Source organism: Acinetobacter sp. UBA3461 (assembly GCF_002381195.1).
Lineage (GTDB): Bacteria > Pseudomonadota > Gammaproteobacteria > Pseudomonadales > Moraxellaceae > Acinetobacter > Acinetobacter schindleri.
Genome location: NZ_DFRO01000026.1, coordinates 1 through 115,343, shown reverse-complemented (window position 1 = coordinate 115,343; position 115,343 = coordinate 1). Strand labels below are relative to the sequence as shown.

At 42.2% G+C, this 115,343-nt stretch carries 97 protein-coding genes, 8 tRNA genes, 1 other RNA gene and 1 pseudogene (1 of these 107 running past the window's edge); 49 read left to right on the top strand and 58 right to left on the bottom strand.

All coding sequences use genetic code 11. The features are described from left to right. The 11 genes from B3D47_RS06615 to B3D47_RS06565 all read left to right on the top strand — a co-directional run. A tRNA-Glu gene (locus tag B3D47_RS06615) sits at nucleotides 1-17 on the top strand (it extends 59 nt beyond the left edge of the window). 165 nt (nucleotides 18-182) lie between these two features. Next, nucleotides 183-2,729 (top strand): TonB-dependent receptor plug domain-containing protein, encoded by a 2,547-nt coding sequence (locus tag B3D47_RS06610; protein WP_286860758.1) that lies wholly within the window; start codon nucleotides 183-185, stop codon nucleotides 2,727-2,729. An 81-nt stretch (nucleotides 2,730-2,810) separates the two neighbouring features. Further along, nucleotides 2,811-2,960, top strand: coding sequence for a hypothetical protein (locus B3D47_RS06605; RefSeq protein WP_004893681.1), 150 nt, complete (start codon nucleotides 2,811-2,813; stop codon nucleotides 2,958-2,960). Between the two features lie 211 nt (nucleotides 2,961-3,171). Continuing rightward, nucleotides 3,172-3,247 (top strand) — tRNA-Glu (locus tag B3D47_RS06600). 114 nt (nucleotides 3,248-3,361) lie between these two features. Beyond that, the gene (locus B3D47_RS06595) at nucleotides 3,362-4,774 is read left to right on the top strand and encodes an amino acid permease (protein WP_004810673.1); all 1,413 of its coding nucleotides are present in this window, start codon (nucleotides 3,362-3,364) and stop codon (nucleotides 4,772-4,774) included. An 85-nt stretch (nucleotides 4,775-4,859) separates the two neighbouring features. Next, nucleotides 4,860-5,753: an alpha/beta fold hydrolase gene (locus tag B3D47_RS06590; RefSeq protein WP_286860753.1), complete on the top strand. Its 894-nt coding sequence runs from the start codon at nucleotides 4,860-4,862 to the stop codon at nucleotides 5,751-5,753. A gap of 243 nt (nucleotides 5,754-5,996) precedes the next feature. After that, complete coding sequence (locus tag B3D47_RS06585; protein ID WP_286860751.1) at nucleotides 5,997-6,908, top strand: alpha/beta hydrolase; 912 nt, start codon at nucleotides 5,997-5,999, stop codon at nucleotides 6,906-6,908. A 131-nt stretch (nucleotides 6,909-7,039) separates the two neighbouring features. Continuing rightward, a tRNA-Glu gene (locus B3D47_RS06580) sits at nucleotides 7,040-7,115 on the top strand. Between the two features lie 24 nt (nucleotides 7,116-7,139). After that, nucleotides 7,140-7,215: transfer RNA gene (locus B3D47_RS06575), tRNA-Glu, on the top strand. Nucleotides 7,216-7,261: 46 nt separating this feature from the next. Beyond that, nucleotides 7,262-7,337 (top strand) — tRNA-Glu (locus tag B3D47_RS06570). Nucleotides 7,338-7,580: 243 nt separating this feature from the next. After that, on the top strand, nucleotides 7,581-8,993 hold the full coding sequence (locus B3D47_RS06565) for an iron-containing redox enzyme family protein (protein ID WP_286860749.1): 1,413 nt from the start codon (nucleotides 7,581-7,583) through the stop codon (nucleotides 8,991-8,993). 53 nt (nucleotides 8,994-9,046) lie between these two features. On the opposite strand, the gene B3D47_RS06560 is transcribed toward B3D47_RS06565, so the two are convergent. The 6 genes from B3D47_RS06560 to B3D47_RS06535 form a co-directional block, all read right to left on the bottom strand. Beyond that, the gene (locus B3D47_RS06560; protein WP_286860747.1) at nucleotides 9,047-10,291 is read right to left on the bottom strand and encodes an NADH:flavin oxidoreductase/NADH oxidase family protein; all 1,245 of its coding nucleotides are present in this window, start codon (nucleotides 10,289-10,291) and stop codon (nucleotides 9,047-9,049) included. Between the two features lie 102 nt (nucleotides 10,292-10,393). Further along, complete coding sequence (locus tag B3D47_RS06555) at nucleotides 10,394-11,980, bottom strand: ABC transporter ATP-binding protein (protein ID WP_286861031.1); 1,587 nt, start codon at nucleotides 11,978-11,980, stop codon at nucleotides 10,394-10,396. Continuing rightward, on the bottom strand, nucleotides 11,955-12,968 hold the full coding sequence (locus B3D47_RS06550) for an ABC transporter permease (RefSeq protein WP_286860744.1): 1,014 nt from the start codon (nucleotides 12,966-12,968) through the stop codon (nucleotides 11,955-11,957). The genes B3D47_RS06555 and B3D47_RS06550 overlap by 26 nt, the downstream gene beginning before the upstream one ends. Further along, nucleotides 12,968-14,035 (bottom strand): microcin C ABC transporter permease YejB, encoded by a 1,068-nt coding sequence (locus B3D47_RS06545; protein WP_286860742.1) that lies wholly within the window; start codon nucleotides 14,033-14,035, stop codon nucleotides 12,968-12,970. Before B3D47_RS06545 ends, B3D47_RS06550 begins: the two co-directional genes overlap by 1 nt. Before the next feature lie 18 nt (nucleotides 14,036-14,053). Next, on the bottom strand, nucleotides 14,054-15,895 hold the full coding sequence (locus B3D47_RS06540) for an extracellular solute-binding protein (protein ID WP_286860739.1): 1,842 nt from the start codon (nucleotides 15,893-15,895) through the stop codon (nucleotides 14,054-14,056). A gap of 27 nt (nucleotides 15,896-15,922) precedes the next feature. Continuing rightward, nucleotides 15,923-19,243: a lytic transglycosylase gene (locus B3D47_RS06535; protein WP_286860737.1), complete on the bottom strand. Its 3,321-nt coding sequence runs from the start codon at nucleotides 19,241-19,243 to the stop codon at nucleotides 15,923-15,925. 206 nt (nucleotides 19,244-19,449) lie between these two features. Here B3D47_RS06535 and dnaQ point away from each other — a divergent pair, with 206 nt between their 5' ends. From dnaQ to nudC, 3 genes are all read left to right on the top strand, one after another. Beyond that, nucleotides 19,450-20,853, top strand: a complete 1,404-nt coding sequence (gene dnaQ, locus B3D47_RS06530) for a DNA polymerase III subunit epsilon (RefSeq protein ID WP_163171708.1) — start codon at nucleotides 19,450-19,452, stop codon at nucleotides 20,851-20,853. 127 nt (nucleotides 20,854-20,980) lie between these two features. After that, entirely contained in the window at nucleotides 20,981-22,624 is a 1,644-nt protein-coding gene (locus B3D47_RS06525) for a chemotaxis protein (RefSeq protein ID WP_286860734.1), read from the top strand. Then, nucleotides 22,624-23,400, top strand: a complete 777-nt coding sequence (nudC, locus tag B3D47_RS06520) for an NAD(+) diphosphatase (protein WP_076753260.1) — start codon at nucleotides 22,624-22,626, stop codon at nucleotides 23,398-23,400. The genes B3D47_RS06525 and nudC overlap by 1 nt, the downstream gene beginning before the upstream one ends. 61 nt (nucleotides 23,401-23,461) lie before the next feature. Here nudC and B3D47_RS06515 read toward each other — a convergent pair whose 3' ends face one another. The 4 genes from B3D47_RS06515 to B3D47_RS06500 form a co-directional block, all read right to left on the bottom strand. Continuing rightward, nucleotides 23,462-24,343 (bottom strand): alpha/beta hydrolase, encoded by an 882-nt coding sequence (locus B3D47_RS06515; RefSeq protein WP_286860731.1) that lies wholly within the window; start codon nucleotides 24,341-24,343, stop codon nucleotides 23,462-23,464. Then, nucleotides 24,333-25,016: a BON domain-containing protein gene (locus B3D47_RS06510; RefSeq protein WP_004810697.1), complete on the bottom strand. Its 684-nt coding sequence runs from the start codon at nucleotides 25,014-25,016 to the stop codon at nucleotides 24,333-24,335. Before B3D47_RS06510 ends, B3D47_RS06515 begins: the two co-directional genes overlap by 11 nt. Nucleotides 25,017-25,155: 139 nt before the next feature. Further along, nucleotides 25,156-25,575 (bottom strand): YraN family protein, encoded by a 420-nt coding sequence (locus B3D47_RS06505; RefSeq protein WP_004893644.1) that lies wholly within the window; start codon nucleotides 25,573-25,575, stop codon nucleotides 25,156-25,158. Between the two features lie 5 nt (nucleotides 25,576-25,580). Continuing rightward, nucleotides 25,581-26,540: a penicillin-binding protein activator gene (locus tag B3D47_RS06500; RefSeq protein WP_286860726.1), complete on the bottom strand. Its 960-nt coding sequence runs from the start codon at nucleotides 26,538-26,540 to the stop codon at nucleotides 25,581-25,583. 10 nt (nucleotides 26,541-26,550) lie between these two features. On the opposite strand from B3D47_RS06500, the gene rsmI reads away from it, so the two are divergent. Then, complete coding sequence (gene rsmI, locus B3D47_RS06495) at nucleotides 26,551-27,393, top strand: 16S rRNA (cytidine(1402)-2'-O)-methyltransferase (RefSeq protein ID WP_163171716.1); 843 nt, start codon at nucleotides 26,551-26,553, stop codon at nucleotides 27,391-27,393. A gap of 82 nt (nucleotides 27,394-27,475) precedes the next feature. On the opposite strand, the gene B3D47_RS06490 is transcribed toward rsmI, so the two are convergent. The 8 genes from B3D47_RS06490 to B3D47_RS06455 all read right to left on the bottom strand — a co-directional run bounded on the left by B3D47_RS06490 (nucleotide 27,476) and on the right by B3D47_RS06455 (nucleotide 36,477). After that, a complete protein-coding gene (locus B3D47_RS06490; RefSeq protein ID WP_004893637.1) occupies nucleotides 27,476-27,724 on the bottom strand; it encodes a hypothetical protein in 249 nt (82 codons plus the stop codon). Between the two features lie 174 nt (nucleotides 27,725-27,898). Beyond that, nucleotides 27,899-29,140: an FAD-dependent monooxygenase gene (locus tag B3D47_RS06485; RefSeq protein WP_286860721.1), complete on the bottom strand. Its 1,242-nt coding sequence runs from the start codon at nucleotides 29,138-29,140 to the stop codon at nucleotides 27,899-27,901. Then, entirely contained in the window at nucleotides 29,137-30,345 is a 1,209-nt protein-coding gene (ubiH, locus tag B3D47_RS06480; protein ID WP_004893633.1) for a 2-octaprenyl-6-methoxyphenyl hydroxylase, read from the bottom strand. Before ubiH ends, B3D47_RS06485 begins: the two co-directional genes overlap by 4 nt. 1,096 nt (nucleotides 30,346-31,441) lie before the next feature. Next, nucleotides 31,442-32,032 (bottom strand): DUF4142 domain-containing protein, encoded by a 591-nt coding sequence (locus B3D47_RS06475; RefSeq protein ID WP_008305987.1) that lies wholly within the window; start codon nucleotides 32,030-32,032, stop codon nucleotides 31,442-31,444. A gap of 376 nt (nucleotides 32,033-32,408) precedes the next feature. Further along, nucleotides 32,409-32,651 carry a DUF378 domain-containing protein gene (locus B3D47_RS06470; RefSeq protein ID WP_004810720.1) on the bottom strand — a complete coding sequence of 81 codons (243 nt, stop codon included), beginning with the start codon at nucleotides 32,649-32,651 and terminating at the stop codon, nucleotides 32,409-32,411. A 578-nt stretch (nucleotides 32,652-33,229) separates the two neighbouring features. Continuing rightward, on the bottom strand, nucleotides 33,230-34,186 hold the full coding sequence (locus tag B3D47_RS06465) for a sensor domain-containing diguanylate cyclase (RefSeq protein WP_286860716.1): 957 nt from the start codon (nucleotides 34,184-34,186) through the stop codon (nucleotides 33,230-33,232). A gap of 211 nt (nucleotides 34,187-34,397) precedes the next feature. Then, the gene (gene pepP / locus B3D47_RS06460; RefSeq protein ID WP_163168454.1) at nucleotides 34,398-35,732 is read right to left on the bottom strand and encodes a Xaa-Pro aminopeptidase; all 1,335 of its coding nucleotides are present in this window, start codon (nucleotides 35,730-35,732) and stop codon (nucleotides 34,398-34,400) included. A 109-nt stretch (nucleotides 35,733-35,841) separates the two neighbouring features. Continuing rightward, a complete protein-coding gene (locus B3D47_RS06455) occupies nucleotides 35,842-36,477 on the bottom strand; it encodes a UPF0149 family protein (protein WP_262467353.1) in 636 nt (211 codons plus the stop codon). Between the two features lie 64 nt (nucleotides 36,478-36,541). On the opposite strand from B3D47_RS06455, the gene B3D47_RS06450 reads away from it, so the two are divergent. The 3 genes from B3D47_RS06450 (at nucleotide 36,542) to ssrS (ending at nucleotide 37,665) form a co-directional block, all read left to right on the top strand. Then, nucleotides 36,542-37,099 (top strand): hypothetical protein, encoded by a 558-nt coding sequence (locus B3D47_RS06450; RefSeq protein WP_004810729.1) that lies wholly within the window; start codon nucleotides 36,542-36,544, stop codon nucleotides 37,097-37,099. Next, nucleotides 37,096-37,383, top strand: a complete 288-nt coding sequence (locus B3D47_RS06445; RefSeq protein ID WP_004810731.1) for a cell division protein ZapA — start codon at nucleotides 37,096-37,098, stop codon at nucleotides 37,381-37,383. The genes B3D47_RS06450 and B3D47_RS06445 overlap by 4 nt, the downstream gene beginning before the upstream one ends. 97 nt (nucleotides 37,384-37,480) lie before the next feature. Next, nucleotides 37,481-37,665, top strand: a non-coding RNA gene (gene ssrS / locus B3D47_RS06440) — 6S RNA. A 95-nt stretch (nucleotides 37,666-37,760) separates the two neighbouring features. On the opposite strand, the gene B3D47_RS06435 is transcribed toward ssrS, so the two are convergent. Together B3D47_RS06435 and B3D47_RS06430 are read right to left on the bottom strand one after the other, a co-directional pair. Next, nucleotides 37,761-38,213 (bottom strand): hypothetical protein, encoded by a 453-nt coding sequence (locus B3D47_RS06435; RefSeq protein ID WP_286860708.1) that lies wholly within the window; start codon nucleotides 38,211-38,213, stop codon nucleotides 37,761-37,763. Nucleotides 38,214-38,282: 69 nt separating this feature from the next. Further along, a complete protein-coding gene (locus B3D47_RS06430) occupies nucleotides 38,283-39,473 on the bottom strand; it encodes a YncE family protein (protein WP_286861025.1) in 1,191 nt (396 codons plus the stop codon). 358 nt (nucleotides 39,474-39,831) lie between these two features. Between B3D47_RS06430 and B3D47_RS06425 the strand changes: the two genes are divergently transcribed. Both B3D47_RS06425 and lon read left to right on the top strand, forming a co-directional pair. Continuing rightward, nucleotides 39,832-40,422, top strand: coding sequence for a 5-formyltetrahydrofolate cyclo-ligase (locus B3D47_RS06425; protein WP_286860705.1), 591 nt, complete (start codon nucleotides 39,832-39,834; stop codon nucleotides 40,420-40,422). Between the two features lie 142 nt (nucleotides 40,423-40,564). Continuing rightward, nucleotides 40,565-42,991: an endopeptidase La gene (gene lon / locus B3D47_RS06420; RefSeq protein ID WP_005221312.1), complete on the top strand. Its 2,427-nt coding sequence runs from the start codon at nucleotides 40,565-40,567 to the stop codon at nucleotides 42,989-42,991. A gap of 60 nt (nucleotides 42,992-43,051) precedes the next feature. Here lon and B3D47_RS06415 read toward each other — a convergent pair whose 3' ends face one another. Continuing rightward, nucleotides 43,052-43,999 (bottom strand): M28 family peptidase, encoded by a 948-nt coding sequence (locus tag B3D47_RS06415; protein ID WP_286860703.1) that lies wholly within the window; start codon nucleotides 43,997-43,999, stop codon nucleotides 43,052-43,054. A 154-nt stretch (nucleotides 44,000-44,153) separates the two neighbouring features. On the opposite strand from B3D47_RS06415, the gene rlmH reads away from it, so the two are divergent. The 3 genes from rlmH (at nucleotide 44,154) to B3D47_RS06400 (ending at nucleotide 46,481) form a co-directional block, all read left to right on the top strand. Then, nucleotides 44,154-44,636: a 23S rRNA (pseudouridine(1915)-N(3))-methyltransferase RlmH gene (gene rlmH, locus B3D47_RS06410; RefSeq protein WP_253169698.1), complete on the top strand. Its 483-nt coding sequence runs from the start codon at nucleotides 44,154-44,156 to the stop codon at nucleotides 44,634-44,636. Nucleotides 44,637-44,749: 113 nt separating this feature from the next. Beyond that, entirely contained in the window at nucleotides 44,750-45,526 is a 777-nt protein-coding gene (locus B3D47_RS06405; RefSeq protein ID WP_286860700.1) for a dioxygenase, read from the top strand. 184 nt (nucleotides 45,527-45,710) lie between these two features. Beyond that, complete coding sequence (locus tag B3D47_RS06400) at nucleotides 45,711-46,481, top strand: META and DUF4377 domain-containing protein (protein ID WP_286860698.1); 771 nt, start codon at nucleotides 45,711-45,713, stop codon at nucleotides 46,479-46,481. A 72-nt stretch (nucleotides 46,482-46,553) separates the two neighbouring features. On the opposite strand, the gene gdhA is transcribed toward B3D47_RS06400, so the two are convergent. Next, complete coding sequence (gene gdhA / locus B3D47_RS06395; RefSeq protein ID WP_004810752.1) at nucleotides 46,554-47,897, bottom strand: NADP-specific glutamate dehydrogenase; 1,344 nt, start codon at nucleotides 47,895-47,897, stop codon at nucleotides 46,554-46,556. A gap of 347 nt (nucleotides 47,898-48,244) precedes the next feature. Here gdhA and B3D47_RS06390 point away from each other — a divergent pair, with 347 nt between their 5' ends. Together B3D47_RS06390 and nth are read left to right on the top strand one after the other, a co-directional pair. Next, on the top strand, nucleotides 48,245-49,036 hold the full coding sequence (locus B3D47_RS06390) for an RnfABCDGE type electron transport complex subunit B (RefSeq protein ID WP_286860696.1): 792 nt from the start codon (nucleotides 48,245-48,247) through the stop codon (nucleotides 49,034-49,036). Between the two features lie 4 nt (nucleotides 49,037-49,040). Next, a complete protein-coding gene (gene nth, locus B3D47_RS06385; protein WP_286860693.1) occupies nucleotides 49,041-49,745 on the top strand; it encodes an endonuclease III in 705 nt (234 codons plus the stop codon). Nucleotides 49,746-49,810: 65 nt separating this feature from the next. Here nth and B3D47_RS06380 read toward each other — a convergent pair whose 3' ends face one another. The 4 genes from B3D47_RS06380 to B3D47_RS06365 all read right to left on the bottom strand — a co-directional run bounded on the left by B3D47_RS06380 (nucleotide 49,811) and on the right by B3D47_RS06365 (nucleotide 52,755). After that, the gene (locus tag B3D47_RS06380) at nucleotides 49,811-50,023 is read right to left on the bottom strand and encodes a hypothetical protein (RefSeq protein WP_005221304.1); all 213 of its coding nucleotides are present in this window, start codon (nucleotides 50,021-50,023) and stop codon (nucleotides 49,811-49,813) included. 86 nt (nucleotides 50,024-50,109) lie between these two features. Further along, nucleotides 50,110-50,769: an adenylate kinase gene (gene adk / locus B3D47_RS06375; protein WP_004810758.1), complete on the bottom strand. Its 660-nt coding sequence runs from the start codon at nucleotides 50,767-50,769 to the stop codon at nucleotides 50,110-50,112. Between the two features lie 84 nt (nucleotides 50,770-50,853). Then, a complete protein-coding gene (locus B3D47_RS06370; RefSeq protein WP_004810761.1) occupies nucleotides 50,854-52,170 on the bottom strand; it encodes a membrane protein in 1,317 nt (438 codons plus the stop codon). A 66-nt stretch (nucleotides 52,171-52,236) separates the two neighbouring features. Continuing rightward, nucleotides 52,237-52,755, bottom strand: a complete 519-nt coding sequence (locus B3D47_RS06365; protein WP_286860690.1) for a hypothetical protein — start codon at nucleotides 52,753-52,755, stop codon at nucleotides 52,237-52,239. Nucleotides 52,756-52,995: 240 nt separating this feature from the next. Here B3D47_RS06365 and mrdA point away from each other — a divergent pair, with 240 nt between their 5' ends. Beyond that, nucleotides 52,996-55,044, top strand: coding sequence for a penicillin-binding protein 2 (gene mrdA / locus B3D47_RS06360; protein WP_034433937.1), 2,049 nt, complete (start codon nucleotides 52,996-52,998; stop codon nucleotides 55,042-55,044). Between the two features lie 3 nt (nucleotides 55,045-55,047). After that, complete coding sequence (gene rsmD, locus B3D47_RS06355) at nucleotides 55,048-55,599, top strand: 16S rRNA (guanine(966)-N(2))-methyltransferase RsmD (protein WP_163171761.1); 552 nt, start codon at nucleotides 55,048-55,050, stop codon at nucleotides 55,597-55,599. Between the two features lie 85 nt (nucleotides 55,600-55,684). Here the strand turns inward: rsmD and B3D47_RS06350 are convergent, their stop codons facing one another. Then, nucleotides 55,685-55,888 carry a hypothetical protein gene (locus tag B3D47_RS06350; RefSeq protein ID WP_004810769.1) on the bottom strand — a complete coding sequence of 68 codons (204 nt, stop codon included), beginning with the start codon at nucleotides 55,886-55,888 and terminating at the stop codon, nucleotides 55,685-55,687. Nucleotides 55,889-56,133: 245 nt separating this feature from the next. Here B3D47_RS06350 and B3D47_RS06345 point away from each other — a divergent pair, with 245 nt between their 5' ends. From B3D47_RS06345 to B3D47_RS06335, 3 genes are all read left to right on the top strand, one after another. Then, a complete protein-coding gene (locus tag B3D47_RS06345) occupies nucleotides 56,134-56,871 on the top strand; it encodes a sulfite exporter TauE/SafE family protein (protein ID WP_248603137.1) in 738 nt (245 codons plus the stop codon). Between the two features lie 92 nt (nucleotides 56,872-56,963). Beyond that, entirely contained in the window at nucleotides 56,964-57,725 is a 762-nt protein-coding gene (locus B3D47_RS06340; RefSeq protein ID WP_278362077.1) for a 3-oxoacyl-ACP reductase, read from the top strand. 151 nt (nucleotides 57,726-57,876) lie between these two features. After that, the gene (locus B3D47_RS06335) at nucleotides 57,877-58,197 is read left to right on the top strand and encodes a hypothetical protein (protein ID WP_005221294.1); all 321 of its coding nucleotides are present in this window, start codon (nucleotides 57,877-57,879) and stop codon (nucleotides 58,195-58,197) included. 67 nt (nucleotides 58,198-58,264) lie between these two features. Here the strand turns inward: B3D47_RS06335 and B3D47_RS06330 are convergent, their stop codons facing one another. Then, entirely contained in the window at nucleotides 58,265-58,852 is a 588-nt protein-coding gene (locus tag B3D47_RS06330) for a 1-acyl-sn-glycerol-3-phosphate acyltransferase (RefSeq protein WP_286860681.1), read from the bottom strand. A gap of 191 nt (nucleotides 58,853-59,043) precedes the next feature. Here B3D47_RS06330 and B3D47_RS06325 point away from each other — a divergent pair, with 191 nt between their 5' ends. Continuing rightward, nucleotides 59,044-60,375, top strand: coding sequence for a hypothetical protein (locus B3D47_RS06325; RefSeq protein WP_286860678.1), 1,332 nt, complete (start codon nucleotides 59,044-59,046; stop codon nucleotides 60,373-60,375). 46 nt (nucleotides 60,376-60,421) lie between these two features. Here the strand turns inward: B3D47_RS06325 and B3D47_RS06320 are convergent, their stop codons facing one another. After that, a complete protein-coding gene (locus B3D47_RS06320; RefSeq protein WP_312440957.1) occupies nucleotides 60,422-61,576 on the bottom strand; it encodes a helix-turn-helix transcriptional regulator in 1,155 nt (384 codons plus the stop codon). Between the two features lie 213 nt (nucleotides 61,577-61,789). Between B3D47_RS06320 and B3D47_RS06315 the strand changes: the two genes are divergently transcribed. After that, entirely contained in the window at nucleotides 61,790-62,272 is a 483-nt protein-coding gene (locus B3D47_RS06315; RefSeq protein ID WP_163168468.1) for a copper resistance protein NlpE, read from the top strand. Nucleotides 62,273-62,347: 75 nt separating this feature from the next. Here the strand turns inward: B3D47_RS06315 and groL are convergent, their stop codons facing one another. Beyond that, complete coding sequence (groL, locus tag B3D47_RS06310) at nucleotides 62,348-63,982, bottom strand: chaperonin GroEL (RefSeq protein WP_004810785.1); 1,635 nt, start codon at nucleotides 63,980-63,982, stop codon at nucleotides 62,348-62,350. Nucleotides 63,983-64,053: 71 nt separating this feature from the next. After that, the gene (locus tag B3D47_RS06305; protein ID WP_004810787.1) at nucleotides 64,054-64,344 is read right to left on the bottom strand and encodes a co-chaperone GroES; all 291 of its coding nucleotides are present in this window, start codon (nucleotides 64,342-64,344) and stop codon (nucleotides 64,054-64,056) included. Between the two features lie 1,222 nt (nucleotides 64,345-65,566). Here B3D47_RS06305 and B3D47_RS06300 point away from each other — a divergent pair. The 3 genes and pseudogenes from B3D47_RS06300 (at nucleotide 65,567) to B3D47_RS06290 (ending at nucleotide 68,518) form a co-directional block, all read left to right on the top strand. Beyond that, nucleotides 65,567-67,396: a phosphoenolpyruvate carboxykinase (GTP) gene (locus tag B3D47_RS06300; RefSeq protein ID WP_004810788.1), complete on the top strand. Its 1,830-nt coding sequence runs from the start codon at nucleotides 65,567-65,569 to the stop codon at nucleotides 67,394-67,396. 323 nt (nucleotides 67,397-67,719) lie between these two features. Beyond that, nucleotides 67,720-67,899, top strand: a pseudogene (locus B3D47_RS06295) (alpha-ketoglutarate permease); the annotation flags it as partial. 196 nt (nucleotides 67,900-68,095) lie between these two features. Further along, nucleotides 68,096-68,518: a hypothetical protein gene (locus tag B3D47_RS06290; protein WP_034424215.1), complete on the top strand. Its 423-nt coding sequence runs from the start codon at nucleotides 68,096-68,098 to the stop codon at nucleotides 68,516-68,518. 49 nt (nucleotides 68,519-68,567) lie between these two features. On the opposite strand, the gene B3D47_RS06285 is transcribed toward B3D47_RS06290, so the two are convergent. After that, the gene (locus tag B3D47_RS06285) at nucleotides 68,568-69,236 is read right to left on the bottom strand and encodes a class I SAM-dependent methyltransferase (protein ID WP_004810792.1); all 669 of its coding nucleotides are present in this window, start codon (nucleotides 69,234-69,236) and stop codon (nucleotides 68,568-68,570) included. Between the two features lie 111 nt (nucleotides 69,237-69,347). After that, on the bottom strand, nucleotides 69,348-70,196 hold the full coding sequence (gene folD, locus B3D47_RS06280) for a bifunctional methylenetetrahydrofolate dehydrogenase/methenyltetrahydrofolate cyclohydrolase FolD (RefSeq protein ID WP_286860669.1): 849 nt from the start codon (nucleotides 70,194-70,196) through the stop codon (nucleotides 69,348-69,350). Nucleotides 70,197-70,349: 153 nt separating this feature from the next. Here folD and B3D47_RS06275 point away from each other — a divergent pair. Together B3D47_RS06275 and B3D47_RS06270 are read left to right on the top strand one after the other, a co-directional pair. Beyond that, nucleotides 70,350-70,423, top strand: a tRNA-Cys gene (locus B3D47_RS06275). Nucleotides 70,424-70,433: 10 nt separating this feature from the next. After that, nucleotides 70,434-70,519 (top strand) — tRNA-Leu (locus tag B3D47_RS06270). Nucleotides 70,520-70,661: 142 nt separating this feature from the next. Here the strand turns inward: B3D47_RS06270 and B3D47_RS06265 are convergent. Both B3D47_RS06265 and B3D47_RS06260 read right to left on the bottom strand, forming a co-directional pair. After that, complete coding sequence (locus tag B3D47_RS06265; protein WP_004810797.1) at nucleotides 70,662-70,841, bottom strand: hypothetical protein; 180 nt, start codon at nucleotides 70,839-70,841, stop codon at nucleotides 70,662-70,664. A gap of 355 nt (nucleotides 70,842-71,196) precedes the next feature. After that, nucleotides 71,197-72,189 (bottom strand): NAD(P)H-quinone oxidoreductase, encoded by a 993-nt coding sequence (locus B3D47_RS06260; RefSeq protein ID WP_286860666.1) that lies wholly within the window; start codon nucleotides 72,187-72,189, stop codon nucleotides 71,197-71,199. Nucleotides 72,190-72,448: 259 nt separating this feature from the next. Here B3D47_RS06260 and B3D47_RS06255 point away from each other — a divergent pair, with 259 nt between their 5' ends. Next, on the top strand, nucleotides 72,449-74,845 hold the full coding sequence (locus B3D47_RS06255) for a glycerophosphodiester phosphodiesterase (protein ID WP_286860664.1): 2,397 nt from the start codon (nucleotides 72,449-72,451) through the stop codon (nucleotides 74,843-74,845). Between the two features lie 46 nt (nucleotides 74,846-74,891). Here the strand turns inward: B3D47_RS06255 and B3D47_RS06250 are convergent, their stop codons facing one another. The 5 genes from B3D47_RS06250 to cysD form a co-directional block, all read right to left on the bottom strand. After that, a complete protein-coding gene (locus B3D47_RS06250; protein WP_004893532.1) occupies nucleotides 74,892-75,149 on the bottom strand; it encodes a DUF2798 domain-containing protein in 258 nt (85 codons plus the stop codon). A 32-nt stretch (nucleotides 75,150-75,181) separates the two neighbouring features. Further along, the gene (locus B3D47_RS06245) at nucleotides 75,182-75,700 is read right to left on the bottom strand and encodes a PadR family transcriptional regulator (protein ID WP_071319974.1); all 519 of its coding nucleotides are present in this window, start codon (nucleotides 75,698-75,700) and stop codon (nucleotides 75,182-75,184) included. A 241-nt stretch (nucleotides 75,701-75,941) separates the two neighbouring features. After that, on the bottom strand, nucleotides 75,942-76,208 hold the full coding sequence (locus tag B3D47_RS06240; RefSeq protein ID WP_004893528.1) for a hypothetical protein: 267 nt from the start codon (nucleotides 76,206-76,208) through the stop codon (nucleotides 75,942-75,944). Nucleotides 76,209-76,351: 143 nt separating this feature from the next. Continuing rightward, complete coding sequence (gene cysN, locus B3D47_RS06235; RefSeq protein ID WP_048882306.1) at nucleotides 76,352-77,965, bottom strand: sulfate adenylyltransferase subunit CysN; 1,614 nt, start codon at nucleotides 77,963-77,965, stop codon at nucleotides 76,352-76,354. 144 nt (nucleotides 77,966-78,109) lie between these two features. Next, the gene (gene cysD / locus B3D47_RS06230) at nucleotides 78,110-79,024 is read right to left on the bottom strand and encodes a sulfate adenylyltransferase subunit CysD (RefSeq protein ID WP_004810809.1); all 915 of its coding nucleotides are present in this window, start codon (nucleotides 79,022-79,024) and stop codon (nucleotides 78,110-78,112) included. A 321-nt stretch (nucleotides 79,025-79,345) separates the two neighbouring features. Between cysD and B3D47_RS06225 the strand changes: the two genes are divergently transcribed. The 4 genes from B3D47_RS06225 to pgaB (B3D47_RS06210) all read left to right on the top strand — a co-directional run bounded on the left by B3D47_RS06225 (nucleotide 79,346) and on the right by pgaB (B3D47_RS06210) (nucleotide 84,274). After that, nucleotides 79,346-79,888 (top strand): hypothetical protein, encoded by a 543-nt coding sequence (locus tag B3D47_RS06225; protein WP_286860658.1) that lies wholly within the window; start codon nucleotides 79,346-79,348, stop codon nucleotides 79,886-79,888. 580 nt (nucleotides 79,889-80,468) lie between these two features. Next, entirely contained in the window at nucleotides 80,469-81,104 is a 636-nt protein-coding gene (locus B3D47_RS06220; RefSeq protein ID WP_008301914.1) for a YqiJ family protein, read from the top strand. An 82-nt stretch (nucleotides 81,105-81,186) separates the two neighbouring features. Next, the gene (locus tag B3D47_RS06215) at nucleotides 81,187-82,893 is read left to right on the top strand and encodes a flotillin family protein (RefSeq protein WP_286860655.1); all 1,707 of its coding nucleotides are present in this window, start codon (nucleotides 81,187-81,189) and stop codon (nucleotides 82,891-82,893) included. A 178-nt stretch (nucleotides 82,894-83,071) separates the two neighbouring features. Then, the gene (gene pgaB, locus B3D47_RS06210) at nucleotides 83,072-84,274 is read left to right on the top strand and encodes a poly-beta-1,6-N-acetyl-D-glucosamine N-deacetylase PgaB (RefSeq protein ID WP_286860654.1); all 1,203 of its coding nucleotides are present in this window, start codon (nucleotides 83,072-83,074) and stop codon (nucleotides 84,272-84,274) included. Here pgaB (B3D47_RS06210) and pgaD read toward each other — a convergent pair. From pgaD to sdhC, 13 genes are all read right to left on the bottom strand, one after another. Next, nucleotides 84,252-84,833, bottom strand: coding sequence for a poly-beta-1,6-N-acetyl-D-glucosamine biosynthesis protein PgaD (gene pgaD, locus B3D47_RS06205; protein ID WP_004810820.1), 582 nt, complete (start codon nucleotides 84,831-84,833; stop codon nucleotides 84,252-84,254). The two genes, pgaB (B3D47_RS06210) and pgaD, sit on opposite strands and share 23 nt — an antisense overlap. 1 nt (nucleotide 84,834) lies before the next feature. Beyond that, complete coding sequence (gene pgaC / locus B3D47_RS06200) at nucleotides 84,835-86,097, bottom strand: poly-beta-1,6-N-acetyl-D-glucosamine synthase (RefSeq protein WP_286860651.1); 1,263 nt, start codon at nucleotides 86,095-86,097, stop codon at nucleotides 84,835-84,837. After that, entirely contained in the window at nucleotides 86,094-87,899 is a 1,806-nt protein-coding gene (gene pgaB / locus B3D47_RS06195) for a poly-beta-1,6-N-acetyl-D-glucosamine N-deacetylase PgaB (protein ID WP_312440871.1), read from the bottom strand. The genes pgaC and pgaB (B3D47_RS06195) overlap by 4 nt, the downstream gene beginning before the upstream one ends. Beyond that, nucleotides 87,899-90,352, bottom strand: coding sequence for a poly-beta-1,6 N-acetyl-D-glucosamine export porin PgaA (locus B3D47_RS06190; protein WP_286860645.1), 2,454 nt, complete (start codon nucleotides 90,350-90,352; stop codon nucleotides 87,899-87,901). Before B3D47_RS06190 ends, pgaB (B3D47_RS06195) begins: the two co-directional genes overlap by 1 nt. Nucleotides 90,353-90,501: 149 nt before the next feature. Beyond that, nucleotides 90,502-91,392, bottom strand: coding sequence for a succinate--CoA ligase subunit alpha (gene sucD / locus B3D47_RS06185; protein WP_163166781.1), 891 nt, complete (start codon nucleotides 91,390-91,392; stop codon nucleotides 90,502-90,504). A gap of 11 nt (nucleotides 91,393-91,403) precedes the next feature. Then, nucleotides 91,404-92,570, bottom strand: coding sequence for an ADP-forming succinate--CoA ligase subunit beta (sucC, locus tag B3D47_RS06180; protein ID WP_004893508.1), 1,167 nt, complete (start codon nucleotides 92,568-92,570; stop codon nucleotides 91,404-91,406). 182 nt (nucleotides 92,571-92,752) lie between these two features. Further along, nucleotides 92,753-94,183: a dihydrolipoyl dehydrogenase gene (lpdA, locus tag B3D47_RS06175; protein ID WP_004893506.1), complete on the bottom strand. Its 1,431-nt coding sequence runs from the start codon at nucleotides 94,181-94,183 to the stop codon at nucleotides 92,753-92,755. A gap of 67 nt (nucleotides 94,184-94,250) precedes the next feature. After that, the gene (gene odhB / locus B3D47_RS06170) at nucleotides 94,251-95,465 is read right to left on the bottom strand and encodes a 2-oxoglutarate dehydrogenase complex dihydrolipoyllysine-residue succinyltransferase (RefSeq protein ID WP_286860641.1); all 1,215 of its coding nucleotides are present in this window, start codon (nucleotides 95,463-95,465) and stop codon (nucleotides 94,251-94,253) included. A gap of 18 nt (nucleotides 95,466-95,483) precedes the next feature. Further along, nucleotides 95,484-98,306 (bottom strand): 2-oxoglutarate dehydrogenase E1 component, encoded by a 2,823-nt coding sequence (locus B3D47_RS06165; protein WP_008301892.1) that lies wholly within the window; start codon nucleotides 98,304-98,306, stop codon nucleotides 95,484-95,486. Between the two features lie 838 nt (nucleotides 98,307-99,144). Continuing rightward, complete coding sequence (locus B3D47_RS06160; protein ID WP_004810837.1) at nucleotides 99,145-99,855, bottom strand: succinate dehydrogenase iron-sulfur subunit; 711 nt, start codon at nucleotides 99,853-99,855, stop codon at nucleotides 99,145-99,147. A 14-nt stretch (nucleotides 99,856-99,869) separates the two neighbouring features. After that, a complete protein-coding gene (locus tag B3D47_RS06155) occupies nucleotides 99,870-101,768 on the bottom strand; it encodes an FAD-binding protein (protein ID WP_004810838.1) in 1,899 nt (632 codons plus the stop codon). A 12-nt stretch (nucleotides 101,769-101,780) separates the two neighbouring features. Continuing rightward, nucleotides 101,781-102,143, bottom strand: a complete 363-nt coding sequence (gene sdhD / locus B3D47_RS06150; RefSeq protein ID WP_286860638.1) for a succinate dehydrogenase, hydrophobic membrane anchor protein — start codon at nucleotides 102,141-102,143, stop codon at nucleotides 101,781-101,783. After that, a complete protein-coding gene (sdhC, locus tag B3D47_RS06145; RefSeq protein ID WP_008301879.1) occupies nucleotides 102,143-102,541 on the bottom strand; it encodes a succinate dehydrogenase, cytochrome b556 subunit in 399 nt (132 codons plus the stop codon). Before sdhC ends, sdhD begins: the two co-directional genes overlap by 1 nt. A gap of 1,002 nt (nucleotides 102,542-103,543) precedes the next feature. Here sdhC and gltA point away from each other — a divergent pair. The 3 genes from gltA (at nucleotide 103,544) to B3D47_RS06130 (ending at nucleotide 107,468) form a co-directional block, all read left to right on the top strand. Continuing rightward, nucleotides 103,544-104,818 carry a citrate synthase gene (gene gltA / locus B3D47_RS06140; RefSeq protein WP_004810845.1) on the top strand — a complete coding sequence of 425 codons (1,275 nt, stop codon included), beginning with the start codon at nucleotides 103,544-103,546 and terminating at the stop codon, nucleotides 104,816-104,818. A 188-nt stretch (nucleotides 104,819-105,006) separates the two neighbouring features. Then, entirely contained in the window at nucleotides 105,007-105,501 is a 495-nt protein-coding gene (locus tag B3D47_RS06135; RefSeq protein WP_180184812.1) for a hypothetical protein, read from the top strand. A gap of 341 nt (nucleotides 105,502-105,842) precedes the next feature. Further along, nucleotides 105,843-107,468: an NAD+ synthase gene (locus B3D47_RS06130; RefSeq protein ID WP_005221245.1), complete on the top strand. Its 1,626-nt coding sequence runs from the start codon at nucleotides 105,843-105,845 to the stop codon at nucleotides 107,466-107,468. 208 nt (nucleotides 107,469-107,676) lie between these two features. Here B3D47_RS06130 and B3D47_RS06125 read toward each other — a convergent pair. Beyond that, nucleotides 107,677-107,753 (bottom strand) — tRNA-Met (locus B3D47_RS06125). Between the two features lie 79 nt (nucleotides 107,754-107,832). Between B3D47_RS06125 and B3D47_RS06120 the strand changes: the two genes are divergently transcribed. Then, a complete protein-coding gene (locus B3D47_RS06120) occupies nucleotides 107,833-108,333 on the top strand; it encodes a hypothetical protein (RefSeq protein ID WP_180184813.1) in 501 nt (166 codons plus the stop codon). 259 nt (nucleotides 108,334-108,592) lie between these two features. After that, on the top strand, nucleotides 108,593-109,039 hold the full coding sequence (locus tag B3D47_RS06115) for a universal stress protein (protein WP_004810852.1): 447 nt from the start codon (nucleotides 108,593-108,595) through the stop codon (nucleotides 109,037-109,039). A 49-nt stretch (nucleotides 109,040-109,088) separates the two neighbouring features. Here B3D47_RS06115 and B3D47_RS06110 read toward each other — a convergent pair whose 3' ends face one another. Together B3D47_RS06110 and B3D47_RS06105 are read right to left on the bottom strand one after the other, a co-directional pair. Then, on the bottom strand, nucleotides 109,089-109,421 hold the full coding sequence (locus tag B3D47_RS06110) for an MGMT family protein (RefSeq protein WP_286861018.1): 333 nt from the start codon (nucleotides 109,419-109,421) through the stop codon (nucleotides 109,089-109,091). A gap of 118 nt (nucleotides 109,422-109,539) precedes the next feature. Then, on the bottom strand, nucleotides 109,540-111,039 hold the full coding sequence (locus B3D47_RS06105; RefSeq protein ID WP_004810855.1) for a cation:proton antiporter: 1,500 nt from the start codon (nucleotides 111,037-111,039) through the stop codon (nucleotides 109,540-109,542). A 222-nt stretch (nucleotides 111,040-111,261) separates the two neighbouring features. On the opposite strand from B3D47_RS06105, the gene B3D47_RS06100 reads away from it, so the two are divergent. Next, entirely contained in the window at nucleotides 111,262-111,816 is a 555-nt protein-coding gene (locus tag B3D47_RS06100; protein ID WP_163166791.1) for a hypothetical protein, read from the top strand. Nucleotides 111,817-111,901: 85 nt separating this feature from the next. On the opposite strand, the gene B3D47_RS06095 is transcribed toward B3D47_RS06100, so the two are convergent. Beyond that, a complete protein-coding gene (locus B3D47_RS06095; RefSeq protein WP_005221236.1) occupies nucleotides 111,902-112,804 on the bottom strand; it encodes a KPN_02809 family neutral zinc metallopeptidase in 903 nt (300 codons plus the stop codon). A 49-nt stretch (nucleotides 112,805-112,853) separates the two neighbouring features. Then, nucleotides 112,854-113,780, bottom strand: a complete 927-nt coding sequence (locus B3D47_RS06090) for a DUF808 domain-containing protein (RefSeq protein ID WP_108675885.1) — start codon at nucleotides 113,778-113,780, stop codon at nucleotides 112,854-112,856. Between the two features lie 189 nt (nucleotides 113,781-113,969). On the opposite strand from B3D47_RS06090, the gene trpS reads away from it, so the two are divergent. Beyond that, nucleotides 113,970-114,983, top strand: a complete 1,014-nt coding sequence (trpS, locus tag B3D47_RS06085) for a tryptophan--tRNA ligase (RefSeq protein WP_076753224.1) — start codon at nucleotides 113,970-113,972, stop codon at nucleotides 114,981-114,983. The last annotated feature ends 360 nt before the right edge of the window (nucleotides 114,984-115,343 follow it).

Sequence of the window (115,343 nt, the reverse complement as noted above, 5' to 3'; positions counted from 1 at the left end):
TCCCCGTAGGGACGCCATCTATTTTCCTCTGTCTTTTTATTTCTATTATTCAGCTATTTAAGTCGATTAAATTCCGTACATATAAAAAACCTATTAATGCAAATAATTCTCATTATTATTGATTATTACACCAAAGTTAATGATAATCACTTTCATTATCTTTTACAGATTCAACCCTTCTTATGCGTTTTGCTTATTCAACACTTTCTATTGCAGTTCTAACCACATTATCAACCTCTAGCTTTGCAGAAGAATCAAATTATCAAGAATCCATCTTTAATGAAGCTACGGTTAAGTTCAACACGATTATTATTGAAGCTCAGCAAGAAAATGAACTTGGAAAAGCCATTTATTCAAAAGAAGACTTAGAAAAGACGCCGAATAGCTCTAAAAATATCACTGACTTTTTAAAAGTAAATCCGAATGTGCAGTTTAGCAATGAACATATGGCAGCCAGCTCACAAGCTGATTTAAAACCGGCTGAAATTTCGATTCATGGTGCACAATCATTTAATAATAAATTTGTGGTCAATGGCGTCAGCAACAGCAATAACCTCGACCCTGCTGGTTCAGGAACAACCAACTACGGTGCAGTGTCTGGCGGTTCACAAGGTGTGGCAATCAACACCGATTTATTGTGTAATTTAGAAGTATTAGACAGCAACATTAGTGTAAAACACGGTGGCTTCACCGGTGGTGTGGTTCAGGCAGAAACCTGTGCGCCTAAATCTGAAATTGGCAAAGTCCATGGTAGCATCACTTATGACTATACAGAAAGTGACTGGAACCACTACCACTTAAAAACTGATGCAGACAAAGGACTCTTTGAAGGTGCATCAACCCAGTCAAACCAAAAAGAGTATGTTCGCCAAGGTGTTAGTGCCAATATTTTTGCTAAGCTTTCAGAGGTTTATGGCTTCGATCTCTATGCTTCACAACGTAAATCAGCAATTCCTGTTGAAAGTGGCTTACCTGCACCAAAACAAATTGATCAAGAAAAACGTAACACCAATGTCGGCGGAACCTTGTATGTCGATCCAAATGCAGACACCAGTATGAAATTCGGTTTCGCTTTAGGTGATTTGGAAGACAATACTTACGCAGACAAACGTCGTAACTCTCACAGCAGCACTAATAATCAATCAGCTTTAATTTTCGCAGAGATGCAACAAAAACAAGATTGGGGACAATTAATACACCAGCTCAATTACCAGCAAATTGACAATGCACGTGAATCATCATCTGATCGCGGTGTGAACTGGATATATGCAACAGGGAGCAAAGACTGGGCGAATACTGAAAAAGTATGGGAAGGTGCAACCTCTGCAGATATTGATTTAAAACAATCTTCTGTGAGTTATGGGTTAAATGCGCTATTTAATAACTTTAAATTTGCAGACACCGACCATCAAATCAGCGCCGGTTTTGCCTATCATTATGATGATGTGCAATGGGAACGTACCAAAGATTTTTCAACTTTCTATGGCGTAACATCAGGGAAAACCCAAAACTTGTTTGATCTTAAAGGTCAACAATGTCAAATCAATGATCCCCTCTGCGATGAAAATACCACAGCTGTATTCCTGAACAATAAAGTTCCTACGGTCTTTGATGGCCAATACTTTAAAAAGGGTAATGTATACAAAGCAGGCAGCTTTGCTGGTCAATATCATCAAGCAGCCTTGTATCTAGAAGATAATATTCGCTGGAACAACCTCAATGCCCGTTTAGGTGTGCGTGCTGATTATGATGAATCAAATAATAATCTTAACTTTGCACCACGTAGCAGCATTAGTTATCAGCCTTTTTCCAATAAATTATTAACCCTGACTTCAGGTTGGAACCGCTACTATAATGCCCCAACGTATATGACGGACTTGCGTCAACATCTGACCTCATTAGATTTTGACCTCAGCCGTGCTGATCAAAATTCTGAATGGGTTGAAGAAGTAAAAGTTTCAGCCAATGATACACGCCGCAAGGATCTTAAAACCCCATTTGCAGATGAATTTGTCCTTGGGTTTAATAGCCAATTTAAAAACACTAATCTCAGCTTAAAATGGGTGAATCGTCAGTATGATGATGAAATCACCCGTAATAGAACTGATATTCCAAACGACTATTTTACTTATTCTTATGAGTTTGATAACAGCGGTTATGGTGAAAATGATACCGTAACGCTAGAACTTAATACGATTGAGCCACTTAAATTTAAAGGCACTCAACATGATTTAGGCTTAGCAGTCAATTACTCGGAGGTGTACCGTAGCGCACCAGATTATACAGAAAACTTTACCGAAGAAGATCTTCAGGAGCTGATTTCCTTTGATGGCAAAATTATGCCTTATGGTGACCGCCCTGCATACAACTATAACCAACCGATTACTGCACGTGTCATGTGGAATATTGGCTTTGATTCTCTTCCTTTAAAAATTTCCAACTTCTTTAGCTATAAAGACACCTATGAGCAAGTGTTAGAAGCGAGCTCTGCTGACAAAGCGGTGTATGATGGCGTTAAAATCGATACTTATACGCTACAAGATGTAAAACCTCGTTTTACATGGGATGTGCGCACCACCTATGATTGGAAAGTTTCAAAAGATTATTCAGCGATTTTTGGCTTAACGGTAAATAATATTACTAACCGCAATAATTTATATGTGAGTGGAAGCAAACTGTACTCTGAAATTGGCCGCCAATTTATCGCAGATATCACTTTTAAATTCTAACTCATGGACAAGAGCACTCAGGTGCTCTTTTTAATTTGCTTAGGCTATAATTACTGCAATTTCATCTCTTGCATTTGTGCCATGTTAAAAAAGATCTTACTGGTTTTAGTGATTTTAGCGCCTTCCATGCTGTATCTATATATCGTCAACCGTGAAGATAAAACCGAAGCACCTGCGGAACAAACGGTTCCAGCCAGTCAACCGGCCGAATCCCAAACACCTGACCATTAAATCCACACGACTTAAACTCCTGTAAAGTGACGGGAATTTGAGGTCTCAATGTCGATTTCTGATGCTACAAACTGATGGATACGCTAGTTTGAACTCAGAAATCACATTAATCCTTTGTTCTTGTTTAATGTTTAATCTGTTAATTCATTTTTAGCAAAAAGCCTTTTGACAAAGCTTAGCTTAGTCCTTAACATAGCCATCACCTCGCAACGTCCCTATCGTCTAGAGGCCTAGGACATCGCCCTTTCACGGCGGTAACCGGGGTTCGAATCCCCGTAGGGACGCCATCTATTGATCTCATACGATCAGCACTTATTCAAAATTACTATTATTTGATTGCAGATTTGTAGTTTTTCACTACAATAGCTCGCTTCATTCCTTTGAAGTATTTCTTATTTCCTATGCACTCATCTCCGAATGATGCTACGCATCAGGGCAATTCTGCGCCTTTAAAACGCGCTATGAGTACTCGACATCTGGTCATGATTTCGCTTGGTGGCGCAATCGGGACCGGCCTATTTTTAGGGTCGGGTGAAGTCATTGCACAAACGGGGCCTGTAGGTGCCATTCTTGCTTATCTCCTCGGCGGTATCATCGCTTACATGGTTATGCTATGTCTGGGTGAACTTGCCGTACATATGCCTGAATCTGGTTCATTTGGTGCTTATGCCAAACGTTATATTGGACCGGGCACAGGTTATACCATTACCTGGTTATACTGGCTGACTTGGTCAGTGACACTGGGAACCGAATTTACCGCTGCAGCTTTATTGATGCAGGAATGGTTCCCGGACAGCTCCATGTGGATGTGGACACTGGTCTTTGGTGCGCTTGTGTTTACCCTGAATATGATTTCGACCCGCTGGTTTGCAGAATCCGAATTCTGGCTGGCCCTCATTAAAGTTGTCACTGTTATTGCCTTTATCCTGCTGGGATTATTGGCCATATTTGGTGTATTGGGTTATGCAGGTCAGGAAACTGCCCCGCTGTTTAGCAATCTGACAGCTCAGGGTTGGTTCCCTGAAGGCCTGTTCCCCATCTTCACAACAATGCTGATTGTCAACTTTGCCTTCTCAGGTACAGAACTGATTGGTGTAGCCGCTGGTGAAACCAAAGATCCTGCCAAAAACGTACCGAAAGCCATCAATACCGCAATTTTCCGTCTATTGATTTTCTTTGTAGGTACGATTGTCGTGGTGACATGTCTATTACCACATCAAGAAGCAGGTCTTGCGGCGGAAGGTGTAAGTAGTAGCCCATTCGTGACCGTATTCCAGCACATTGGTATTCCATATGCTGAAGACGTTATTCGCTTTGTAATTATCACTGCGCTGTTGTCTGCAGCAAACTCAGGTTTATTTGCTGCCTCCCGTATGATGTGGTCATTGTCTTATAGCAAACAATTACCAGCCATGTTCTCAAGAGTGAATGCTCGCGGTATTCCTTACATTGCGGTAATCGTGACTATGATTGGTGGTATGCCAGGTCTGTTGTCTGAACAGTTTGCGCCAGAAACCATTTTCACCAACCTGTTAGGTATTGCAGCCTTTACCATGGTGGTGGTCTGGATGAGTATCTGTCTGAGTATGTTCAACTTCCGCCGTGAATGGTACAAACAAGGGAAAACAGCTAAAGATCTTGCTTTCGCTGCACCGTTGTTCCCGATTGTGCCGATTCTGGGCTTCCTGTTCTGTCTGATCACCTGTATCAGTATGGTATTTGATCCAACAATGCGGATCAGCTTCTTTGGCTGTCTGGTATTTATTGGACTTTGCTATGCCAGCTATTATAAGTTTTATCACAATAAAGCTTAAATCTTAGCGCTAACAAAAGAGCAGCTCCGGCTGCTCTTTTTTTATCTATACTGAATATGTTTCAGGCAACCACAGCGGTGTGTCGATGAAAATTATTTATATCCATGGAATGAACAAGCAGAATTTTAGTTCTGCTTCATTAAAGCAACGGTGGCTAAGTCTGCTTAAACATGGTCTGGAACAGTCGCATCGACAGGCCTGTTTTGCCTATATCAAACGTCATGTTCGTATCCCTTTTTATGGAGATTTACCGTTACGGCATCATTTACATAATGTATTGAACGCCAGTACCTTAATGCCACAAGACTGGCCACATTTTCCCTTGCGCCAGCCACTTAAATCCCAACCGCCGCCGCCACATCTTCATCAGTATTTAGCTGAAACTTGCAAGATTCCCGAATTAAATATTGAGGATGCTCTGACTTTTAACCAGAAGCTGAAATTTATTACTACCTTAAGCCGAAATACAGCCTTACGGGATTTTATGGTCTTGCTCAATTATTTTCCCCATCTGCATGATACGCTCATCAAAAAATTTCTGATTGAAACATATTCCTATCTGGCCAATGCCAGATTCATGCAGCAAGTTCATCAGCGTATTGGTCAGCGACTACATGACAATAAACCTTGTATCTTGATCGCACACTCCTTAGGCAGCGTAATTGCATATCATTATCTGCTTTTACATCCGGAATTAAATGTGCAGCGCTTTATTACGCTCGGATCACCCATGGCCTTTCGTGTAATACAGGAACATTTGCCGCAACCGATGACCCGACCCGAGGCCATTCGTGGTGACTGGATCAATTTTTATTGTAGCGATGACTTTCTGACTGCCTTTCCCTTATCAGAACCACCCTTCCAGTTTCAGCCGGCGATTATTAATCAGAAAATTCGTACCTCCATCTATCATCCGCATGATATTAATGGTTATATCCAACATCCCAACGTCATCAAAGCGCTGCTGGAATTACTTTAGGATTTACTTAAACAGCGGGATTTAACTTTTACCGTTTTATTCCTATCTTTTTTCTATGTAGTAAAATCCTTGATCCGTATCTATCAATTTACTGCTTTTTCTACTTTTTTATAAATATACAACTGTCTGTTAATGGTTGTTTTATCAAAGTAATTTACACATGAACACCACAAAAAGTACAGCTTGGCTTGCCGCAATTTTCTCTATACTGTGAATATATAGATCGACCTCCGTGAGGTATCGATGAAAGTTATTTTTATTCATGGAATGAATCAGCAACATCATAGCGCTGCATCGATCCGTCAGCGCTGGCTACATATACTTCAAAAAGGCATTCGCAAACATCATCACGATGCCAGATTCAGTTATTTACGACGTCACATTCATATTCCATTTTATGGGGACTTGCTTTCCCGCTATAACGTCCGCAACATCCTCAATGCTGGCACCCTGATGCCACAACAATGGCCCAGCTTTCGGTTCCGTCAGCCTGCTCAGCCCCAGCTTCCTGCACCAGTTCCACGTCCTGGCTGGCGCAAACCCGTGATTTCCGATCTTCCCCTGCTCAACCTGAATGACTCCATGAATTTCAAACAGAAATTCAAATTTATTACTACACTGAGCAAAAATGTTGCGCTGCGGGACTTTGTGTTATTGCTCAATTATTTTCCCAGTCTGCATCGTAGCCTGCTTCAAAAATTTCTTATTGAAACCTATTTGTATCTCGACAATCCGGGTTTCATGAAAGAAGTTCATGAGCGGATCGCCCGACAATTGAACGGTCGTAAACCTTGTATTGTAATTGCTCATTCTCTGGGTAGTGTGATTGCCTATAATCATCTTATCCAGCACCCTGAACTGAATGTACAGCGTTTTATTACTTTAGGATCGCCATTAGCATTCCAGGTGATCCAGTCACATTTACCACAACCGATTGTACGACCTGCTGCAATTACAGGCGACTGGATAAATTTCTATTCAACTGATGATTTCCTCACCGCTTTTCCTCTCACACAACCGCCATTTCAGTTTCAACCTGCAATTATTAACCACGGCATTCGTACACATATTCACCGCCCGCATGATATTACTGGTTATTTACTCCATCCGCAGGTGGTAGAAACAATTCTAGAATTGCTTAAAAATCCAGCTTAAACCATGTATTTTTCAAGTATTTTCATAAGATTGTTTTAATTTTATGCACTCGGTTCAAAAAACTAGAAAAAGTGCAGAAATGCGTTTGACACCCCCCTTTTTTCACCCTATTATACGCCCACCTCTGAAACGTCCCTATCGTCTAGAGGCCTAGGACATCGCCCTTTCACGGCGGTAACCGGGGTTCGAATCCCCGTAGGGACGCCAATTTTCAGAAAGTAGTTTTATTAAGTCCCTATCGTCTAGAGGCCTAGGACATCGCCCTTTCACGGCGGTAACCGGGGTTCGAATCCCCGTAGGGACGCCATTACTTTAAACTGAAAGTAAAGGTTTTAAAATCTATCTTCTGTACTGTCCCTATCGTCTAGAGGCCTAGGACATCGCCCTTTCACGGCGGTAACCGGGGTTCGAATCCCCGTAGGGACGCCATATTCGAGATGATTATCTTAAAATGATCTTCTCATAAAAAAGCTCAGGCATTGTGACCTGGGCTTTTTTATTGCCTTCAATTTGATTTATTTTTACCATATATTCAAAATAATAAACCTCTAAAAATTTACGCACTTTTGCAAAGTCCTTGTATTTTCCGCCATAAAATCGAACAAAAACCAAACATCTGATCTTTCACATAAGGCTAAGGTAAGTTAGGAGCCAATATGCAAGGATAAGATTATGTTCACGAGTACGGAGTTTTGTTTAACTGCACCCCCATTTGAAAATCTTGTTCAAGAACCAACTAAAAGCTTCAAAGATTGGGTGGATTTTTTTCTGGATGAGCAGATCTCTAAAAAAACAAAAACAGATTCGGCAGAACAATACCTCAGTCAGTTAATCCAGCACATCGATCTGGATTCTATGAGCTGGCTCGACCAACCCGAACATGCTGCTACGCATTTTTTAGAAGAACATCATAAAATTTGTGGCATATTTCAGGATTATCTCAGCCGTCGCAAACAAGGCGGACAACGTGAATACTTTGCTACGGTATCGCATGCATTTGAATTTCTCTACCGGGTTGCACCTACAAAAATGGTCGATGGCTCATGGTTATACTCTACTCTGGAACATGCGGATCAACCTGCGCTTAAAGACCTGATTCATATTTATCTGGAAGAGCTGGGGCTAGGTCATCCACAAGCCAACCATGTCACCATGTATCAGGATCTGCTAAATAATTATGAACTCACTGCCTATAGCGAACAACTCGATGACCGCTATTATGAACAGGCAGCTGTCCAGTTGGCTTTAGCTTATGCGCCAGCTGAATATTTACCGCTGGTGATTGGCTTTAATCTGGGCTATGAACAACTACCGCTACATTTATTGATTACCAATTATGAACTGGCTGAACTCGGTATCAATCCGCATTACTTTAATGTGCACATCACGATTGATAATGCGCATAATGGCCATGCACAAAAATCCCTGCAAGCTTTCCTGGATCTATATCGTTCTGCAGAACACCCGGAGCGCTATCTGGAAATGGTCAAACAAGGTTACCTGCTAAATGATGTAGGCAAAAGTTCTACCCAGATTGTGCGTGAGTTGGATCTCGATGCCCAGGTGTTGAAACTGTTTCAGCAGAAAGCTTTAATTGGTCAATACATTCATAACCAGAAATGCCAGTTTAGCGGCAAGACCATCAATGAGTGGTTGTCACAACCTGAGCAGATTCAGGATTTTCTACAGGTCATGATGGATAAAGGCTGGATCCAACGTGGACTGTCTGTAGAGCAAAGCCGTTTCTGGAAACTGATTGATGATCCAGATGGCAAGATGTTTGGCGTATTTAATGCCACAGAGAAACAGATAATTCGTGACTGGATTCAAGGTCCAGAATTGGCTCGACGGCTTTCTTCACATCAACTACGGACGCAAACACCGATAATCAGCCGGCAAGAGCAGCATAAGCTGGAAGAACTTCGCTTGCATCTAAAGCGTTGTGACAGTAATGAAGAAAAACTGGAGATTCTCACGCCTTATGTAGCACCACATTGTCATTACCAGCAGCTTGGACTTTGGGCGACACAACAGGTTTCTAAAATCCTGTTTCCTTTCCAGACCCAAGCGGTGCAATTCAGCTAAATCTGTTGCATTTAAAAAGGCACCTTACGGTGCCTTTTTAAATGTAGATCAGGTTATGCAGATTTACGTGAATTGATCTGTCCTTTAATCACAGCAGTGACATTGCCTTTTAGATAATGCAGGAAAACTTTTAATGGTGACAGTTTTGGATTTGGCTGTTTGCCTTGAGCAATCTGTTTAAACTGCGCGGCATACCAGATGATTTCCATGATTGCCATTTTATCAATCATTGGAATACCGGTTTTAATCTTCTCTACAGCATAGCGTACATCCTGCCCTGCCACGAGCTTCTGCCCCAGATCAGTTTCTACTGCAAACGGACGGGCAATACCAACAAAATCACAGGCACCACTCTCAAGTGCGGCATTCATACCAGCAGCAGTTCTAAAACCGCCAGTTACCATAATATGGCAGCTCACTTCCTGACGGATTTTTTCGGCAAAATCCAGGAAATAGGCTTCACGGGCAATCGTGGAAGCCTTACGTTTATCCGCTTTAACGCCTGCCATTGCTGGTGCTTCATAGCTACCGCCGGACACCTCAATCAGGTCAATGCCTACTGCATCAATAGCTTTAAAGACATAGATCACATCTTCTTCGGTGATACCACCACGCTGGAAGTCAGCCGAATTCAGTTTAACAGAAATAATGAAATTTTCTGAAGTCGCAGCACGGACTGCCTTATAGATTTCTAATAAGAAACGGGTACGGTTTTCAATACTGCCACCCCACTGATCCTGACGTTTATTGGTCAATGGCGATAAGAACTGACTGATCAGATAACCATGCGCACCATGCAACTGTACGCCTTCAAATCCTGCTTTTTCACAAATTGCAGCAGAAGTTGCAAAACGCTGGATAATATCCAGAATTTCATCTTCGCGCAGTTCACGTGGGATACCAAAACTGACAGCCAGTGCCGGACTAAATGGCACTGCCGATGGTGCTACAGTTTCCCGGTTCAACCCTTTCGGACATTGACGCCCCGGATGTGACAACTGCACCAGTTGCACCATACCATGACGTTTGCCAACTTCTGCCCAAGCCTTAAGTTTGTTCAGATCACGTTCTGTTTCAGCGACTATAACACCCGGTTCATTCTTGGCACGAAAATCCACCATGACATTACCAGTAATCGCACAGCCTAGCCCGCCTTTAGCCCAGGCTTCGTAGAGTTTCAAATGTGAGTCATTCGGCTGACCAGCATCATTAGCGAGTGCCTCGCTCATAGCTCCCTTGATGATACGGTTTTTAAAGATGGTATTACGAATCTGAATTGAATCTGCCAGTTGTGTCATGTTTTTTCCTAAACATTATGCTTTTATTCTGTCGGTGTTATACCCTGTCAGCAAGGAATTGACAATGACCCATGTCAATTTCGTTTAAAAAGATTTGTAGTTTTAATATTGGCTGGCTGCAATTAACTGGCGGGTATAGTCAGTTTTTGGGTGCAGGAATAATTGTTCAGTTTCCTGAACCTCCATAACTTGTGCGTGATGCAGTACCAAAACCTGCTGGCAAAGTGCTCGTACTACCTGTAAATCATGACTGATAAACAGGTAGCTAATCCTTTCTTCTTGCTGAATACGACGTAACAGTTTCACAATTGCGCGTTGTGTAGTACGGTCCAGTGCTGAAGTCGGCTCATCCAGAATTAAAAGTTTTGGCTCTAAAATCAATGCTCTTGCCAATGATACACGCTGACGCTGCCCCCCAGAAAGCTCATGCGGATAGCGGTCTTTAAAAGATGCGGGCAGCTCTACCTGCACTAAAGCTTCCTCGACACGACTACGGATTTGCTCCTCGGTCATCGCCTTCAAGCCCAACCCTTCACCAATGATCTGTTCAATGGTCATACGCGGATTCAGACTGCTAAATGGATCCTGGAAGACGATCTGAAAATTACTACGTAATGGCCGCAAAGCTTTTTCAGACAATTGATTCAAATCCTGATTTTCCAAAAGGATTTGACCGTGGCTTTCAATCAATCGTGCTATGGCTAAAGCAAGTGAACTTTTACCTGAACCACTTTCACCCACCACTCCAATCGATTGTCCCTGCAGCATGCTTAAATCGAGCGGTTCGACAGCAGTGACATAGTCCTTAATGCGATTCAGTAGACCCTGTTTGATGGGAAATTTGACTTCTACCTGCTTAAGTTCAAGCAAGGTTTCAGTCTGAACTAAAGGCAGTGCCTGACCAAAATCATGATTGAGCAAGTCTTGGGTATAAGTTGATTGGGGTGAATTAAAGATTTGTGGTACTCCACCTTGCTCTTCAACGCGCCCCTTGTTCATGACAATCACCTGATCAGCATAGCGTCTCACCAGATTCAGGTCATGACTGATCAGAATCATCGCCATCTGCCGACTTTCCTGTAAAGATTTCAGCAAATGTAAAATCTGGGCTTGCAAGGTGACATCGAGTGCGGTAGTTGGCTCATCTGCAATCAGGATATCAGGATCCAGTGCCAATGCCATGGCAATCATCACGCGCTGACGCTGGCCACCAGATAATTCATGCGGATAACGCCTCAGTTTGTCCTCAGGTTCAGGAATACCAACATCCTTCAGTAACTCCAGCACCCGTTCTCGTGCCTTGGCTTTAGACCAGCCCTGCAACAACAAGGTTTCGCCAATGATCTTTTCTACCCGATGTAAGGGATTTAGTGCCGTCATCGGCTCCTGAAAGATCATGGCAATCTTCTTGCCGCGAATCTGACGTAATTGGGGCTGAGAAAGCGTCAGTAAATTCTGACCATCTAATACCGCCCGGCCTTGTACCTTTAAATTTCTTGGCAACAAACCCAAGATTGCCAGACTACTAATCGATTTACCTGAACCGCTTTCACCGACAATCGCCAAGGTCTGCCCGGCAGACAGTTCAAAACTTAGCTGTTGTACCAGTACCTGATCTAGACTGCTGATCTGCAGATTTTCGACCTGTAGAAGCGGTGTTGCGTTATTGACGTCTTGGATCGAATGCATCACGCGTCGCCTCCCCAATATAGATCAGTAAAGATAGAACTATGGCCAGCGTAAAGAAGCCGGATAAAGCCAACCACGGCGCATTCAGATTGTTTTTGCCTTGTAGCAGCAATTCACCCAGTGAAGCTGCATCAGGTGGCAATCCATAGCCAAGAAAATCCAGTGCTGTCAGTGCGGTAATATTAGCCGTCAGCATAAAGGGTAGCTGTGACAGACTCGAACTCATGGCATTGGGTAAAATATGCCGGAAGATAATCGCACGATCAGAAACACCAAGGCTACGTGCGGCACGCACATAGTCAAAATTACGTGCCCGTAAAAATTCAGCCCGCACCAGACCAACCAGGGTAGTCCAGCCGAACAGCAGCATGATCAGGAATAGCCAGTACACATTTGGGGTAAACATGCTGACCAGAATCATCACCATAAACAGCATCGGCAAGCCACCCCAGACTTCCAGAACGCGTTGCCCTACCAAATCAATCCAGCCACCATAATAGCCCTGAATCGCACCGATTATAATGCCGATGACTGCAGATGCGATGGTCAGGGCGAAGCCGAAAAGCAATGATATTCGTAGACCGTAAAGGATTCGCGCCAACACATCACGACCTTGGTCATCAGTCCCTAACCAGTTTCGTGACGTGGGTTCAGACGGCACGGGCACTGCCAGTTCCAGGTTTGGCGTCTGGTAGGAATATTCAATCAGTGGCCACAATGCCCAGCCCTTGGCATTGATTAACTGCTGAACGACAGGATCTTTATAATCTGCTTCAGTTTCAAACACACCACCAAATGTGGTTTCCGGATACGTCTTAAATGCCGGCACATATAGTGAACTGTCATATCTCACCAGCAACGGTTTATCGTTAGCAATCAGTTCTGAACCTAAGGAAAAAATGAAAATAATAATAAAGATAATAAAGCAGCTGAAGCCGAGTTTATTTTCCTTAAAACGCTGCAAGCGCGCTCGCATGATCGGTGACATTATTTGGCACCTCGCGAGTCAAAGTTAATTCGCGGGTCGATCACCTGATACATCACATCACTGATCAAACGCAGAATCAGCCCCAGCAAAGTAAAGATAAACAAGGTCCCAAAAATCACTGGATAATCACGCTGTACAATCGCTTCAAAGCCAAGCAGACCTAATCCATCTAAGTTAAAGATAATTTCAATAAATAGGTTACCGACAAAGAAGATCCCAACCAGTGCTTCCGGCAGACCCGCGATGACAATCAGCATGGCATTTCGAAAAACATGTCCATATAGCACACGCGATTCATTTAAGCCCTTGGCACGTGCTGCCAGTACATACTGTTTGCTCAGCTCTTCCATAAAAGAATATTTGGTTAAGTAAGTCAGCCCGGCAAAACCACCAATTACCATCGCCAGCAATGGCAAGGTCATATGCCAGAAGTAATCCTTAATTTTTCCGAACCAGGACAATTCAGCAAAGTTTTCCGACACCAACCCTTGCAGTGGGAACCATTGGAAATAGGAACCACCCGCAAAAAATACGATGAGTAAAATGGCAAAGACAAAAGCTGGAATGGCATAACCCACGGCGAGCAGCATCGAAGTGGATTTATCAAACAGGCTGCCATGCTGACGCGCCTTTCGAATCCCAAGTGGAATCGAGACCAGATAAATCAGCAAAGTGCTCCACAGTCCCAATGACAGAGAAACTGGTAATTTTTCCAATAATAATGTAGTTACAGGTTTATCTTTAAAGAAACTAATGCCGAAATCTAGCTGTGCATAGCTTTTCAGCATTTCCCAAAAACGGATATGAGCGGGCTGATCAAAACCATATTGGGCCTTGATTTTTTCCACCATCTCGTCACTCAGGCCTTTGGCACCCTGATAGCTGCTTTTGGACTGTGCAGTTTCTGCACCTGTGGTTCCGCCCATGCCCTGAAAAGTTTCTGCCTGTTGAATGGCCTGTTCGACCGGTCCACCCGGCGCAATCTGAATGACAATGAAATTAATCAGCAGAATCAAAAATAAAGTTGGGATAATCAGCAAGAGCCGCTTAAGTATGTAGGTTCCCATTGTCAGTGATATTCCTTATTATTTTTGACGACGTAAATATTGGCTCACTTGTGCAGCTTTTTGTGGATTACTCCACCAGAAGTCGAATCCAACAGCAAGCTTTGGCTTGATCTTTGGCTGCTCATACATATTCCAGTAAGCATACCAGTTGCCACCTTTCCCATAGGTCGGAATCTGATAATAGCCAGCACGTAGCAGACGATCCAGTACTTTGGTACGAATCACCAATTGCTGGCGATCCGGTGCCTGAATCACCTTGGTAATAGCATCATCAATCACAGCATTTTTGATACCCGCATAATTGTAATTACCTGGCTGATCTGCTGACGCACTACTCCAGAACTGTGCCTGCTCATTGCCCGGGTTGAGAGATTGTGGCAAGACATTGGTCGTCATATCAAAATCTTTACTGCGCATACGTTCAATATACTGAGGCACATCAACATGACGGATATTCACCGTGATCCCCAGCCGTTTTAGGTTACGTATAAAAGGCATTAAGGTACGTTGCAAACCATCCTGATGAATCAGAAACTCAAGTCGAATCGGCTTACCTTTTGGATCAGTCAGTTGCGCATTGTGATAACGGTAACCCGCCTTGAGTAACAATTCCCGCGCGACCAGTAAATTCTTGCGATTAAAGCCTGAAGCATCCGAAACTGGATATTTCCAGTCTTTCAGCACACCAGCACGCTGAATCGGATCTAACTTAGCCAGATAAGGCTTTAAAATCGCCAGTTCTTCAACTGAAGGCATGCCCTTCGCTTCCAGCTCACTATTAGCAAAATAACTTTGTAAACGGTGGTATTGACCATAAAACAGCGCCTTGTTTTGCCACTCAAAATCATAGGCATAAGTTAAGGCTTGACGAAAGCGGATATCCTGCATTGGTGCACGACGGGTATTGAATACAAAGCTTTGTGTCGGAATCGGGTTTTCATGGTTGAAGTTGTATTTCACGACCATCTTGTCCTTGATGGCTGAAAAATTGTATTCCGTTACCCATTTACGTGCGGTGTATTCCTGATGCACGGTATATTGACCAGACTTAAAGCCCTCAAAACCAACATCCATATTGCGGTAATAAACAAACTTCAGGCGATCAAAGTTATATTTACCCCGGTTAACAGGTAGATCTTTCGCCCAGTAATTCGGATTGCGTTTATAGCTAATGCTGCGCCCTGCATCAATGCTTTCAATCAGATAGGGACCTGAACCCAAAATTGGCTGCATGGTGATGCGGCTAAAGTCTTTGCCTTGCCAGTTTTTCTTAGAATAAATAGGCATCTGTGCCAGGATCAGCGGCATTTCCGAATTATTATTCGACTTGAAGCTCATCTTGACCTGGTACCTGGATAGTACCTCGGTTTTATCCAGATCTGACAGATACATCTGCAAGCCTGGATTACCTTTGCTTGTGTACGTATCAAAACTGAATTTTATATCTTCTGCAGTGACTGGCGTACCATCACTAAAACGTGCTTTGGGATTCAGATGATAAATCACATAGGCAGTTTTTTTTGGATCATAGGTGACTTTTTCAGCCAGCAAGGGATACATCACGCCCGGCTCATCCAGGGAACTGACCATGAGCGTATCAAACAGGTATTCCACGCCATCTGCTGCTGTACCTTTGCCGTTCATGGCATTCAGATTATCAAAGGTACCATTGGCAGACTGGCTGAGATAGCCACCTTTGGGCGCTACAGGATTGGCATAGGGTAAATGTGTCAGCCCGGCATATTTGGGCTGACTATGAATGGCGATATAAGGAGTGGTCTGCAGTGCAGCCCAAGCCCCCTGAGTAATGACCGAAATTCCACAGATATAAATCAGGCGCTTTGCAGCAGCAAACGGCATTCAGATACTCCCTGTATCATTTCGGCTTTAGAGATTTGGAACCTTGATCACATCCCCAATACGCAGTTGAGTATTCGGTTTCAGGTCATTCATTTCTGCCAGTGTACTACTGTCCATGCCATAACGTGAGGCTAAACCGATCAGTGTATCGCCACGCTTGATTTTATATTCTGTAATACGTTTAGGGACTTGTAGACTTTGGCCCACACGCAAGCCCGCATTAGCACGCAGATTATTTAAACTGGCAAGTTCTGTGGTGGTAATTCCCAGACGACTGGCAATCGCGTTAAGTGATTCGCCTGACTTCACTGTATAGCTTTCTGTGGCCTTAGATGAAACAGTCGTGGTTACTGCTTTGATCTCATCTACCTTTTTACTTTCTGGCAGATCACCCTCAACCTTCAGACGCTGTCCGACACGTAATGGACTCGATACAGACACATCATTTAGCTCAGCCAGATATTTCAGTTGTAACTTGTACTCGCGTGCAATTGAACTGAGGGTTTCACCTGATTTCACTATATGGGTGTCTGACTTCACACCTTTCACCGCCTGCTCAGTCACAGTTTCATGAGCTGCTTCTGCATCTCCGGTCAATTTCAGACGTTGTCCTACTCGCAGGCCAGCATTACGGGATAAACCGTTCAGATTCGCCAGATGATCCATGCTCAGGTTATATTTGGTCGCAATCCCTGTCAGGGTATCACCCGACTGCACAGTATAATTCTCTGGCACAGTGCTGCCCGCAGGAATCTTGATGGTTTGACCAATACGTAAACCGCTATTGGCAGCAAATCCATTTAAGGCTGCCAGTTCAGCCACACTGAGTTTGGACTGATTGGCAATGCTATACAGTGTCTCACCACGTTTTACCTGATAGTTTTCAGTTGCAGTCTGGTCCACTTTAACATTTTCAAACTTCTGCTCAATTTTCTTGCCTGAGCTTGCAGATTCAGCTTCATTCACAGGTACATTGATTTTTTGACCTGCCATCAGGCTGCTGCCTGAAGTCAAACCTGGCGTCAACACAGCCAGTTCTGCATTCGAAAGTGCATAACGGTCTGCAATCAGTTTCAGATATTCGCCGCGCTGAACGGTATAGGTCTTAGTCTGAACTTTGCTGCTTTCCGTTTTTTTCGTTTCTTCAACTTTCGCTTTAGAAGCAGCAGTTTCTTTTAAAGATAATTTTTGACCGACAAATAGACCGCTGGTCGTGCTCAAACCATTATAGTCAGCCAGCTGTTTTACCGTTAAACCAAACTGGCTGGCTACACCGGTGAGTGAATCATTGGCTTGTACCACATAGCTTTCTGGTTTTGCAGCAGGTTTTGATGCTTCTTGAACAGGTTTGGCATCATAAAGATAGATCGTGGTACCGACATATAAAGTGGCATTTGGATCAATCTGGTTCCATTTCGCCACATCCCGCCAGTTCACTCCATTTTTAGCAGCAATCAAAGCCAGGTTGTCACCCGGTAAAACCGTATAGGTACTGCGCTTGCCTTTTGGTGCAACAACCACAACTTCCGAATCTGTTTTAACGTAATTCTTGCCTTGGTTCAATTTCGCTTCGACTGAATCTGCCTTGGTACTTTCCGCTACGCCTTTTGGATACGAGAAACCTTTGGTCAGTTCTTTACCCTGCTGTTCTGCTACAGAAAGGCTGGTCTGAATCGCGGTCAGCTTAATCTTGCCATCATAAGGATCGACAATTTCAGTACCCGCAGGTGCCAGTGCTTTCAGCTCCTCCACCACTTCTGCCTGTTCTGCGGCTGTCGCTACCGGTTTCAGGATTTCATCTACAGACTTTGGAATTTCCTCTGCCACAACCGCTGCCTGAATCTGTTCACGTTCCTTTGCAGAAATTGGCGGTTCAACCTGAATCGGTTGCACAGGTGTTACTGGCGTCACCGCAACTGGAATACGCGGTGCACTTGGAATAGGTAATTCACTCTTCGCAGCAAAATCAGCCAAAGCTGAAGAACCTCTTGGTGTGCTGACCCTAGTCTTGCTTTGGGCAGTCAGGTTGGGTTTGGCTGTACTTGTAGCTGCTGGTGTTGCAGCGGCAGTAACAATCGCTGTGGTCGCGGCTGTGGACGTCGCTTTGCTTGCAGTAGTGGCTACAGGTGTTGCAGGTTTAACGGTTGTCGTGGTTGAGGCCGTGATTGCAGGCGGTGTCTGTTTAGCTGGCGTAATTGTTTTGCTATTCAGCTCAGGTGGCGTGGTTTTTACTGGCGTAATCGTCTGATTATTCTTCGGTAAACTGCTGGTAGAGCTTGCCCATAAACCTGAAGAAGAGGATTGAAGCTTTTTCAGTTTTTCATCAATGGATGGACTCAGGTCAGCTGGAATCAGAATACGGCGCGGACTGTCCGGATCAATCCTGTCTCCACGATGCCCTGGGTTCAACTGATACAATTCAGCCCGACTTAAACCGGTAATCGCAGCAATTTCATTCAGGCTGGCTGCCCCAACACTGACTTCACGAAAGTGCGGACGGTTGGCAATAGGCGGCAGACTCACGCCATATTTGGCTGGACTTTTTACAATCTGTGCCACTGCCATGAAACGAGGAACATAATTCATGGTTTCCTGCGGCAACTTCAGTGACCAGTAATCAGTTGGCAAACCAGCAGCCTTATTACGGTTAATCGCCTGCTGAATACGGCCTGGACCGGCATTATAGGATGCTAAAGCCAGTTCCCATGAACCGAACTGATTATATAATGCACCTAAAAACTCATAAGCAGCGCGAGTCGACTCTACCACATCACGGCGGCCGTCATACATCGAGGTCTGTTTTAAACCATAAATACGGCCGGTACTTGGAATAAACTGCCACAGACCCGCTGCAGCTGCACTACTGGTTGCTGCCGGATCGTATGAACTTTCAATCACTGGAAGCAATGCTAGCTCAGTCGGCATACCACGGCGTTCAGCTTCTTTTACTGTGTAATATAAATAACGTGAAGCACGCGCACTTAAACGCTCTAAATATGGCTGACGTGATGCGAACCAGCCACGCTGGGCATCAATACGCGGATTCCAGACATCCAGATTCATCTTGAAACCGACAGTCATGCGCTTCCACACATCACCGTGTTTCAGTACCAACAGTCGGTCGCCTTCTACCGCACGCATATCAGTCGCGGATAAAAGATCTTCCAGACTATCTAGACTATCGGCGCCTAAATAATTCGAACTTGTTTGTTTATGCTTGGACCCTGCCGCGCTTTGTGTCGTCGAACAACCCGTTAAACCTAAGGATGCAAGCGCAGTGCCGAGAACTGAGACTTTTAAAAATGAAGGTAACGATGGCTGCCACATGAATGCGGTTGGTTTATACATAAAGAAATCCAAACAACTTGTATAAAATTTATTTTTTAGATATGCCATTTTAATTAAGCATGTCGACGACACAAGCTAATAATTTACCGCGATTTGACGTTAAATGTTACAAGAAATTAAAAAATCGCGGAGATATGGATTATTCAAACGTATTTGCGTTATACAATATCCCGCTCAGCTTGTTCTTTTTTGATCGGATTTGGTTTATGTCTCAAACAATCACACTGTATGTGGATGGCGCATGCCGCGGCAATGGTAAGGAAATCGCTGTAGGTGGTTGGGGTGCCTATATTCAGAACGGTTCAGATGAGCATAAAATTTATGGCGGCGAGCTTCAGACCACCAATAACCGTATGGAACTGATGGCTGCCATAGAAGGGATTTCTGTCTGTCCCAAAGATGCCAAGCTGGTGATCTGGACCGATTCCAATTATGTCAAAAAAGGTATCACTGAATGGATCGAAGGCTGGAAACGTAAAAACTGGAAAGATGTCAAAAACCCTGACTTATGGAAACAGCTGGATGCAGTATGCCAAGGCCGTCAGATTGACTGGCACTGGATCAAAGGACATGCTGGCCATGAGGGTAATGAAATGGCCGATCAGCTGGCTAATCTGGGTGCGGATCTCGCCTTAAAAAATGGCGAAAAATCCCGTCATGTTCCAGCAATTCATTTTGCAGCAAGCGCTGAGAAAAAAACACAAGATATAAAAAAGCCTGAAAAAGACTGGTTACTGGATGACCCTTTTGGCCTGGAACTGGCTGAAGCTGAAGAAATGGATGAACTCATGGAAGATGTAACTGAAGTGACCATGGAAACTCACTTAAACAATCAGCCTGTCGTTGCTGAACAAACTCCAGCGGAGAATCAACTACACCCGCAGATTGTGATTACTCCAGCCACATTAGATATATCTGGTCCTCGTCAGCTGATTCTCGATACAGAGACCACCGGTTTCTATTATCAAGATGGTGACCGGATTATCGAGGTCGGCGCGATTGAAATGGTGAATCGTAAACTCACCGGCAGCTCGATTCATATTTATATCAATCCGAAAAAACCGGTAGGCGATTCAGTTAATGTCCACGGCATTACTGATGAGTTCCTGCAAGACAAGCCTTTATTTGAGGATATTTCTCAAGTTCTGTTCGATTACTTGAAAGGTGCAGAAATCATCGCGCATAACGCGACCTTCGATATGAACTTCCTGGATATGGAATTCAAGCGTGCTGGTTTTCAAACCCTGTCAGAAGTCTGTGAAGTCACGGATACCCTGGCGATGGCAAAGTCACGCCATCCGGGCCAGAAAAACTCTCTTGATGCCCTGGTACGTCGTTATGAGATTCCGCAGCGTGACCGTACTTTCCACGGCGCATTACTCGATGCAGAAATTCTGTCCGATGTTTACCTGGCGATGACCGGTGGTCAGGTTTCTTTTGATATGGATGCCCTGTCACATAGTGAAGAACAAAATGCCAGCTCAGGCAGTGTGAAAATTGAAATTGATCTACCGGTAATTTTGCCATCTGATGAAGAATTGAGCGAACATGAGAACTGGGTCAAACAATATGAAGAAAAACATGGAGCGCCTTGCCTTTTCGCAAAATAAAATCCATTATTCAGTTAACAATTTATGTTAAAAAAAATAACAGTTCAGTTATAGTAAATACAAAGATGTCCTGCCAGTTGCAGCAGGCCTCAACTATTAGATAAAACTTCAGGAAAGGTGCAGATCAATGTCTTACCAAACCTCTATACATTTTGACCCTACGGCTTTACTGATAATAAAAAATGAGGTTGATAATTCGATCAAATTGGTTGAATCAGCAGTCAGCACACTGGTAGAAGATCAGACCTTGCCTTTTGGGATTGATGATGCGCTCAACCAGTTCGAACAGTGCGCACAAGTTCTTGCACTGATCGATATGCCAAGCCTGGCCAAAGTCGCTCAATATTCTGCTGAGCTTATGCGCAAGATCATGGGGAATCCTGCCAACGTAAACACGGCAGAAGTGATCGCCCTCAGTGAAGGGACGACCATGCTGAAGCGCTATATCGAGTTCATTTGCTTGCGTGAAGTCAAAATTCCACAATTTTTGCTGGATACTTTAAACCGGCTGGAACTTGCTCTGGGCAAGCCACTGACTACTGAAGGCCATCAGATTGAGTCCCTGCTCGACCTGATCACGCCTGATTTTGATCTGCCGCAAGCACCTGGACTGGAGAAGTCTGTTTATGTGCATCGCCTGTACAAGCTATCGCTGAATAAACTGCTTAAGCAGGAAGAAAGCGATCTGGACTTACAAGCGATCAAACTGGTGGGGACTTATCTGGCAGGTCTTTCTGAGCAGCACCCAAGCAAACAGTACTGGAATCTGGTCTATGTGGCGTTCAACCATATCGATGAGATCCTGATCAACGAGCCACGTTTACGTACCCTGATCAGTGTTGAGCGTAATATGGCACAGTATTTCAATGCCTCAGACCGTTTCAAGGCGAACATTGCTGACCTGGCGAATATACTGAGCTTATGTATCAGCCAGGAAGATGACATTGCTCATCATATCCGTAGCAAACTGAATATCGGTGAAGATTCATTGACCGATACCCAATTACAGGTATTTAGCCGTCATTTATATGGTCCTGATTTTGAAACCATGCATACCATCAGTGATCTGGTCACTGCTGAAATGGCACAGATCCGTAATGACATCGAATACAACTATCACAACATGACCCCTGAAAAGACTCAGGAGTTACAGGTTCAGCTGAATAGCATGGCAAACATCTTCAAGGTTTTGAACCTGAATGAAGCTTCTAATGATCTTACTCGTCAGGCTGCTTCACTCAGTCAACCTGAAGTGTTGAAAGATGAAGGTTTTGCCCAGCAGCTCATGAATGTGATTTTGTCTGCTATGAACTCGATTGGGGTACTAGAACGTCATCATACCTCTAGTCGTTTACAGCTCCGTGTAAATAACATGAATATTTCACTGGATCGTCTGGATGAAGCACATGCTGCTTTACTGACCGAGACCAAAGCGCTGATCGAACTTGCAAGCCACACCCTAATGAATTACTTGCAGGACCAGAACCTGCAAACATTAGAAAGCTTGCCAAATCAGATCCGTGAAATTGCGGGTGCAATGCTGTTCCTGAACGCTGAAAATGGTCAGGCCGCACTAAGCACAACAGCTGACTTTATCCAAAGCCGGATTGAATCTGCTGCCGCACTCAGTGCCGATGACGTCAATCGCGTGCTTGATCCACTCGCCAGCGCGGATATGCTCATTGACAATTTAAAGAGCAAACAGCCTGTATTACAGTCAATGTTTAAGGTAGCATTGGACAGTAGTCAAAAACTGAAAACTGTAGCCTAATGTCTAAATTGTCACTTGCGTATATCTTTCAACAACAGCAACTTTTAGTCGATGAAAATCTCCAGCTTCCCCAAGTGGAAGCGCTAGCAAGTGACATACAGCTCGGTACGGGTGATCAGGTGATTGCCCGTGACCTCCTCCCTGAGGAACCGATTCCTCTAGGTCTGCAACTCGTTCCAATCCGTCAGTTACTGCAATATTGGAATGTTCGCCAGTTTGAACAGGCCAGTCGCGCTGTACAGCTACTGGAATGGCGTCGCAATCATCGTTTCTGTAGTCATTGTGGTACACCGACCGAAGCCCATGCCGTAGAATATGCTATGGTCTGCCCCGCTTGCCATTACCGTCAATATCCACGCGTACAACCTTGTGTGATTACCGTGATTACCCGTGGTGAAGATGAAATCTTGCTGGCTAAAAATGCCCGAAATAAAACCAGCCAGATGTATGGACTAATTGCCGGTTTTGTCGAAGTCGGTGAAACTTTGGAAGAAGCAGTCCGTCGTGAAACGGAAGAAGAAGTCGGAATTAAAGTCAAAAATATTCAATATCTGGCCAGCCAGCCTTGGCCCTTCCCAAGTAATCTGATGATTGCCTTTAAAGCAGAATATGCTTCTGGTGAGATCAAACTGCAGGAAGAAGAAATCAGTGATGCGCAATTCTTTAAGCTGGATGCCCTGCCAGAAATTCCATTCAAAGGCAGTATTGCACATTCTATGATTATGCATATCACGCAAGGCACGCCCGTGGCTGATGATACTCAAGCCTGGTTGTAAGCCAATTTATAAACAAAAAGCCCGGTATTAAATCCGGGCTTTTTGCATTCAATAGAATGAATTATTTAAATGCATCTTCTAGTGCCCACAGTACTCTAGACTTGGTTACAAAGAAGCGGCTAAACAGGCTGGAAAGTGATCCAACAATAGTAATGTGTCCGAGCTTTGGAATACTGATCACATGACTATGGTTACCATGTTGCTTTAATACCCGATCCAGATCATGACTATTGAAATGTCCCACGATATCGTCTTTTTCAGCAATAAACAGATAATGCTTCAAAGGCTGAGGTTGTACAAAGTACAGTGGCATCACCTGCTGATAAGGCACCGCCTGATCAAAGGCATTAGCACAGATCGGATCATCCTTATAGTCAAAATGATAAGGTCCTGCTAAACCAATGATAGCGCGGATATTCGCCAGCCGCTCTGCTTTATGCTGCTGCGGATAGTACACCGCTGACATCACATTAAACGCACCGGCAGAATGTCCCATCAATACAATATTCTCTGATGAAATCTGCAGCTTTGCTGCCGCAGTGTGCAGATGATCCAAAAGCAGATGCAAGTCATCCACAGATTGCGGGAAGATATGTTCTGGCGCCAGATGGTAATTTGGAACCACCACGTCATAGCCTTCACGGGCAAAAGCCTCACCAATAAACTGATATTCTTTCTTATCCCCATGCAGCCAGGCACCGCCATGGACAAAAACAATCAAGGGGCGATGTGCCAAAGGCTGTGCACTACGATACAGATCAAAACGCTGCCGCGCTTTAAGGCCATAGGCCAAATGTCGTTCAGCGCTATAACCTGCTTTGGGAGTAAAACGGTTCAGCGCATAGCTGCCGAGATCATATAAACGAAAATCCCGGTAGATTTGTCTTGCAACGTTCAGATGACTCGACAGCTTGGCTTTAAAAGAGTGCACCTTATTGTGCATAAGTTGGTTCAACTGTATCAGGATCAATCGCAACTGGAGTTTGCACCAAGGCACTTGATGAAGCTGTAGTCGCAAAGTTTTGGCTGGTTGAATTGCTGAGCGTTTCCACATTATCAATCAGGGTCACAATTTTAGTGACATTACCGACTTGCGCCAGCACCTGATTAAGATCAGCAATTTCAGCATTGTTTAGACGGCCCATCACATATAACACGCCATCTTCGGTATGCACATGCACTTTACTGTCTGCAACTACAGGCGCCTTCATGATCAGACCACGGGTATTTGCCGTCGCTGCAGTATCCTGCATGATGGTACCATAACTGATCTGGTTACCGATAGTAATAAAGTTATGTACGGCTTTCACATCACTCATGGCTTTGACATTGTCTTCAGCCAGTTGTTTCAGATGTGCGTCTGGCACCTGACCAGTCAGTAGTACATGACCATGAAAACTCTCAATATTGACTCGCGACTGTTTGAATCGTGAATCAAGTTTATAAAGATTAATTTTTGCAGTACGAACAATCGAAGAATCGATAAAAACCTGTCCAAGGGTACGCGCCCCTTGGTCCGTACCGACAGGAGCCGTGCCTGTACCACCTGAAATAAAGCTGGCACAGCCCGATAAACTTGCGACACATAACATTGTTATTACAATACGTTTAACCACTCAGCAAGACTCCTTATTGTTTAATACGTCTTTGTTCAATTTAATAAATTCTGTCGCGCAATCTTGATCAACTTTTATTTTCCTTGAACATTACCATAATCTTTGTACAGAAAACCGCACAAAGAAAAGCCTGTGTTGTTCAAAGATTAATAAACTCTTGATCAAAAGTAAAAGCATTTTCAATCCATTGCGAATCATAAAGGTAATTGCAAAAATCATGCTGTATGGTTTTTGCAAAATGTTGATTAAAATCAAAACAAATCACATCAAAACGACAGAAAAAATGCTGAAATTCTTCATGATTTTGCAGGAAATAAAGAGCAGTTTTCATCATTTTCCGCTGCTTGCTAAGGGAAATTGACTCGAGTGCATTGGCATAATCTGTACTTGCCCGTGCTTTTACTTCCACAAAAACCAGCTCTTGATCACGTTGCACGATTAAATCAATTTCACCATAACGGCTGTGATAATTGGCTTGGACCAACTGAAAGCCATGATGCTGCAACAAGGCAAGCGCTTGCTGTTCTGCCCATTTTCCCAATTGCTGACTGATACGCATAATAGTTAAATCAGCTTGACGCCCTTGCTGGTATATTCAAAGCAGGCGGGCATACGTCGCAGTCCCTCCGCATTGACCTGAATATGTCCGGTACGACCCTGGAATTGTAGCTGTTCGGCTTTATGGTCATTTAAATACAGCTGACTGATCTGCCAGGCATCTCCACCAAAGGCGATTAACCGCTGATAGGACATCTGCACCGGCGCCTGCTGATAGGCATTCAATACATCTGGCCAGGCATGGGTATATAGTGCAGGTACGTCACAAAATTTAATACCTTTAGGCAAAGTTATATGCTGGTCAATCGCATTGGATACGGTATAAAGCCGTTTCTTCGGCAGGTTTCGCATTGCGGCTAACCACTCCGGATTGCCCATGAGTAATAACCCCTGTTTAGAGGACAAAGATTTTGGTGCAATATCGATAATATCGACTTGCAGATCCCCTACACTGAGCAAAGACATCAACATCAGTTCATGCTCGGTCTCACTTCCAGGCTGACGTAGTACCTGTAAATACCGAATTTGATCCTTCGTCAGCACCTTATGTAAAGCAATTGCATCTTCACGTTTAGACAGATTGAACTGCCAAAGCTGAGGTGAACTGCTCATGCTGTCATTCAAACTCAGGGTTTTGACTTTGGGCTGGGCCTGAACCAGTGCTTCAATATCCTGACGTGCCAGTGGCCCCACGATGAGCTGCGTCTTTTTATTGACATGCTGTTTCAGTAATTGTGACATTTTTTTCTGATCAGAATTCACCCATTTAATCGGCACTTTTTGCCCTGATGCCATATAGGCACTCATGAATCCCTGTTTGATATTCGATGCAGCTCGCGCCAAAGGCCCAGATTCGGGTAGAATGACCAGAATTTCCGCTTGCACGCTGCCGATGCAGCCCAATAAGCTCAAACCCAATATTTTTTTAATATTCTTCCGTTTTTTATAATTCTGTTTATTCCACATGGAGAAACCTATGAGTGCTCAGTTATTTGTTGTTGCGACTCCAATCGGGCACTTAGATGATATTAGTTATCGTGCAATTGAGGTGTTGAAGTCGGTGAGTCTTATTGCTGCTGAGGATACACGAACTTCTATGCAATTGCTCAAGCATTTTAATATTTCCACTCCACTTACAGCCTGCCACGACCATAATGAAAGCAACAAGATAGATCAACTTATTCAACGTTTGCTCAATGGCGAAAACATGGCACTGATCAGTGATGCGGGTACACCATTGATTAGTGATCCAGGCTTTAAATTCGTGCGTGCTGCACAGGAACACAATATTCGTGTGATTCCTGTGCCGGGTGCCTGTGCTGCAATTGCTGCATTAAGCGCAGTAGGTTTACCGAGTGACCGTTTCAGCTTTGAAGGCTTCCTGCCATCAAAACAAAGCCAGCGTCTGCTCAATCTGGAAAAACTCAAAGATGAAACCCAGACCATGATTTTCTATGAGGCACCGCACCGGATTCTGGAATGTGTGAAAGATATGGCGAATGTGTTTGGTGCTGATCGGCCGGTTGGCTTTGCCCGTGAAATTACCAAAACGTTTGAAACTATCCGAAAGATGGCCCTAGGCGAATTGATTGAGTTTATTGCCAAGGACGCTAACCAGCAAAAAGGTGAAATCGTACTGGTAGTGGGTGGAGCGACTGTCGAAAAAGATATGGATCAGGAAAAACTCGACAAACTGTTACTCCGTTTATTACAGGATCTTTCCGTGAAAGCAGCTTCTCAGCTGGCAGCCGACCTAACCGGTATCAAAAAGAAAGTGGCTTACCAACGTGCACTTGAGTTAACGGGTGCCAATGACTAAATCGCTTTTTCCAAAGAAAGATAGGCATAAAAAAACACCACTGTAATCTGTGGTGTTTTTTTATATTCAGCAGGTAGATGACTTACTCGCGTATTGAATCGTCTGCCGGCACTTCAGTAATTCGACCACCGCGAGCCAGGAACGCAGCCACTTCATCTTCAAGTGCCTGACGCTTTTTTAGCTTCGCTGTCACAGTTAATGTTTCAGCTTCTAGAACATCTGTATCACTAACAACTTCATCACCTTCAGCAGCGCCTTTCTCTGCTGCTTTCGCTTCATCATCATCAACGACAGCATCTTCTGCTTCATCATATTCATTCATATCTGTCATATTCATGTCCCCCACAAATGACCATCACATGTGCATTTAAACTAGGTTGTAAATTACCTGAAATTTAGCAATCTCTTTGTGTTTCGCCTAGTACCAAATATTAAAAAATCGTATCTTTTTTAAACAAATTCGTTTCTTTTTACATATGATTGTTTAAAAAATAACAATTCTAGATCAGACGGCGTAGCGGGTATCTTTGAGCAGTCCCAAGCCATTGGCCTGCGCCATAAAAGCATCTTTTAATACAGGCAGCTGTTCAACCTGTTTCAGGCCCAAATTACGTGCCCAAACCACAGGGAAAAGTTGAGTGGTTTCCATCCAGCCAATCGCAGACATGCTGTGCATCATGGCATCATTTTGCCCCTTACGCAGATGTTCATAGCGCTGTAAGGTTTGCTCATGTGCCCAGACGCCACGCGTTTTATCATGCAGTAACACATCACATAACACTGCCGCATCCAGACAGCCAATATTTACACCTTGTCCCGCGAGTGGATGAATCACATGGGCAGCATCACCGATCAGGGCCAGTCCATCTTGCACATATTGCTGAGCCGCACGTGCTTTAAGCGGGAAAGTTGCGCGTGGGCTTGCTTCGAGCACCTCACCAAGCATGTGATGACTTTCGCGAGTGAGTAATTGGATAAATTCCTGATCTGACAAAGCTGCATATTCTTCAGCATAATCATCCGGTAAAGTCCAGACGATCGATTGCCAATGCCCGTGTTCTTCAGCTTTTAAGCTTGCCATCGGTAAGTAAGCCAATGGACCAGTTTCCAGGAAAATCTGGCGTGCAACATGCTGATGGGGTTGTGCGGTCTTAATGGCACAGCTGATACCGGCCTGTTTATAGTCCAGGACATCAATGTCAATAAAGGCCTGTTCACGGACAAAGGAATTGGCACCATCTGCACCGATCAGCAATCTGGTTTTGAGCTGGGTACCATCGGCAAGGTGTACAATCCAGACTCCCACCCCGCGTTCTACCCGGCTAACTTTGACCTGTGTGCGGTAATCTTTCAGTTCTTGCAGCATTTTTTGCTGAATGGCCAGGTTCAGAATACTTGGCTCAACCATAGAACCAAGCGCCTGCTCGACTTTTGGTGTTTTCTTGGAAGGCTGACCAAAATTGATTTCACCATAACCATTTTTATTCCAGACCTGCATACCTGTATATGGCTGCTGACGTGCAAGTTTTTCCCAAACCCCTACTGTTTTTAGCAAATGAATAGTGGCCTGGCTGAGTGCCAATACGCGTGGATTGGCAACACTTAGTGTCTTTTCAGCATCTAGAATCGGTGCAGCATCCAGCACGGTGGCCTGTACGCCACCTTGAGCAAGTAATAATGCCGTTAAGCCACCAACCAGCCCGCCACCTACAATGACAGCATCTAATACCTGAGTTTGTTCTGTCATGCTTTGAGTCCCATTGCATAGTTGGCTACAAGTGGCTTGATGCCTGGAATATTTTCAAAAGCCACCAGTCCGGTATTACGGATCAGTTTCAGGAATGGATTCTGGTTGCTAAAACCACGTACGACTGAATCACAGAACTTGATCACACGTTGCTGATCTTTCAAGCGTGATTTTTCATAATCTTGCAGCATTTGAGCATCGCCCAAATCAGCCCCCTGTTCCAGCTGTTCTGCCAGATAACGGTTCAGCACATAAGCGTCACGCATACACAAGTTAAAGCCTTGGCCTGCAACTGGATGGATCGTATGCGCTGCATTCCCCATTAACACCACACGACCAACTGCCTGCTTTTCCGCCAGGACTTGCGATAATGGGAAACTGAAACGCTTACCAGTTTTCTGGAATTTTCCGGCACGATCACCATAAGTCTGTTGTAAAGCGTGCAGGAAGTGCTGATCATTTTCATCACCCAGCCATTCATGCTCGGTACCTTTAGGAACTGGCCATACCACGGAACGACGGTATTCGCCTGGAAGAGGTAGCAAAGCCAAAGGTCCTAAAGGACTAAAACGTTCAAAACCGACATGTTGATGCGGTTTTGATGTTTGTACGGTTGTGACAATCGCAACTTGATCATAGTCGTGTACCGATGCGCCAATACCCAGTGCCTTACGACAGAAAGAATCGCGACCATCCGCAGCAATTACCAGTTTGGATTGCAGTTTTAAAGCAGTCTCGCCACGCTGTGCTTCAATATAAGCAAAGTCTTTATCCTGGATGAGAGAAGTCACCTGCACGCCATCGATCAGTTCAATGAGTAGCTCTTTTTTGACTTGTGTCAGCAATACGCGACCGAGCCAGGCATTTTCAATCACCTGACCAAAGCTTTCGACTTTTTCCTGTTCAGCGATCAGACGTGCCTTACCAAAGCTGCCCTGTTCGGTAATATTCACTTCCAGAATCGGCGTGGCATGTTCCTGTAAAGCATCCCACAGACCCAGCTCCTGATAAATCTGTACACTACGACGTGATAAAGCGCTGTTACGGGCATCGAAACTGGAGTGATAGGGAGCAAGATTGATATCATCATAATCTGGGTATTGGATTGCTTCTAACAGTTTGACCGCAATCCCGGTTTTCGCCAGCATCAGTGCGAGGCTTAAACCCACCATCCCACCACCGACAATGATGACTTCTTGTTGCATGCTTTGATCCTTCTCTGGGGTATCTATAAAGTCTAGATACGTCTAATCATGTTGGATTTAATCTTACCTCAAAGATTTTTATTTTTATAATGAATTAGTTGTTTAGCTGTAATTGATATTGCTTTGTTAATCGCTTAAATCTCTAGAGAAATAAAACTTGGCACAGATCTGTGTCTTTTTTATAAACGAACCTTAAATAGTCCTTCCAAGAATAAAGCTTAAAGAGAAAAACAATGCAAATAAAGAAATGCTTTATCTTAGCCGGCTATATTGTCCCACTTATAGCCTGTTCATCAAAAGAACAAGCATATATTCCTCAGAAAGAAGAAGTCGTCACCTGGAAACAGAATCCTGAATTGATTGTAAAAACACAGCTTAGTCCACATCGAGAGCATTATTTAGGATCCTTTCCAATTGATGACATCCCTAAAAATATCAACCGATTACGTAGGAAGAAGCAAATCGACTGCCGATGCCTGACTCTAATCGTCAATTAGAATTTTACTTGATATTGCATAGAACAAATGTTCAAGCGACAGATAGTTATCTGCTAGAGCATAAAGATCAAATTAGAGTAAGAATAGAAAGATTATCTTAGGATTTCAGAAAAAGTTATTTTAATACTGAAAAAGTATTTATCAGCAATTTAGGTTTAAAGTATGTCAAGCTTCATTCAAAATTTAAAAATATAGTCTAGATTTTTATATTAGAATTTTCCCTGATGATTTCTTATGTTGTTTTGGGTCCACAAAAAATAGTGAAGTTTTTTTACATTTAAATAAATAGAGTGAAAAATTAATTCATGCAATGCAAGGAAATCTTTTTAAATTGGATAAACATGGTGGAATATGGCTTAAGCAGGAAACTAATTTAAATAATTTAGATAAATAGCAAGAAATTCATGAATAATTATAGCAATTATTATAAATATGGAACATCACACCTCTAATCTACAATAATTAAGATTAAATATGAAAATTAATTTAACTCTATTCACTTAAAAGCACTTAATATAAATTAGTTGATTATCATTTATAATATAAAAAAGCCTGACGCAGAAATGTCAGGCTTTTTTATAAAACTTTGTTAAGTCAGATTACTTCATTTTGGCAACAATATCTTCAGCCATTTTTAAGTGCTTGGCAACTGCGGTACGTGTTTGTGTCAACATATTTTTGAGTTCAGCATTTTTAGCATTCGGGATTAATTGTTTTTCAATCGTATTCAGTACTTTACGATGTACGTCAACTTGGCTGCTCATATAGTCTTTATCTGGTGTGGATGAGTTGCTCAGTTTTCTGACTACATTATCACTGTCTTTTTGCAAAGAGGTGCTAATACCACTCACTTGTGGGGTTAACTTCAAACTGCTTGCCAGTGTCTGGCCTTTCTTCTCATTTGCTGAATGTTCATTAATCATCATCTGAGCATACTTACGGGCTTCTTCTGTTTTCAGCTTCGGTAAAACAGTTCTTGCCTGTTTAATCTCACCATTATTGGCTGTGCTTACCACTTTAATCACTTGACTCTCTGTCAAATTCTGATGAGCATTCTGCATTGCTTTAGACTGATTCTTACTCTCGCTGGCAGACTGCTGATCCATAGCCATAGTTTGAGATGCAGCAAAACCTAATACTCCACTTACTGCAGCACATTTGATCATGTTCTTCATAGTCATCTTTTTCATCTAGGCATCCCTCAGGTTTGTTATTTAGATAAGCCTTAATAAAATAAATGAATTAAATTAATAACAGTGTAATATTTCATTAGCTTTATGAGCTAAATATATAAAATGGATATTAAATTAGGTAAAAAATTATTGACTAAAATCTTTTTAATTTAATTTCTTAAAACAAATCTCTGAAATCTCTATATAAAGACAAAATCCACAATATAAATATTATAAAATTAAACAATTTATTATAAGCAATAAATATAAATCTATATCTAGTTATTTTTTACAATAAAAACGGAGCATAAGCTCCGTTTTTATTTAGCAGTCAACTCACTCTAACTTACTTAATTTCTTAACCTAATAATAAGTGAGTTTAAATACTGACTTATCAATGCATTGTTCGTGTATGAGCTTCATGATGGACATCATGACGGCCTAACTTAGTTGCGGTATAGATCAGGTAAATCGCTGATAGACCAACCAAGACATAAATAATTCGAGAAAGAGCACTCTGCTCACCAAAGATTGCTGCGACCAAGTTAAAGTCGAATGCACCAACTAAGCCCCAATTCAGGCCACCAATAATGGCTAATGCATAGGCAATCCAGTCTAAAGTTCCAAGTCTTCTCATGATTTTTCTCCAAGCTAATGTTTGACTAATTCTCATCCAAAATTATGCAAGCCATAGTAAAATGAATATGTAGTCTTGATGCTAAAAGTCCCTATTCTGTGTTGATCTATGTTGAATAAATGTCATGTTATAAGCATTAAATTTTAATTGGGTTGGTTTTCTTTGAATTGTTCATATTTTACGTAAACCAAATCAGAATTAAGCTTTGAATATTTTATTAATAATATTTAATTTATTGATTTTAATAATTTTATTTGATTTAAAAACAACTAAAGACTATAAATTATTTCTTCTACATTCTGATTTAACATCCTACCACGACTGGAAAAATTGCTTGTTTAAAAGTATGAGTAATAAATTTCATTAGTTTAGGTTTTGATTTTCCGCTCAAAATATTTCCCTATGCAGTAACCAGTCATTGAATATCTAAATCTAGTAATTGATGAAAATAGATGAAAGGCGATTGTTGTACTTTTTATTTGCGCAAAGGGGGACCTTGATACTGCCTCTCAATAAATACACCTTAAGGAACGTTTCATGCAGACCACCAAGCCTATATGATTTGATCTTAACGAGTTTTAGCTTATAAAATCATCTGCTTCCAGTTTCGCTTTTTTCTTATGTTCATACATATTCTTATCTGCCTCTATTAAGACCTCATGTAGATCTTTAGTCAGCTGACGGACTGCATAGCCAATTTCCACATGAATATTGGCAGCTGCAAATATTTCACTTAAACGGCGATATAAAATCGCTGCGTCTTCAGCTTTGGTCTCAGGACATAAAATCGTAAATTCATCCCCACCCATACGTGCAATCACATCATTAACACGCATATGTTCTACCAGTACATCTGAAGTACGCTGAATTAACTGGTCTCCTGCTTCGTGTCCAAACTGGTCATTCACCTGCTTTAAATCATTCAGGTCGATGCTAAATATTGCAGCTGGTAAGCCATAACGTTGACAGCGTCCCTCCTCAGCTTCTAACAGCTGATCCCAGGCGCGGCGATTATACAGTCCGGTTAAACTATCGGTGAGCGCTTCTACCTCATAACGTTCACGTAAACGTCTCTGTTTATTTTCCCGCAATTCACTTTGTAAAATTGAGCTCAATAAACTGCCTAAAAGCGAAATGAGTGCCGCATCTTTTAAAATATCCTCAGAATGGGGCTTATCATCAATAGCGCAAATTGTTCCAAAAATTGATCCATCTTCATTAAATAGTGGCTCACCAATATAAGATTTGATCGACAGTTTGTTATTTATTGGTGCTTTTGAATATAGTTCGATTTCGTTAGAACATGGCGCTATTTTAGGAGTTTTTCCCTGTACCATGTGATAGCAAAATGAATCCGCCCAACCAAATACTTCGCCTGGCTTAACATTATATTTTTGATTTTCTGCCTGGAGAATAATCCAATCATCATTTTCTACACGAGTGATCATCCATAAGCCAAAACCCAAATGCTGATGAAGATATTGAAGTACCTGCTTGCCCGCTTCTTCAAAATTATGAAATTTTATACTGTGCATGGAGAACACTCAGAATGATGAGTATTTGTAAATACTGGTTAGGGAGATTAAAAAGAGAATTATATAAGAATTGAATCAAAAAATATCCAGATTATTTCTAATAAAATCATTCAGTGAAAGATTAATTCATTATTTATTTGATTAGATTCATATTATTTTAAAAAATAAAAAAGCTGGTCAAATGACCAGCTTTTTTCAAGCTATCGTATTTTTAAGCAGCATAAGCTTTTGCCATTAAGGCTTCAATATCTTCCACAGTTTTGACCACTTTGGCAGTTAATACTAATGGGCCATTTTGAGTCGCAACCACATCGTCCTCAATACGAATTCCGATGCCACGCCATTTTGGATCAACTGTTTCATCATCAGGTGCAATATACAGGCCCGGTTCTACAGTCACGACCATACCTTCTTCATAAGAACGCCATTCACCATTTGTCTTATAAGCACCGACATCATGTACGTCCATGCCCAACCAGTGTCCAGTACCATGCATATAGAACTGGCGGAAACTTTCGGTTTCGATAATTTCCTCAATCTTGCCCTGCATAATACCTAAGTCCAGCAAACCTTGAACCAGAATTCGCACTGCCACATTGTGTGGTTCTTTATAGGAGTTGCCGATCTGAACTGCATTGATCGCAGCAATCTGTGCATCAAGCACGATGTTATAAAGTGCTTTTTGTTCAGGACTGAATTTACCATTTACCGGGAAAGTACGGGTAATGTCGGATGCATAGAACTGATATTCGCAGGCTGCATCAATCAGCACCAGATCACCGTCTTTCAGTTCTTTGTCATTTTCAACATAGTGCAGGATGCAGGCATTTTCACCACCACCGACAATACTGTTATAAGAAGGTACACAGCCATTTTTGCCAAATACATAGTTCAGCTCTGCTTCCAGTGCATATTCCATCATGCCCGGACGTACAGTCTGCATCGCTCTGGTATGTGCTTCCGCAGAAATATCTGATGCGATCTGCATCAGTTCAATTTCATTGGCATCTTTATGCAGACGCATTTCATCAACAATACGGTCTAACTGAACGATTTGAGCAGGTGCAGATTTTCCTCGACGGCTTTCACCACTGGCTTGTGCAATCCATTTCGCGACACGCGCATCAAACTCTGCACTATGGCCGACCCGGTAGAATAATTTGTCCTTGTTTTGCAATTTTTCCAGAATTTCTTCATCAAGCAGATCAATAGCATAAGCTTCATCTGCCTCATAGTCATCGACAGCACCATCCACCCCGGCACGATAACCATTCCAGATTTCCATCTCGCGGTCACGTTCACGACAGAATAGACTGTAGGTATAACCTTCTTCTTCGCTGTCAAAGGTTTCGATCACAGCCACAGCTTCTGGTTCAGCAAAGCCCGTCAAATAAAAGAAACTGCTATCGGCACGATATTTATAGTCAGCATCACGGTTACGCAGTGCCACTGGGCTGGTGGCGATAATGGCAATACTGCGTAGTCCCATTTCCCCGGCGAGGATATCACGACGTTCCTGAAATTCTGCTTGTGTCAGTTTCTTCATTGGTCCTTACTTCTTATATCAATGCTGTTTTTGAATATGATTTGATACCAGAATAAGCCAGAGGATGACTGGACTTATTCTGGTTTTTCTAAAGCTAAATAGCTATAGTTCAGCTTGGGCGATGCGGTGAGAAAATTTCAACTACAGATTGTGCCTGAGCTGGATCCGTAGACTCAGTTTTTACTTTAGCTGTAAAACGTTTCAAAAGTGGCGTTTCCTCCACTTCAACTTTTTTACGACCTACAGACAAACTCACTGGAATCAGACGTACAAATTCGTACAACTCCAGATAGCTTTCCTCACCTTCAGCATCGTCGTCAGAATCTTCAAATTCAACTGCTGCAACATCTTGTAAATGTTCAATCAGTTCCATTTCATCATCACGAATATGACCTGTTGCCAGACCAAAACCAAGGACTACACCGGCACACCAGTCTGCCAATGCCTGCACACGTTCTGCCAGGCTATGCTCGTCATCTGGAAGTAATGGAAGATAATCCAGCTCATCTTCAGAAAGTGAGTGGAATACGTCTTCTGCTTCACCTGTTAGTAATTCCAATGCTTCAGTATCAAGCTCAGGGACATCTAAAGTTTCCAGAATCTGTAACCATTCTTCGCTACTCGGCGCCTGGGTCACACAAACAATACCGGTAAGCAAACCATGAAGTTCGCTTGGGCTGGAAATTTCCTCAATTGAAGAAAAATTGCGGTGCCAATCTGACCAACCTGAAATATCGTCTTGCATTCGTTTATCCAATCTCTATACTGCTTATATATTACCTTTGTTTGCAATACTGTGCGACCTCGATATGTTAGAAGAATTACAGCGTCTACAAGTGCATATTGGCGTTTTAAAAACGCGCCTTGCACATCTGGAGAACGAAAACTCCAGCCTGCGTGAAGAACAGGACTCCTCTCTGAGTCAGCATCAAGCCGAAATCATTCAAAAAAACAGCATTATTAGCCAAAAACAACAAGAAAATGACAGTTTAACTGAGCAGTTAGCTGAGTCTCGCTCGCAATATCAACAGCTTAATAATGATGCGACTGCACTCGCAGACCGGTATGGCCGTCTGGAAAAAAGCTGCACCGATCTGAAAAACCGTTTTCAGGAAATTCTGGCTGAGCGTAATGAACTGCGTGCTTTGAAAGAAAAGCTGCTGAATGAACAGCAACAGGCGCGTCAGGAAATTCAGCGCTTGCATCAGGAAACTGAGCGTCTGACCCAGAAGAATGAGCATGCTAAAGCCAAGGTTGAAGCGATTATCCAGCGCCTGGCGATTCTGGGCACAGCTCAAGATCATCATGCACAGGAAATTCAGCAATTGGCCCATCCGACTGAAACGACTGAGGAAGCGTCAACATGAGCGAACAGATTGCTATTGATTTAAGAGTAATTGGCCATAGTTTCCGTCTGGCCTCCACCGCAGATCAACGCGAAGAACTTGAACGTGCAGCGCAACTATTGAATGACAAATACGATGAATTTCGCCGTAAAGCACCTCGTATGGAACCAAGCAAACTGGTGATTATGGTAGCGCTAGAACTGATGCAGGAAGTATTGAGCATGAATAAATCACTGCAACAATATGCCCACTGCGAACGTTTGTTACAAACTATTTTAGAAGAAGTTGAAGAACTGACTGAATAAGCAGACTTTTTGTTTAAACTTCATTCGATCAATGGTCAAGTTTACAGTTCCAACACAGCATAGAGTTGCCACATAAACTTTATCGTTTATACTAAGTCTAACTCTGGGATGTTCGCCAGCGGGTCTATTCCCCTGCCGATACTTAAACTTATGGATTGCGTTCTGTATATTTAGAGTGTATGCCCACCTTCGAGTGGGAAACCCAGCAAGTATACGTCGCGTCCACCTTGAACTCATCGGGTTCAGGGTAACGACACATGCAGCGGCATCTTCGGAGTGTTTTATTTTCTAAGAATAAGAATATGAGCAGCTCAATTCTTGGCAGCATTCTAAAAACATTTTAATTTTCAAAATTTAATCTTATTTAATACCATCTTTTATTCAATCAGCTTAATTTCACGAGCCAATTCACTTTCCATTTCAGGTAACACTTTTTGTAAAAATTGAATGGTCGCGGTTGCCTCTTGTACAGAAATCACTTTTACCTTTACCAACTGTCGCTGCATTTCCAGAATTCTACTTACTTCTCTTAGGTCTGGTTTTCTGCCTTGGCTGAGATGATTTGAAATGTCTGCCAATTGCATATAGAGATCATCACGCTTCTGTATGATTTGCTGATTCTGTTGTGCAATTTTCTGCTCATTTTCAAGCATAGGAGTTGGATCAGGTAGCTGTGATTCTTGCTGGATCAAGACAGGCTGTTCATCCAGACTCGAGTGTTCTGCTTTTGCAATACTGTCTTCATCTTTCATTAAAAGAAGCATCAGTACTAAACCACTGAGGAAGATCAGTGCAATACCGATGATCATATTTTTATTGTTATTCAGCATTTCGCGTTTATCCTAAAAATTCATATTAAAACAGCAGAGAGATCCTCTACTGTTTTAACATTTTTATTTTTATGGGGTAGACCAGTCTTTAGGTGCATAACCAATACGAACCCGTTGCGGATGATTGCCTACAGGCACGCTCATCACTTTATTGCCTGTAGCAAAATTAATGACTGTAACCACATCAGTTTCACTTTCAGAGATCACACAGTTTTTGCCATCTGGGCTTAGGGTAGCCCAATATGGTTTGCCGGCTGGAATTAAAGGACCTGCTGTTAAGGTTTTACGATTCACAATAGTGGCGTAATTATCCATCGTCCCTGCAACACAGAGTTTTTCACCATCACCACTAATCGAAAGTCCGTGGTGGCGGGAATCATTGACCCATTTGGTACGATCACTTGGAATAGTACTGCTGCCTGGCAGCTGACCGATACGGGTAATTTTGTCCTGATTTAGGTCATATTCAATCAGACCATTAAAGAAAGAGACCTGCGCATAGATTTTGCTTTCATCCTTACTCAGGACCATTGGACGAACTGAATTGGACAAATCTTTACGCCCAAATTTATCTAAAGCTGGCCGGAAATCAATTTTCTTTAAAACCTTAAAAGTATTTGCATCAGCAATAGTGATAAAACGTTTACCCTTAGTAAAGTCCTGCCATTGGGCATCCATGGATGTTTCGACATTACCGATTGCAGAATTCAAGATTTTATTTCCACCATTAAAGTAGATATTTTCATGGGGTTTATCCCCTGTCGCGAAGCGTCCTAATTCCTTACCCGTATTGATATCCAGGACATGTACCACATTGCCCGACGATGCAGAAACAGCCACGTGCTGTCCATCTGGTGAAACTGCCATATGGTCTGCCCGGAAGCCTTCGACTGGTGTACGCCAGTTAATTTTGCCAGTTTTAATATTAATTGATACCACATCGGCGAAACTTGGACGTGAAGCCACAACAGACTGACCGTCTGGTGTGGAATACATATCATCTACCAGCTGATCATTACCTTCCCCTGCCGTCGCCTGGATATAGGTATAAGCAATCAATTTGATTGGATTAAGATGGATCTCAAGTAAGCGCTCTTTGCGATCCGGAATCATATTAATCACCCCGACTTTACCAAAATCACCTGATGGACGGATCACCGTGACTGTACCATCCCAGTTATTACCGACAAAAAAAACCTGTTGTGTATTCGGTGGTGCGGGCAAGTTAGGCACTGCAGCATAGCTTAATCCTGCCAGCATGCTACCGAGACCAAAAAATAGTTGTGTAAACCGTGTTAATGGCTTGATTTTCTTATTCATATCATTCAATCCTGAATTGTTTTTTATATTATTCTTAAGTTGAGTTTTAGCTCTTCAACCAGGGCAAAACTTCAAGCTGTTCCAATATACAAAGGTATTTGGATTGTTGGGGAAGTTTCCGATAAATAAATAATTCTATGTATATTAATAAAATATTTTTCAATACCCGAATAGCTGTGAAAATTTTTAGTCATCACCTGCTTTTACTCAAAATTTATTTTCTTTAGATCTTCTTTTTTACTTTTTTCTTTTCCTGCCTTAGACTTATGCTCAGCACCATCTAAAGTTCAGATAATTTATGTATACGACCGTTCAGGAACTTCGAAAAAAAATCCGCCAAGCCCGTCGTCGCATTTCCCGATTTGAACAAAAAAAATCTGCCCAGCAGGTGCTAAATCTGCTTAGATCAAATTCTCAATTTATTCACTCACAGCATGTCGGTCTTTACTTAGAGGCTTTTGGTGAAATTCGCACTCAGCAAATTATTGAATATTGTTTCTCTGTCGATAAAAAAGTCTATTTGCCAGTGATCTGTAACATGGATCAGCGATTAGAATGGGTACGGATTAACAAACACCTATACCGAAACAAGCGTTTTTTCCATCACAGTTTAGGCATGCGTGAACCTATGCAAAGTCGTGGTTTGCATGTATCAAAACTTGATTTATTAATTATGCCGTTATTGATCTGTGACTATCGAGGCACCCGGATCGGAATGGGTGGTGGGTATTATGACCGTACCTTGGCAACAGCGTATAAAAAACCCTATCGTCTTGGTTTGGCACATGATTTACAGCTTGTAGAAACATCATTACCCCGGGAAAAATGGGATCAGCCTTTAGATGCACTTTTAACTCCTACACGCTTGATACATTTTAAGCGTTTGTAAATCAATTCATTGACTAAGTTACTTTTAAATCAAATAATTAGTCAATAATTATACAATTTCATCTGAACGGCCCTTGTAATTTTAAAAATACCCTTCACTATAAAATACATGGCAACATCGTTGTCACTCATTAGGAGTGCCCATGTCTGAAATTATTATGAATGAAGAAAGCTTTGAGCCTCAGGTTCCAAGTGTATTACCACTTTTAGCGTTGCGTGATGTAGTGGTATATCCACACATGCAAATTGCGCTATTTGTCGGTCGTGAAAAATCGATCAATGCAGTTGATGTGGCTCGTAACAGTGACAATCTGGTATTTGTGGTTGCGCAAAAAGATTCGCTTACAGAAGAAATTGATCACGACAACTTATATCAATACGGTACTGTCGCGAAGATTGTGCAGGTTGTGAATCATGAAAATGATGAAAACTGTATCAAGGTACTCATCGAAGGCCTTTATCGTGCCAAATTAACTAAAATCATTGATGACACTGATTATCTGACTGCTGAACATGAGCTTAGTCCGATCACTGTCAAGATGGACAATGACACTCAGGATACCCGTGTAGAGGAACTGCGTGCGTTATTTGCCCAGTATGCAGAAGCGAAGTTACGTAATGCACGTGAACTGATTGCAGCTGCAAATAAAATTGAAGACTTGCTTCAGTTATTATTCTTTGTGGCAACTCGTGTGCCGCTGAACATCGAAATCAAGCAAAAATTCCTTGAGCACGATGAGTTTGAAGCACATCTAACTGAACTCATGACTTATTTATTGCAACAGTCTGAAGAACAGCAGATTGAGCAAACCCTGCATGATTCAGTTAAACGCCAAATGGAAAAGAATCAGCGTGAATATTTCCTGAATGAAAAAATGAAGGTGATTCAACGCGAACTTTCTGACCTGAATGGCGGTGCAGAAGATGATGTCGCTGAGATTGAAAAACGTCTGGCTGAAGCAGACCTGCCTGAGCACGTACGTAAAAAAGCCGAAGCTGAGTTCCGCAAGCTGAAAGCAATGCAACCTGCATCAAGTGAAGCTGCGGTTGTTCGCAACTATCTTGAAGTGATCCTAGATACACCTTGGAACAAAGCGAGCAAAGTCAGCATTAACCTGAACAAGGCTCAGGAAATTCTGGATGCTGATCATTATGGTCTGGATGATGTCAAAGATCGTATTGTGGAATATCTGGCAGTTCAGTCACGTGTGAAAAAACTGCGTGGCCCGATTCTATGTCTGGTAGGTCCTCCGGGTGTAGGTAAAACCTCTCTGGGTGAATCTGTTGCCAAAGCAACTGGTCGCGAATTCGTGCGTATGGCGCTAGGTGGTGTACGTGATGAAGCTGAGATCCGTGGTCACCGTCGTACTTATATCGGTGCGATGCCAGGTAAAATTGTGCAGTCTTTAACTAAAGTTGGCGTAAAAAACCCACTGTTCTTGCTTGATGAAATCGACAAGATGGCTCAGGACTACCGTGGTGACCCTGCTTCTGCACTGCTTGAAGTACTAGATCCATCACAAAACAGCAAGTTCAACGATCATTATCTGGATCTGGATCTGGATCTGTCTGAAGTGATGTTCATCTGTACTGCGAACAGCATGAATATTCCGGAAGCTTTGCTTGACCGTATGGAAGTGATTCGTCTACCGGGTTATACCGAAGATGAAAAAGTCAATATTGCTGAACGCTATCTTGTTCCGAAAGCAATCAAGAACAATGGTTTACGCAGCAAAGAATTGACCATTCATGAAGAGGCGATTCGCGATATCGTACAGCGTTATACCCGCGAAGCTGGTGTGCGTAGCCTGGAACGTGAAGTTTCTAAAATTGCCCGTAAGGTAGTTAAAGAAGCGGTGAGCAAGAAAGCGAAAAATCTTCAGCTTGAAGTGAATTCGAACAACTTGCCAGAGTACCTGGGTCCTCACAAATTCGATTTCGGCATGGCTGAAGAAGAACCAGAAGTGGGTCGCGTAAATGGTCTGGCTTGGACTTCGGTTGGTGGTGAGTTACTGACAATTGAAGTAGCAGCGGTTCCGGGTAAAGGTAAATTCATTACTACCGGTTCTCTCGGTGATGTGATGAAAGAATCGATTACCGCCGCGATGACCGTAGTACGTACGCGTGCAGCTGAATTGGGTATCGAAGCTTCTCGTTTTGAAGAAACTGATGTACACGTACATTTACCTGAAGGTGCGACACCGAAAGATGGTCCATCTGCTGGTCTGGCACTAACCACTGCTCTCGTGTCTGCATTCACAGGTATTACGATTCGTCCTGATATCGCGATGACCGGTGAAACCAGCTTACGTGGTCGTGCGATGCGTATCGGTGGTCTGAAGGAAAAACTGCTTGCTGCTCACCGTGGTGGGATCAAGCTGGTATTCATTCCGCAAGACAACGTACGTGACTTGGCTGAAATTCCTGAGAATGTGAAAGAAGGTCTGGAAATCAAAGCCGTGAAATCAATCGATGAGATTTTACCATTGGCACTTACCTCTATGCCGAAAGCATTGGTAAAAACCCCAATTGTAAAAGCGACTGATGAAGCTAAAGCCGCACGTCACTAAGTGATCTGCTCATAAAAAACCCTGCTCCGGCAGGGTTTTTTTATTATCTCCACCTAAATTTTATGGACTTAGAACGGTTTGCATCAATCCGTCTACCACGTAAGTCATTTTTTTCAGATCCAGTTTATCTAGAGTGTCCTGCTCAGTGTTGTAATAAGGATAACGGTAATGAGCCGTGTCACTGATCAGTACAGTTGGAAAATTCTGCTTGGCATAACTGAGATAGCCCGAATAATCCAATCCCTGCATAAAAGTAGGAATAATAAAACGTTCACACTCTAAACGCTGACGCGTCTGCATAGCTTCGCAAAATCTTCCTGTAAGTCCTACTGAACTTAGATGTCCAATACTGGCAATATAATTGGCATGCCGAGGATAGAACCATTTTAGAGTTGCCGGATAGCTCTGTACCAGATTTTCATCATAGTAACCAATAGAGTCCAGTACAAAGACGCCACGTATTTTCTGCTTTTGTTTTCTCAATGACTTGGCATGGATCGCACTGCCCATATGCTCTGTGTTGAGATACGGCGGTTCTTCCAGACCATAGAAAACAAACTCGATATTATTTTTCAGTTTATTTTTTTGCAGGGCCAACAATCGTGCAGCTTCCACCACTCCTACGACGCCAGAAGCATTATTATTCGCACCGAGATGATTGGCAAAAACATCATAGTGAGCACCAATGACGATTTTATCTTTGGCTTTTACATTGAGCTGACAAACCAGATTGCGATAGCCCTGACTATTCACAATATAGCTTTGAAACTGGCACGGAATACCAAAGCGTCGCATTTGCTCTTTCAACCAACCGGATACCCGGTTCAGTTCAGCCGTATTCTTGTGATTTCTAGATTCATCCACATTCAGGATCTGGCTAAAGTAAAGCTCGAGATTTTTGACTTGAGCATTTCTGGCTGGATTGGCCCAGGCCCAACTCGGGAAGATTAAAGACAGACTGATCAGCAAACCCAGATAACTTTTTCTTAAAATGGCTACAATCCGCATTTGTTATTATTTCCATGACATGATCAAGCAGAAACTTGAACTCTGGATATTTATGCAGCAGTGCTTTTTCTAATTCAATTTCAATTTGTTTCTATACTCAACTTCATGTTGTTTCATCGTTATAATGAGCACTTCTGAACTACACGATGTCTGTATGAAAATCCGTATTCTGACCATTGGTCAAAAAATGCCAGCTTGGGTACTCACTGGTTTTGAAGATTATTTCAAGCGCATACAGCCATTTGTTCAAACACAAATCATTGAATTGCCGATGGCGAAACGTGGCAAGAATGATTCAGAAGCCGACATCCTGAAATATCGTAATATCGAAGGCGATAGTATCCTGAATGCATTAAAGCCAAATGAAACCCTGATCGCACTTGAAGTCGGCGGTCGTGAATTCAGTACCGAAAAACTGGCTGAAACCATGAAAGGCTGGATGCTGGACGGTAATGATGTGGCTTTAGCCATTGGTGGGCCGGATGGTCATTCTGAAGCAGTACGTAAGGCAGCTGCATGGCACTGGTCACTATCCAAATTGACCTTGCCGCATCCTCTAGTTCGTGTCATGCTGATTGAACAGTTGTACCGTGCCATGAGCATTAATCATAATCACCCTTATCACCGTGCGGGTTAAGATGAAAATTGGCTATTGTTCTATTTCCGCAATGAATTGTTGAACAATCCCCCCTCCTTACTTCGCTTGCTTTCATGCATTATTGAAGACATCTTCCAGATGTGGCTTGAACTATGAACTTACAAACGCTTCCCGGCCTGTTTATCTCCCATGGCTCTCCAATGCTTGCCCTGAATCCTGAACAGGTGGGTCCAGCACTGGAGCGTTTAAGTGTCAATTTGCCACGTCCAGAGGCAATCATTGTAATGTCTGCCCACTGGGAAAGTAATGCACTGGAAGTAAATACCGGTATTCGTCCAGAAACCTGGCATGATTTCCGTGGCTTCCCGCCTCAACTATATCAACTACGTTATCCTGCGCCGGGTCAACCAGAACTGGCTGAACAGATTCTCGGCTTGCTATCTGAAGCTGGCTTTAGCGCCTATGCCAATAATTCACGCCCGCGTGATCATGGCGTGTGGATGCCGCTACTACACATGTATCCGGCTGCAGATATTCCGGTGGTAGAAATTTCCCTGCCCATCAACATGACTGCACATGACATTTATAAAATTGGTCAAACGCTGGCACCCCTGCGTGAGCAGCAGGTCCTACTGATTGGTTCAGGCAGTATCACGCATAACCTGCGAGAGCTGGATCGTAGTGGACAATCCAATGTTGTTCCAGAATGGGCATCGACCTTCCGCAATTATGTGGTAAGCAAACTCGCTCATAGTGACTATGAAGCCGTATTGGATTGGCCAAGTATTCCTTACCTGGAACGTAATCACCCGACCCTGGAACACTTTGCACCGATTTTCTTTGCAATGGGAACTGGTACTCGTTTCAGTCTGGTGCATAGCAGCTTTAGCATGGGTTCACTGGGTATGGATATCTATCGTTTTGATTAGGATTTAAAGGCTCTATCTGAGCCTTTTTTCTTAGGCCTAAGAAAATCTTCCTGTCTTATTTTACTCATCATGCAATTTTCATGGATACATTTTGCTACCTAAAGCTTCAGAATGTATCCATATTTTTTAAAAATGAATCGTTTAAGCTTAAGTCTGATTTATTTGCTTCATGACTATTCAATCAATGAAATTAAAATACTTAATTATTGCGTTATTTCCTTTAACCCTTGCAGCTTGTCAGTCCAATGATGTCCAAAAAGTAGGAGATCTTGCCGTGTCCGTATTACAGCAACAAAATGCCGCCAATACTTTGAGTGCTTATGAATGGCACATTGATACCGGTGCAAAAGAACATATGGTGCTGAGCTTCCATGATGAGAATCGTTTTAGTATCACTACCAGCTGCAATAGCTTGGGTGGTAGCTGGAAAATCTCTGAGGGTCAGCTGGAAACTGGCACCTTAATCTCAACCATGAAAGCCTGTGATACCAATGCCATGCAACAGGAAAAGCTGGTAGGTGAAATTTTTAATGATGCCCGTATTCCATTTAGCTTAAATACCAGTGATGCTCAAAATCCGGTTTTGACTCTGACCGTAAACGGAAAGGCTTACGTCTTCACAGGGAAGATGACGCCAGAAGCCCGTTATAATGGTCAGGCTGATATCATTTTCCTGGAAATTTCTCCTGAAACCAAAGCTTGTACCGGTGTAGCACAGCAAACCTGCCTTCAGGTGCGCGAAGTCAAATACAATGAGCAGGGCTTAAAAACTCAGGTCCATAAAGATTGGAACCTGTTCTATGACCAAATCGAAGGCTTCCAGCATACGCCAAATGAGCGTCAGGTAATTCGCGTAAAACGCTTTGAAATCAAGAATCCGGCAGCAGATCAGTCTAAATATGCCTATATATTTGATATGGCCGTCGAGCGTGAAGCAGTAAAAGGCTCGCTATAAAATATTTTTATAACAGAGACAAAAAACCGAGGCTATGGCCTCGGTTTTTTTAAAGCTTAAACTAAGTCAGACTTAGAATACGCCTTGAGCAAGCATTGCATCAGCAACTTTTACGAAGCCCGCAATGTTTGCACCGTCAACATAGTTCACAGTACCGTCTTCTTTAGTACCGAATTTCACACAGTTACGGTGAATTTCTTTCATGATTGCATGAAGACGTTCATCAACTTCTTCGAAAGTCCAGCCAAGACGCAATGCGTTTTGAGACATTTCAAGACCAGAAGTTGCTACACCACCTGCATTCGATGCTTTACCTGGAGCGTAAAGGATTTTCGCTTCAACGAATTTCTCTACAGCACCTAGAGTAGATGGCATGTTTGCACCTTCAGCAACACAGATTGCACCGTTTGCAAGAAGTTTAGCAGCATCATCAGCATCTAGTTCGTTTTGAGTTGCACATGGAAGCGCGATATCACACTTAATACCCCAAGGACGTTGACCTTCAAGGTATTCAAAACCGTGTTTAGACGCGAATTCAGAAATACGGCCACGTTTAACGTTTTTCAGCTCCATCACTTCAGCAAGAAGTTCATCAGTGAAACCATCTTTAACATAAACAGTTCCCGCAGAGTCAGATAGAGAAACGACCTTAGCACCTAAGAACATTGCTTTTTCAGCAGCGTACTGCGCAACGTTACCCGAACCAGAAATCGTCACAACTTTATCTTTGAAGCTATCGCCACGAGTTTTCAGCATTTCCTCAGCGAAATACACAGTACCGTAACCAGTTGCTTCAGGACGAGCCAATGAACCACCGAAAGACAAGCCTTTCCCAGTGAATACGCATGAAGTGTCATTGCTGAGCTTCTTCATCATACCGGCCATATAACCTACTTCACGGCCGCCTACACCAATGTCACCCGCAGGGATATCAGTATTAGAACCAAGGTGACGATAAAGCTCGATAATTAACGCTTGGCAGAAACGCATGATTTCGCCTTCTGACTTGCCTTTAGGATCAAAGTCAGAACCACCTTTACCACCGCCCATAGGCAAAGTAGTCAAAGCATTTTTAAACGTTTGTTCAAAGCCCAGGAATTTCAGGATTGAAAGGTTCACAGATGGGTGGAAACGCATACCACCTTTAAATGGACCAATCGCTGAGTTGTACTGTACGCGGAACGCACGGTTTACTTGAGTTTGACCTTGGTCATCTACCCAAGAAACGCGGAACTGGATCGCACGCTCTGGTTCAACTAGACGTTCTAGTAAACCGTGAGCTGCATATTGTGGGTTCTTTTGAATGAACGGCCACAAGCTTGTCATCACTTCTTCTACAGCTTGAAGAAATTCTGGTTGATGTGCATCACGTGTTTTAACGTAATCTAGGAACTCATTAAGTGTGTTGTATTTCAACGCTTAATCCTCAGCAGAAAATGGATCAAAATTGGTCAAATTTACAATCAATGTTAAATTTTGGCGCAAAATATTAAATATCTTTTGTAACCAATCCACAATAGTTTTTTTGAAAAAATATGAAAATTAATTTTATAACAGTTATTTATATTTATTATGAATTAAATTTTTGAATAGCAAAATATCAGTGGAATCAAAGTCTAAATTCTTATTTATGCATGATAATAATGCATATTGGTTACCTTAATTGTGCACAAACAAGCCGATCAAAATATGCTAAAATTTGTAATTCTGACATATTTTGTTTCACCTCCTGAAATGCTCACTGTGAGCGGCTTTGAAATATCATGAATTCGCAGATTTCCCTCATCCAATCCATTGATGCGTTATTGCCACAGACCCAATGCGGTTTGTGTGGTCATCGTGATGGCTGCCTACCCTATGCTCAGTCCATTGCCGAGGGAGAAGAAGCCAACAAATGTGTACCTGGTGGACAGCCGGTGGCAGATGCCCTTGCTCAATTGTTAAATCGTCCTAAACTTAGTGCTGAGCCAAGTGTCTGGCCCATTCAGGCTGATGGGCGTCCTCAGCGCATGAAGGCAGTGATTCGTGAAGATGAATGCATTGGCTGTACCAAATGCATTAGTGCCTGCCCGGTCGATGCCATTATTGGCTCAGGAAAACTGATGCATACGGTACTGACAGATTTGTGTACTGGCTGCGAACTGTGTATTCCACCCTGCCCGGTCGACTGTATTGATCTGGTGGAAGATACTCATCCACTCATGTCAGATGAACAGCATGTGCAGGAACAGAATGATCTGCGCCAACGTTACTATGCACATATCCAACGTGAGGAAAAACGCCGCATTGACCGTAAAGGTCCTGTGGTACGTGCTGAAATCAATACCGAACTATTTGCCGAGTTCTCTGCACAAAGTCAAAATGTGCCCGTGATTGAAGTGGTGGAAAAGCCTAATGAGGATGGATTGATCCAGGACGCCAAAACTACGATTGAACTGGCCAAACTGCGTACCCAGATCAAGAAACTTGAGAAACAGCTGTCTGTCCGCGAAGATGCAGGTAAACGCACCCAGCTTGCCGAACTAGTGCAGCAATTACAGGATTTACAGGGATAAGATGATGACAAACATGAGCGGAAAACCTGTAAAGAACATGACCAGAAAACAGATTCAGACTTTTTTTGAACGCTTACGTGAACAACGTCCGAATCCAAAAACTGAACTGAATTATTCTAATCCTTTTGAATTGCTGGTCGCAGTAACGCTGTCAGCCCAAGCCACAGATGTCAGTGTCAACAAAGCCACAGACAAACTGTTTCCAGTCGCCAATACGCCGGAGGCAATTTATGCTCTAGGTGTCGATGGTTTGAAGGAATATATCAAAACGATCGGTTTATATAATTCCAAAGCAGTCAATGTGATTAAAGCCTGTGAAATGCTGATTCAGAAGCACAACAGCATCGTACCGGACAATCGTGCAGACTTAGAAGCCCTGCCGGGTGTAGGTCGTAAAACGGCGAATGTAGTGCTGAACACGGCCTTTGGTCAACCGACCATGGCGGTCGATACCCATATTTTCCGGGTCGGTAATCGTACCGGACTTGCGGTTGGTAAAAATGTGCTGGAGGTTGAACACCGTCTGATCAAAGTCATTCCCAAGGAATTTATCATTGATTCACATCACTGGCTGATTTTACACGGTCGTTATACATGTATTGCACGCAAACCAAAATGTCATGAATGTGTGGTCGCTGATGTCTGTAACTGGCCGGACCGTTTTGACTTTGGTGCATTGAAACCAATTGCAGTTAAAAATACTGACTGATCCCTTAAATGAAAAAGCTGAACTCTGGTTCAGCTTTTTTTGTCTCGTTCAGCAGATAAGAATGCTTATTTTTGCTTTTCCTCTAACTGCTGTTGCATTTTTTTGCGCTGCTCTAATTCAGCCTGTAATTTCGGGTGCAATTGTCGCTCTGGGGTTTTGTCCCTATTTTCGATTTTTTCCTGTTTCTGCACTTTGTTTAGCATTCGGTAGCTCATGACCAGAAGGCCTGCTAGAACAACCAAGAACACCACCATGAGCAATAACAAACCAATTTTCACAGTCGCAATTCCTTTAAAGATGCAGAAATAAAAAGAGCCCTAATATGACTTAGGGCTCCCTGAATGTCAAAATTATCGTGAAATGATTATTTTGACTGATCCAGAATCGCGAACAGATCCGCTTGAACTTGTTCAATTGGACGTAGACCGTTCAATTTGTCATAAGTTGGTGCATTTTCACCTGATGCAGCACGGCCTTGATAGAAGCCAACCAGCTGTTCAGTTTCAGTATGGTAAGAACCTAAACGTTTACGAATGGTTTCTTCCTGGTCATCAGGACGTTGAACCAGATCTTCACCAGTTTCATCATCTTTACCTTCCACTTTTGGTGGGTTGTAAACAATGTGGTAAACACGACCAGAAGCCGGGTGCTGACGGCGGCCAGAAAGACGTTGCACAATTTCTTCGTCCGGTACATCAATTTCAATCACGTGATCGATGTTGATGCCTTCGTTTTCAAGCGCTTCAGCTTGTGGAATAGTACGCGGGAAGCCATCAAAGATGCAGCCATTTACACAGTCAGGCTGTGCAATACGTTCTTTAACCAGACCGATGATCAACTCATCAGAAACCAAACCGCCATTGTCCATGACGCTTTTAGCTTTTAAACCTAATTCAGTTCCTTCACGAATTGCAGCACGGAGCATATCACCGGTTGAAATTTGTGGGATATTGTAGCGCTTACAGATCAACTGAGCTTGTGTACCTTTACCTGCTCCAGGTGGTCCGAGTAAGATAATGCGCATATATAAACATCCTCATTTTTTAACAATGTATAGGACACCAAATGTCTGGACATCCCCAAAGGTATCCAGCATTTCAGCGTCTCGTTATAAGAAAGCCACAAACAAATGGATTAAACCCGCGACAAAGCCGGTTACTCCACCCAATACAATCAGAATCCACTCATCTTCCTGAAACGCAGGTCGTAAAAGATTCTGAAACTCCTTCGGTGTTAACTCGCGTATGCGGTCTCTAAACATTTGATAGATTTTCTGTGCACGGCTCGCATTAAACGCAGGGTCGCATACAGGCACCATCGTAATTTCAATTGAGCGATCGATCAAGTCTGTCTTGAGTTTTGCATACTCTCTTGGCCCCAAGGATAGCTGTAAAGAGGTGCGAACCAATGGAGTTTCCATAATTTCGTTAATGTGACGCTTGACGATCCGGCGGGTTTTTTCTTTCTTACCACCATACATCATTTCTGTCATGATCGATTTTAACGTAATCAGATCTTCTGTCACTACACTTGCGAAGACGTCAGAGACTTCTTCCTGACGTTTCATAAAAGCACCTTGTATGTTATAGGTGCCAATACGTGGAATAACCGGTTTGATCCATGGAAACTTGCGGCTCTGCGTGCGGGTGAAGAACTGCGGGTATTTCACATAGTGTGGTTCTATCGGATTGAAGACCATCCAGATGGCAATCCAGTTGGTCAGGAAACCCCAAATTGCTGCCCAGAATGGTACGGTCCAGTGCCAAGGCACCACGAACCATACGATCATCTGGAACAGACCAAAGAACATACCAATTAAAGCACTGATATGCCAGATAAAGTTAATTTCTTTCTGTCCAACCTTCAGGAACATGCGTACCATCAGACGGCGGTCACCCTCCATTTGACTGACCACCATGTCACGCATATCCACAAGTGACTCGACGTTCATGGTCAGCTCAGTCACTAATTCGCGCAACACATCCGGCAATTGCTTGTGTGCCTGAGAATAAATACGGCGCTTGATGGAATACGGCAAGTTTTCCCACAAAACTGCATTACGGTCGATCATGACCTCATCAATCAGATGTTCAAGTTCGAAACCGACCTGTTCACCGATGATGCGTGCCATATCATCCGGGTCCATCGCCTGGAGAAACTCCTGGATCGATCCCAGTTTAGACAAGGTATTGTCTGTGATAATTCCTGAAATTCTTCCTGCTTTGCGTGGCACAATGCCCTGCCAGCCGACAGGCAATGGACCAATATGGAATCCCCAGAACGTGATTGGATAGAACACCATTTTCAGGGCCATCCATACGTGTGCCCAGGTAACGAATGCAGTGACAGGAATGATACTGAGCACGGCCCAGAAATCTGGACGCATCAGAAAGGCTTGCCACAACTCGTTAACGTACTCAAGCATGTATAACTTCCATATTTAATTCTTTGTTCACAGAATACAATTTTCTTATCAAGTCGAATATTTTCTCTATAAACCGATACTTAAAGTATAGGAGAATTGTAGTTGAGGTTCGATTTCGGCCACAACATGTCCACTTCGGCTTTTCATTTCCTCACCAGCACCGATTCCGACACTGAAGGTACTGATCCGTTCTGAACTCAGCATGACATAGGATAAATCTACCCCGCCCCCCAGACGTGCTTCATATTCTCCATCTACTTTCTTACTCTGGATATGTCCGGCATAAGCCCCGACATAATACCCATTTTTATCTTTTCCTGTGAGGTGGGCCGGGTACCGAAAGCCAACTTGTGCACCAAATGGCTTGTCATCGTCCAGAAAAACACCACCTTTGACATATGTGATTCCATACGGATTCACCCACTCAGTATTCAGATGAATCATATTCCGGGTAAATCCTGCCCCCACATTCCAGGTACTTGCCTGACTATCGCTCAGTTTTGCTTCAGATCTATACGTAAAATCATCTGCATAAGCCGTATTTGCGATGAAAGCAAATGCCAGCAAAGGGTATAATTTATTCATTCCTTTTCACCAATATCCTTGATTCATTATAGTTTTAAGGTATCGTCCTTTTTTTATTCAATTTGGACTTTAGCAGAATTATCAACACAGTTGTATACAACTGCAGACAATTTTAATGTCTGCAAAGTCAACGTTTAGCAGATGGGTAGCCCACTCGTATTTCAATATCCAAACCAGGTCAGTTGGGTTAGAATAACGCACTTTCATTCCTATCCGTGTTCAGGTCTAAGTCGATCTCGTATGAAGCAGCATTTTCCATTAAAAAATGTACAGCAAGAAAAACGCATTTATCGCAATCGTGTGTTTTTCTCGATTGGCTTGGTCATCATCTGCATGCTGCTACTAATCAGCCGCTATGCCTATTTGCAGATTGTCAGCTTCGATGAGTTCAACACTGCTTCTGACCAGAACCGTATCCGCCTGCAACCACTTGCGCCTGCACGTGGCTATATCTATGACCGCAACGGCGTCCTTTTGGCAGATAACTATCCGGTATTTACCGCGACCTTAAGTCGTGCCGATGTTGAGGATATTGATGATACGATTAAGCGCCTGATCCCGATTCTGGAACTGAACGAAGAAGATATCGAGCGTTTTAATAGCCGGATTAAAACTGCAAAAAAAACAGAACGTGTTTCTATCAAACTGAATCTGACCGAAACTGATATTGCCCGCTTTAGTGAAATTAAGCACCTGTTCCCAGGGGTAAAAATTGATACCCAGATGACCCGTTACTATCCACATGGTGAATTGTTTGCACATGTGATTGGTTACGTGGGCCGTATCAATGACAAAGAATTAAAAAGTATTGATAAGGATCTTTACGCGGGTACCAACCTGATCGGGAAAATCGGGGTCGAAAAATCCTATGAAGAGCTGCTCCACGGTGTTCCCGGAAATGAATCAGTCGAAGCAGATGCACATGGTAATGTGCTGCGTCATCTTGGACGTAAGGATCCGGTACGCGGGAATGACCTGTTTTTATCTTTAGATTATGGCCTGCAAATGGTTGCTTCCGAGCAACTGGCGGGACGTCGTGGCGCCATTGTTGCCATGGATCCAGGTACAGGGGAAATTTTAGCACTGGTTTCTAGCCCAAGTTTCAACCCGAACCTGTTTGTAACCGGAATCAGCACCAAAGATTATTCTTACTTACGTGATAACCTTGATCAGCCGTTGTATAACCGGGCGGTGCAAGGAACTTATCCTCCTGGTTCGACGATTAAACCGATGTTTGGCCTGGGTGGCCTTCATTATGGCCTGGTCGATTGGGATACAGCGATTTCCGATCCCGGCTATTTCACTTTGCCGGGTGATAGTCACCGTTTCCGTGATCATAAGAAAACTGGACATGGCACTGTAAATCTGCATAAAGCCCAGGTGGTTTCCTGCGATACCTATTTCTATGTCATGTCCTATCGTATGGGCATTGAACAGATGAATGACTGGATGCGTCAGTTTGGTTTTGGTGAAAAAACAGGTGTCGATCTGCCAAGTGAAAGCTCTGGTCTGTACCCAAGTCCTGAATGGAAAATGCGTACCCGCAACTCTAAATGGTCACGTGGTGAAACGATTTCTGTGAGTATTGGTCAGGGTGCCTTTACAGCAACACCATTACAGTTAGCGATGGCAACAGCAATTACTGCCAATCATGGCAATAAAGTCGTACCGCATGTCCTGCGTGAAAGCCGTGGCGCCAAGGCATTTAAAGTTCACAATGGCACGCATGGCAAAATTGATTTTAATGGTAAGGAAGAAGACTGGTTCAAAATGCGCGATGCCATGGTTGATGTGATTCAGTCAGGTACGGGGCGCGGTATTAAAGGCGGCCTGCAATATAGTATTGCCGGTAAAACCGGCACAGCACAGGTAAAAAGTATTGCGCAGGGTAAACGCTACAATGAAGCCCTGCTGACTGATCGCCAGCTTGACCATGGTCTGTTTGTCGGTTTTGCTCCTGCAGAAAAGCCTGAAATTGCCATTGCAGTAATTCTGGAGAATGGCCGCGGCGGTAGTGCAGCCACTGCACTCGCCCGCCCTATTTTTGATTACTGGTTACTGCATAAAGATAAGAATCCGGTACGCCCACTCAATCATCAATTAAGTGGGGGACTGATGACCGCCGGTATTAAACCTGGCGAGCTACCAAGTGGTGCAAGTATGCTTAGCCCTGATGCTGCGGCAACACCTAACAGCACGGATGCACCACAAACTTCCTCAAACGCAACATCGAATACATCTCGTTCGAGCTCATCTGCAAACTCTGCACCAGCTGTAGAAGGAGATTAATATATGAAAAATCAGCTACGAATTATTGGTGGTGACTGGAAACGCCGTCAGCTTGCCTTTGCCAGTATTGACGGTTTACGTCCCACCCCGGACCGTGTCCGTGAAACCCTGTTTAACTGGCTGATGTGGGATGTACAGAATGCCAAGGTGCTGGATATCTGTGCCGGTTCTGGTGCTTTATCCTTTGAAGCACTTTCCCGCGGTGCAACCAGTGTGGTGATGATTGAACCGGATCGTACTCAGGCACAATTTCTGAGCCAGAATCTGGAACTGCTTCAAGTCACCAAAGCACGTGCACAACTGAAAGTAACCACGGCGCAGCAGGCTTTGCAAATTTTGAAAGATCAATTTGATCTGGTCTTTTTAGACCCGCCTTACAGCTTGGACTTATGGACTTCTCTGGCTGAACTTGCTGATCCGCTAATCAAGCCTGAAGGCCTGATTTATGTCGAAGCAGATCGGGATTTAAATACTTTGCAGCTCCCCTCTTCTTGGCAACTGATTAAAAATACCAAGGCTGGGACAGTACGTGCAGGCTTATATCAGAAAAAGTAAATGAATATTTGCACAATAAGTATTAAAAAAGGATTCCTGTATGGAATCCTTTTTTGTGAAATGTAAGTTATAAATAGCTGATCTCTTAACGGCGATCACGCCAGTCACGGTCTTCCCGATCACGTTTCCAATCACGATGATCTCTATCTTTCCAGTCCCGGTCACCATGGTTACGGTCATAATGTCCATTACGGTCTCGATGGCCACGATAATCATCATCCCAAGGATCGACCATACAACCGGTTAAAGCCACTGCCAGCACAGATGACAGTAATATCATTTTTTTCATTTTCATCACCTCTTCCTTTCTGCACTCTGCCAGTATCAAGCGATTTCATGGAGAGTGCACGCAGCCATTGTTGGTCTCCTGTACCGATTTGTTTGCTTTTATTCACCATCAAAATAATTCAACTATCTTCAAATAAATTATTTATCTGAACTTCGACTAAGCTGTGCACAAATACAGCTAAATATTAGCTTGGCTTTTTCAGCAATCTTTTGAATACTGCTGGCTTTATTTATTGACTGATCAGAATGACTTGGCTGTTATTTATTTTAGGCGCAATGATCGCAGGATTTGTACAAGGTCTTACCGGTTTTGCCTTCGCTTTAATTGCCATGTCATTTTGGGTATGGGTACTCAGTCCTCAAGTTGCTGCCCCCCTCCTTGTGTTTGCTTCGATTTGGAGCCATGTCATTTCATTATCGAATGAAAAAAAGCATGTTCATTTGTATAAAGCACTTTACTTACCGTATTTAATTGCCGGACTGATCGGCGTCCCGCTCGGCACCTGGTTACTGAATATCATTGAGGCACATACTTTCCGTATCTTACTGGGTATGTTCCTCGTTATCTGGTGTCCACTCATGTTGTTGAATCCTCAGATCCGACTGATTCAACATTCAGGCAAAACTGCAGATGCCAGTATCGGTTTGGTAGGTGGCATTTTAGGTGGCTTGGGAGGGTTTTGCGGTTCCGTACCTTCTGCCTGGTTAATGCTCAAACAGCTCCCTAAAGATCAGCAGCGCTATATTTTACGTCATTTTAATTTCGCCATTCAGATGTTTACCTTGGCAGCCTATCTATATCAGGGCAATTTAAATCAGAGTCACTTGCCCTATATGGCTGTACTGATTCTTGCAGTCAGTATTCCCGCTATTTTGGGTGCGCGCCTATTCCATCGCATTTCAGCACTGCACTTTAAGCAAATTGTTCTTGGACTACTTTTCAGTTCAGGATGTTTCCTGCTGCTTAAAGAGTTGATCCATTAAACTGTTCCAAAAAGGCCAAAGCCTTGTCCTACTTTGCTTTCAGCCAGTTTACTGCTAAGGTAACTTGAATGATTTTTCTGTAGAAATGAGCTATGCAAATTCGTGATCAAATTGTGCTTGTGACTGGCGGTGCACGTGGACTTGGCCTGGCAATTAGCCAGCTTCTGATTGAAGAAGGTGCACGTATAGTGGTGAACTATCTTAGTAGTAAAACGCAGGCTAAAGCTTTACAGAAGCAGTATCCCGATCAGGTATTTACCTATCAGGCAGACGTTACTCAAGTAGATCAGGTCAAAGCCCTGTTTACCGCAAGCAAAGCACATTTTGGTGAAGGCATTCATTCGGTTGTGAACAATGCCCTGGTACAGTTTGAATTTAATGGTGATAATCGTCCCAAGGTAGAAGATTTGTCTTGGGAGATGATGTCGCATCAATTCAGTGGTGCTGTTCAGGCTTGCCTCAATACGACTCAGGCGGCGCTAGAAGATATGAAACAGGCACATTTTGGCCGGATTGTGAATATCGGTACCAATCTGGTTCAAAATCCGGTGGTGCCTTATCATGACTATACGACTGCTAAAGCCGCGCTACTGGCATTTACCCGTACTACTGCGCAGGATCTTGGTCAATATGGAATTAATGTAAATATGCTTTCAGGCGGCCTATTACAAACCACAGATGCCAGCAAAGCCACACCTGATTTTGTGTTTGATCTGATTGCTCAGTCAACGCCATTACGCCGTGTCATTACCCCTGAAGAATTCGCGTCGGCAATCTTGATGTTCCTGTCTCCTTATTCACGCGCTGTCACGGGGCAAAACCTGATTGTAGATGGAGGCTTAGTCAAAGGTTAATCAACCTTGATACATGATCATAGAATCGTTCAATACTGACTCCGATTGTACGATGCCTCACATTTTAACCAACTGTTCAAAAAAAACGGTTTTGAAACTCGAAATACCTTTTAAAATATCGAGACCTTTCAAAACCGTTTGACTTCTCCCTATGAAAGCCTTAGCAGTATTGAGCCTGACTCTGCTACTGACAGCTTGTATGTCACATGATGCCCAAAAAGCCGAACACATTTTAAAACTCTTCCACTGTAAGGGTATTGAACCTTCGCAAATGCAGCATAATAGTGTGACTCAATATTATGAGCATTCTCTGTATAGCTCAAAAAGCAAAGCAGAGGCTTATATAGAACAGTATAAAAATGGCGAGGAATCTTTTGAAATCCCGCTCTCTGAAATCGTGAATCAGCAATATGAACTATACAAATCGGCCTGTCAAAATCTGGGGGGCATTCCAGCCAAAGAATTATTCTGATCTTTAATGCAATATGAAATAAAATCTTAATGCTAAAAAAACAGGAGTATTCTCCTGTTTTTTCATTTTAACTCGCTTTGTAATATCGCTGATCTACACTAAATTCTTCAGGAAATTTGGCCTGGATGCCCGCATAGAAATCCATGATCTCAGCCATATCTTCCTCAAAATTTCCTGTGGGATGAATGATTTTTCCTACACCCGCCTTCTTATGTTCATAATCCATATAAGCCAGTGCAATCGGGACGCCAGCATTAACCGCAACATAATAAAAACCGGTTTTCCATTGCTCCTGACGGGCACGTGTTCCTTCAGGTGTAACCAACATGACCAGTTCTGGATGGTGCTTAAACAGGTCTGTCATCACCTGAACCATACTTAGACGCGGCTCACCTGCCTGCTTGGGACGGCGATCAATTCCAATTCCACCCATCGCACGCACAAAAGGACCCAATGGGAACTTCATGTAGCTGTCTTTAATGGTAAGACGTACATTGACACCTAATGCCTTCAGCGCTAGCCGTGCATATAATGCATCCCAATTACTGGTATGCGGTGCAGCAATCATGACACATTGGCTCAGGTTTTCAGGCCAGTGATTGTCTGTTTCCCAGCCCATCAATTTAAGTGCTTTTTCAGCTAAATTTTCAAACACAATTCAATCGCAAAATAAATAAAAAATTATGTGATAGTGTACCAATATTAGTGTTTAATTCTCTTTGTAATCGATTGTAAATACATTATTTGATGCACTTTTTATACAATCAACCTCCCAATATTGGGATATTCCTTAATCATTGGCTTCCCTAGACTCAGGTGGACAATTATAAACCACCCATGGGGTCAATGATGAAAAAAACTATACTCGCAGTAATGCTTTCCACCCTTGCATTAACCGCATGTAATGATGATGACGATGACCATCACTCACCAGGAAATGGTGGCAACCCACCTGGAACACAGCAAGGTATCTTGACTGATGGCCCAATTGAAAACGTCCGCTATGAAACATCAAGTGGTGTAAGAGGCTCTACCAATGCGGAAGGTAAATTTAATTATAATACAGGTGATACAATTAGATTCTTTATCGGAAACCTTCAGCTAGGTGAACAGGATGGAGTTCCAGCTCAAGCCCGGATTACTCCGACAGATCTTTATGAGAATGATCCAGACATACCTGGAAATGAAGATGAAGAATTAGAAGAAGCATTAACAATCTTCCTGCAATCGATTGATGCAGATTATATTACACCGCCAACAGGTGCTCCCGCAGATTACAATGCTCATGATAATGGTATTCAAATTACTCAAGATGTCATTAATCGAATTAACACAGCTTTCACCTCTGCAACTACATTCGAGACAGCACTAGAGGATTCTGATAACAGTATAACAACCCTTATTCAAGACCAATTACAGCTTAGCGACGTAACTCCAGTTACTCCTGATGAAGCTGCAGCTAATATTCAAGAAGCTTTCTATAAAGATATTGCTGGCACATGGCAATTAGGCTCTGCAGATAAATCGGACAAAGTCATTCTAGTGGTTTATACCGATGGTAGTTACAAACTGGGCGAAGCTGATAATGCAGATGATGATGGAGAACCAGGTTATGAACTTGGGAATCTTCAGTGGAACTGGAAAGGTGGTGTTATCACACCTGTGATTGATGAAAATGGTGACACCAATGGATCATGGGGGCTTTCAGATTCAGAAGGTGACGAAGGTTACACTCTAACTTTTGACGGTACAAACTTAGTTCTTACTGAAACTGGTTTGGATGAAGATGATACCTCTACCCTTACACGAGTAGAAAATTCAACCAATGGCCTCGTAGGTACGTGGGAGCTGGATGATACCCATGTACTGGTATTCTTGAACGACGGCTACTACTTCCTGATTGATACTACAGGAGGAGAGGATTGTGGCCCAGAGGGTATTGAATATGGTCAATACACTACTTCGAACAACACCCTCACAGTCACCGATAACTTGTTCGATACAAATGAAAGTTGTGGTCTATATGATGGTCAAAACTCTCCATTCGTTCTTGGAACCTATACAGTTAATGCAACTACCATGACATTAACTCCAACAGGTGAACCTGCTGTCACTTTCACTCGGGCTGATTTCCAGCGTGATCCAGAACCCGCTCCTGAGCCACAGCCAACAACGTAATATCTCTTGGTATAACTTTAAAAAGCCAGGTAATTAACCTGGCTTTTTATGCAATATGCTGAAACTGTAACGTACAGTTCATCAACTTATGTATCAGCTCAATCTGGCTATTCACTTCTAGCTTTTCATAAATCTTTTTCATATAAGTTCTAATGGTTTGAATACTGAGTTGCATCTGTTCAGCAATCTCTTCAGGTTTATAACCATTGATCAGGTATTCACATAATGCGATCTCCCGACATGTCAACTGATAATGCTGCCTTAAATAGCTTTGTGACAAGATATGGTATTGATTTCGGTCCGTCAAAAATATTGCAACTTGATATTGTCTCGATTCTTCAATAGATGTTATTGACTGTTTCGACCAAGGTACGATTGTCAGCATGATGCAATGACCTGTTGCATCCTCTACAGCCATTACTCCACCGATTTTACTTATTCCCCCACTTCCCTGCTGTAAAGACCCTCTGATAAGTTGTTCTAGTTGCAGATGATAGGCTCTATTAAGCTTCAGATAATTGTACTGATCTATTTCAATTTCCTGATTCTGCCTCAGCATTTTTTTTGCTTCAATATTGGCAAACTGTATCTCGAAATTCTCAAGTAATAATACAATCCCGACCTTTAGAGCGTTCATGGCCTGATAAGCATTGTACTTATCCTGAATAACTAAACTGAACTGACGATAAATCTGTAGCGCTCGCCTTAAATGAATACTGATACGCTCAAGAAAATCCAGTTGCTCTTTACCATAAGGGATGGCTTCAGGTGCCCGGTGAATTCCCAGTACCGCCCAACTAAAATCACCACGATCCAGCAATACACCTGCAAGATGTAAAATACCGGTAGGCTTTAAACATTTTTCATAAAACATATGCTCTTCCGAGCCTTTCATGGAGGGATAATGCTGACAATTAATCTGTAAAGCCTCTCCCACTGCAATCTCATTCCATAGCGGCAGGTGCAGCTTCATATCAATGACTTGAATACGTTCATCCCGATAAGCTGCTAGACCTTCATAAGGAATATTATAGGTATGGACAAAGTTGTAAGCTGGGTTGAGCTGATCCATCGCAGTAAAGATGGCTGTCTTGCTTTGTGTGTATTCCACTAACTCATGCATAACCTGAGTCCATAACTGAGGATCCAGTGCTGCATCATAGATATGCGCAATAATGTTATTTTCTTTATTCAAATCCATCATTGCCCTCATTATTATTTTTTTAAACCTGTGAAAGCACTATTTATTTGAGATGATAGTGATTTTATTTTTTATTATTTTAGCAATTCCTTTACCTCATCACACGTGCAGAGTGAATTTCACTTAATCAATACATCATTTACAAAGTTGTACTACCCTTATGATTTTTAAATTTTTATGTTGAATATTAGCAAATGCAAAACGGGCATAAAAATGAAAAAGTATCTCCTTATCGTCGCAATGACCACAATCACGCTAGGTTTAAGTGCCTGTTCTAAAACCCAAGAACCCTCTAGCAATGAAAATATGGATTCAGAAAATTCTGCTCAGATGAATACGCCAGCGACATCACGCAGCTTACCTGCAGGCGATACTGCAGAAACTTCTCTTGACTGGGCGGGCGAATACGAAGGAACTTTCCCATGTGCGGATTGTGAAGCCATTAAAGTTGAGCTGGAACTTCATCCTGACAAAACTTATGAGTTGAAAGAAGAGTATGTTTCCGATACCAAAAGCACAGAAACCAAAACCAAAGGAAGTTTTAGCTTTGACCCTAAAATGACTTCAATTATTACGCTGGATGAAAAAGGTGAAAATCGTAAATTCTTTGTCGGTGAAAATTTCTTAGAAGCTCGAGATATTCAAACTGGCGAGAAAATTAACAGTAATCTGAATTACAGATTAATCAAACATTAATATTTTTCAGCTAACCTGAATGAAAAAAATCCCCGCAAATGCGGGGATTTTTTAGATCAATGACCGGTTGATGAATTACATCATGCCGCCCATACCACCCATGCCGCCCATATCAGGCATAGCAGGTTTGTCTTCTGGGATATCAGTGATCATACATTCAGTTGTCAACATTAATGCAGCAACAGAAGCAGCATGCTCAAGCGCAGAACGTGTTACTTTTGCTGGATCAAGAATACCCATTTCAAGCATATCGCCGTATTCGCCAGTTGCAGCGTTGTAACCAAAGTTACCTTGGCCATTTTTCACTGCATTAATCACAACTGAAGGCTCATCACCAGCATTAGATACGATTTGACGAAGTGGCGCTTCAATTGCACGACGAAGAATGCTGATACCTACGTTCTGGTCATCATTTGCACCCTTCACACCGTCAAGTGCAGCTGCAGCACGTACCAGTGCAACACCACCACCCGCAACAACACCTTCTTCAACCGCTGCGCGAGTTGCGTGAAGTGCATCGTCTACACGGTCTTTCTTCTCTTTCATTTCAACTTCAGTTGCAGCACCGATTTTGATAACAGCAACACCGCCAGCCAATTTAGCTACGCGTTCTTGAAGTTTTTCTTTGTCGTATTCAGAAGTAGATTCTTCGATTTGCGCACGGATCTGTTGAACACGGTCAGAGATCTGAGCTGCATTACCAGCACCATCCACAATCACTGTGTTTTCTTTAGAAACTGTTACTTTGTGCGCAGTACCCAAGTGTTCAAGAGTCGTTTGGTCTAACTGCATACCGATTTCTTCAGAAATCACAGTACCGCCAGTCAGGATCGCGATGTCTTGCAGCATTGCTTTACGACGGTCACCGAAGCCAGGTGCTTTAACAGCACATACTTTAATGATACCGCGCATATTGTTGACAACCAGAGTTGCAAGCGCTTCGCCTTCAACATCTTCAGCAATGATCAGAAGTGGTTTGCCAGTTTTCGCAACTGCTTCCAATACAGTGATCAATTCACGGATGTTACTGATTTTCTTGTCAACCAATAGGATGTATGGGTTTTCAAGTTCAGCAGTTAGCGTGTCTTGTTTGTTTGCGAAGTATGGAGAGATATAACCACGGTCAAACTGCATACCCTCTACAACGTCAAGTGCATCTTCGAAGCCTGAACCCTCTTCAACAGTGATCACACCCTCTTTACCTACTTTTTCCATTGCTTGCGCAATCAGTTTACCAACAGTAGTGTCAGAGTTAGCAGAGATCGAACCTACTTGCTCAATTGCTTTAGAATCAGAAGCAGGCTGAGCAGTCGCCTTGATTTCAGCAACTAAAGTTTTCACTGCGATATCGATACCACGTTTCAGATCCATTGGGTTCATACCCGCAGTTACTGACTTGATACCTTCATTTAAGATTGCTTGAGCAAGAACAGTCGCAGTTGTGGTACCGTCACCAGCGATGTCATTGGTTTTTGAAGATACTTCGCGAACAAGTTGAGCACCCATGTTCTCGAACTTGTCTTTTAAAGTAATTTCTTTCGCCACAGTTACACCATCTTTAGTGATATGTGGGGCACCGAAAGAACGGTCGATGACAACGTTACGGCCTTTAGGACCAAGTGTTACTTTTACTGCATCTGCAAGGATGTTCACACCAGCGATCATTTTCGCACGAGCTGAATCACCAAATTTTACGTCTTTAGCTGACATATTTGACTCCGAGTATTATTAGTAGCTTTACAAAATCTGATATGGAATATGTAAGACTGTTTTAGCGAAGATTAACCTTCAAGAACCGCTAAAATGTCAGATTCTTTCATGATAAGTAGTTCTTCCCCGTCTACTTTTACAGTTGTACCTGCATAAGTGCCGAACAATACTTTGTCGCCAACTTTAACGTCTAACGCGCGTACGCCATTGTCAGTGATTTGACCATTACCAACTGCAATAATTTCCCCTTGCGCTGGTTTTTCTGCTGCAGAACCTGGAAGTAAAATACCGCCAGCTGTTTTAGTTTCTTCTTCAACACGACGAATAACAACGCGGTCATGTAATGGACGAATGTTGCTCATTTTTAACTCCATCAGACTAAGTCTTTTTGATTACTGATGACGACTTAGTTATTCCCTGGTCGTCATCAAAACTTTTAGATGTCACTTTTATGGAGATGGAATAAATCGCTTCAAGGGTAAAACTGAAAAAAAATTCATTTTTTTTTATTTTTTTATCATGTGCATATACTTTTGCTGCTTTTTTCTTCAAGGCCAGTCTGAAATTAGAGTATAGCCTTTAGTTGTCAAACTTTTTCATCTTTCTATAAGCTTCCTTAAGAACGTGGTGAAGCAAAATAGTGCTTATATTTGAACAGTCAGCAGATACAGCGCTACTCCTCCTTCCTATCTGATAAATAATTTAAAATAAACGATGCAAACACCTTGAATTCATCTTCTATACAAAAATCTTTTTTGGCATGAACCTGGTATATAGATAGTTTTTTCCAGATAATGAATACTATTTATAAAGTGCTTCAGCCTTGTACAGGATGATCATTTCTATGCCCACATTCGTTGAAGATACTTACCTGGAGAATACTGTTATTGGCTTCATAGAGCTAAGCCATAAAAGATCAAGGTTGACTTTTTAATACCTACTAATCGTAAGTTACTAACCAATTAAAAACTAATCTTAAAGTGGTTTTTCTTAGGCGCTTTAAGAAAGCAGAAAATATAAATTTTATTTTTAAAATCAAAAATTTAAAACCACAAGAAGCTATATAGTAAAGTTCAATTATGATCTTAAATAGGAATGACCCCAACATTCTATAACTACAGCCTTTTATGTGATAGAAATTAGATATATATCGTTTATAATGGTTCGGAAAATCATCAGCATTGATTATTTTTCTGGCAAACTGTCTAAATGCTAAACAGATGTCATTCAGTACTATGCAAAATTCAAATTACCCTCATTTATTTAATCAATGATAAGAGTCATTCCTAGAAAAATAATAAGTAAATGTTTTTTATAATTATATTTATTAAAAATATTAACCATAACTAAAATAAATACAAGATTACCTTGCAATGTTATTTTATATACTACTGTTTTTTAAATACTTATTTAAAATATTGCATTATGTGACAATTTAACTCTAACCCTGCTTTGGTCTTATTTTTTTTGTCATTTTATGCTTTAATACAGCCACTTTTTTTTCATATTTCATCTGGGCGATGTTTTCATCACCCAGACTATACTTTGTACATAGTTTTGTACACTTTTGAGATAGGCCTCACCATGACCCAAGTGAACGCACCAGAATTCGTTCGTCACCCTAAGCTTATTGCTTGGGTGGAAGAGATTGCTAAATTAACAAAACCAGCAAAAATTGAATGGTGTGACGGTAGCGCAGAAGAGTATCAACGTTATATCGACTTGATGATCGCTAACGGCACAATGCAAGCGCTTAACCAGGAAACTCATCCAGGTTCTTACCTTGCAAATTCTGATCCTTCTGACGTTGCTCGTGTTGAAGGTCGTACTTATATCTGTTCAGAAAACAAAGAAGACGCTGGCGCGACAAACAACTGGGAAGCTCCAGCTGAAATGCGTGCCCGCCTAAATGGCTTATTTGACGGTTCAATGAAAGGTCGTACTTTGTACGTTGTTCCTTTCTCTATGGGTCCTTTAGGTTCTCATATTGCACACATCGGTATCGAACTGACTGACTCTCCTTATGTTGCTGTTAGCATGTCTAAAATGGCGCGTATGGGTAAAGCGGTTTATGACGTTTTAGGTACTGACGGCGAATTCGTTCCATGTGTACACACTGTTGGTGCACCATTGGAAGAAGGTCAAAAAGACGTTGCTTGGCCATGTAACCCAGACAAATGGATCGTACATTATCCAGAAACGCGTGAAATCTGGTCTTACGGTTCCGGTTACGGCGGTAACGCATTGCTAGGTAAAAAATGTCTAGCTTTACGTATTGCATCTTACATGGGTCGTCAACAAGGTTGGTTAGCTGAACACATGCTGATCCTTGGCGTGACGAATCCACAAGGCGAAAAACATTACATCGCAGCTGCATTCCCTTCTGCGTGTGGTAAAACAAACTTCGCGATGCTGATTCCACCAGCGGGCTACGAAGGCTGGAAGATTGAAACTGTAGGTGACGATATTGCCTGGATCAAACCAGGTGAAGACGGTCGTCTATATGCAATTAACCCTGAAGCTGGTTTCTTCGGTGTAGCGCCTGGTACAAATACCAAAACTAACCCGAACTGTATGGCGACACTTCATAAAGACGTGATCTATACGAACGTTGCTGTGACTGACAACGGCGAAGTATGGTGGGAAGGTCTGACTAAAGAAGCGCCTGCAAACCTGACTAACTGGAAAGGTCAACCACACACTGGCGAAGAAAAAGCAGCTCACCCGAATGCTCGCTTCACCGTTGCTGCGGGTCAATGCCCTTCTATCGACGCTGACTGGGAAAATCCAGCAGGCGTTCCAATTTCTGCGTTCATCTTCGGTGGTCGCCGTGCAGACACAGTGCCGCTAATTTCAGAAGCTATTGATTGGGTTGATGGCGTGTATAAAGCTGCAACCATGGGTTCTGAAACCACTGCTGCTGCTGTTGGTCAACAAGGTGTTGTTCGTCGTGACCCATTCGCGATGCTGCCATTTGCTGGCTACAACATGGCTGACTACTTCACTCACTGGTTAGAAATGGGTGAGAAAGTGGGCGAGAAAGCTGCTGCTGCAGGCAACAAGCTTCCAGGTATCTACAACGTGAACTGGTTCCGTCGTGATGCTGAAGGCAACTTCGTATGGCCTGGTTTCGGTCAAAACATGCGTGTTCTTGAATGGATCATTGACCGCTGTGAAGGTCGTGCAACTGCTGTTGAAACTCCAATTGGCCGTGTTCCAACTTACGAACAGTTGAACTGGAACGGTACTGATTTCTCTAAAGAACAGTTTGACCTGGTAACTTCTCAAGACAAAGATCAATGGATCAAAGAACTTGAAAGCCACACTGAATTATTCAACAAATTAGGTGATCGTTTACCTGAAGCGTTGAAAAAACGTCAAGCTGAGCTTTTAGAAGCAGTTAAATCTGCTTAAGTGCTGATTTAATTTAAGAAGGTCGCGTAAGCGGCCTTTTTTTATTGCTGGTTATTCATTAAATTTAAGTACTTTCATTTTTCCAATTTTTGCAGTTATTAGATTTCTCTAATACCTCTTAAATTATTCAACAACATTTAATCAATAAAAATTATCTTAAAAAATCAAAAATTTAATATAAAAATAAATAACTTAATGCTTTGAATTATCAAAACTATCTCTCTTGTTTCATTAAAACTCAAGTTCTATAAAAATTAAAAACTATATAAGCATAAGACCCTGTAATTATTTAACTTTACTTTTATAAAACATGTGTCAACTCTATTCTCGGTGGTTCCGCAGGAAACCTAGTCGAATGATACGACTTATATGTTTATACAGCCTTTACTTTATATTTTGCTTCGAAATTTTCCCCTAAAGGCGATGACACCGTAAAGCTGCTGCTATTTTGCCCTAGTTTTTTTAATACGCCGATTGGCGCATGGATTATGGGAATTTATGCATATTGCTGACTTATATCTTCATGAAGGACACTAAAAATACAGCATGATTACTGATGACTAATTAATGGTTGAGCTGTTTAAGCTTTCTGAGTGGAAACATTCAGAAAGCTTTTTTATTGGATTTTTAAGTTTACTGCCATTTTGTCTTTTCAATGCTATGGCATACTTGCTGTATAAAAAATGGGAAATCATCATGATGAAAAAAACAGTTTTTCTACTAGGTTTGGGTTTCGGCACTTTGGTGCTTACTGCCTGCCAAAGCACACCTCAACCTTATAACGGTCAATCTGGTTACGAAGTCATTGAGCAAGGTGCAAATACTGCAACATTGCGCTATACACTTTCTGGTCGTACCAGTCAGGATGAAGGAAAATTGCAGGCTGCTTGCAGACAGGCACTTGGTACTTCTAAAAACTGGAATGTAAGCGTACTCAGCAGTAATGAGATTAGTAATACTGCATTACCAGATGAACAGTATGGTCGCCAGCTCGGCAATAGCCGTACTCAAATCAGCTTAAGCAACACGCCTGACCTGTACAATACTGAAAATCCAGGCGCGCGTGATGCCCTGAATGCCCGCCCAAGCACATTACGCGTGATTCAATTCACCTGCTCATAATCTCTAAGATATGAAAAAAGGGCTTAATGCCCTTTTTTTATTTTTCGCTTCAAAGTGTCTTATAGAAACTGACGTTTCTGAATTCTGGAGATTCATCCAAATCCGGCCAGGTGGTAGCACTACGCTCATCCAGTTTTTCATATTTGGGATGGCTAAAGTTTTTTACCCGACTATCTGCAACCCACACCTCAGGCGCAAATTTTAAAAACTCATCCAGGAAGAAACGGTTGCATTGGTCATAAAGTACGTCGGCGGCTAACAGGATATCCACCTGTTCTGCTTTATACAGATCATCCAAGTATTCAAGCTCAACACTATTCAACTCAGCATTGGCACGACACGCCTCTAAACTCACTTGATCAATGTCACAGCAAATGACGCGTTTTGCACCTGCCATTTTTGCTGCAATTGCAACGACACCTGAACCTGCACCAAAATCCAGCACTACTTTATCTTTCACATGATGTGGTTCTGCCAGCAGCCACTGCGCCATCGCAAGACCAGATGCCCAGCAAAAGATCCAGTACGGCGTATCATTCCAGATACGACGGATGACTTCATCATCCAGCTTATCAGTTGGAAATACTGGCGGAATTAGCCACAGTGAAATAGGTGTATCCGGCAATTGCTGTGCATGCAGTTCACAATGTGGAATCACATCATGCAAGGCTTGTAGAAGATGCTCAGGAGCTTTAGGAAATTGGAAAGTACAGCTCATGGTTTTTATTCATTCTAATTTAAAAATCCCCTCTCCTTTTAGGAGAGGGTCAGGTAGAGGTTTAATACCCCTCATCCTAGCCTTCTCCCAGAGGGAGAAGGAACAAAGCAATTAACCCAATGCTTTCTCAGCAGCTTCAACCGTTTGACGAATCAAAGTGGTAATGGTCATAGGGCCTACACCACCTGGAACTGGCGTGTAAGCAGAAGCAATTTCTTCGATACCAACTAACTGGATATCACCTACACCACCGCCATCACGTGGATGGAAGCCAGCATCAACCACTACTGCACCTGGTTTGATCCAGTCTTTTTGAATCAGTTCAGCTTTACCTACCGCACCAACAATGATATCCGCTTGTTTCACAAATTCCGGCAGGTTTTGAGTACGTGAATGGCAAATCGTCACAGTGGAATTCGCTTCAAGCAGCATCGCTGCCATTGGTTTGCCCAGAATTGCAGAACGGCCGACAACAACAGCGTGTTTACCTGCAATTTCAATGTTGTTTTCTTTCAGGATAGTCATGATGCCAGCAGGTGTTGCAGAACCATATGCCGCTTCACCCATCGCCATACGGCCATAGCCAAGACAAGTTACACCGTCCACATCTTTTTCAAGAGAGATTGCGTCGAAACAAGCACGCTCATCAATTTGCGCAGGCACTGGGTGTTGCAACAAAATACCGTGAACATCAGGGTTTGCATTGAGTTTTTCAATTTCTGCAAGAAGTTGTTCAGTTGTGGTTTCTTTTGGAAGCTCAACTTTCAATGAATCCATACCGACACGACGGCAAGCATTGCCTTTCATACGAACATAAGTTGCAGATGCACCATCGTCACCTACCAAAATAGTCGCAAGAATTGGAGTACGACCTGATTTTGCTTTCAGCGCTTCCACGCGAGTTAACAAGTCAGCTTCAATTTGCTTCGCCAATGCACGACCGTCTAGAACTAATGCCACGGCACTTCTCCCAAGTGTTGATATGAATCAATTTTGCACATTCTACATGATAATTCTCAATATTTTCCGCCATATGCTGCTTTTATGCGCATATGAATGAATACACTATTGTTTTTTTTTGAGAGCTTGATAATATACGCATCAACAAGACGCGGCGGGGTGGCAGAGTGGTCATGCAGCGGACTGCAACTCCGTGGACGCCGGTTCGATTCCGACCTCCGCCTCCATCTTGTTAAAGCCCGAGTGGTGAAATCGGTAGACACAGGGGATTTAAAATCCCCCGCCCACAAAGCGTGCCAGTTCGAGTCTGGCCTCGGGCACCATTCTTCTACTACTGAAGATGGTGCAAATAAAGAACCCAGCGAAAGCTGGTTTTTTTATGCCTGAAACTTAGTGAAATCCATTTACAGCCGAAATCGATAAAATAGATTTGCCTTCTGCGAGGCTAAGATAGCTTGAATCGGCTTAACGACGTTTGCGTTTAGGCTTAGACAATTTGGTCATATAACTTTCAAGATTTAATAATGCCAAATAGAAAATTTTAGCCTGCTGTGTCGTAACCCGGTTAAATAATCTGGCTTGAATCACTTGTGTTAGTGCTCGAGTTTGATGGATCCGTTTAAATGGTCCTTTTGCAATCATCATCGCTATTACTCTCTTGGATAAAGGAGAACAAGGTGACTATTGGATAAACAGTCTCTATAAGGATTGCAAAAACCTGACCATTTTTTACTTAAAGTTCAAAAACATAACTACCGTTCGTCGGAATTAATAAAACAGCTCTCAAATAAAACTCTAAATATTTGTTATTTATATATTTTTATAAAAAAGACTTTGAGAAAATTTTCACATAAATAAGTATGTTTTCTTTCAAGTTTAAATGCTATAAATTTCAGCTGTTATTGTACTGCTAAAAACTGACATACCTTGTCATTTTTTGCACAAAAAAAGGGAGGGAAGCCATTAGCCCCCTCCTTTAAGTATTTTAATAATATGTGAACTAGATCACTTCTACCACAATTTTTCCGATATGTTCGCCTGTATCCATAGCTGCATGTGCATCCTGAATCTGATTAAATTTGAAAGTCTTATAAATCATTGGCAAACATTCACCTTTTGCCCATAAAGGTGCTACATGCACTTTCAGACCTTGTGCAATTTCAGCTTTTTCTGCTGTGTTACGCGCACGCATGGTTGAACCAGTAATTGTCAGGCGCTTCATCATAATCTGACCCAGCTTCACTTCCTTAGCCTTGGCACCACCCAAGAATGCGATATACACCAGACGACCATCACGGCGTAATAGATTCAGGTTTTTCTCCAGATAGGGCGCACCAACCATATCCAGAATCACATCTACACCAGCATTGTCTGTCACTTCATTAATCACCTGCTCAAAGTCCTGAGTTTTGTAATTAATTCCTGTGGTCAGATGTGAAATCGCCTGGATTTTTTCGTCACTACCTGCTGTGGCAAAGGTTTTAATACCCAAGGATTTACATAGCATGAGTGCCGTGGTTCCAATTCCACTAGTTCCGCCATGCACCAATACCGTTTCTCCCGCCTTGGCTTTACCCATCTGGAACACATTTGCCCACACCGTAAAGAAGGTTTCAGGAATCGCAGCAGCCTGTACAAAGCTCACGCCTTCAGGAATATTTAAAGTCTGGCTTTCAGGTACGACGCAATATTCTGCATAGCCCCCACCATTGGTCAGGCCACACACCTTGTCACCAACTTTAAACTGATTTACGTCACTTCCAACTGCAACCACTTCACCGGCTACTTCCAGACCTGGAACAGGTGTCACCCCTTTTGGCATTGGGTACAAGCCCTGACGCTGCAAGATATCCGGACGGTTAATTCCAAAGGCATGAACCTTGACCAGCACCTCATCGGCCTTCGGTTCAGGAATGACAACCGTTTCATAAGCAAGTTTATCCACTCCACCCGGTTCTGTAATGATGACGTGTTGCATAGTTTTTTGTGACATAGATCGTTCCGCATGTATTAACTGTTTCCTAACCCTATTTGAACATAGATAATTCCCGCTTTAAAGCCAAGTCGGACTTATGTCGAAGACCTAGCCATCATTAAGAAAAATGTATGGCATCGAGATCTCACCTTATTCTTTAAAAAAAGAAATTTTAATCTGTAAGAATTATTTTCATTTATGACAAATCCATATAAATGTCATGTTCTGCTTTTAATTTCTCAAATTCAAATATAAATGACTTGAGAATATTAAAAGCATGAAACCTGCTCACCTCTACCTCTCTATTTTGCTGTCCTTGGGCCTCACCGCATGTTCTGATGATGACGAGAAGAATTCAGGCTCCTTACAGCCACCGGTAACCCAGCCAGATCAGCCGGCTCCTGAGCCCAATATTCCTGATGAAGAAGTTCCCATTCCAGAGGTTCTTCTGGATGAAAATTTTGATAAATGGACGACTCTTTCTGGCGACTGGATACAACCTAAAAATAACGCGGGCCAGGTATATCTTGAAAATGGCGATTTGTATATCGATGGTCGTGCCCATAGCACACAAATGACAACCTTGCTTCTGCCAGAGAAATTCCAGCAATTACGCAATTACCGTATCGATATGGAATTTTCATTTGAAGAAGCACTCAATGAAGCCCGCTGGGGCAGTATCATCTACCGAGGCGCAGATCAGTTCGCTGATCCGTCTTTTACCCCCTATTACCAGTTTGCCATGCGGGTTGCTACCACTAGTGCTAGTGGTCTGGAACTATCTTTACGCATGCCAACCAATAGTTGGAATGTGCTACAGAAGTCTGCTCATAGCGAAGATATTGGCCTTCAGAAAACTCACAAGGCCAGCGTTGTAGTGTATGGAAATCGTGTACGGCATTATCTGGATGATCAACTGGTATTGGATAGCACCTTGCCTTATAACCTGGCTCAAGGCAGCATTGGTTTATCTAGTGCCGGCTTATTGATGAAAGTAAGCCACCTCAAAGTCACTGAACAACTCGATGCCTTGCCTGAATCCAATAAAGTCACTGACATTATTGACCAGCAGCTCCCGGTTTCAATGGCACCGACTTTAGCTCAGGCTGCACCGCTTAATGGCCCGGTCTCGACCGCGGCTACCCATGTTGCTTATCAACTTGATGCAGATCTTAATTTATTAAGCAACAATCAGAAAGTGAGCCACCTGACTGATTATCTTAAAGATACCCAGCGTCGAACTTTACCTTTACTCACTCTCCAAAATTCGGCAACCATTCAGGCACTGAAAGGACTGACAGAAGATTATGATCTGGCTGATATCACCCTCATTTCCGATAATGTAGATTTACTGCGTCAGGCCCGTATTGATTTACCGATGCTCCGAACAGCTCTGGATTATTCCAAGCAGACCGGGCTGGGTTATAACAGCAAAGATATCGTGACCATCGCCCACAATACCAATGTATCGCTGTCCAAAATCGTCATCTTGCCACCGCAATTACTAACACCTGAAGCAGTTAGTCATCTACAACGTTTATTGATTACGCCTTGGGCCAAGAGTGACAGTACACAGGTCTTGGACGCAGCAAAAATTCTAGCTACAGGTGTTAATGGAATTTATAGCAACCATCCTGACCTATATAAAGAAATTATGCAGCGCATGGCACCCAACACCCTGTTGCGTAAGCCGCTGATTACCGGACATCGCGGTATCCCGGCGCAAGACGATGAAAACACACTGGAGGGCACTCTCAAAGCGATCACTGTAGGAGCTGATGCAGTGGAATACGACGTGTATCTGACTAAAGATGACCATGTCATTCTTATGCATGATACCTCTGTGCTACGCACGACTGGTGTCAATCGCAATATTGAGGACATGACACTGGCAGAAGTACGTGAGCTCCGAACGCTGAACTATAACCGTCAGATTCCTACCATGGATGAAGTGCTGGCTGAGGTGAAAAAGTACCCACATGTCACCAACTTTATTGAAATTAAAAGCTACAAGCCCGAGATCGTACCAAAGATCAAAGCACTGCTAGATAAACATGATGCCTATGATCAAGCTATTGTGATCAGTTTTAGTGGCGACCAGATTTTACAAATGAAGAATGTGCTTCCAGGTGTATCAACCGGTTTCCTTACCAGTACTCCAGCCGCACAAAGCGATTTGGTCAATACACGGCGAATTCTGGATGCGACTCAACAGTATTCATCCACTTTCAATCCGTCTTTTAGCGGCTTGAGTGCGAATTTAATGCGTACTGCCTCCCAGCGCGGAGTCACTTTCTGGCCGTGGACGTTCCGTTTAAACAAAGATGATTTTAATCGTATGTATGTCCAAGGAACACATGGTCTCACCACAGATTATGCACATGATGCATCTAATTTTGTGGTAAAACTGAATACGCCAAAACAGCTCAATGCTACAGCAGGTCAAGCTCTGGAAATTCCGGGTGAGATTCAGACACAAGTTGGCAGTAAATCCTCTTATATCTTTAAAAATATGCTGGTTCTGCCTGGCTCGGCTAAATATACGCAAAATGGTCAGAGTGTAACATTTGCAGAGAAAGGCACAGCTTATGTTATGCCGCGTTATGACTATACAATCGCTCCAAACTATACATACACCCTGTATGCAGAACCTGTAACTGTCACTATCCAATAATAGTTTTATAAGCAAAACACCCAATTCACGAATTGGGTGTTTTCATTTAAAGATTTCCTTTAGGCACATCCACGAATTTCATTAGGGTACGACGTACTAAGGGCAGCATCACCAAAATTAATGGAAATGCCATCAGCCATGACATGCTCCAGGCATGCAGCCATAATGAAATAAACTGATCACTCCAGCCCTTATTGAGTAGCATGTTAAAGCAGGAAATTGCACCACTCATAATGCCGGAAAGGATCAAAGGCATGAGCCAATTCAAATGTTTGACATGAAATTTGGGAACTATTTTTTTCATCATTTTACCTGATTTTTAAATCGTGAATCGGATTACAGACGTGTGATGTTTATGGCTGCTTGATCAATCTGTTCTGCAATTTCATGTATTTGGATTTCATTAAGTTCGCTATGTTGAATCTTTAAACGCAGTGAGGTTTTTAAATTTTCCATCGCATGCTTAATATCGACATATTGTTCATTCAATTGAATTTGTTTGCGCGTATTAAAACGGTCTAGTACCTTTTGTAAGGTTTGCTGATGTTCTTTGAGATGTGCCTGACCTTTGTCAGTAATGTGATACTGCTTGCGCTCATCAGCACTCATAGTCATTTGCGTATATTGCTGTTCTTCAAGATAACTAATGGTTGGACAGATTGTGCCGGTGCTCGGCTTATAGTTCCCACCCACTAAAGCAGCCACTTCTTTAATAATATCGTAGCTAAATTTGGGTGCTTGGGCAATAAAATGCAGCACCAGCAATTTCATTTCACCTGCTTCAAACAGACGTTTGCGAGTTTTTGGAGAGTTCTCTTGTTCTTCTGTTAGGACAGAATTAGGAATTATAGACATAGCAAAGATATATCTTAAAATTAATTAAGATATATCTTACCATACTTAAGCAAAGCGATAAAAGTCAGATTTAAAGATAAAGAAATTCGACAAAAAATGTTTTTTGAAGAACATCAATATACAGGCTCATTCCTAGTTAAGATCAATATTGAAAAATTAATGGAAAACCCACAATGTGTATTGTTACCGCCTTATATGAATGCTTAAATGTGGATGATTGATAATCTCACACATTAGAATTTTAACGTTTATATTCCCTTACCATCCGGTCACTTATATCCTCCGGATAACAAAGTGGCGCATATCCACCCGCTCGGTTATAAGCACTACGCTTACCACAACGACTACCATTACTCGCTGTATTATAAGGACATGGGCAATTACCCGGATAACTCTCAATTGATTCTTTAATAATCTTCTGCTTGATTGCTTCAACGCTTTGGCTACTCTGTTTGGCTTCAACTCCAAAAGTCATACACAAGCCAGCCAGCAATAATAATTTTTTCATAAATCCCCCATCTAGGGAGAATTGTATTTAGTAACTAATAAATTGAAAGATCACATTTTGACTAATCGAATGATTTTCATGCAAACAAATTTAGGCAATAAAAAACCCGCCTTACAGCGGGTTTCTCTAAAACCAGTCCAGTCTTATAGACGAACCAGTTCCACAATTTTCTCAGCAAGTTCTTCAGCAGATTCCTGAGCAAAAGTCACATCTGTACCTTCAGTTACCTCAGTCACCACAACCACACCAGTTTCACGAACCAGCGCAACTTGATCAGCTGAAAGACCGACTTTTGCAATCGCAACCACACCTTGCTGAATTAACAGGCTTTCAAGTGCTTGAGCATTTTCAAGCGCTTTAGCAGATACAGATACCGCAGCTGGTTTTTGACCCAAACGTGCAGCACGATCTTCAGCAGTCACAGGATTGGTATGTGCAGTCCATTCGATTGCATCTTCAATCATGCCCGCACCAACAGTGACGTTGCTTAAACGGTCAATGAAGATAAACGAACCAGTATGACGGCTTTCACGGTAACGGTCGAATACCACTGGCGCATCAAACTCGATTTGAACATCAGCAATTGCGTTCAGATCCAGCTGCTCTACCTGAGTTTTCTCAAGTGTATTGACGTTTACACGGTAGTTGATCTCTGCAACTTTTGCAGGAACCGTTTGCGTACCTAGCTTAACGTTATACAACTTACCTTTAACCAATGGCTGGTCATTCATCCATACCACAGAAGCACGAACCGAACGTGAAGCTAAAGGCTGATCACCCGCTTTAACCAGCATGTTGCCGCGAGAAATATCAATCTCATCGTTCAAGGTTAAAGTCACTGCCTGACCTGCAAATGCACGTTGCAAATTGCCGTCAAAAGTAACAATTTCCTTAACAGTAGATTTCTTGCCTGATGGTAAAGCGACAATCTCATCGCCTACAGCCACTTCACCCAGCGCTACAGTACCGCAGAAACCACGGAAATCGAGGTTAGGACGGTTAACATACTGAACCGGGAAGCGGAATTCTTCTTTATCTACACTGTGGGTAATTTCAACAGTTTCCAGAGTACCCATCAGGGTCTGGCCTGTATACCACGGCGTATTTTCAGACTTGTTCACCACGTTATCGCCATTCAGGGCAGAAATCGGTGTGAAGATAATATTCGCTGGCGTACGGTCACCTAACTGGTTCACGAAGTCAGTATAGTCTGCCTTGATCTCGTTGAAACGAGCTTCAGAGAACTCCACCAGGTCCATTTTGTTGATCGCAACAATAATGTTCTTAATACCCAGCAGGCTGGCAATAAAGCTATGACGGCGAGTCTGAGTCTGTACGCCATAACGTGCGTCAATCAGGATAATTGCAAGATCTGCAGTAGACGCACCTGTCGCCATGTTACGCGTATATTGCTCATGCCCCGGAGTATCTGCGATGATGAACTTACGTTTTTCAGTAGAGAAATAACGGTAAGCGACATCAATAGTAATCCCCTGCTCACGTTCCGCTTGCAGACCATCTACCAGCAAAGCCAAGTCAGGTGCATCGCCAGTCGTACCGACTTTTTTAGAATCACGTGTTACAGCTTGCAACTGATCTTCATAAATCAGTTTTGAATCGTAAAGCAAACGACCGATTAAAGTAGATTTACCATCATCAACGTTACCGCAAGTCAAGAAACGCAGTAAGTCTTTATTTTCATGTTGTTTTAAATAGCTCAGGATATCCTGGCTGATTAATTCAGATTGATGAGACATCGCTCAAACTCCACAAATGCTTAAGAAATCGGTTTAATCTTGAATCCCTCTAAATCTCTCTTTGGTAAAGGGAGACTTGGCTCCGTTCCCTTGGGAGTTCCCCTTCTTTATTAAAGAAGGGGTTAAGGGAAGATTTGAAGATGCTTAGAAGTAGCCTTCCTGCTTCTTCTTCTCCATTGAACCTGCCTCATCATGGTCAATCATACGGCCTTGACGCTCAGAGCTGGTTGCAAGCAACATTTCCTGGATAATTTCCGGCAAGGTGTTGGCAGTGGATTCAACTGCACCCGTTAATGGGTAACAACCTAAAGTACGGAAACGTACCGATTTCATTTGTGGAACTTCACCTTCTTTTAAAGGCATACGCTCATCGTCCACCATAATCAGTGTACCGCTGCGCTCAACAACTGGGCGTTCAGCAGCAAGATATAGTGGGACCAATGGAATACTTTCAAGATAGATGTATTGCCAGATATCAAGCTCAGTCCAGTTCGATAATGGGAATACACGAATACTTTCGCCTTTGTTCACTTTACCGTTGTAAAGGTTCCAAAGTTCTGGACGCTGGTTTTTAGGATCCCAACGGTGTTTCGAGTCACGGAATGAGTATACTCGCTCCTTGGCACGAGATTTTTCTTCGTCACGGCGCGCACCACCGAAGGCGGCATCGAAACCATATTTATCAAGTGCCTGTTTTAGCCCTTGAGTCTTCATGATGTCGGTGTATTTTGAGCTACCGTGATCGAATGGGTTAATACCCGCATCACGGCCTTCTTTGTTCTGATGCACGATCAGATCAAAGCCATGAGTTTTTGCCATGTTGTCACGGAAGGCAATCATGTCTTTGAATTTCCAGCCCGTGTCTACATGAAGTAGCGGGAATGGAAGTTTTGCAGGGTAAAACGCTTTTAATGCTAGATGCAGCATTACTGCGGAATCTTTACCAATCGAATAAAGCATGACTGGGTTTTCAAACTCGGCAGCAACTTCGCGAATGATGTGAATACTCTCAGCTTCAAGCTGTTTAAGATGAGTAAGTCTTTCCTCATTTAATGACATGGACAACCTGCGTATTACACGTGTACTTATTACACTTTATAAAATTTATATTCATTATAGTGATTAAGTTTTCATAACGTTTTCTTGTTTTGTGCTATCCATATATCAAAACATCATATAAAACTTCACTGATATCTATTATTAGTTTTATTCAATCTAGTGATTTTTAATGCTTTGAATTTTAGTATTTTCTTCTATTTAGCTTTTTAAACCTACTATTTTTTAGCAATAACTTCATAGATAAATCATCTAAAGTACCTGTTCCCAACGGTAGCAAAACCACCTAGAGTAATCCTAGTACCTATGGATCTAAATTTAGACATGCCATTTACTCAATATACCCTAGAAACGTTAAAAACCCGTCTTGAACAGGCCAACCTGGCTGGCTATATCTATCAGCATCAACAACACATGCTAATTTTACAAGGCCCCTTTTCTGATGATGGTAATGCTTTAAATGTCTATATACAGCATGAACTGACTGCAGATCAGATTGGTCTACAGTTCGGAGTTCGCCTGCAAGACAATAATGCTGAATACGTTATCGGCCTGACACATAGTAACCAGAATCCGAAATATGAGATTGGTGCAGGTAATCTGAAAGGTGACCAGAAGGCCTTCAATCTTTTATATGCTTTTTATAACTACCCTAAAGCATTTTATGTGGTTGCCCTGCCTTTAGCCGCGAATAGCCAGACACTTGAACAGGCACTTGAAGATCAGCTGTTTAGCAAGCCCGAATTGGATTTCCTGAATACGGCGGTAAAAACTAATCCAATGGGTGAACAGGTACAATGGATGAAAGCGTATATTCTTCAGCAAGCTTTAGATATGAAAGTACGTATTCAGACGTCATTGTTGTAATTCTACTTAGGCTAATTGAATTAATCGTAGAGTCGATACACATGCGATCAGCTCAATTCAATTTAGCCTTCTTTCGGCAATCTTCAGGTTGAAATATTTATATAAATCAATTGTTTTAAGATCAGCATAACAGACATATACTTTTTAAAAAAAGGTGAATATTAAAAATGTTTAATGTTGCGCTTTATCGCATTCATTATTAAGCACCTCCTATCAGATAAGAAAAAGTTCTTATTAAGATATCCTTCGATCAAATAAAGTCATTGTCACTGACTAAATGTCTGTTTCATTCGAATTTCAGCTTTAACAAAAATATGACTACGTTAATTTTTTATCCATTTATTCATAAATTTATTAAGATACTGTCATCTTTTTGAAGCTATTGTTTTCTAAAATATTAATTTGATAACTCATACAAGAATTCAATCTAATTTCCAAATATTTAAATTTTTCAAGTTTCATATCCGCTACTTTTGTGTGTATTTAGATTGCAAAATGTATAATCAATGTTATCTTTTTATAAGCAAGAATTATTCTTACTCATTTTGCCAAACATAATTATAGATAGAGACCCGAAGCAATGTGGGAGCTTTTTACCGAACCGTCGAATGTTGTTTTCAGTATTAGTCTTAGCCTGATGCTGATGTTTGCAGCGCTGGAATGTATATTGCTGTTTCTGGGTGGTGGTTCACAAAGTGTTTTTGACCAACTCTTGCCTGAAGACTCGCATCATGTAGACCTTCATCCTGCCAATAACCCTAATATCTTTAGCAAGGTATTCGACTGGCTGTATCTGGGACAACTTCCTCTCTTTATCTGGCTGATCATTTTCCTGACCACCTATGGCTTAAGCGGTCTTTTGATTCAAGGTATATTTGAACGTTTTACTGGACATTTAATTAATGGCTGGATCATTTCCCCAGCCTGCCTGTTCCTGTGCATGCCTCTGGTCCGTTTTAATGCCAAAATAGCGGAAAAGATCCTGCCAAAAGATGAAACCACCGCGATTCATATTGAAGAATTGATTGGCCGAACTGCAATCATTATCCTCGGCGATGCTCGTGCCAACTCACCAGCACAAGCCAAAGTTCAAGATCAGTATGGCCATACCCATTATGTGCTGGTCGAACCTGCCAATGGTGAAATCCTGAAACAGGGCCAATCTGTGATTTTAATGGATAAAACCCGCAATGGCTTCCAGGCCATGAAAGTCTAAATACTTATCCTCTCTTACTTTATATTTATTATTTAATCCAAAATTATATTTTCAAATACGCTAAAACAGAGAACAAACAACAATGCTAAATTTTGATTTATATAACATTTTAATCATTACTGGGGTTATCTTTGCCGGCTTGATCACATTTGGTCTGATCATTGCTCGCCTTTACCGTCGTTCAAGTAAGGAAATTTCTTTTGTCCGTACCGGTTTTGGCGGGGAGAAAGTCATTCTAGGCGGTGGTGCGCTGGTTCTGCCGGTATTGCATGAAATTATACCGGTAAATATGAATACTCTGCGTCTGGAAGTTCGCCGTGCTGATGATCAGGCACTGATTACCCGTGACCGTATGCGTGTCGATGTTATGGCCGAATTCTATGTCCGGGTTAAACCAACCGCAGATTCAATTGCAACGGCAGCACAAACCCTTGGTCAAAAAACCATGTCACCGAACGAGCTGAAAAATCTGGTAGAGGGCAAATTCGTGGACTCGTTACGTGCCGTAGCTGCTGAAATGGCGATGGAAGAGCTGCATGAGAAGCGTGTCGACTTTGTACAAAAAGTACAGCAAGTCGTGTCGGAAGACCTGCATAAAAATGGTCTTGAACTTGAAACTGTTTCTTTAACAGGTCTGGATCAGACTGGCTTCAAATATTTCAATCCACAAAATGCTTTCGATGCCGAAGGTCTGACCAAACTGACTGAAACCATTGAAGACCGTCGCCGTAAACGCAACCATATTGAACAGGATACTGACCTGGCAATTAAAACCAAGAATCTTGAAGCTGAACAGGCACGTTTACAGATTATTCGTGAAGAAGAATACGCCAAGCTGCAACAGGAACGTGAAATTTCGATTCGTCGCGCTGAACAGCTGGCTGAGATTGCAGCCCAAGAAGCTGCTAAAAAACGTGAAGCTGAGGAAGCACGTATTGCGGCTGAACGCGAAGTAGAATTAAAACGTATTCTGGCTGCCCGTGATGTCGAAAATGAAAATATCCAGAAAGCACAGATTATTCAAAAAGCTCAGGTTGAACAAAAGAAAACCATTGAACTGGCTGAACAGGACCGTGCGATTGCGATTGCTGAAAAATCTCGTGCCGAATCTGAAGCCAAAGCACAAGCAGATCTTGCCCGTGCTCAAGCAGTAAAAGCTGAAGAAGAAGTCGTAACAGTACGTCAGATTCAGCAGGCAGAACGTCAAAAAGCAGTTGAACTGGTGGCTGCCAAAGAACAGGCTGAGAAAGATGCAATTGCGATTACCGTGGCTGCTGAAGCAGGTAAACAGGCAGCGGCTGATGATGCAGAAGCGGTTCGTATTGCCGCTGAAGCAGAAGCTGAAAAAGTTCGTTTAAAAGCCAAGGGTGAAGCAGATGCTAAAGTTCTCCTGGCTCATGCAATGGAGAAACAGTATCAGGTCGATGCTGAAGGTACCCGTGCAGTGAATGAAGCTAACAATGTACTGTCTTCAGAGCAGGTAGAAATGCAGATCCGTCTGGCAATGCTCAAATACCTACCTGAAATTATCCGTGAAAGCGTCAAGCCAATGGAAAACATTGATGATATAAAAATTCTTCAGGTGAATGGCCTTCACGGAGCACATACAGGTTCTTGTCAGGCAGATGCTCATCATGAAAGTAGTAATGTTGCTCTTTCCGACCAAGTTGTAAATAGTGCTCTACGCTACCGCAGTCAAGCTCCGCTCATTGACAGTCTGATGAGTGAGTTGGGCATTCAGGGTGGTGATATTAATGGGATGACACAAAGTCTAAAAACGAAAACCTAAAAATTTATCGCTAAAATTTTTAAAATAAAAAAGCTTCCAAGATGGAAGCTTTTTTCAAAAATTACACATATATTTCCAAATAAACATGCTATCAGTAAAGAAAGCGAATAAGCATCATTCTCATGATGGATTATTAAGATAAGAAAATTTATAATAATGATAATTACTGGATAGCATAATGAAAAATACAACTTACTCCAGAAAATCTGCACTCAATATAACTTTAAGCTTAGGTTTAATTACCTCTTTAAGTTTACTTAGCACCTTTTCTAGCTCATCAAATGCACTGACCAAACCTTTATCTTTTTCATCATTAATTGAAAGGTACCAGAAGAACCAACAATTAGAGATGTCAATTATGCATCTTGATTTAGACTATATTTATGACCCTGATCCACGTCAGATGACACGTAATATTAACCAGTTAATCAAGCGTATAGAGACTGTCCAGCCTAATACTATTTTTTTACAGGCTTATGCTGATGAGGATGCTAATGGTTCAGCGAATGAAGTGTATTTCCCTAACCCACATATGCCTGTCCGGGAAGATTTATTTAAAAAAGTTACTGAACAGATTCGAAATCGTACCACTGTTAAAAAAATCTATGCCTGGTTACCCATGTGGGCTTGGGAACTGCCAAAGCACTACCGGGCAAATTATGTAGAAACTACAAACCAGAACATAAAAGGTTATATTCGCCTGTCGCCATTTGATCCAAAAAACTTTGATTATGTCTATGATATCTATAAAGCATTAACAGATAAAATAACTGTGGACGGTATTTTGTATCATGACGATATTACCTTGAATGACTATGAAGATAGTTCATCCTCTGCCATGCAAGTATATAAATACTGGGGATTTAAAGATGCTGAAAAAATATTACGTCATCCTCAACATCCAGAACAAATGAAGTTTGCTAAAGCTAAAACCGCCTATTTAGATAATCTTGCTTTAAAATTGAGTAATAAGCTTAAAATCACCAATCCATCACTCAAATTTGCCCGAAACTCTTATGCGCCTGTGATGTTGAATCCTGAAAGCGAGAAATGGTTTGCACAATCAACCTCAAGTACCCTACAGCATTATGATTATAATGCTGTTATGGCTATGCCTTATATGGAAAAAGCCCCAGACCACTCCAAGTTCTATCTTAATTTGGTAGAAAAAGCACGGCAGTATGACCCTACTTTATCTCGGACCATTTTTGAAATTCAAACCATAGACTGGAATACACAGCACAAACTTTCAAATGAGGAGTTATTAGAAACTGTACATCTATTAAAAGAACAAGGAGTGCAGCATATTGGCTATTATCCAGAAGATCCTTTTATGCCACACCCACATGCAACGATTTTTAAGCCAAAGAAATTTTCATAGGCCTACCTTGTATATCGTACTGCTCTAATCTCCCCTCCTGATTATAGTACAGGGTCAATTGTTTGGCCTGTACCATTTCCAGTAGAGCATGCTTTTCAACATCAAAGCTATAAGCAATCTCCTGGAGTTCAACCGGTCTAGGTGCCGAACGCCGATCTACTCGATTGAATCGGATCCAGTTATAACACGCCCATAACAGCAAGCTTGAAAAAGCAATAATAATCAGTAGGGCCAGCTCAAGTAGCGTCATTCCCTGATAAGGTTTATGGTCTATTAACACATGATCAACAATCAGACTCGATTCAAACCACCATAAACCCAGGGAGGCCAATGGCATAAATAACCATATCCACGCCATCCAGCCTAATGCCATCAGGCTATAACCACTCGTTCGACCACTTACATATTCTGGAACATCGATATACTCCGGAATATCGAGTTTAGATTCTTTAACAGTTGCTGCGACACTGAGTTCAGAAAGTTCAACAGTTGTTGGGAGCTCCATATACTCGGCAATTTTAACCTGCGGCTTGGCAGGAATATTTTTATTGTTTTTCACCTTATTTTACCTCTGTTTCACCACGGAAGCCTCGGTCTGGACTGATCCACCGTGCACGGGTTTGGGTTTTAAAAATGGTCTTCGGCAACGATACAACGGTCGTTAACATAGTTAAAATCCAGAAAAATAGTGGGTACCAGATTACCCAGAAATAACTTCTGAACATTCGACCTTTATCATATCTACGGTCAATCCATAGACTGACCATGAACTGAATCAAACAGCTTGCGCCGAGAATCACACCATACCACTGCGGCAACAGAGAATTGATATACCACTCTGGGGCCACAGGAAAGAACAAACCATAAAAGAACAAGACGAATACACCAAACATGGTATATGCCCATAACACGCTAATCACAGATTCCAGTGCAATCGGCCACATGCGGCGCAAACGCCATTTAAATATTTTAGGAATATACGCAAAGAGTACTTCAATACCACCTTGTGCCCAGCGTAATCGCTGCTGCCACAACCCTCTAAAAGTTTCGGGCATATAAATATAGGTGAGTGCTTGAGGGACATACTGCACATCCCAATGATCAAACTGCAAACGCCATGACACATCAATATCTTCGGTAATCATGTCATCACGCCAGTAACCAATACGATCCAGAGCAGTTTTTCTAAATCCGGCACAGACACCAGAGACAGTGAAAATGCGACCATAAGTACGTTGTGCCCGCTTAATCAATCCGATAATAGAAGAAAATTCTCCAACCTGAACTTTGCCTAGTATGCTGGAGCGATTGATAATCCGCGGGTTACCCGTTACCGCTCCGACACGCGGGAACATGGTTAAATGATGCATCATCCAAAGTACACAATGTGGATGCATTAACGCATCGCCATCAATACAGATCAGGTACTCATAACCACTTACCATTGCGCCTGCACGTAGTGCATACGCTTTACCCTGGTTCTCGGCCAAATGTACTACACGTAATTTTGGATATTTTTCTGCCAGTTCATCCAGAATCTCTCCTGTCTGATCCGAACTACCATCATTAATCGCAATCACTTCAAATTTTGGATACTGACTTTGCATGGCATAACGAATGGTCTGCTTGACCTGTTCAGCCTCATTAAAACAGGGAATTAAAATACTACAACCTGCTTCTTTGGGTTCAGGTAATGCTTTCTGATTTAGTTCGCGTTTTATAAAAAACCAGATTCCGCCAGCAATCCACATCCAGGCCATAAACAATGGATAGAAAAAAGCAAAGCCAAAGATGACATCATGTAAACTGATACTATTAATCATTTACGTTCTCCCTGCTGAGCCTGAAAGGGATCACGATAAACGAAAGGATTACTGTTTAAGCTAATCGATGCATAAAGTCTTTGTTGAACCTGCCCGGCATTTTTAAAGTTATAATTTTCAAGCGAAATTTTCTGGATACCTTGTCTACGTAAATTCGCAATACTATTAGTAATCCATTGATCTTGTTCTGATTGACCTGCCAGATCAAAACCGATCATCAAACGTTGTTTTTGTACGGAGGTCAACTGCTGAATATTTTTGAGCAACTGGTTATGCTCAGCTTTGCTGGTTTTTTGATCCAAAACCAGATAGATATAGTCTGAATCATCTGCCAGGGTTTCAAATAAGGCCTTCAGCCCCATAGTTTTATGGGTATTTATTTTCAGTACTGCCAAATAGACATTACTGATATTGGCATAGTATTTGGCACGTCGACTCGTATTTTGTTTTAAGTTAATAACTCGCTCAATCTGTTTCTTACATTCAGCCGACCACTGTGTACTCTCTACAGCACAATTTAACTCTTGGCCAGCATCTATCACCAAGCCTTCCAGAATGCTGTTATATTTGAATATATCTTCAACCAGCTGGACCATATTATAGCCCTGATTCATCATACTGAGCGGTAACTCTGCATAAACACGCTGATACGTACGGGTACGTGCTTGCCATAAAGTACGGTTCAGTAAATCCTGTTGCATTTTTAACTGGCTGTTCGGGAAGTAAGCCACATCAACCGTGCCATTACCATCGAGATCGGCAACAGGTTTCAAGATCAGCTGATTGGTTTTCAGTGCATCTAACTGGTTGAGGAACTGACCGAGTTTTTCATCAGCCTGTTTTATACTGGGCTGTGCAAGATCTTTCAAATTAAACTGAATAAAGCTCTTCTGCTCCAGATAGGGTTGCTTGGTGTGATACAAAAACTCAGACATTGCCTCTCTAATTTCTGCCAGGTTCGGGTTATTCATAATCAAGGCACGCTGATAGGTTTTTACTGAATCAGCCAATGGCGCCATAGTGCCGAGGCTAAAAGACATGCTTAGTCCTGCCTGCTTAGCAATATCTTCTGTTTCCGCTGTTACAGCGCCATAGGGCCAGAAAATTGCATGAGTCGGTACTGACAATTCCTGTTCCAGAATGGCTTTAGAACGCTTTAAGTCTTCCAGCACACGCTGCTTATAAGCGAGGTCAGATTCATAACGTGCCTTTGTCAGATCATATATACGTGCAGTTGCAGCAGGCTGCATATTTCTTTGTGGATTCGAAATAACTCCATGATGCAGATTATGTGAATGCGATACAAACTCGACTAAGCCACTATTTTGCATTTCCCGCATCTGGTCCCAATTCATCAGATTATTTGCCCCATAGGACTCTATGGCATCTTTATGCCTGGTACCAATCCAGCTGGTTGGAATAGCAAAAACGGCATGTAATTTATATTGTTTTAATAAAGGAAATACTTGGGTATATCCACTTAGCGCCCCATCATCGAAAGTCAAAAGTACCGATTTTTCTGGTAATGGAATTTTTTTCTCACGGGCACGGCGGATATCTTCCAAAGAAATAGTTTTCCAGCCTTCATGTTTTAACCAAGCAAAGTATTGCGCCAAATATTCAGTACTAATTGCATATTGATCACGATCACCCTGACGTGCCACATCATTCCTGACATCATGAAAAGTGAGTGTTACGAACTGGTTTTCAGGCAGATCCATCGCTTTATTTTCAGCATGAGTATATGCCATAAAAAGAGTTAAGCATCCTAATAGAGCGAGTGTATTTTTTATTGTTTTCATTAGAATCTCCCTTCAAATCCAAAACTTGCTTCAAGTCTATTTTCATCTTCACCGTCATAAGGGTGTTGCCCATAGGACACCCCATAATTCAGGGACCAGGTTCTGGTGATTTGCCAGAGGTGTTGATATTTCGCCAAATAAATCAGGCCTGAGTCATAATCTTCCTGGTCAAATACACCAAGATTTAATGAAAAACGTTGAGTTAACGACTGATCATAACTACGCCAGGTTACCCAATCATGTTCCAGACCTGCTTCTGCACTCCAACTTGAAGATGGATTGAAATAGGAAGTTTCTACATCATCTTTATTCGATGCCCAAAATCCATATAAGTTCAGATGGGTTAAATGATGTGGAGCCTTAAAAATACGTTGCTTGAAATAGGTACCTAGTTCCTGACGCTCATTTCCGTCATCAATATCAGTAAACTGATAGCTCAATCCAGCCTTTGTAGATTCATGCTGTTGCCAGTTTAAGTCGAAACGATAAGACTGCCCTTCATGTTCATCCTGTATCTGCAATGGAATCTCTGCCTGGCTGTTATAAGCCAGACCATAATTCCAGTGATCACTTAACCAATGATTCCAGGTTATATTCACACCAAAGCGATCACCCTCGGTCGCTTGTGAAAGTGCTACAGTGGCATACTTGCGGTTATCGACCCATTCCAGTCCTACACCGATCCGCTGATCATCTCGCTTACCTTCTTCATACTCTCCACTACGGTACTGATGCTCCACAAAAGCCCGGTAATAATCCGAAAACCATGGGGTATTGAGTCGCGTCCAGCTTTGTTTCTCACGAGAACCATTCAAATTATTGACCAGATCTTGATCATCCGTTTCACTTTTCGCATAAAGACTATTATGTGAAATGGTAAACCGCTCACGATCTTTGAGCTCCTTATGACTACGTACTACCCCGGTATCAGTTCCTGCCCGCTCTAAAAGATCAGTATTGCTACTACGCCATGTCTGCACATCAAAGACAGCTTGCGCATTTTGCATGCTATTAATTCGGGTGGCTTGTGTTGATGGCTCTGTACCATTGAGCAAGGAAACCGTTGCCTGTGCTTGCAAAGGTTTTTCACGCCAACGCTGTATAGTCGCAAGATAATTGATGTAATTACGATTTCCTGGAGATTTATTTACCAGGTCCTGAAAATACAGTTCTGCCTTATCCAGCTGGTTTTTATAACTATAATGAAGACCTCTTAAGATCACATACTCATCACGGTCCATATGAATCGTACGGTCTACACCTTTAGCCTGACTATAGAAGAATATTGGTAAGCGCTGATCCATTTCCTTAATTACTTCATCAGCGGCTTTAAATTTTTCTTGTTCAATCAAGCTATAGTACAGACCTGCATAAACGTCATAGTCTACATAATTCTTTTCTTTAAACAGACTGCGGTACAATATTTCCGCCTGCTTTGGTTTATGATTGCGCAAATAGCTATCAGCTAGTGCATGTCTGGTATAGGCAGGCATCTGTTCTACCGGCTGATTGATTTTAGCCAGTTGGGCCAAAGCCTCAGTAGAACGTTGCCGTGCACTTAAGGCAAAAATATATTCATAATAAAATCTTTGACGTAACTCGGGATATTGGGCTAGCTCATTTTCATAAGCCTGCATTTCCGAAATCACCTGATCCAGCTCTGTATAGGCAATTTTGCCCTGATCCTTTTCACTTTGTACTTTATAGAAATCAATGGCATTACGAATATGTTGACTAAACTTGATCAGCTGTACTTCATGCTTGAGACGACTTTGCCCTTTACCCTGCTGCTGTAAATAACGGTTTGCACTGTCATAATCAGCACTGGCTGCCAAAGCCAGCACATACTGTTCCTGCACACTTTCCGAACGACTCATCGATAAAGCGCGAGTTGCGGTATTCAGTGCCTGTATAGGTTGTCTTAATAAGCGATAGGTATAAGCTAATTGTACCAGCTGATCAGCATTCAGCTGTTTCTGGTCAACTTTCCTGATTTGTTGCTCTGCCTGCTCCAACTGACCACTTTCCGCAAGCAACATGCCACGGTATAAATCCCATGGAATATCACTTGTGCTGTTTTTCTGAAATTTTGCTGCATATTGTTCAGCCAGCAAAAATTTACCCTGATCACGTAATAACATCACCAGAGGCAGTTGCCCATAGACTGGATATGTTGAAATTTTTAAGTGATTCAGATTGTAATCTTGCTGAATTAGGGGGGAATTATATTGTCGGCTTAACAAAATAAAGTCAGCCAGCAGGTTCATGTTCGCAGGGTCTGCGCGTACCATTTCTGCGAGTATTTTTAAACCTTTTTGGGTATCCCCAGACTTAATTTGCTTGACTACCTGATGCCTTTGCGTGTCTGTAATAGCTGCATATAAAGGATTCAAGCTGATTCCTGTAGCAAGCAACACATAGGCGATTGAGTAATAGTTATTGTTGTTTAGCATTGGCATTTGTCTTGTTATGTATTTTATTTATACAAACATTATAACAAAGTGCGATTTAGCTCACAATTTCATCCTGTCAGACCAAACTATTATGTATTTCTTCTAAAAAAAGCCCTCAATAAGAGGGCTTTATGTTGGATTTTTATTGTTTAGATTAACCCTTTATCCTTCAGCAACTGATACATGGTCGAACCAAGCTCAGCAGGACTACGGGTATAAGCCATGCCAGCACGTTCAAAGGCTGCAAATTTTTCTTCCGCGGTGCCTTTGCCACCTGAAATAATCGCACCTGCATGCCCCATACGTTTTCCTTTCGGTGCTGTCACACCCGCAATATAACCCACCACAGGCTTAGTTACATTAGACTGGATATATTCAGCAGCTTCTTCTTCAGCTGTACCACCAATCTCACCAATCATGATAATAGCTTCTGTTTCAGGGTCTTCTTCAAACAGTTTTAAGCAGTCAATCTGGTTCATACCCGGAATTGGATCACCACCAATACCGATACAAGTCGATTGACCTAGACCTAGTTTAGTCGTTTGCGATACAGCCTCATAAGTCAGAGTACCTGAACGAGAGATAATCCCGATCTTGCCTTTCTTATGGATATGGCCTGGCATAATTCCGATCTTGCATTCTTCAGGCGTAATAATACCCGGACAGTTTGGGCCAATCAGACGCGTGCCATTACCATTAATTTCCAGATAGCGCTTGGCTTTTAGCATGTCCAATGTTGGTACACCTTCAGTAATCACTACAATCAGCTCAATACCTGAGTCAACCGCTTCCACAATAGAGTCTAATACAAATGGTGCAGGTACATAAATTACAGAAGCATCGGCCTGGGTTTCTTTTACCGCTTCACGCATGGTATTAAATACTGGCAGATCCAGATGTGATTGACCACCTTTACCCGGTGTTACCCCACCGACCACTTTAGTACCGTAAGCAATTGCCTGCTCGGAATGAAAAGTTCCATTTTTACCAGTAAAGCCCTGAACTAAAACTTTGGTGTCTTTATTAATTAATACGCTCATTGTGATACTCCTTAAGCTTTCACTGCAGCAACAATTTTTTCTGCAGCATCGGCCAGGCCATTTGCAGAAATTAATTTCAAACCAGATTCATCCAGTAATTTGGCACCAAGCTCAGCATTGTTCCCTTCAAGGCGAACCACAACCGGCACAGTGACATTTACTTCTTGAACTGCTGCAATAATTGCTTCAGCGATCATATCGCAACGTACAATTCCACCAAAAATATTAATCAACACACCTTGTACAGAAGTATCTGCCAAAATAATTTTGAACGCCTCAATCACACGCTCTTTGGTTGCACCACCACCGACATCGAGGAAGTTAGCTGGCTGACCACCATAAAGCTTGATAATATCCATGGTGGCCATCGCAAGACCTGCACCATTGACCATACAACCAATATTACCTTCCAAGGCAACATAGTTCAGATCAAATTCAGAGGCTTTTAGCTCACGCTCATTCTCTTGTGATTTATCGCGTAGTGCCGCCACTTCAGGCAAACGATACAGAGCGTTCGAATCGATCCCTACTTTGGCATCGACACAAAGAATGTCGCCATTTTCACGGACTGATAGCGGATTGATTTCAAACAGGGCAAAATCATTTTCCACAAAGGCTTGATAAGCTGCAGTCATGACTTTAACAAATTGGTTGATTTGTCCATCTTTAAGGTTTAAAGCAAATGCAACTTCACGTGCCTGGAACGGCAATAAACCAACGAGTGGATCAACTTCAACTTTAATAATTTTTTCAGGCGTTTCTTCTGCCACTTTTTCAATTTCAACACCGCCTTCAGTCGATGCCATAAAGGTAATACGGCGAGTTGAACGGTCTACAACAGCACCCAGATAAAGTTCACGCTCTACCGGATAAACATCTTCAGAGACCAGAATACTGTTGACTGGTTGACCATTGGCATCGGTTTGATAAGTCACTAAACGTGAGCCAATAATTTGATTGGCATATTCAGCGGCTTCGTCGGCAGATTTAACTACCTTTACCCCACCCGCCTTACCACGCCCCCCGGCATGCACCTGTGCTTTTAATACGGCAAATTTTCCGCCCAGCTGTTGAAAAGCCTGCACGGTTTCTTCAGCATTTGTCGCAAGAATACCTTCCTGAACTGGCATGCCATATTTTTTTAATAACGCTTTTGCTTGATACTCATGTAAATTCATTGATTGACCTTTTACTACTTCTTTACTTTGTTATTACTGCGTCCAATATCCTGTGGCGCTGCAACATCGATATTGGAATTTATTAAAACGATGTTTTGATTCTTATCTTTATTTTTAGATGATTATTCATACAAAAACAACCACCAAATGTAAAAGAGCGGCCGGAGCCGCTCTTTTTTAGATTATTTACGCTTACGCTGGATCGCGTGAATTGCACGACCATCTACTGCCAGAGCAGCTTCATGTACAACTTCAGAGAAAGTTGGGTGACCAAAAGTCATCAACTGTAGGTCTTCTACTGAAGATACAAATTCAAGTGCGATCATACCTTGGTGAACGATGTCAGACGCAGCAGGTCCGATCACGTGCATACCAAGTAGGCGATCTGTTTTCGCATCAGCAACAAACTTCACGAAACCAGCATTTTCGCCAGCAGCCATTGCACGGCCGTTCGCAGCAAAACCGAATTGACCAGTTTTTACCTCAATGCCTTTTTCTTTCGCTTGCTCTTCTGTTAAACCTACCCATGCCGCTTCTGGGTGTGTGTAAATGACAGAAATGATCGTGTCGTAGTTGACTTGTGCAGCGTGACCGTGAATACGTTCAACTGCCATTACGCCTTCTTCCATTGCTTTATGTGCAAGCATTGGACCACGTACCAAGTCACCAATTGCGTATACGCCTTCAACAGAAGTTGCACACCAATCGTTGACTTCAACTAAACCACGTTCAGTCAATTTAATGCCTGAATCTTCAGCCAATAGACCTTCAGCATAAGCACGACGACCTACACAAACGATCAACTTGTCGAAAGTTTGAGTTTTGTCTTCGCCACCTTGAGTGTACTGAACAGTAACTTCACGGCCGTTAACTTCAGTACCAGATACTTTCGCACCAACACGGATATCCAGACCTTGTTTAGTCAATACTTTTTGGTAGTCTTTTGCCAATGCTTTATCAGCCATTGGTAAGAATGCATCCATTGCTTCAAATACAACAACTTCAGCACCCAGACGACGCCATACTGAACCAAGTTCAAGACCGATTACACCTGCACCAATTACACCTAAACGCTTAGGCACTTCCTGGAATTCAAGCGCGCCAGTAGAGTCAACAATAATGTCTTGATCTACAGGAGCAACAGGAATATTTACCGGCACAGAACCAGTTGCAAGAATCACGTACTTAGGTTCTAAAACTTGAGTTTCGCCTTCATGTGAAACAAACTCAACTTTTTTACCAGCAAGGAGTTTACCAGTACCTTTTAACCATTCAACGCCATTGCCTTTAAGCAGACCGTCGATACCCATGGTCAATTGGTTTACGATTTTATCTTTACGCGCAAGCATTTTAGACAAATCAAATGCGACTTCACCAGTCGTAATACCGTGATCATCTAAGTGATGAACAGTATCTTCATAACGGTGAGAAGAATCTAAAAGTGCCTTAGAAGGGATACAACCTACGTTTAAGCAAGTGCCGCCTAGAGAAGGTTTACCTTTGTGAATACGTTTTTCGATACACGCAACTTTAAAACCAAGTTGAGCTGCACGAATAGCAGCTTCATAGCCGCCTGGACCACCACCGATTACAACTAAATCAAACTGAGACATTTGTATCTCCAAAAACGAGTTCAAAGGATCGCTTCGAACTCGCTCTGATTATTCTTAAAAACTAAAATTATAGATCAAGGATAAGACGTGCTGGCTCTTCTAACAATTCTTTGATTGTTACAAGGAAACCTACAGCTTCTTTACCATCGATTAGACGGTGGTCATAAGAAAGCGCTAGGTACATCATTGGCAAGATTTCAACCTGACCATTCACTGCCATAGGACGTTCCTGGATTTTATGCATACCCAGAATCGCAGTTTGAGGCGTGTTCAAGATTGGAGTTGAAAGCAATGAACCGAATGTACCACCGTTGGTAATTGTGAAAGTACCACCAGTCATGTCTTCAATTGCAAGTTTACCTTCACGCGCCTTACCAGCATATGCACGGATACCATTTTCAACTTCAGCGTAGTTCATGCGGTCTGTATCACGAAGCACAGGAACCACTAGACCACGATCAGAAGAAACCGCTACACCGATGTCATAGTAACCGTGATAAACGATGTCGTCGCCATCGATAGATGCATTCACCGCTGGGTAGCGTTTAAGCGCTTCAGTTGCCGCTTTAACGAAGAATGACATGAAGCCTAGACGCGCACCATGACGTTTTTCAAACGCATCTTTGTACTGGTTACGCATTTCCATGATTGGTTTCATGTTGACTTCGTTGAACGTCGTCAGCATTGCTGTTTCTTGAGTTGCAGCAAGCAGACGTTCAGCAACACGTTTACGCAGACGAGTCATAGGTACACGTTTTTCAATACGCTCACCAACTGCAACGCTCAGCGGTGCAGCAGCAGGTGCTGCTGGTTTCGCTTGATGGTTTGCAACATCTTCTTTGGTGATGCGACCGCCACGACCTGTACCAGATACGTCAGATGCAGCAATACCAGATTCAGTTAAAGCTTTACGTACTGCAGGTGCCTGGTCAGCAACTTGAGTACGCTCAACGATCGGCGAATTACCCGCTTCAGTTTGTGCAGCAGCTTGCTCAACTTTCTCTTCAGATTGAACTGCTTGAGTTTGTGTAGCGCCAGAAACAGCACCTTCTTCAAATTGAGCAATCACTTCAGCAGAAAGCACTGTGTCGCCTTCATTTTTGACGATTGATGCAATTGTACCGTCAGCAGGAGCAACAACTTCTAAAACAACTTTATCAGTCTCAATATCACAGATCACTTCATCACGTGATACTGCTTCACCTGGTTGTTTGTGCCAAGTTGCGATCGTACCGTCCGCAACTGACTCTGGAAATACCGGTGCTTTAATTTCGGTTGCCATTACTTAGAATCTCCTGGATTATTCAGCATCGATCGCTAGAGCGTCGTTAACGAGCTGAGCTTGTTGTTTTGCATGCAAATATGGTGAACCACACGCCGGTGCAGCAGAAGCTTCACGGCCAGCGTAGCTAATACGAACCTGTTTACCAGACTTCATCACGTCATCATACAGACGTGGCGCGATGAACAGCCAAGCACCTTGGTTCTTCGGTTCTTCTTGAGCCCAAACCAGCTCTTTCAGGTTTGGATACTGAGCAAGAACTTCAGCAAGACGTGCTTCTGGGTACGGATACAATTGTTCAATACGAACGATCGCAGTATTGTTCAATTCTTTTTCACGACGTTTTTCAACTAGGTCGTAGTAAACCTTACCACCACAAAGTACCAGACGGGTTACGTCTGACTTGTTAATATTATCTACTTCATCGATCACAGTCTGGAATGTACCACTTGCAAGTTCATCAAGGTTAGACACAGCTAACTTATGACGCAGTAATGATTTCGGCGACATGATGATCATTGGCTTACGGATTGGGCGGATTGCCTGACGACGTAATGCATGGAAGATCTGTGCAGGTGTAGTTGGAGTCATCACTTGCATGTTGTCTTCTGCACATAACTGCAGGAAGCGCTCAAGACGTGCAGATGAATGCTCTGGACCTTGACCTTCGAAGCCGTGTGGCAGAAGCATAGTCAGACCACATACACGTTCCCACTTGGTTTCACCAGACGAGATGAACTGGTCGATCACAACCTGCGCACAGTTCGCGAAGTCACCAAACTGCGCTTCCCAGATGATCAAGCTCTTAGGAAGAGTCGTCGCATAGCCGTATTCAAATGCCAGCACTGCCATTTCAGACAATAAAGAGTCATAGATCGCAACGCGTGGCTGGTTCTCTTTGATATGGCAAAGTGGAATATAGGTTGAGCCATCTACCTGGTTATGCAGTTTTGCATGACGGTGTGAGAATGTACCACGACCTACGTCTTCACCCGTTAAGCGAACCAGGTAACCATCATCTAGAAGCGATGCATAGGCTAGAGTTTCAGCAGCACCCCAGTTCAGTGGCATTTCACCAGTCTGCATTTTCAGACGGTCATCAATCACTTTAGAAACCTGACGCTGCATGACGAAGCCTTCTGGAAGCTCACGCATTTTACGACCAAGTTCTTTAAGACGTTCTAGATCACAAGTTGTATCCCACTCGTCTGTGTAGTCGTGACCCAAGTACGGAGACCAGTCTACGAACATTTTCTTGTTCGGCTCTAATACCAAGGCATTGGCAACATGTTTACCTGCTTCAAGGTCTGAACGATAGTTTTCAACCATTTGATCCGCAGTTGCGCGGTCAAGGATGCCTTCTTGAACAAGTTTGTCAGCATACAAAGTACGAGTCGTCGCTTTCTTGTTGATGACTTGGTACATCATTGGCTGAGTTGCAGCTGGTTCATCCGCTTCGTTGTGACCACGACGACGGTAACAGAACATGTCGATAACAACGTCTTTACGGAAAGTATGACGGAAATCATGTGCAAGCTGAGCAACAAACAATACAGCTTCCGGATCATCACCATTGACATGGAAGATCGGTGCCTGAATCATTTTCGCGATGTCAGTACAGTATTCTGTAGAACGTGCATCGCGTGGATCAGAAGTGGTGAAACCAACCTGGTTGTTCACAACAATGTGCACTGTACCACCAACGGTGTAACCACGCGTTTGTGACATCTGGAAGGTTTCCTGGTTGACACCCTGACCTGCAAATGCTGCATCACCGTGAACGATGATTGGTAATACGTCATCACCACCAATGTCTTTACGACGTACCTGACGAGCACGTACTGAACCTTCAACTACAGGCCCAACGATTTCAAGATGTGATGGGTTAAACGCCAATGCCAAGTGTACTTCGCCACCTGGAGTCATCACGTTAGACGAGAAACCTTGGTGATACTTAACGTCACCAGAACCTTTCTTATGAAGAGACTTACCTTCGAATTCGCCAAACAGGTCAGCCGGGTTTTTACCCATGATGTTAACCAGAAGGTTCAGACGGCCACGGTGTGGCATACCGATTACAACTTCTTTACAACCAACAGAACCTGCACGTTGAATCACTGCATCAACCATCGGAATAAAAGACTCACCGCCTTCAACACCGAAACGTTTTGCACCAACGAATTTATTACCTAAGTATTTTTCTAAGCCTTCAGCTGCAGTCAAACGTTCAAGTACATGTTTTTTCTGTTGTGTGTTGAAACCAAACTGGCCACGTGCACCTTCAAGACGTTGTTGAATCCAACGTTTTTCCTTGGTGTCAACGATGTGCATGTATTCTGAACCAACAGTACCGCAGTATGTAGACTCTAATGCAGCAAGAATTTCAGCAAGCGTTGCTTCTTCTTTACCGATCGCAAGATTACCAGTATTGAATACTGTGTCTAAATCAGACTTGGTTAAACCATGTGCATCCAGTTCTAAGTCAAATGCTTGTTCGCGTTTTGCAAGACCTAATGGATCTAATTTAGCTTTCTGATGACCACGGTTACGATAAGCCGCAATGAGTTGTAATACGCCAATTTGACGACGCTCGTGATCAGAACTTACTGTCGCTTGAATGACAGGCTGAACACGGCTTGAATTACGACCTAACAGTAGGAATTGCTCACGTACATTGCTGTGTGGTTGGTCACCTTTAGGGAACTTACCGAAGTATTCCTGCCAGTCAGCACCCACTGAGTCTGGAGCGGTCAGATACTGCTCATAAAGTTCTTCAATATACGCTGCACTATCAGCGCTAAGTTCAGTGTCAAGACGCAGAGCGTCAGCAACTTCTTGCATTTGTGGACCCATTTCCTATTGCAAAAACATTTTCAGGATGCTTTTTAAGCAAAACCCAGGATTAGTAATGTCAAATTGGTAAGATGACATTAGTCCCCCATAAGGCATAAGCCATGAGGCGCTATCACCACACCAAGAGCAACTCTTGATATGTTTAATGAACAATAACGCCCCTCAGCGGCATCATCACTCATCGAATACCCGATAAAAACCGAGCAATTTTTTTTGCAAATCGACTTAGAAAAAACAAAGGCTTAAGCTATATTTTTTCTAAAGCGACTCTAACTTACCTTTATATACCAGTCGCAGGTTTTTCCGTGTTTAAAAAGTGTACATTAATCCTTACATTTTTTGGATATGGTCTTATGCTAAATGCTATCACGATCTTGACTAATCAATTGATTTTTTTGACGAGAAATGTGTGTTTTTTAGTCAAATACATCAACCAGAAATTACTCTAACATAGGGAGCTTTAAATGAAAAACACAATCTCCGTAGACTAAAGTCCTACATCCATCCACCATGCCACTGATAAACAAAAAGAGAGTAAATCTTCCAATCCACTCCCTTTGCAATCTTGCGTTATATAATAACATTATCGGGAATCTTTTTCAGGTCAGTTTTACATCTAAAAATCATAAATAAATCGAACTACATCATATTAGTGCACAAACCTGAGCAAAATGCTCTGAAATGATTCATCACCTTTTATGATTGCACCAGAGCTCCTGCTGATAACTTCTGCTTTTCAACTAGTCTCCCCTTTTCAGCGCCCCTATAAAGCAAAAAGCACACCAAGTGGTGTGCTTTTTTGACAAACTATTATTCGCAGTCTGAATTAGCCAGCCATATCTAGAAGCATGTTACGGATGTGACCGATTGCTTTCGTAGGGTTCAAGCCTTTAGGACATACAGATACACAGTTCATGATGCCTTTACAACGGAACAGCGAGAATGGGTCGTCAAGACGAGCCAAACGCTCTTGAGTTGCTGTATCACGTGAGTCAATGATGAAGCGGTAAGCATTCAACAATGCTGAAGGACCCAGGAACTTGTCAGGGTTCCACCAGAATGACGGACATGAAGTTGAACAGCATGCACAAAGAATACATTCATACAGACCATCAAGATGTTCACGTTCTTCAGGAGACTGCAGACGCTCTTTAGGCGGTGCAGGCTGATTGTTGATCAAGAACGGATGAATCTTGTTGTACTGATCGTAGAACTGATTCATGTCTACAACAAGGTCTTTAACTACTGGAAGACCTGGCAGTGGACGGATTGTGATTGTTTCTGGTAAATCATTCAGGTTCCACAGACATGCAAGACCGTTTTTACCATTGATGTTTACACCATCAGAACCACAAATACCTTCACGACATGAGCGACGGAACGTTAAAGATTCGTCTTGTACTTTTAATGCCAGAAGTGCATCAAGCAACATACGGTGCTTGTCAGTCAATTCCAGTTTAAAAGTTTGCATGTACGGTGCTGCATCCTTATCAGGATCGTAGCGGTAGATATTAAATGTACGAGTACCTCTACTCATCTTACTTCTCCGAATTAGAATGTACGTGGTTTAGGTGGAATTGCATCAACCGACAATGGACGGTAACGCACTGGTTTGTACTCAAGACGGTTGTCCGCAGAGAACCATAATGTGTGCTTCATCCACTCATCATCACGACGACCGTATGGGTATGCAGGATGGTCAGGAGACTCTTCAAAGTCTACTACCGTATGCGCACCACGGCATTCTTTACGCGCTGCAGCTGAAATTAGAGTCGCTTTAGCAACTTCATACAAGTTTTCAACTTCAAGTGCTTCAATACGTGCTGTGTTGAATACTTTAGATTTGTCTTTCAAGTGAATGTTGCGCACGCGCGGTTCAATTGCAAGAATCTGTTTCACACCTTCTTCAAGAAGTGCAGATGTACGGAATACACCAGCGTGGTCTTGAACGATATCACGAATCGCATCAGCAACTTCTTGAGCATTTTCACCCGTAGTTGATTCGTCAAGTTTACGAATACGTGCAACAGTTTGCTCAAGTACAGTGGTAGGAAGCGGTTCATATTCATCACCGTGATGTTTAGTCACATAATCGATGATATGCTGACCAGCAGCCTTACCAAATACAACCAAGTCAAGTAGTGAGTTTGTACCTAGACGGTTTGCACCATGTACAGATACACAAGAACATTCACCAATCGCATAGAAACCTTTCACTGGTTTAGTGAAGTTACGGCCTTCTTGGTTAGTAGAGTATGTATCAGTGTTCTTGTCGTAGTGAGTAACCAGTGCTTCAGTTTCCGGAGACTCTGGAACAACAACCTGACCATGAATATTCGTAGGAATACCACCCATTTGGTAATGGATTGTTGGCACTACCGGAATTGGCTCTTTGGTGATATCAACGTTCGCGAATTTCTTACCAATCTCAAATACAGATGGAAGACGTTTCATGATCGTATCCGCACCCAGGTGCGTCATATCAAGAAGGATATAATCACCTTTAGGACCACAGCCACGACCTTCTTTGATCTCTTGGTCCATAGAACGTGATACGAAGTCACGTGGTGCCAAGTCTTTTAAAGTTGGAGCATAACGTTCCATGAACGGTTCGCCATCTTTGTTACGAAGGATTGCACCTTCACCACGACAACCTTCAGTTAGCAATACGCCTGCGCCCGCAACACCTGTAGGGTGGAACTGCCAGAATTCCATATCTTGTAATGGAATACCTGCACGAGCTGCCATACCAAGACCGTCACCAGTATTGATATACGCGTTAGTAGATGCACGGTAAACACGACCCGCACCACCAGTAGCAAATAGAGTAGCTTTCGCCTGGAATACTGCAATTTTACCAGTTTCCTGATCGATAGCAGTTACACCAAGTACATCGCCAGCTTCGTTACGGATCAAATCAAGTGCGATCCATTCTACGAAGAATTGTGTACCCATTTTCACGTTGCTTTGATAAAGCGTATGAAGAAGTGCGTGACCTGTACGGTCAGCTGCAGCACATGCACGAGGAACCGCTTTTTCACCGTAGTTTGCAGAGTGACCACCGAATGGACGTTGGTAAATCGTACCGTCTGCGTTACGGTCAAATGGCATACCTAAATGTTCTAATTCGTATACCACTTGAGGTGCTTCACGCGTCATAAACTCGATCGCGTCCTGGTCACCCAACCAGTCAGAACCCTTAACTGTGTCATAGAAGTGGTAGTGCCAGTTATCTTCTTGCATATTACCAAGAGATGCACCAATACCACCCTGTGCCGCAACAGTGTGTGAACGTGTCGGGAATACTTTAGTCAGTACAGCAACTTTTAAACCAGCTTGAGCAAGTTGGTAAGATGCACGCATACCTGAACCACCGCCACCCACGATGACAGCATCGAAAGTTTCATGTGGAATATTTGTGTAATCTTCTTTAGGGTTAATTGCGCCCATGATCTCTTCCTATCAAGCCCAGAAAATCTGGATTGCCCAGATTGCGTATGCTAATACAGCGATAATCACTGCTGAAGTCAATACAATGCGTAAACCTGATGCTGATGGACCCATTTGACGAGTAGTCACATAGTCAGTGAAAACCTGCCACATGCCAATCCATGCGTGTGCAACAAGAGAGAATACGGCCAATAAAGACAAAATCTTCATTGGTGTAGTCATCATAAAGCCGTACCACTGTTCAAAGTTGAAGCCACCATTCAGTAGAATCCAACCCAAAACGATACCAGTATACACAGCTAGAACCACTGCACTCACACGTTGAAGAAACCAATCGCGAGAACCTGAACCCGTTAAACCAGTAGCACTTTTCATTAGAGTACGATCCATACAAATGCTGCAACAATACCGATCGCAGACAAGATTAATGAAATAGTAGCTGCAGTACGGCCGCTTTGCAGTTCTTCTGCAACGCCAACATCTGCAAGTAAGTGCTTAATACCAGTAAACGTATGATAAATTAAGCCGGCTACAAATACCCATACAACAAAACGCACGATGAAACCATTAAAGATTTCTTGCACTTGAGCAAAACCTTCAGGCGAAGACAATGACTTGTCTAAAATCCATAAAAGGACCGGTACGAGTAAGAATACGATCACACCAGAAAGACGGTGTAGAATTGATGCAATAGCCACAGGTGATTTTAAGTTTACTTCTAAAACTTGACCCATGGACAAATTGACAGGTCTGTTGCTTTTCACAGCGGGCATCCTGTAGTTAAAAACTCCATCCGGAGTTTGTTGGAATTAATTCGAAGGAAAGCTGGCATTGATTAGACAAATACATGCCTAAACGTAAAACGACACTGAATTATAAAACGCTCACTATCAAAATACAAACAACTCTCATAAGCTTTTTGGCTAAAAACCCTTTAAATAAGAATCATTAACAATAAGATTAATCTGCAATAATTTTATAATTGCCTTCTAATCAATACTTATATATATGTTTTTAAATAATAAAGCCGATTAATTTAGTCCTATATGGATATATATTAGAAACATCTGTTCTTTAGACTAAAGGTGAAGATTCAAGCACTTAGCGCTCGATTGAAAATATCACTCAAACTATACAGAACCCTCTATTTTTTAAAGATTTATGATAGGCCAAACGGTGAATACAAAACTATCTTTATAATAGTTGAATGAATATGTCACTTAGGCAGATAAAACACATTTCAGTACCGATCTATACTATTCAACTTAAAAATGTGAAACAGGTCTCCAAATAAATCGAATTAGTATGATTTAATCGAGCAAAAATAAGTCATTTTTTAATCAAACAGACATTTTGAAATATTCTATTAAGTGCTTTTATTTATAAAACCTGACAAAAACTGACAACCCTTGAAAAAGCTGTAAGTAGTGAAATTTATATAGTTTTAGCCACTTTATCGTTATAAACCTAATCATTTTAAACATTTTTTTACGATTAAAAGATGATGATTATTGCTGCAAACAATGCATTTTTTTCTGCACCTTCTACATGTTTTATCTTATTATAGCGCGTTGATGCTGTGATTTTAATAAAGCTTTTTATACAGAGATTATGTGACTAAGCCGCTGTGTAACGTCATTTTTTATCCATAAGTATAATTGACAAAATTTCAGTACTCACTAATCTTATAGCAAATTTTTGATCCGTCCGTTTTGTACATTAAAAGATTGATAGACAACTCGGATAAACATTCACCAGGACAGGAGATCTATTGAATGTCTGAAGCAACTGGCAAAAAAGCCGTTTTACAGCTTGATGGCAAACAAATTGAACTACCAATTTACAGCGGCACATTGGGCCCAGATGTAATCGACGTTAAAGATGTGTTGGCTGCAGGTCACTTTACTTTTGATCCTGGTTTCGTATCTACAGCTGCGTGTGAATCTAAAATCACTTTCATCGACGGTGGTAAAGGCGTTCTTTTACACCGTGGCTACCCAATCGACCAGTTAGCGACTAAAGCAGACTACCTTGAAACTTGCTACCTTCTTCTAAATGGCGAGCTTCCTACTGCTGAACAAAAAGTTGAATTTGATGCTAAAGTTCGTAACCACACGATGGTTCATGACCAAGTTAGCCGCTTCTTCAATGGCTTCCGTCGTGACGCGCATCCTATGGCGATCATGTGTGGTGTTGTTGGTGCGCTTTCTGCGTTCTATCACAACAGCCTTGACATCGAAAACATCGACCATCGTGAAATCACTGCGATTCGCTTGATCGCTAAAGTGCCTACACTGGCTGCTTGGACTTACAAATACACAGTAGGTCAACCGTTCGTTTACCCACGTAACGATTTGACTTATGCAGAAAACTTCCTGTACATGATGTTTGCTACTCCTGCAGACCGTGACTACAAAGTTGACCCGATTCTTGCGAAAGCAATGGACCGTATCTTCACGCTTCATGCTGACCACGAACAAAACGCATCTACTTCTACAGTACGTCTTGCTGGTTCTACTGGCGCTAACCCGTATGCATGTATCGCTGCTGGTATCGCGGCGCTATGGGGCCCTGCTCACGGTGGTGCAAACGAAGCTGTTCTTAAGATGCTGGATGAAATCGGCACTGTAGAGAACGTTGCTCCGTTCATGGAAAAAGTAAAAACTAAAGAAGTTAAACTAATGGGCTTCGGTCACCGAGTTTACAAAAACTTCGATCCACGTGCGAAAGTAATGAAAGAGACTTGCGACGAAGTGTTAACAGCACTTGGTATCAACGATCCACAACTTGCTTTGGCTATGGAACTTGAACGTATCGCGCTTTCTGACGAATACTTCATCAAACGTAACCTTTACCCGAACGTAGACTTCTACTCAGGTATCATCCTTAAAGCGATTGGTATCCCGACAGAAATGTTTACTGTAATTTTCGCTCTTGCACGTACAGTGGGCTGGATCAGCCACTGGTTAGAAATGCACAGCGCATCTTACAAGATCGGTCGTCCTCGTCAGCTTTATACTGGCGAAACTCAACGCGATATCGTTCGTTAATTCGAATCGCGTCGAAAGACCCAAGAAACCGCCCTTTCGGGCGGTTTTTTATGGACAATAAAAATATAAGCACAGCAGTAGTAAATAAAAAGTTGAGATTATTGTCTTAAATAGAATGATAAAGATGCTTACAAATCCAAGCCTATAACCCCGTTATAATCAGGTCATCCTGGCTATTCATAAATACTATGCCCTACCGTTTTTTATTCCTGTTGTTAAGACTAATCCGATTTCCACAATTTAAATGCCGTCAGCTGACTGTAGGCGAAATCCAGATGTGTCGTTCAGTGTTTGGAGACCGGATTGATTACGGCAAGGTGCATGTTATGAACCATCCTTTCCTGCCTTGGCAACCCAAGCATATTCTGATGGCACCTAGTGGCTATATTCATGTACGCAATGCGCTTTTTAAAGATGACTATTCCAAAGAGACTGCAAGTTATCGTGCAGTGTTTATTCATGAGATGACGCATATTTTCCAGTATCAGCATGGCATTAATGTGGTATTGCGTGGCGCGATATTACAGACGGCTTATTTTTTGAGTTTTGGCCGCTATAATCCTTATCAATACTCCTATATTCCCGGCAAGTCTTTCTGGACCTACAATATTGAGCAGCAAGGTGATATTGCACGTGATATTTATCTTCAAAAGCTGCCAAATATCATTCAGGAAACGGATTAGAGAGTAGTATATTAAAATCTTTATATATAAATCTTTTCGCCCTGGTCAGGCAGATTCGATACAAAACAATATGTGATCCTTTTATTTTTAATCATCCAGTTGCATTTCAACAATAAATCTATGCAAACAACGCTAGCATCTGCTTCAAATTTCGATAGAATAACTCTTGTATGATATTTTATTTCCAAAAATGAGATTAGGTATCAAGCTTTTATTATTGTGTTTATGTTTCCCGCCATTTGGCATTATGTAAGTACCAGATTGCATTCGGCTAAATAACTATAATTTTAAACAATAGCCGATTAGTGCAAAAAATCTATCAGGATTAGGATTTAGTTGGAATGAAAAGTTTTAAAATTGCCCTTGCTCAATTCTCTCCACATGTTGGCAATATCGATGCAAATACGCAAAAAATGATCGAACAGGCCAATCTGGCTAAAAAAGACAATGCTGACCTGATTATCTTTCCAGAACTTTCGACTCTGGGCTACCCTGCAGATGACTTGATTCTGCGTCCAAGCTTGACTAAACGCACCCAACAGGCATTTGATCAACTGGCACAAGTCAAAGATATCGTAATGGTCTTTGGCTTTGTCAACCAGACTGAAGATGGCCAGCGTTTTAACTCTGCTGCAGTGATGAAAGACGGTCAGGTATTGGGAATTTATAACAAGCAGACTTTACCAAACTATGCTGTGTTTGATGAGAAGCGTTATTTTAATGAAGGTCATCAACACCTGGTATTTGAATACCTCGGTCATAAATTTGGAGTACTGATCTGTGAAGATGTATGGTCTCTGAATGTTGTTCAACAGCTGGCTCAGCTGAATGTTGATACTGTGGTGGTACTGAACTCTTCTCCATATGAAGTCGGTAAGCCACAGCACCGTATTGAAACCATGGCAGCTTTGGTTAAACAGCTCAATATCAACCTGGTATATTGCAACCAGGTCGGCGGTCATGATGATCTTGTTTTTGACGGTACGAGTTTCGTACTGAATAAATCTGGTGAAGTTGCGCTGCAAGCAGCAAGTTTCCAGGAAAATCTATCTATTGCTGAATATGATGCAACTAACCTTGCGTTTAGCAAAACCAGCATTACCCCTACTCTTGACACCATGGCAGAGATCTATCAAAGCCTGGTCATGGCAACACGCGATTATGTACAACGTTCTGGTTTCCCGGGTGTAATTCTAGGTCTGTCTGGTGGCATTGATTCTGCCTTGACACTTGCGATTGCTGTAGATGCCATCGGTGCAGATAAAGTACAAGCGGTAATGATGCCTTATACCTATACGGCTCAGATCAGTGTGGAAGATGCAGCTGAACAGGCGAAAACACTGGGCGTGACTTTTGGTATTGCCGAGATCAACCCGATCGTAAATGGCTTCCTGCAAACCCTGTATCCGTTCTTCGGTGATGCTCCAGTGGATGCAACTGAAGAAAATCTGCAGGCTCGTTCACGTGGCACACTATTGATGGCTTTGTCGAATAAATTTGGCAACCTGGTACTATCGACGGGCAATAAATCAGAAGTAGCTGTGGGTTATTGCACTCTGTACGGTGACATGGTTGGTGGCTTCTCAGTACTGAAAGATGTGTATAAGACTATTGTGTTTGAACTGGCGAAATACCGTAACAGTATTGCAGACAAACCCGTGATTCCTGAGCGTGTGATTACCCGTCCACCTTCGGCAGAATTACGCCCAGATCAGGTTGATCAGGATTCATTACCTCCATATGAAGTATTGGATGCAATCCTTTACTCTTATATCGAAGAAGACATGAGTCAGGATGACATCATTGAGAAAGGCTTTGAGGAAGAAGTGGTAAAACGTGTGATTCGTCTAGTTGACGTGAATGAATATAAACGTCGTCAAGGTGCGATAGGTCCTCGTATCAGCTCACGTGCTTTCAGCCGCGAACGTCGCTACCCAATCGTAAATGGATGGAAAGCGGGTATCTGATTTAACCCTGTTTATTCAGAAAAACGCCCAAGTCCGCTTAGGCGTTTTTTTATTGGTAGTGATTTAAGATAAATGTATAACTCAAATATATTAATAAGTTGGCGCTGGAAAATTTAAATTAACAAGAATAGTGCAACAATTTTATAGGCTTAAATATATTTATTTGACACAAAAAAAGAGACCAAGCTGAGAGCTTGGTCTATAAAAATGGTGGCTATGACGAGACTTGAACTTGTGACCCCCGCATTATGAGTGCGGTGCTCTAACCAACTGAGCTACATAGCCGTAAACTGTGTGCGCATTATCGTAACTTCCGCATTCCTCGTCAAGCATTTTAACTCACAAATGTTCAGTCTTTAGGCAAATGCGTGTATTTGCATCAAACTTTAACCAAAATCAGTTTTTATTATGTATTTCACGTATTAATATGAATTTTAAAACCGTTTTAAGTTACTCAGATATGATTAAAACTAAAATTTTCTTGACCATTTCTACAGCACTCAGCCTGAGTGCCTGCCAATTGATTTCACCACTGATGGTAGATTATAACGGTGTACGCCGTGATGTCGCACATTGGATTAATAATCATCAACTTATGAGTATGCAAAAAAAACGAAGTTTGGTTCAACTGAGTAAAGCACAGCAAAAACTGAAGCATTTTGCTGAATATGATGCAACTGAACAAATGAAAGTTACTCAAGAAAACCAAATCGCCCTGCATTGTGCACGCATACACATTACAGAATCCAAAATCTCCCAACTCCAACAACAAATTTATGGATCAGCCAATGTCTCTATTCAACAACAGTATCAACGGCTCGCACCAAAACTTAAAATAGACACGACACAAATTCAATGTGAATAATGCAGATGATCTATTAGGTGCGACCTTAGTCTGACAGCTTGAAGCATTTAAAATACAAATGAATCTATATTTTATTATTTTTAATATAAAACAATAATTTATAAAAAATATTTTTACTAAAACATTATTTAACCATATGGATTTACTTGGTTTTATTTTAACCTGATTAGCGTTATTATTTAAAAAATACCATGCCCGACGGATCATAGGCATTGTTTAAAATTTTTATAATACCCATAAATACATGTGGAGAATGACCATGGCTTTTCAACATATTTTAGTTCCAATTGATGGTTCAGAAACGGCTTATGCTGCGGTAGATCAGGCAGTACAACTGGCGAAAACTTTTAACGGTAAAATCACTGTAGTTCAGGTGATGACCTTAGACCCTTATATTGCGGCTGAATACATTACCGCAGCACAAACCAATGATTTAATTGAACGTGCACGTACTGCAATCCAGCAAAACCTGGATGAAGCGAAAAAACGTTTTGAAACAGCTGGTGTACAGGTAGATACCCAGTTGCTGGAAGGTCAGGTGGTAAATACCGAGATTGCCAAAGCAGCAAAAACTTTAGGTGCCGACCTGATTGTGATTGGATCACATGGCCGTACCGGGTTCAAGAAATTCTTCCTTGGCAGTGTAGCTCAAAGCATTCTAGGACAGTCCGATGTTCCAGTGCTTGTGGTTCGTGGTCAGGCATAAATTATTATTTTATCCTCTTCAAAATACCTCATGTACACATGGGGTATTTTTATTGGATGCTGCCATCCCATTGGTAGAGTTTCAGATTAGTTTTACCTTTAATAATTGCAACACCTTCTTCCAGTAATTTACCTGCCTGAATATTCATCCCCTGCTCATCCAGTTTTTGCACACTGATTTTACCTTGCGAACTAACGACGCGATGCCAAGGCAGATCAGATACTTCATCCATCTCTCTCAGTACTCGTCCAACCAGACGTGCATGTCGTGGCAATCCTGCAAGCTGGGCCAGCTGACCATAGCTGGCAACTTTCCCTCGAGGGATTAATGCAATCACACCAAGAATCATTCGAGCAAGTTCATCACTGGGTTTGGCTGGCATTTTCAATATATCCATTTAAGCTGCTTTGATCATAATATTTGGATTCAAACTCACCAAGTTAATATCTAGGAAATAAAAAAGACAATCCAAAAATTCTCTTTTTTAAATCAAAAGTATTTTAGAAGTTATCCGGACTTTCCAGACGTTTCACTTCATGCACTTTTTCAGGATTATGCACTGCTGCTACGCCATCTTCATCTTTTTCATCAATCAGGCTTTCAGGCTTATACACCGTAATAATTTCATTGCCATTTGCATCTTCACCGATAATATATTGGAAACCTTTACGGTTCATTTTATGGCACATCCGCTGATACCAGCCCTTCCAGCCTTCTTTCTCTTCATTCGGATTATAATAAAAGGCATTCATCACAGCTGGTAAACCCAGACCACAGACCACACCGGATAACAGCACCACAATAAAGGTATAACCGACCAGAATACTGCTGTACTCTTTTAGTTGCGGAACATTGGCAACAGCCAGAATCAAAGCTAAAGAAATCCCGCCACGGACACCACCCCAAGAGAGAATCGCAAGACTGCCGTTATAACGTTTTTTACGCAAATGTGGAAACATGGAAAAAGACAGGAAGTTTGCTGCGAAACGTACCCCATGCAGAATAATAAAAGCCACGATCCCGCCTAGAATCAGGCTAGTGCTTAAATCCAGAATAAACAGTTCAAGACCAATCAGGGTAAACAGGAAAGAATTAATAATTCCTTCAACCGTATGCCAGAAATGGTTTACATCGCCAATATCAGCATCTGCCAGAATTTCTTTCCATTTATTACCAACGATCAGGCCCCCAATCACACAGGCAATTGGTGCAGAAGCATGCGCTAGCAAGGCCACTAGATAAGAACCACAAGCCAGTAATGCCGTGGTTAGAATCAGGGATTCCATTTCATGTTTGCCGCGAAGAATGCGTAGGATTGCCCAACCAAATACCACGCCAATGAATACAGCCACCACAATTTCGTAGAGCAGTGTTTGCAGGACGCCCAATAAGGTAAAGTTCTCACCCTGTAATACATTCAAAAGCGTCATAAACAAGGCAATACACATCGCATCGTTAAATAGTGACTCACCTTCCAGTTTTACCATTAAGTGATGCGGTGCACGAACTGAACTGAGAACCCCTTTAATTCCGATCGGGTCCGTTGCACCTAATGCTGCGCCCAGTAATAGTAATACCAACAGATCAACATGCTTACCGATCAGGAACTGGTAACCATACAGGACTAGACCAAACAAGACTGCACAGATCACCAGCGCCAGACTGGCTAGAATTCCGATCGGACGCCAGTGATTGCGCAAATCGGAAACCTTAAATTTCAGCGCAGATGAGGTCAAAATAAAACAGATGACGCCGTTAATCAGAAAATCATAAAAATCGATATGCCGGACTGCATTTTCAATATTGGCAATATTGATACTGAAAAAAGGATTGCCCTGCAGCAGGCTCGCGCCCCATTGCAGGATAAATACAAAAATTGCAGAAACAATCGGAACACCAATCGCTTGAGGAAAACCTAGCACTCTTTTATTAAATAATGTCGTGGCAATAGATAATGCAAAAACAACGGTCAAAAGTTGCAAGAAAAAGAAATTGCCCATGGGTTCCCTTAAAGCGCGCCTCATTCCTGAAAATGAGTGATTTGGCTTATTTAAAAATAAAATATCAAATGAAAAAGCATTTCTGGATGAAATAATTTTAATCCTGTTTATTTTGCTATTTAGTTAAGTTTCTTTTCAATAGTTCCAAATGGTGGTTTATCATACAATTCTATCTTAGTACTTTGCTGTATTCTTTTACCAGTTCTTCTGAATCCTTCTCCCATGCATCAAACCGTTAAACTTGTTTTCCGTCTTTTTCTTGCTACTGTGATTTTTTTAGTCACGCTTGCATTGTGTTTTACCTGTTTTGCCAAAATTCAGGAGATCATGCAGGCCGAGCAGTATTATCAACAAGGCAAGTCATTTAACTTAACCAGCTCACCAGATCAGCAGTATGTTTTGCTGTCCAATAACCAGAAACCAGATCATGCCATTTTTGTTCTGATTGCAGGGAATGGTTATATTTCCAAAAGTAGTTGTACCCATTATACGGCGTTGTGTAGCGATGACTTTAATCAGTCTCATACCCGTCAGATTGATCAAGTGAAACTATTTAAGGCAGGTGAGTTTTCTTATATTCAACAGGTTAAATATAAAGATAGCCGCACTGGTCAGGTTTCAGAATTTTCCTATTCTGCTAATGAGATCCAGCAATTTTATCAGCAGGACATTGCTGGGCTGAAATATGTAGTCTTTGGTATTAGCTTATTTGCTTTAGCTGCTTTATTTGTCAGCTTCAAGCTGATCAGGAATTTTCAGCGATTTCTGAATAAATAAGTTTTTCTATGCTCAAGAAAAAGGAGCAACTGCTCCTTTTCGATTTCATCTGACACTTTAAATAGATTTAAATACCTTTAGGATATTAAATACCTTTATTAAAAGTATCGCAGTCTGCCATCTGACCAGATTTCAGACCAATATTAAACCATTGTACGCGCTGCGCACTAGTCCCATGAGTAAAGCTATCTGGCACCACATGTCCTTGGGCTTTTTTCTGTAAATAGTCATCACCAATCTTATGCGCTGCATCCATGGCTTCCTGTACATCACCCTGCTCCAGGAATTGAGTACGCTCATGATTATGATAAGCCCATACCCCCGCCAGACAGTCGGCTTGCAGCTCCTGATAGACTGACAGCTGATTCGCTTGCACCTTTGTGGCTTGCTGGCGTGCCTGCTGCACCTGAGAAGAAATACCCAGGATGGTCTGAATGTGATGTCCAACCTCATGTGCCACGACATATGCTTGAGCAAAGTCACCAGCCTGATCATTACGCGATAGCTCAGTTGAATTCTGCTCACCACTAATGCCCATCTGGCTACGCATATCCCTAAAGAAGGTCGTGTCGATATACACTTTCTGATCTGCCGGACAATAAAACGGTCCCATGGCGGATTGCGCCGCACCACAACCAGAATTCACCACACCGCTGAAGAGTACCAGTTTAGGGGGAGTGTACTGCTGATTCAGCTGCTGCTGGAACACCTGTGACCAGGTATCTTCTGTATCGGCAAGAACAGTTCCGACAAAGTCAATTGCTTCTTGCTGCTCTGGCGTTGGATTTTCCAGACCACGCGTTTCAGCACTGGAAACACCTTGTGTCACCTGCTTAGTGGCTTGATAAGCTTGTTGCGGATCTACACCAAAAAATTTCCAGGCAACAAAAGCCACAATCAGCCCCAGAATACTGATACCACCCGCTTTGGCACCTCCACCACGGCGGTCTTCAACATTGCTACTAACTCGACGACCTTTCCAGCGCATAGTAAGATTCCTTATAGTTTAATTTTGACTTACTTCTAGCCAACCAAAATTATGCCTGCTTTGATTTTGATCTGATCTTTTGAATGAAGCCAATAACAATGAAGACCAAGAGCCCTGCGATAAAACCAATGACTAAATTAATGAGTGTTGGCGTAACTGCACCTATAATACTGCCCATTGTAGGAATGTGCTCTACATACTCGACTGAATCTTCAGTGAAATGATGAAACCATGGAATGGCGTGAGCAATAATCCCGCCACCGACCAGGAACATGGCAATTGTTCCCACAATAGTTAAAGTTTTCATCAGTTTGGGTGCAAAAGCTAACAAGCCTCGTCCTGCACTTTGCTTGAAACTCGATGCCTGCTTGCTCAAGTGCAAACCTACATCATCAATTTTCACAATCATGGCAACAAAGCCATACACTCCGATGGTCATGGCCACAGCAATCGTCGAAAGCACCATCACCTTGGTGGAAAAAGCAGCCGCTGCAACAGTACCCAAGGAAATCACAACAATTTCAGCTGACAAAATAAAGTCAGTACGAATCGCACCTTTAATTTTATCTTTTTCAAATTTAACCAGATCCGTTTCGATTGCGTTTAATTCTGCCTGCGCAGCTTCTTCAGTTTTAGCTTTTCTATGTTTGAGACTATGCAGTACTTTTTCTACGCCTTCATAACACAGGAACAACCCACCAATCATCAATAAAGGATTAATCAACCATGGTGCAACCACACTGATCAGCAAGGCCAAAGGAACAAGAATGAGTTTATTGACAAAAGAACCTTTGGCAACGCTCCATACCACCGGAAGTTCACGTTCGGCACGTACACCGCTTACCTGTTGAGCATTGAGCGCCAGATCATCTCCCAAGACCCCGGCCGTTTTTTTTGCCGCCATTTTACTCATGACTGCAACATCATCTAGAACTGTGGCTATATCATCCAATAATATTAATAAGCTACTCGCCATTCTTGTTATTCCTTATAAATGTAAAAATATTCTAATCAAAAAGCAGCAGAAAGATTGTATTTACTTCTTTAATTTCAGAGATTTTTTATTACTGTGATTCATTGTGACTGACATTCAAAAACAGAATGCCGTACAATGTTGCGATCCTAAAAATTTGAATGTAGTACGACTACTGTTTTGGAATAAATAATGAGTAATCAAGATAATCGTCCAGTGATCTTGACTGGCGACCGTCCTACCGGACAACTTCACCTCGGTCACTTTGTTGGTTCATTACGCTCTCGCGTGGGTTTACAGGATTCTCACCATCAGCATCTTCTGCTGGCAGATGCACAGGCCTTGACAGACAATGCAGATAACTTCGAAAAAGTACGTCGTAACATCATTGAAGTTGCAACAGATTATCTTGCGGTAGGCATTGATCCGACTAAAACCACAATCTGCGTTCAGTCTTGCCTTCCTGCCCTCAATGAATTGACCATGCTTTACCTCAACTTCGTGACTGTTTCACGTCTTGAGCGTAACCCAACAATTAAGTCTGAAATTCAGATGCGTGGTTTTGAGCGTGATATTCCGGCGGGCTTCTTGTGCTATCCAGTGGCGCAGGCCGCGGACATTACTGCATTCAAAGCGACTGTGGTTCCAGTAGGTGAAGACCAGATCCCAATGATTGAACAGACTAACGAAATCGTGCGTCGTCTGAACCGTCAGGTAGGTCGTGAGCTACTTCCAGAATGTAAAGCCCTGCTATCTAACGTTGGCCGTTTACCAGGCTTTGATGGTAAGGCGAAAATGTCTAAATCTCTGGGCAATACCATTGTGCTAGATGCATCAGACAAAGATATCAAGAAAGCCGTTAACGCAATGTATACGGATCCGAACCACCTGCGTATTGAAGATCCAGGTCAGGTTGAAGGTAACGTGGTATTTACTTACCTGGATGCGTTCGATACCAACAAAGAAGAACTGGAAGAACTAAAAGCCCATTACCGCCGTGGTGGTTTGGGTGATGGTACAGTGAAAAAACGTCTTGAAGGTATTCTGAAAGAATTAATCGGTCCAATTCGTGAACGTCGTATGGAACTTTCTAAAGATCCTGACTACATTATGGATGTACTCAAGACTGGTACAGACAAATGCCGTGATATTACTCAAGCGACTTTGGATGAAGTTAAAACTGCCCTTGGCGTGTTCCGCTTCTAATGCTTGGATAAAGTTTGAAAAGCCCTTCACATGAAGGGCTTTTTTATTGAATTCCTACACATTTGATTCATAGTTGCTTTTTTCTGTCACACAAAGGTAGAAAAACTTACTTTAGTTAACAGCTCTTTACACGTTTACCAATGTAAAAATAACAAGCCAGTTTTAATATGAAAACATATTCAGGAAATAGCAAGAAACATTCTCCACAGTTTCATTTGCAACAAGTTTTTCCTTTTTCTACGCAATGACAACCCCAATCATTGCGTTTTTTTTGTCTGAAACTTTTATAAAAACTATTTTAGCTCACGCTGCTCTTTTACAATGTCTAGCTTATGTAGCAAAAAAACTAATAAAAAACCC

Coding starts and splice junctions, on each gene's coding strand:
- B3D47_RS06490 (WP_004893637.1), bottom strand. CDS start 27,724: ATGACAGATATGAATGAATATGATGAAGCAGAAGATGCTGTCGTTGAT.
- B3D47_RS06160 (WP_004810837.1), bottom strand. CDS start 99,855: ATGAGTAGAGGTACTCGTACATTTAATATCTACCGCTACGATCCTGAT.
- B3D47_RS06445 (WP_004810731.1), top strand. CDS start 37,096: ATGAGCGAACAGATTGCTATTGATTTAAGAGTAATTGGCCATAGTTTC.
- B3D47_RS06400 (WP_286860698.1), top strand. CDS start 45,711: ATGAAATTAAAATACTTAATTATTGCGTTATTTCCTTTAACCCTTGCA.
- B3D47_RS06135 (WP_180184812.1), top strand. CDS start 105,007: ATGCCCTACCGTTTTTTATTCCTGTTGTTAAGACTAATCCGATTTCCA.
- sucD (WP_163166781.1), bottom strand. CDS start 91,392: ATGAGCGTATTAATTAATAAAGACACCAAAGTTTTAGTTCAGGGCTTT.
- B3D47_RS06315 (WP_163168468.1), top strand. CDS start 61,790: ATGAAAAAGTATCTCCTTATCGTCGCAATGACCACAATCACGCTAGGT.
- B3D47_RS06610 (WP_286860758.1), top strand. CDS start 183: ATGCGTTTTGCTTATTCAACACTTTCTATTGCAGTTCTAACCACATTA.
- B3D47_RS06095 (WP_005221236.1), bottom strand. CDS start 112,804: ATGCGCTGGAAAGGTCGTCGAGTTAGTAGCAATGTTGAAGACCGCCGT.
- nudC (WP_076753260.1), top strand. CDS start 22,624: ATGTCTAAATTGTCACTTGCGTATATCTTTCAACAACAGCAACTTTTA.
- B3D47_RS06220 (WP_008301914.1), top strand. CDS start 80,469: ATGTGGGAGCTTTTTACCGAACCGTCGAATGTTGTTTTCAGTATTAGT.
- B3D47_RS06260 (WP_286860666.1), bottom strand. CDS start 72,189: ATGTCACAAAAAACTATGCAACACGTCATCATTACAGAACCGGGTGGA.
- lon (WP_005221312.1), top strand. CDS start 40,565: ATGTCTGAAATTATTATGAATGAAGAAAGCTTTGAGCCTCAGGTTCCA.
- groL (WP_004810785.1), bottom strand. CDS start 63,982: ATGTCAGCTAAAGACGTAAAATTTGGTGATTCAGCTCGTGCGAAAATG.
- B3D47_RS06390 (WP_286860696.1), top strand. CDS start 48,245: ATGAATTCGCAGATTTCCCTCATCCAATCCATTGATGCGTTATTGCCA.
- B3D47_RS06190 (WP_286860645.1), bottom strand. CDS start 90,352: ATGCTAAACAACAATAACTATTACTCAATCGCCTATGTGTTGCTTGCT.
- B3D47_RS06165 (WP_008301892.1), bottom strand. CDS start 98,306: ATGCAAGAAGTTGCTGACGCTCTGCGTCTTGACACTGAACTTAGCGCT.
- odhB (WP_286860641.1), bottom strand. CDS start 95,465: ATGGCAACCGAAATTAAAGCACCGGTATTTCCAGAGTCAGTTGCGGAC.
- sdhC (WP_008301879.1), bottom strand. CDS start 102,541: ATGCCCGCTGTGAAAAGCAACAGACCTGTCAATTTGTCCATGGGTCAA.
- gltA (WP_004810845.1), top strand. CDS start 103,544: ATGTCTGAAGCAACTGGCAAAAAAGCCGTTTTACAGCTTGATGGCAAA.
- B3D47_RS06290 (WP_034424215.1), top strand. CDS start 68,096: ATGAAAAAAACAGTTTTTCTACTAGGTTTGGGTTTCGGCACTTTGGTG.
- B3D47_RS06515 (WP_286860731.1), bottom strand. CDS start 24,343: ATGCACAATAAGGTGCACTCTTTTAAAGCCAAGCTGTCGAGTCATCTG.
- B3D47_RS06555 (WP_286861031.1), bottom strand. CDS start 11,980: ATGCATTCGATCCAAGACGTCAATAACGCAACACCGCTTCTACAGGTC.
- B3D47_RS06305 (WP_004810787.1), bottom strand. CDS start 64,344: ATGAGCAACATTCGTCCATTACATGACCGCGTTGTTATTCGTCGTGTT.
- B3D47_RS06505 (WP_004893644.1), bottom strand. CDS start 25,575: ATGCGTATCAGTCAGCAATTGGGAAAATGGGCAGAACAGCAAGCGCTT.
- B3D47_RS06430 (WP_286861025.1), bottom strand. CDS start 39,473: ATGCTGGCAGGATTAAGCTATGCTGCAGTGCCTAACTTGCCCGCACCA.
- B3D47_RS06110 (WP_286861018.1), bottom strand. CDS start 109,421: ATGCCAGCCAAACCCAGTGATGAACTTGCTCGAATGATTCTTGGTGTG.
- B3D47_RS06525 (WP_286860734.1), top strand. CDS start 20,981: ATGTCTTACCAAACCTCTATACATTTTGACCCTACGGCTTTACTGATA.
- sdhD (WP_286860638.1), bottom strand. CDS start 102,143: ATGAAAAGTGCTACTGGTTTAACGGGTTCAGGTTCTCGCGATTGGTTT.
- B3D47_RS06245 (WP_071319974.1), bottom strand. CDS start 75,700: ATGTCTATAATTCCTAATTCTGTCCTAACAGAAGAACAAGAGAACTCT.
- B3D47_RS06415 (WP_286860703.1), bottom strand. CDS start 43,999: ATGCGGATTGTAGCCATTTTAAGAAAAAGTTATCTGGGTTTGCTGATC.
- B3D47_RS06340 (WP_278362077.1), top strand. CDS start 56,964: ATGCAAATTCGTGATCAAATTGTGCTTGTGACTGGCGGTGCACGTGGA.
- B3D47_RS06365 (WP_286860690.1), bottom strand. CDS start 52,755: ATGAATAAATTATACCCTTTGCTGGCATTTGCTTTCATCGCAAATACG.
- B3D47_RS06155 (WP_004810838.1), bottom strand. CDS start 101,768: ATGGGCGCAATTAACCCTAAAGAAGATTACACAAATATTCCACATGAA.
- pgaB (WP_286860654.1), top strand. CDS start 83,072: ATGAAAAATACAACTTACTCCAGAAAATCTGCACTCAATATAACTTTA.
- B3D47_RS06500 (WP_286860726.1), bottom strand. CDS start 26,540: ATGTGGAATAAACAGAATTATAAAAAACGGAAGAATATTAAAAAAATA.
- B3D47_RS06100 (WP_163166791.1), top strand. CDS start 111,262: ATGCATCAAACCGTTAAACTTGTTTTCCGTCTTTTTCTTGCTACTGTG.
- B3D47_RS06285 (WP_004810792.1), bottom strand. CDS start 69,236: ATGAGCTGTACTTTCCAATTTCCTAAAGCTCCTGAGCATCTTCTACAA.
- B3D47_RS06240 (WP_004893528.1), bottom strand. CDS start 76,208: ATGAAAAAATTATTATTGCTGGCTGGCTTGTGTATGACTTTTGGAGTT.
- pgaC (WP_286860651.1), bottom strand. CDS start 86,097: ATGATTAATAGTATCAGTTTACATGATGTCATCTTTGGCTTTGCTTTT.
- nth (WP_286860693.1), top strand. CDS start 49,041: ATGACAAACATGAGCGGAAAACCTGTAAAGAACATGACCAGAAAACAG.
- B3D47_RS06225 (WP_286860658.1), top strand. CDS start 79,346: ATGCCATTTACTCAATATACCCTAGAAACGTTAAAAACCCGTCTTGAA.
- B3D47_RS06265 (WP_004810797.1), bottom strand. CDS start 70,841: ATGATGATTGCAAAAGGACCATTTAAACGGATCCATCAAACTCGAGCA.
- sucC (WP_004893508.1), bottom strand. CDS start 92,570: ATGAATTTACATGAGTATCAAGCAAAAGCGTTATTAAAAAAATATGGC.
- cysD (WP_004810809.1), bottom strand. CDS start 79,024: ATGTCATTAAATGAGGAAAGACTTACTCATCTTAAACAGCTTGAAGCT.
- mrdA (WP_034433937.1), top strand. CDS start 52,996: ATGAAGCAGCATTTTCCATTAAAAAATGTACAGCAAGAAAAACGCATT.
- B3D47_RS06090 (WP_108675885.1), bottom strand. CDS start 113,780: ATGGCGAGTAGCTTATTAATATTATTGGATGATATAGCCACAGTTCTA.
- dnaQ (WP_163171708.1), top strand. CDS start 19,450: ATGTCTCAAACAATCACACTGTATGTGGATGGCGCATGCCGCGGCAAT.
- B3D47_RS06255 (WP_286860664.1), top strand. CDS start 72,449: ATGAAACCTGCTCACCTCTACCTCTCTATTTTGCTGTCCTTGGGCCTC.
- pgaB (WP_312440871.1), bottom strand. CDS start 87,899: ATGAAAACAATAAAAAATACACTCGCTCTATTAGGATGCTTAACTCTT.
- B3D47_RS06560 (WP_286860747.1), bottom strand. CDS start 10,291: ATGACACAACTGGCAGATTCAATTCAGATTCGTAATACCATCTTTAAA.
- B3D47_RS06540 (WP_286860739.1), bottom strand. CDS start 15,895: ATGCCGTTTGCTGCTGCAAAGCGCCTGATTTATATCTGTGGAATTTCG.
- B3D47_RS06435 (WP_286860708.1), bottom strand. CDS start 38,213: ATGCTGAATAACAATAAAAATATGATCATCGGTATTGCACTGATCTTC.
- B3D47_RS06115 (WP_004810852.1), top strand. CDS start 108,593: ATGGCTTTTCAACATATTTTAGTTCCAATTGATGGTTCAGAAACGGCT.
- B3D47_RS06585 (WP_286860751.1), top strand. CDS start 5,997: ATGAAAGTTATTTTTATTCATGGAATGAATCAGCAACATCATAGCGCT.
- adk (WP_004810758.1), bottom strand. CDS start 50,769: ATGCGCATTATCTTACTCGGACCACCTGGAGCAGGTAAAGGTACACAA.
- B3D47_RS06465 (WP_286860716.1), bottom strand. CDS start 34,186: ATGCACAGTATAAAATTTCATAATTTTGAAGAAGCGGGCAAGCAGGTA.
- B3D47_RS06345 (WP_248603137.1), top strand. CDS start 56,134: ATGACTTGGCTGTTATTTATTTTAGGCGCAATGATCGCAGGATTTGTA.
- B3D47_RS06475 (WP_008305987.1), bottom strand. CDS start 32,032: ATGAAAAAGATGACTATGAAGAACATGATCAAATGTGCTGCAGTAAGT.
- B3D47_RS06595 (WP_004810673.1), top strand. CDS start 3,362: ATGCACTCATCTCCGAATGATGCTACGCATCAGGGCAATTCTGCGCCT.
- B3D47_RS06535 (WP_286860737.1), bottom strand. CDS start 19,243: ATGTATAAACCAACCGCATTCATGTGGCAGCCATCGTTACCTTCATTT.
- B3D47_RS06470 (WP_004810720.1), bottom strand. CDS start 32,651: ATGAGAAGACTTGGAACTTTAGACTGGATTGCCTATGCATTAGCCATT.
- B3D47_RS06590 (WP_286860753.1), top strand. CDS start 4,860: ATGAAAATTATTTATATCCATGGAATGAACAAGCAGAATTTTAGTTCT.
- B3D47_RS06320 (WP_312440957.1), bottom strand. CDS start 61,576: ATGGATTTGAATAAAGAAAATAACATTATTGCGCATATCTATGATGCA.
- B3D47_RS06105 (WP_004810855.1), bottom strand. CDS start 111,039: ATGGGCAATTTCTTTTTCTTGCAACTTTTGACCGTTGTTTTTGCATTA.
- B3D47_RS06300 (WP_004810788.1), top strand. CDS start 65,567: ATGACCCAAGTGAACGCACCAGAATTCGTTCGTCACCCTAAGCTTATT.
- pepP (WP_163168454.1), bottom strand. CDS start 35,732: ATGAAGAAACTGACACAAGCAGAATTTCAGGAACGTCGTGATATCCTC.
- cysN (WP_048882306.1), bottom strand. CDS start 77,965: ATGTCTCATCAATCTGAATTAATCAGCCAGGATATCCTGAGCTATTTA.
- lpdA (WP_004893506.1), bottom strand. CDS start 94,183: ATGTCTCAGTTTGATTTAGTTGTAATCGGTGGTGGTCCAGGCGGCTAT.
- B3D47_RS06605 (WP_004893681.1), top strand. CDS start 2,811: ATGTTAAAAAAGATCTTACTGGTTTTAGTGATTTTAGCGCCTTCCATG.
- B3D47_RS06455 (WP_262467353.1), bottom strand. CDS start 36,477: ATGCAAGACGATATTTCAGGTTGGTCAGATTGGCACCGCAATTTTTCT.
- rsmD (WP_163171761.1), top strand. CDS start 55,048: ATGAAAAATCAGCTACGAATTATTGGTGGTGACTGGAAACGCCGTCAG.
- B3D47_RS06545 (WP_286860742.1), bottom strand. CDS start 14,035: ATGGGAACCTACATACTTAAGCGGCTCTTGCTGATTATCCCAACTTTA.
- B3D47_RS06405 (WP_286860700.1), top strand. CDS start 44,750: ATGAACTTACAAACGCTTCCCGGCCTGTTTATCTCCCATGGCTCTCCA.
- B3D47_RS06335 (WP_005221294.1), top strand. CDS start 57,877: ATGAAAGCCTTAGCAGTATTGAGCCTGACTCTGCTACTGACAGCTTGT.
- B3D47_RS06565 (WP_286860749.1), top strand. CDS start 7,581: ATGTTCACGAGTACGGAGTTTTGTTTAACTGCACCCCCATTTGAAAAT.
- B3D47_RS06370 (WP_004810761.1), bottom strand. CDS start 52,170: ATGCTTGAGTACGTTAACGAGTTGTGGCAAGCCTTTCTGATGCGTCCA.
- B3D47_RS06425 (WP_286860705.1), top strand. CDS start 39,832: ATGTATACGACCGTTCAGGAACTTCGAAAAAAAATCCGCCAAGCCCGT.
- B3D47_RS06215 (WP_286860655.1), top strand. CDS start 81,187: ATGCTAAATTTTGATTTATATAACATTTTAATCATTACTGGGGTTATC.
- trpS (WP_076753224.1), top strand. CDS start 113,970: ATGAGTAATCAAGATAATCGTCCAGTGATCTTGACTGGCGACCGTCCT.
- B3D47_RS06450 (WP_004810729.1), top strand. CDS start 36,542: ATGTTAGAAGAATTACAGCGTCTACAAGTGCATATTGGCGTTTTAAAA.
- B3D47_RS06350 (WP_004810769.1), bottom strand. CDS start 55,888: ATGAAAAAAATGATATTACTGTCATCTGTGCTGGCAGTGGCTTTAACC.
- ubiH (WP_004893633.1), bottom strand. CDS start 30,345: ATGCAACAAGAAGTCATCATTGTCGGTGGTGGGATGGTGGGTTTAAGC.
- B3D47_RS06250 (WP_004893532.1), bottom strand. CDS start 75,149: ATGAAAAAAATAGTTCCCAAATTTCATGTCAAACATTTGAATTGGCTC.
- B3D47_RS06130 (WP_005221245.1), top strand. CDS start 105,843: ATGAAAAGTTTTAAAATTGCCCTTGCTCAATTCTCTCCACATGTTGGC.
- B3D47_RS06485 (WP_286860721.1), bottom strand. CDS start 29,140: ATGACAGAACAAACTCAGGTATTAGATGCTGTCATTGTAGGTGGCGGG.
- B3D47_RS06325 (WP_286860678.1), top strand. CDS start 59,044: ATGATGAAAAAAACTATACTCGCAGTAATGCTTTCCACCCTTGCATTA.
- rsmI (WP_163171716.1), top strand. CDS start 26,551: ATGAGTGCTCAGTTATTTGTTGTTGCGACTCCAATCGGGCACTTAGAT.
- rlmH (WP_253169698.1), top strand. CDS start 44,154: ATGAAAATCCGTATTCTGACCATTGGTCAAAAAATGCCAGCTTGGGTA.
- B3D47_RS06550 (WP_286860744.1), bottom strand. CDS start 12,968: ATGTCACCGATCATGCGAGCGCGCTTGCAGCGTTTTAAGGAAAATAAA.
- B3D47_RS06120 (WP_180184813.1), top strand. CDS start 107,833: ATGCGTGTATTTGCATCAAACTTTAACCAAAATCAGTTTTTATTATGT.